The organism is Mesorhizobium sp. CNPSo 4671, from assembly GCF_057784245.1.
On sequence record NZ_JBWLUW010000005.1, the window covers coordinates 1 to 114,599 of the forward strand.

103 protein-coding genes, 1 tRNA gene and 3 pseudogenes (1 of these 107 running past the window's edge) are annotated in these 114,599 nt (G+C 63.7%); 51 read left to right on the forward strand and 56 right to left on the reverse strand.

All coding sequences use genetic code 11. The annotated features are described in order from the left end of the window. The coding region (locus AC04SF_RS15965; RefSeq protein WP_488478623.1) for a caspase family protein at positions 1–413 on the reverse strand (413 nt) is incomplete at its 3' end. 89 nt (positions 414–502) lie between these two features. Beyond that, on the reverse strand, positions 503–1,072 hold the full coding sequence (locus tag AC04SF_RS15970) for an NADPH-dependent FMN reductase (protein ID WP_488478624.1): 570 nt from the start codon (positions 1,070–1,072) through the stop codon (positions 503–505). Positions 1,073–1,272: 200 nt separating this feature from the next. On the opposite strand from AC04SF_RS15970, the gene AC04SF_RS15975 reads away from it, so the two are divergent. Further along, positions 1,273–2,646: a cytochrome P450 gene (locus AC04SF_RS15975; RefSeq protein ID WP_096452920.1), complete on the forward strand. Its 1,374-nt coding sequence runs from the start codon at positions 1,273–1,275 to the stop codon at positions 2,644–2,646. A gap of 21 nt (positions 2,647–2,667) precedes the next feature. On the opposite strand, the gene AC04SF_RS15980 is transcribed toward AC04SF_RS15975, so the two are convergent. The 7 genes from AC04SF_RS15980 to AC04SF_RS16010 all read right to left on the reverse strand — a co-directional run bounded on the left by AC04SF_RS15980 (position 2,668) and on the right by AC04SF_RS16010 (position 9,013). Continuing rightward, positions 2,668–3,645, reverse strand: a complete 978-nt coding sequence (locus AC04SF_RS15980; protein ID WP_096458386.1) for a complex I NDUFA9 subunit family protein — start codon at positions 3,643–3,645, stop codon at positions 2,668–2,670. A 121-nt stretch (positions 3,646–3,766) separates the two neighbouring features. Continuing rightward, positions 3,767–4,219 (reverse strand): DoxX family protein, encoded by a 453-nt coding sequence (locus AC04SF_RS15985; RefSeq protein WP_488478625.1) that lies wholly within the window; start codon positions 4,217–4,219, stop codon positions 3,767–3,769. A 337-nt stretch (positions 4,220–4,556) separates the two neighbouring features. Then, the gene (locus tag AC04SF_RS15990; protein ID WP_488478626.1) at positions 4,557–5,558 is read right to left on the reverse strand and encodes an Ldh family oxidoreductase; all 1,002 of its coding nucleotides are present in this window, start codon (positions 5,556–5,558) and stop codon (positions 4,557–4,559) included. A 100-nt stretch (positions 5,559–5,658) separates the two neighbouring features. Further along, positions 5,659–6,468 (reverse strand): ABC transporter permease, encoded by an 810-nt coding sequence (locus AC04SF_RS15995; RefSeq protein ID WP_488478627.1) that lies wholly within the window; start codon positions 6,466–6,468, stop codon positions 5,659–5,661. Next, positions 6,468–7,133 carry an ABC transporter permease gene (locus AC04SF_RS16000; protein WP_488478628.1) on the reverse strand — a complete coding sequence of 222 codons (666 nt, stop codon included), beginning with the start codon at positions 7,131–7,133 and terminating at the stop codon, positions 6,468–6,470. The genes AC04SF_RS15995 and AC04SF_RS16000 overlap by 1 nt, the downstream gene beginning before the upstream one ends. A 209-nt stretch (positions 7,134–7,342) precedes the next feature. Next, positions 7,343–8,143 carry a transporter substrate-binding domain-containing protein gene (locus tag AC04SF_RS16005; protein WP_488478629.1) on the reverse strand — a complete coding sequence of 267 codons (801 nt, stop codon included), beginning with the start codon at positions 8,141–8,143 and terminating at the stop codon, positions 7,343–7,345. 54 nt (positions 8,144–8,197) lie between these two features. After that, the gene (locus AC04SF_RS16010) at positions 8,198–9,013 is read right to left on the reverse strand and encodes an ABC transporter ATP-binding protein (RefSeq protein ID WP_488478630.1); all 816 of its coding nucleotides are present in this window, start codon (positions 9,011–9,013) and stop codon (positions 8,198–8,200) included. A gap of 214 nt (positions 9,014–9,227) precedes the next feature. On the opposite strand from AC04SF_RS16010, the gene AC04SF_RS16015 reads away from it, so the two are divergent. The 4 genes from AC04SF_RS16015 to AC04SF_RS16030 all read left to right on the forward strand — a co-directional run bounded on the left by AC04SF_RS16015 (position 9,228) and on the right by AC04SF_RS16030 (position 13,268). Then, complete coding sequence (locus AC04SF_RS16015) at positions 9,228–10,100, forward strand: dimethylarginine dimethylaminohydrolase family protein (RefSeq protein ID WP_488478631.1); 873 nt, start codon at positions 9,228–9,230, stop codon at positions 10,098–10,100. After that, entirely contained in the window at positions 10,097–10,744 is a 648-nt protein-coding gene (locus AC04SF_RS16020) for a TetR family transcriptional regulator C-terminal domain-containing protein (RefSeq protein WP_488478632.1), read from the forward strand. Before AC04SF_RS16015 ends, AC04SF_RS16020 begins: the two co-directional genes overlap by 4 nt. Further along, positions 10,741–12,321 (forward strand): 5-guanidino-2-oxopentanoate decarboxylase, encoded by a 1,581-nt coding sequence (locus tag AC04SF_RS16025; RefSeq protein ID WP_488478633.1) that lies wholly within the window; start codon positions 10,741–10,743, stop codon positions 12,319–12,321. The genes AC04SF_RS16020 and AC04SF_RS16025 overlap by 4 nt, the downstream gene beginning before the upstream one ends. 239 nt (positions 12,322–12,560) lie before the next feature. Beyond that, the gene (locus AC04SF_RS16030) at positions 12,561–13,268 is read left to right on the forward strand and encodes an SDR family NAD(P)-dependent oxidoreductase (protein WP_488478634.1); all 708 of its coding nucleotides are present in this window, start codon (positions 12,561–12,563) and stop codon (positions 13,266–13,268) included. Between the two features lie 120 nt (positions 13,269–13,388). Here the strand turns inward: AC04SF_RS16030 and rpsA are convergent, their stop codons facing one another. From rpsA to aroA, 4 genes and pseudogenes are all read right to left on the reverse strand, one after another. After that, positions 13,389–15,086, reverse strand: a complete 1,698-nt coding sequence (gene rpsA / locus AC04SF_RS16035) for a 30S ribosomal protein S1 (protein ID WP_096452929.1) — start codon at positions 15,084–15,086, stop codon at positions 13,389–13,391. Positions 15,087–15,294: 208 nt separating this feature from the next. Continuing rightward, the gene (gene cmk / locus AC04SF_RS16040; protein ID WP_488478922.1) at positions 15,295–15,945 is read right to left on the reverse strand and encodes a (d)CMP kinase; all 651 of its coding nucleotides are present in this window, start codon (positions 15,943–15,945) and stop codon (positions 15,295–15,297) included. Positions 15,946–15,972: 27 nt separating this feature from the next. Beyond that, positions 15,973–16,254, reverse strand: a pseudogene (locus AC04SF_RS16045) (DUF6881 domain-containing protein); the annotation flags it as partial. Then, entirely contained in the window at positions 16,251–17,609 is a 1,359-nt protein-coding gene (aroA, locus tag AC04SF_RS16050; RefSeq protein ID WP_488478635.1) for a 3-phosphoshikimate 1-carboxyvinyltransferase, read from the reverse strand. The gene aroA and the pseudogene AC04SF_RS16045, both read right to left, overlap by 4 nt. A gap of 206 nt (positions 17,610–17,815) precedes the next feature. On the opposite strand from aroA, the gene AC04SF_RS16055 reads away from it, so the two are divergent. From AC04SF_RS16055 to AC04SF_RS16065, 3 genes are all read left to right on the forward strand, one after another. Next, positions 17,816–18,202, forward strand: a complete 387-nt coding sequence (locus AC04SF_RS16055) for a TIGR02300 family protein (RefSeq protein WP_095200844.1) — start codon at positions 17,816–17,818, stop codon at positions 18,200–18,202. A 172-nt stretch (positions 18,203–18,374) separates the two neighbouring features. Continuing rightward, positions 18,375–18,450, forward strand: a tRNA-Ala gene (locus AC04SF_RS16060). Continuing rightward, on the forward strand, positions 18,439–18,906 hold the full coding sequence (locus tag AC04SF_RS16065; RefSeq protein ID WP_488478636.1) for a 4'-phosphopantetheinyl transferase superfamily protein: 468 nt from the start codon (positions 18,439–18,441) through the stop codon (positions 18,904–18,906). Before AC04SF_RS16060 ends, AC04SF_RS16065 begins: the two co-directional genes overlap by 12 nt. A 10-nt stretch (positions 18,907–18,916) precedes the next feature. Here AC04SF_RS16065 and AC04SF_RS16070 read toward each other — a convergent pair whose 3' ends face one another. Continuing rightward, positions 18,917–19,591 (reverse strand): GntR family transcriptional regulator, encoded by a 675-nt coding sequence (locus AC04SF_RS16070; RefSeq protein WP_488478637.1) that lies wholly within the window; start codon positions 19,589–19,591, stop codon positions 18,917–18,919. Positions 19,592–19,893: 302 nt separating this feature from the next. Here AC04SF_RS16070 and AC04SF_RS16075 point away from each other — a divergent pair. The 4 genes and pseudogenes from AC04SF_RS16075 to AC04SF_RS16090 form a co-directional block, all read left to right on the forward strand. Continuing rightward, positions 19,894–20,214: pseudogene (locus tag AC04SF_RS16075) on the forward strand (LLM class flavin-dependent oxidoreductase); the annotation flags it as partial. Then, a pseudogene (locus AC04SF_RS16080) lies at positions 20,147–20,416 on the forward strand (SfnB family sulfur acquisition oxidoreductase); the annotation flags it as partial. The pseudogenes AC04SF_RS16075 and AC04SF_RS16080, both read left to right, overlap by 68 nt. 63 nt (positions 20,417–20,479) lie before the next feature. Then, positions 20,480–21,040, forward strand: a complete 561-nt coding sequence (msuE, locus tag AC04SF_RS16085; protein ID WP_488478638.1) for an FMN reductase — start codon at positions 20,480–20,482, stop codon at positions 21,038–21,040. 99 nt (positions 21,041–21,139) lie between these two features. Continuing rightward, the gene (locus AC04SF_RS16090; protein WP_488478639.1) at positions 21,140–21,625 is read left to right on the forward strand and encodes a hypothetical protein; all 486 of its coding nucleotides are present in this window, start codon (positions 21,140–21,142) and stop codon (positions 21,623–21,625) included. Between the two features lie 16 nt (positions 21,626–21,641). On the opposite strand, the gene AC04SF_RS16095 is transcribed toward AC04SF_RS16090, so the two are convergent. From AC04SF_RS16095 to AC04SF_RS16120, 6 genes are all read right to left on the reverse strand, one after another. Continuing rightward, a complete protein-coding gene (locus AC04SF_RS16095; protein ID WP_488478640.1) occupies positions 21,642–22,175 on the reverse strand; it encodes a hypothetical protein in 534 nt (177 codons plus the stop codon). Next, on the reverse strand, positions 22,168–25,053 hold the full coding sequence (locus AC04SF_RS16100) for a sarcosine oxidase subunit alpha family protein (RefSeq protein WP_488478641.1): 2,886 nt from the start codon (positions 25,051–25,053) through the stop codon (positions 22,168–22,170). The genes AC04SF_RS16095 and AC04SF_RS16100 overlap by 8 nt, the downstream gene beginning before the upstream one ends. Further along, entirely contained in the window at positions 25,050–25,316 is a 267-nt protein-coding gene (locus tag AC04SF_RS16105; RefSeq protein WP_488478642.1) for a sarcosine oxidase subunit delta family protein, read from the reverse strand. The genes AC04SF_RS16100 and AC04SF_RS16105 overlap by 4 nt, the downstream gene beginning before the upstream one ends. A gap of 10 nt (positions 25,317–25,326) precedes the next feature. Further along, on the reverse strand, positions 25,327–26,580 hold the full coding sequence (locus tag AC04SF_RS16110) for a sarcosine oxidase subunit beta family protein (RefSeq protein WP_488478643.1): 1,254 nt from the start codon (positions 26,578–26,580) through the stop codon (positions 25,327–25,329). Positions 26,581–26,661: 81 nt separating this feature from the next. Beyond that, positions 26,662–29,073, reverse strand: a complete 2,412-nt coding sequence (locus AC04SF_RS16115; protein ID WP_488478644.1) for a GcvT family protein — start codon at positions 29,071–29,073, stop codon at positions 26,662–26,664. Positions 29,074–29,491: 418 nt separating this feature from the next. Beyond that, entirely contained in the window at positions 29,492–30,151 is a 660-nt protein-coding gene (locus AC04SF_RS16120; RefSeq protein WP_488478645.1) for a TetR/AcrR family transcriptional regulator, read from the reverse strand. A 275-nt stretch (positions 30,152–30,426) separates the two neighbouring features. On the opposite strand from AC04SF_RS16120, the gene AC04SF_RS16125 reads away from it, so the two are divergent. From AC04SF_RS16125 to AC04SF_RS16135, 3 genes are all read left to right on the forward strand, one after another. Continuing rightward, the gene (locus tag AC04SF_RS16125; RefSeq protein WP_488478646.1) at positions 30,427–31,866 is read left to right on the forward strand and encodes an aldehyde dehydrogenase family protein; all 1,440 of its coding nucleotides are present in this window, start codon (positions 30,427–30,429) and stop codon (positions 31,864–31,866) included. A gap of 50 nt (positions 31,867–31,916) precedes the next feature. Continuing rightward, entirely contained in the window at positions 31,917–32,492 is a 576-nt protein-coding gene (locus AC04SF_RS16130; RefSeq protein ID WP_488478647.1) for a DUF1349 domain-containing protein, read from the forward strand. 83 nt (positions 32,493–32,575) lie between these two features. Further along, complete coding sequence (locus AC04SF_RS16135) at positions 32,576–33,574, forward strand: hypothetical protein (RefSeq protein WP_488478648.1); 999 nt, start codon at positions 32,576–32,578, stop codon at positions 33,572–33,574. On the opposite strand, the gene AC04SF_RS16140 is transcribed toward AC04SF_RS16135, so the two are convergent. The 6 genes from AC04SF_RS16140 to AC04SF_RS16165 form a co-directional block, all read right to left on the reverse strand. After that, positions 33,557–35,131, reverse strand: coding sequence for a glycosyltransferase (locus AC04SF_RS16140; protein WP_488478649.1), 1,575 nt, complete (start codon positions 35,129–35,131; stop codon positions 33,557–33,559). The genes AC04SF_RS16135 and AC04SF_RS16140 overlap by 18 nt on opposite strands. After that, positions 35,128–36,144, reverse strand: coding sequence for a glycosyltransferase family 4 protein (locus AC04SF_RS16145; RefSeq protein WP_488478650.1), 1,017 nt, complete (start codon positions 36,142–36,144; stop codon positions 35,128–35,130). The genes AC04SF_RS16140 and AC04SF_RS16145 overlap by 4 nt, the downstream gene beginning before the upstream one ends. 375 nt (positions 36,145–36,519) lie before the next feature. Continuing rightward, on the reverse strand, positions 36,520–38,049 hold the full coding sequence (locus AC04SF_RS16150; protein ID WP_488478651.1) for a mercuric reductase: 1,530 nt from the start codon (positions 38,047–38,049) through the stop codon (positions 36,520–36,522). Continuing rightward, positions 38,039–39,388, reverse strand: a complete 1,350-nt coding sequence (locus tag AC04SF_RS16155; protein ID WP_488478652.1) for a glucoamylase family protein — start codon at positions 39,386–39,388, stop codon at positions 38,039–38,041. Before AC04SF_RS16155 ends, AC04SF_RS16150 begins: the two co-directional genes overlap by 11 nt. Before the next feature lie 230 nt (positions 39,389–39,618). Then, positions 39,619–40,371, reverse strand: coding sequence for an SDR family NAD(P)-dependent oxidoreductase (locus AC04SF_RS16160; RefSeq protein WP_488478653.1), 753 nt, complete (start codon positions 40,369–40,371; stop codon positions 39,619–39,621). Between the two features lie 141 nt (positions 40,372–40,512). Then, positions 40,513–41,292: a helix-turn-helix transcriptional regulator gene (locus tag AC04SF_RS16165; RefSeq protein ID WP_488478654.1), complete on the reverse strand. Its 780-nt coding sequence runs from the start codon at positions 41,290–41,292 to the stop codon at positions 40,513–40,515. 110 nt (positions 41,293–41,402) lie between these two features. Between AC04SF_RS16165 and AC04SF_RS16170 the strand changes: the two genes are divergently transcribed. Genes AC04SF_RS16170 through AC04SF_RS16190 form a run of 5 tightly spaced genes read left to right on the forward strand, consistent with a single transcriptional unit; the run spans position 41,403 to position 47,914 of the window. Then, positions 41,403–43,544, forward strand: coding sequence for a hydantoinase/oxoprolinase family protein (locus AC04SF_RS16170; RefSeq protein WP_488478655.1), 2,142 nt, complete (start codon positions 41,403–41,405; stop codon positions 43,542–43,544). 14 nt (positions 43,545–43,558) lie between these two features. Beyond that, the gene (locus AC04SF_RS16175) at positions 43,559–45,763 is read left to right on the forward strand and encodes a hydantoinase B/oxoprolinase family protein (protein WP_488478656.1); all 2,205 of its coding nucleotides are present in this window, start codon (positions 43,559–43,561) and stop codon (positions 45,761–45,763) included. Beyond that, positions 45,760–46,245 carry an acetone carboxylase subunit gamma gene (locus tag AC04SF_RS16180; protein ID WP_488478657.1) on the forward strand — a complete coding sequence of 162 codons (486 nt, stop codon included), beginning with the start codon at positions 45,760–45,762 and terminating at the stop codon, positions 46,243–46,245. Before AC04SF_RS16175 ends, AC04SF_RS16180 begins: the two co-directional genes overlap by 4 nt. 13 nt (positions 46,246–46,258) lie before the next feature. After that, positions 46,259–47,029 (forward strand): glucose 1-dehydrogenase, encoded by a 771-nt coding sequence (locus tag AC04SF_RS16185; protein ID WP_488478658.1) that lies wholly within the window; start codon positions 46,259–46,261, stop codon positions 47,027–47,029. A gap of 57 nt (positions 47,030–47,086) precedes the next feature. Then, positions 47,087–47,914, forward strand: a complete 828-nt coding sequence (locus tag AC04SF_RS16190) for an SDR family NAD(P)-dependent oxidoreductase (RefSeq protein WP_488478659.1) — start codon at positions 47,087–47,089, stop codon at positions 47,912–47,914. 119 nt (positions 47,915–48,033) lie between these two features. On the opposite strand, the gene betI is transcribed toward AC04SF_RS16190, so the two are convergent. Continuing rightward, positions 48,034–48,666, reverse strand: coding sequence for a transcriptional regulator BetI (gene betI, locus AC04SF_RS16195; protein WP_488478660.1), 633 nt, complete (start codon positions 48,664–48,666; stop codon positions 48,034–48,036). Positions 48,667–48,777: 111 nt separating this feature from the next. On the opposite strand from betI, the gene AC04SF_RS16200 reads away from it, so the two are divergent. The 5 genes from AC04SF_RS16200 (at position 48,778) to AC04SF_RS16220 (ending at position 55,620) form a co-directional block, all read left to right on the forward strand. Next, positions 48,778–49,815 carry an alcohol dehydrogenase catalytic domain-containing protein gene (locus AC04SF_RS16200; RefSeq protein WP_488478661.1) on the forward strand — a complete coding sequence of 346 codons (1,038 nt, stop codon included), beginning with the start codon at positions 48,778–48,780 and terminating at the stop codon, positions 49,813–49,815. A 114-nt stretch (positions 49,816–49,929) separates the two neighbouring features. After that, a complete protein-coding gene (locus tag AC04SF_RS16205) occupies positions 49,930–50,868 on the forward strand; it encodes an ABC transporter substrate-binding protein (RefSeq protein WP_488478662.1) in 939 nt (312 codons plus the stop codon). 112 nt (positions 50,869–50,980) lie between these two features. After that, positions 50,981–52,042, forward strand: a complete 1,062-nt coding sequence (locus AC04SF_RS16210; RefSeq protein WP_488478663.1) for a quaternary amine ABC transporter ATP-binding protein — start codon at positions 50,981–50,983, stop codon at positions 52,040–52,042. Beyond that, positions 52,039–54,129, forward strand: a complete 2,091-nt coding sequence (locus AC04SF_RS16215) for an ABC transporter permease (RefSeq protein ID WP_488478664.1) — start codon at positions 52,039–52,041, stop codon at positions 54,127–54,129. Before AC04SF_RS16210 ends, AC04SF_RS16215 begins: the two co-directional genes overlap by 4 nt. Positions 54,130–54,306: 177 nt before the next feature. Next, positions 54,307–55,620, forward strand: coding sequence for an O-antigen ligase family protein (locus AC04SF_RS16220; RefSeq protein ID WP_488478665.1), 1,314 nt, complete (start codon positions 54,307–54,309; stop codon positions 55,618–55,620). A 195-nt stretch (positions 55,621–55,815) separates the two neighbouring features. On the opposite strand, the gene AC04SF_RS16225 is transcribed toward AC04SF_RS16220, so the two are convergent. Both AC04SF_RS16225 and AC04SF_RS16230 read right to left on the reverse strand, forming a co-directional pair. Then, complete coding sequence (locus tag AC04SF_RS16225; RefSeq protein ID WP_488478666.1) at positions 55,816–57,075, reverse strand: polysaccharide biosynthesis/export family protein; 1,260 nt, start codon at positions 57,073–57,075, stop codon at positions 55,816–55,818. Between the two features lie 84 nt (positions 57,076–57,159). Then, positions 57,160–57,837 (reverse strand): sugar transferase, encoded by a 678-nt coding sequence (locus tag AC04SF_RS16230; RefSeq protein ID WP_488478667.1) that lies wholly within the window; start codon positions 57,835–57,837, stop codon positions 57,160–57,162. A gap of 600 nt (positions 57,838–58,437) precedes the next feature. Here AC04SF_RS16230 and AC04SF_RS16235 point away from each other — a divergent pair. Continuing rightward, entirely contained in the window at positions 58,438–58,713 is a 276-nt protein-coding gene (locus AC04SF_RS16235; protein ID WP_488478668.1) for an exopolysaccharide production repressor protein, read from the forward strand. A 240-nt stretch (positions 58,714–58,953) separates the two neighbouring features. Here the strand turns inward: AC04SF_RS16235 and AC04SF_RS16240 are convergent, their stop codons facing one another. The 6 genes from AC04SF_RS16240 to AC04SF_RS16265 form a co-directional block, all read right to left on the reverse strand. After that, complete coding sequence (locus AC04SF_RS16240) at positions 58,954–60,798, reverse strand: ABC transporter ATP-binding protein (RefSeq protein ID WP_488478669.1); 1,845 nt, start codon at positions 60,796–60,798, stop codon at positions 58,954–58,956. Between the two features lie 8 nt (positions 60,799–60,806). Continuing rightward, positions 60,807–61,838 (reverse strand): phosphoenolpyruvate carboxykinase (ATP), encoded by a 1,032-nt coding sequence (locus AC04SF_RS16245; protein ID WP_488478670.1) that lies wholly within the window; start codon positions 61,836–61,838, stop codon positions 60,807–60,809. Beyond that, entirely contained in the window at positions 61,835–63,757 is a 1,923-nt protein-coding gene (locus AC04SF_RS16250) for a lasso peptide isopeptide bond-forming cyclase (protein WP_488478671.1), read from the reverse strand. The genes AC04SF_RS16245 and AC04SF_RS16250 overlap by 4 nt, the downstream gene beginning before the upstream one ends. Then, positions 63,754–64,164, reverse strand: coding sequence for a lasso peptide biosynthesis B2 protein (locus tag AC04SF_RS16255; RefSeq protein WP_488478672.1), 411 nt, complete (start codon positions 64,162–64,164; stop codon positions 63,754–63,756). The genes AC04SF_RS16250 and AC04SF_RS16255 overlap by 4 nt, the downstream gene beginning before the upstream one ends. Positions 64,165–64,252: 88 nt before the next feature. Then, positions 64,253–64,552, reverse strand: a complete 300-nt coding sequence (locus AC04SF_RS16260; protein WP_488478673.1) for a PqqD family protein — start codon at positions 64,550–64,552, stop codon at positions 64,253–64,255. Between the two features lie 137 nt (positions 64,553–64,689). Then, on the reverse strand, positions 64,690–64,842 hold the full coding sequence (locus AC04SF_RS16265; protein WP_010913078.1) for a lasso peptide: 153 nt from the start codon (positions 64,840–64,842) through the stop codon (positions 64,690–64,692). Positions 64,843–65,359: 517 nt separating this feature from the next. Here AC04SF_RS16265 and AC04SF_RS16270 point away from each other — a divergent pair. The 8 genes from AC04SF_RS16270 (at position 65,360) to AC04SF_RS16305 (ending at position 73,805) form a co-directional block, all read left to right on the forward strand. Then, positions 65,360–66,484: a nucleotidyltransferase family protein gene (locus AC04SF_RS16270; protein ID WP_488478674.1), complete on the forward strand. Its 1,125-nt coding sequence runs from the start codon at positions 65,360–65,362 to the stop codon at positions 66,482–66,484. A 65-nt stretch (positions 66,485–66,549) separates the two neighbouring features. After that, positions 66,550–67,572 (forward strand): glycosyltransferase family 2 protein, encoded by a 1,023-nt coding sequence (locus AC04SF_RS16275; protein WP_488478675.1) that lies wholly within the window; start codon positions 66,550–66,552, stop codon positions 67,570–67,572. Between the two features lie 289 nt (positions 67,573–67,861). Next, on the forward strand, positions 67,862–68,263 hold the full coding sequence (locus AC04SF_RS16280; RefSeq protein ID WP_488478676.1) for a hypothetical protein: 402 nt from the start codon (positions 67,862–67,864) through the stop codon (positions 68,261–68,263). Positions 68,264–68,432: 169 nt separating this feature from the next. Further along, positions 68,433–69,314 carry an endo-1,3-1,4-beta-glycanase ExoK gene (gene exoK, locus AC04SF_RS16285; protein WP_488478677.1) on the forward strand — a complete coding sequence of 294 codons (882 nt, stop codon included), beginning with the start codon at positions 68,433–68,435 and terminating at the stop codon, positions 69,312–69,314. 49 nt (positions 69,315–69,363) lie between these two features. After that, positions 69,364–70,695 (forward strand): UDP-glucose dehydrogenase family protein, encoded by a 1,332-nt coding sequence (locus tag AC04SF_RS16290; RefSeq protein WP_488478678.1) that lies wholly within the window; start codon positions 69,364–69,366, stop codon positions 70,693–70,695. Between the two features lie 61 nt (positions 70,696–70,756). Then, positions 70,757–72,202 carry a GMC oxidoreductase gene (locus AC04SF_RS16295; protein ID WP_488478679.1) on the forward strand — a complete coding sequence of 482 codons (1,446 nt, stop codon included), beginning with the start codon at positions 70,757–70,759 and terminating at the stop codon, positions 72,200–72,202. A gap of 13 nt (positions 72,203–72,215) precedes the next feature. Next, positions 72,216–72,665: a hypothetical protein gene (locus AC04SF_RS16300; RefSeq protein WP_488478680.1), complete on the forward strand. Its 450-nt coding sequence runs from the start codon at positions 72,216–72,218 to the stop codon at positions 72,663–72,665. Between the two features lie 60 nt (positions 72,666–72,725). Beyond that, entirely contained in the window at positions 72,726–73,805 is a 1,080-nt protein-coding gene (locus AC04SF_RS16305; RefSeq protein ID WP_096453018.1) for a glycosyltransferase, read from the forward strand. A gap of 104 nt (positions 73,806–73,909) precedes the next feature. Here AC04SF_RS16305 and AC04SF_RS16310 read toward each other — a convergent pair whose 3' ends face one another. The 3 genes from AC04SF_RS16310 to AC04SF_RS16320 all read right to left on the reverse strand — a co-directional run bounded on the left by AC04SF_RS16310 (position 73,910) and on the right by AC04SF_RS16320 (position 78,036). Further along, on the reverse strand, positions 73,910–75,031 hold the full coding sequence (locus AC04SF_RS16310) for an alpha/beta hydrolase (protein WP_488478681.1): 1,122 nt from the start codon (positions 75,029–75,031) through the stop codon (positions 73,910–73,912). A 432-nt stretch (positions 75,032–75,463) separates the two neighbouring features. Further along, a complete protein-coding gene (locus AC04SF_RS16315; protein WP_488478682.1) occupies positions 75,464–76,486 on the reverse strand; it encodes a phosphoribosyltransferase in 1,023 nt (340 codons plus the stop codon). A 53-nt stretch (positions 76,487–76,539) separates the two neighbouring features. Further along, entirely contained in the window at positions 76,540–78,036 is a 1,497-nt protein-coding gene (locus AC04SF_RS16320) for a lipopolysaccharide biosynthesis protein (RefSeq protein ID WP_202351792.1), read from the reverse strand. Positions 78,037–78,224: 188 nt separating this feature from the next. Between AC04SF_RS16320 and AC04SF_RS16325 the strand changes: the two genes are divergently transcribed. The 6 genes from AC04SF_RS16325 (at position 78,225) to AC04SF_RS16350 (ending at position 85,956) form a co-directional block, all read left to right on the forward strand. After that, positions 78,225–79,397, forward strand: coding sequence for a glycosyl transferase family 1 (locus AC04SF_RS16325; RefSeq protein WP_488478683.1), 1,173 nt, complete (start codon positions 78,225–78,227; stop codon positions 79,395–79,397). A 15-nt stretch (positions 79,398–79,412) separates the two neighbouring features. Further along, entirely contained in the window at positions 79,413–80,402 is a 990-nt protein-coding gene (locus AC04SF_RS16330; protein WP_488478684.1) for a glycosyltransferase family 2 protein, read from the forward strand. Further along, positions 80,402–81,352: a glycosyltransferase family 2 protein gene (locus tag AC04SF_RS16335; RefSeq protein ID WP_488478685.1), complete on the forward strand. Its 951-nt coding sequence runs from the start codon at positions 80,402–80,404 to the stop codon at positions 81,350–81,352. Before AC04SF_RS16330 ends, AC04SF_RS16335 begins: the two co-directional genes overlap by 1 nt. After that, positions 81,342–82,310 carry a glycosyltransferase family 2 protein gene (locus AC04SF_RS16340; protein ID WP_488478686.1) on the forward strand — a complete coding sequence of 323 codons (969 nt, stop codon included), beginning with the start codon at positions 81,342–81,344 and terminating at the stop codon, positions 82,308–82,310. The genes AC04SF_RS16335 and AC04SF_RS16340 overlap by 11 nt, the downstream gene beginning before the upstream one ends. A gap of 74 nt (positions 82,311–82,384) precedes the next feature. After that, a complete protein-coding gene (locus tag AC04SF_RS16345) occupies positions 82,385–83,281 on the forward strand; it encodes a UTP--glucose-1-phosphate uridylyltransferase (protein ID WP_488478687.1) in 897 nt (298 codons plus the stop codon). Between the two features lie 287 nt (positions 83,282–83,568). Continuing rightward, positions 83,569–85,956: a polysaccharide biosynthesis tyrosine autokinase gene (locus AC04SF_RS16350; protein ID WP_488478688.1), complete on the forward strand. Its 2,388-nt coding sequence runs from the start codon at positions 83,569–83,571 to the stop codon at positions 85,954–85,956. A 90-nt stretch (positions 85,957–86,046) separates the two neighbouring features. Here the strand turns inward: AC04SF_RS16350 and AC04SF_RS16355 are convergent, their stop codons facing one another. Beyond that, entirely contained in the window at positions 86,047–86,943 is an 897-nt protein-coding gene (locus AC04SF_RS16355; protein WP_488478689.1) for a LysR family transcriptional regulator, read from the reverse strand. A gap of 270 nt (positions 86,944–87,213) precedes the next feature. Between AC04SF_RS16355 and AC04SF_RS16360 the strand changes: the two genes are divergently transcribed. The 5 genes from AC04SF_RS16360 to AC04SF_RS16380 all read left to right on the forward strand — a co-directional run bounded on the left by AC04SF_RS16360 (position 87,214) and on the right by AC04SF_RS16380 (position 90,676). Further along, positions 87,214–87,948, forward strand: a complete 735-nt coding sequence (locus tag AC04SF_RS16360; protein WP_096453041.1) for an SDR family NAD(P)-dependent oxidoreductase — start codon at positions 87,214–87,216, stop codon at positions 87,946–87,948. Between the two features lie 66 nt (positions 87,949–88,014). Then, a complete protein-coding gene (locus tag AC04SF_RS16365) occupies positions 88,015–88,767 on the forward strand; it encodes an SDR family NAD(P)-dependent oxidoreductase (protein ID WP_096453043.1) in 753 nt (250 codons plus the stop codon). Between the two features lie 93 nt (positions 88,768–88,860). Then, positions 88,861–89,463, forward strand: coding sequence for an NADPH-dependent F420 reductase (locus tag AC04SF_RS16370; RefSeq protein WP_488478690.1), 603 nt, complete (start codon positions 88,861–88,863; stop codon positions 89,461–89,463). Positions 89,464–89,544: 81 nt separating this feature from the next. After that, on the forward strand, positions 89,545–89,958 hold the full coding sequence (locus AC04SF_RS16375; protein ID WP_488478691.1) for a nuclear transport factor 2 family protein: 414 nt from the start codon (positions 89,545–89,547) through the stop codon (positions 89,956–89,958). Positions 89,959–90,043: 85 nt separating this feature from the next. Beyond that, a complete protein-coding gene (locus tag AC04SF_RS16380; protein ID WP_488478692.1) occupies positions 90,044–90,676 on the forward strand; it encodes a class I SAM-dependent methyltransferase in 633 nt (210 codons plus the stop codon). Between the two features lie 200 nt (positions 90,677–90,876). On the opposite strand, the gene AC04SF_RS16385 is transcribed toward AC04SF_RS16380, so the two are convergent. Both AC04SF_RS16385 and AC04SF_RS16390 read right to left on the reverse strand, forming a co-directional pair. Beyond that, the gene (locus AC04SF_RS16385) at positions 90,877–91,959 is read right to left on the reverse strand and encodes an acyltransferase family protein (protein WP_488478693.1); all 1,083 of its coding nucleotides are present in this window, start codon (positions 91,957–91,959) and stop codon (positions 90,877–90,879) included. Positions 91,960–92,093: 134 nt separating this feature from the next. Then, positions 92,094–94,001 (reverse strand): propionyl-CoA synthetase, encoded by a 1,908-nt coding sequence (locus AC04SF_RS16390; protein WP_488478694.1) that lies wholly within the window; start codon positions 93,999–94,001, stop codon positions 92,094–92,096. 156 nt (positions 94,002–94,157) lie between these two features. Between AC04SF_RS16390 and AC04SF_RS16395 the strand changes: the two genes are divergently transcribed. From AC04SF_RS16395 to AC04SF_RS16410, 4 genes are all read left to right on the forward strand, one after another. Further along, positions 94,158–95,000: a DUF2259 domain-containing protein gene (locus AC04SF_RS16395; protein WP_488478695.1), complete on the forward strand. Its 843-nt coding sequence runs from the start codon at positions 94,158–94,160 to the stop codon at positions 94,998–95,000. Between the two features lie 573 nt (positions 95,001–95,573). Then, positions 95,574–95,858 (forward strand): PqqD family protein, encoded by a 285-nt coding sequence (locus AC04SF_RS16400; RefSeq protein ID WP_488478696.1) that lies wholly within the window; start codon positions 95,574–95,576, stop codon positions 95,856–95,858. A gap of 19 nt (positions 95,859–95,877) precedes the next feature. Next, positions 95,878–96,312 (forward strand): lasso peptide biosynthesis B2 protein, encoded by a 435-nt coding sequence (locus tag AC04SF_RS16405; RefSeq protein WP_488478923.1) that lies wholly within the window; start codon positions 95,878–95,880, stop codon positions 96,310–96,312. Next, the gene (locus tag AC04SF_RS16410; RefSeq protein ID WP_488478697.1) at positions 96,309–97,295 is read left to right on the forward strand and encodes a serine kinase; all 987 of its coding nucleotides are present in this window, start codon (positions 96,309–96,311) and stop codon (positions 97,293–97,295) included. The genes AC04SF_RS16405 and AC04SF_RS16410 overlap by 4 nt, the downstream gene beginning before the upstream one ends. A gap of 10 nt (positions 97,296–97,305) precedes the next feature. Here the strand turns inward: AC04SF_RS16410 and AC04SF_RS16415 are convergent, their stop codons facing one another. The 15 genes from AC04SF_RS16415 to AC04SF_RS16485 form a co-directional block, all read right to left on the reverse strand. Further along, a complete protein-coding gene (locus AC04SF_RS16415; RefSeq protein WP_488478698.1) occupies positions 97,306–98,328 on the reverse strand; it encodes a nucleotidyltransferase family protein in 1,023 nt (340 codons plus the stop codon). Positions 98,329–98,401: 73 nt separating this feature from the next. Continuing rightward, positions 98,402–99,388, reverse strand: a complete 987-nt coding sequence (dhaK, locus tag AC04SF_RS16420) for a dihydroxyacetone kinase subunit DhaK (RefSeq protein ID WP_488478699.1) — start codon at positions 99,386–99,388, stop codon at positions 98,402–98,404. 31 nt (positions 99,389–99,419) lie between these two features. Beyond that, positions 99,420–99,845: a hypothetical protein gene (locus tag AC04SF_RS16425; protein WP_019862863.1), complete on the reverse strand. Its 426-nt coding sequence runs from the start codon at positions 99,843–99,845 to the stop codon at positions 99,420–99,422. 11 nt (positions 99,846–99,856) lie between these two features. After that, on the reverse strand, positions 99,857–101,431 hold the full coding sequence (gene ptsP / locus AC04SF_RS16430; RefSeq protein ID WP_488478700.1) for a phosphoenolpyruvate--protein phosphotransferase: 1,575 nt from the start codon (positions 101,429–101,431) through the stop codon (positions 99,857–99,859). 41 nt (positions 101,432–101,472) lie between these two features. After that, on the reverse strand, positions 101,473–101,775 hold the full coding sequence (locus AC04SF_RS16435; protein WP_488478701.1) for an HPr family phosphocarrier protein: 303 nt from the start codon (positions 101,773–101,775) through the stop codon (positions 101,473–101,475). An 18-nt stretch (positions 101,776–101,793) separates the two neighbouring features. Next, the gene (gene dhaM / locus AC04SF_RS16440; RefSeq protein WP_010913108.1) at positions 101,794–102,183 is read right to left on the reverse strand and encodes a dihydroxyacetone kinase phosphoryl donor subunit DhaM; all 390 of its coding nucleotides are present in this window, start codon (positions 102,181–102,183) and stop codon (positions 101,794–101,796) included. After that, the gene (gene dhaL / locus AC04SF_RS16445; protein WP_488478702.1) at positions 102,180–102,782 is read right to left on the reverse strand and encodes a dihydroxyacetone kinase subunit DhaL; all 603 of its coding nucleotides are present in this window, start codon (positions 102,780–102,782) and stop codon (positions 102,180–102,182) included. Before dhaL ends, dhaM begins: the two co-directional genes overlap by 4 nt. Before the next feature lie 72 nt (positions 102,783–102,854). After that, positions 102,855–104,498: a dihydroxyacetone kinase subunit DhaK gene (locus AC04SF_RS16450; protein WP_488478703.1), complete on the reverse strand. Its 1,644-nt coding sequence runs from the start codon at positions 104,496–104,498 to the stop codon at positions 102,855–102,857. A gap of 72 nt (positions 104,499–104,570) precedes the next feature. Then, a complete protein-coding gene (locus tag AC04SF_RS16455) occupies positions 104,571–105,584 on the reverse strand; it encodes an ABC transporter ATP-binding protein (protein WP_488478704.1) in 1,014 nt (337 codons plus the stop codon). Continuing rightward, positions 105,577–106,689: an ABC transporter ATP-binding protein gene (locus AC04SF_RS16460; protein WP_488478705.1), complete on the reverse strand. Its 1,113-nt coding sequence runs from the start codon at positions 106,687–106,689 to the stop codon at positions 105,577–105,579. The genes AC04SF_RS16455 and AC04SF_RS16460 overlap by 8 nt, the downstream gene beginning before the upstream one ends. Positions 106,690–106,691: 2 nt before the next feature. Continuing rightward, positions 106,692–106,898 carry a hypothetical protein gene (locus tag AC04SF_RS16465; RefSeq protein WP_095200917.1) on the reverse strand — a complete coding sequence of 69 codons (207 nt, stop codon included), beginning with the start codon at positions 106,896–106,898 and terminating at the stop codon, positions 106,692–106,694. After that, positions 106,895–107,845, reverse strand: a complete 951-nt coding sequence (locus AC04SF_RS16470; RefSeq protein WP_056569523.1) for a carbohydrate ABC transporter permease — start codon at positions 107,843–107,845, stop codon at positions 106,895–106,897. Before AC04SF_RS16470 ends, AC04SF_RS16465 begins: the two co-directional genes overlap by 4 nt. Further along, positions 107,842–108,789 (reverse strand): carbohydrate ABC transporter permease, encoded by a 948-nt coding sequence (locus AC04SF_RS16475; RefSeq protein WP_027040434.1) that lies wholly within the window; start codon positions 108,787–108,789, stop codon positions 107,842–107,844. Before AC04SF_RS16475 ends, AC04SF_RS16470 begins: the two co-directional genes overlap by 4 nt. A gap of 221 nt (positions 108,790–109,010) precedes the next feature. Further along, positions 109,011–110,342, reverse strand: coding sequence for an ABC transporter substrate-binding protein (locus AC04SF_RS16480; protein WP_488478706.1), 1,332 nt, complete (start codon positions 110,340–110,342; stop codon positions 109,011–109,013). A 233-nt stretch (positions 110,343–110,575) separates the two neighbouring features. Next, the gene (locus AC04SF_RS16485) at positions 110,576–111,274 is read right to left on the reverse strand and encodes a PIG-L deacetylase family protein (protein WP_488478707.1); all 699 of its coding nucleotides are present in this window, start codon (positions 111,272–111,274) and stop codon (positions 110,576–110,578) included. A 27-nt stretch (positions 111,275–111,301) separates the two neighbouring features. On the opposite strand from AC04SF_RS16485, the gene AC04SF_RS16490 reads away from it, so the two are divergent. Both AC04SF_RS16490 and hrpB read left to right on the forward strand, forming a co-directional pair. Further along, complete coding sequence (locus tag AC04SF_RS16490) at positions 111,302–112,192, forward strand: DMT family transporter (protein ID WP_488478708.1); 891 nt, start codon at positions 111,302–111,304, stop codon at positions 112,190–112,192. 47 nt (positions 112,193–112,239) lie between these two features. Next, positions 112,240–114,599, forward strand: partial view of an ATP-dependent helicase HrpB gene (hrpB, locus tag AC04SF_RS16495; protein ID WP_488478709.1) — the 5' portion only. The gene runs 103 nt beyond the window's last position; the window shows 2,360 of its 2,463 coding nt (coding positions 1–2,360); its start codon is at positions 112,240–112,242; the stop codon falls past the right edge of the window.

Genomic DNA, 114,599 nt, shown 5'->3' on the forward strand with positions numbered 1-114,599 from the left:
CCGACCTTGGCGGTGGCGGCGACTGCAGCGCGCACTTCTTCCAGCGGCAGGCTTGTCTTGTCCAGTTGATCGAGCGAGGAGGCATCGGCATCGACCGGCAGCAGCCGGTTGTCGCCGGAGATTTCAACGCCATGGCCGGAGAAATAGACGAGCGCCACATCGGCGCCCTTGGCATCGTCGCGAAAGTCGTCGAGCGCGCGCCGCATGCGCCGCAGATCACGGTCGGTTTCGAGCACCACCTCGAAACCGAGCTTCTTCAGCGCCGCTTGCATCGCCTCGCCGTCATGGATGGGATTGGCGAGCGGCCGCACCAGCCGGTAGTCGTCCTCCGCCATGACCAATGCCACGCGCCGCTCCGCCACGGCAGTGGCGGTCGCCGACAAGAACAGCAGCAAGGCAAGCAGCAAACGCAAATCGAACCGCCCCCGGGCTCAGTCGCGTGCTGACAATTCCACCTCTTTATGGCGCGAGCAAGCCGGGCATTTGGTCAGAACCGGCTCTTTCAGCCAGCGCGCAGCGGTTTCAATGCTTCGCTCCAGCGCAACAACTCGTCCAGCATGGCCTTGGCGCCGCCCGCCACCTGTTCGCTGGCGCTGAAGGCGCCGTTTTCGTCGAGCAGTTTCTGGTACATCGGCAGCGCGACGCCCTCGGGGATCGGCATGATCCCCACCGCGGCCAGCAGCGGCTTCAGCGCCTGCGCCGCGCGCAAGCCGCCGGAAACGCCGCCATAGCTGAGGATGGCGGCGGGCTTGTATTTCCATTCTCGCAGCAGGTAGTCGACGGCGTTGACGATCGCCGGGGCTGCGAAATAATTGTACTCCGGCGCCACGAAGACGAAGGCGTCGGCGGCGTCGATCGCCTTCGACCAGGCCTTGGTGTGATCGTTCTGGTAGTTGCCAAGCCTTGGATGATGCGGCTCGTCCAGCACCGGCAGGTGGAACGCGGCAATGTCGGTCAGCACCGGCTCGAATTTCCCGTGTTCGCGCGCGAACGTCTCCAGCCATTCGGCAAAAACCGGTCCGGCGCGGCCCGGCCGCGTGCTGCCGATGATGATGTTCAACTGGTGCTTCAAGGCAGGCTCCCTTGTCAGGCGGTATCTGTTGGTGACTGTCACTACGGCAGAGTGTTCCGGCGGGCAAGGCGGGACGCCTGGTGGCGCGGTCACGATCGAATGAACAGACCATCTGCTTGGTGCCGTGAATTGCCTGCCGTTCGGTCACATGGACGCCCGGATCGCCAGCCACTACATTGAGGGTAGCAGCGGAGCACTTCATGGACACTCAGCCCGCCCCATTTGTCCCGCCCGCACCGAAGCCGCGCACCTCGCCGCCTTCGACGCTGGAGATGATCCGCATCGTCTACCGCAACCCGCTCGAACTGTGGGGCGAGCCGACCTACAACGAGCCCTGGATATCGGTGAATGGTGTTGGCGGGCATCTGGTCATCGCCAACGATCCCGGCCTCATTCGCCATGTGCTGGTCGACAATGCCAAGAACTACAAGATGGCGACGGTGCGCCAGAAGATCCTGCGGCCGATCCTGCGCGATGGACTGCTGACCGCCGAGGGCGAGGTGTGGAAGCGGTCGCGCAAGGCGATGGCGCCGGTGTTCACGCCACGCCATATCTTCGGCTTTGCCCAGCCGATGCTGAAACGCACCAAGGAGTTCGTCACCCGGTACGAACAGGGCGGCACATCCGACATCGCCCATGACATGACATTGCTCACCTACGACATCCTTGCCGAGACGCTGTTCTCCGGCGAGATAGCGGGCGAGCCGGGCAGTTTCGCCAACGAGATCGACCGCTTGTTCGAGACCATGGGCCGTGTCGATCCGCTCGATCTGCTGCGTGCGCCCGACTGGCTGCCGCGGCTCACCCGCATCCGTGGCCGCAAGACCATGGCCTATTTCCGCAAGATCGTCACCGACACCGTCAAGATGCGCGAGGAGCGTTTCAAGCGTGATCCCGATGCGGTGCCGCAGGACTTCCTCACGCTGCTGCTGAAGGCCGAAGGCCCCGACGGGCTGACGCGCTCGGAAGTCGAGGACAACATCATCACCTTCATCGGCGCCGGCCATGAGACCACCGCGCGGGCGCTGGGCTGGACGCTTTATTGCCTGGCCGAATCGCCGTGGGAGCGCAACCGCGTCGAGCAGGAGATCGACGAGGTGTTGGCGCGCGAGCCCGATCCGACGAAATGGCTGGATGCGATGCCGTTGACCCGCGCTGCTTTCGACGAGGCGCTTCGGCTCTATCCGCCGGCGCCCTCGATCAACCGCGAGCCGATCGTGCCGGAGATGTGGAAGGATCTTTATATCCCCAAGCACGCGGCCGTGCTGGTAATGCCCTGGGTCGTCCACCGCCACAGGAAGCTGTGGGACAGGCCCGATGCCTTCCTGCCCGAGCGGTTCCACCCGGGAAACCGCGAAAAGATCGACCGCTTCCAGTATCTGCCGTTTGGCGCCGGCCCGCGCGTCTGCATCGGCGCCAGCTTCGCCATGCAGGAGGCGATCATCGCGCTCGCCATCTTGTTGTCGCGCTTCCGCTTCGACACCACGGCCGAGACCAAGCCTTGGCCGGTGCAGAAATTGACGACGCAACCGCAAGGCGGCCTGCCTATGCAAGTCACGCCCCGCCATCGTTGAGGGGCAGTCCTCTTCTGGAAATTATGCCACGGGTTTGCGCTGCTGGAACTGGCCGGCGGCGCGGAAGCGCCAGAGGTAGCTCGGCAGGATCGTCGCGATCGATTGCGGCTGGATGCCGAGCCCGGCGAGTGTCCGGTTGGCCTTGGCGGCGGCCTCAGAAACGATGTTGTGCTCGCGCAGCTGCATCACCTGATCCTTGGTCAGCAGCGGATTGGGCAACAGGCCGAGGATCGAGGCCTGGATGTTGGCGACCCACCACGGCACCGGAACCAAGAGGCGCTTGCGCTCGATCACGGTGAGCAGCTCTTCCATGCACTCCTTGAAGGTGAGCACATTGGGGCCGCCGAGTTCGTAGATCTGGCCGCCATTGATCTTGCCGTCGACCGAGCGCGCCACCGCCTCGGCGACGTCGCCGACATAAACCGGCTGGAATTTGGTCTGGCCGCCGCCGATCAGCGGCAGCACCGGCGAATAGCGCGCCATATTGGCGAAGCGGTTAAAGAAACTGTCCTCCGGGCCGAAAATGATCGATGGCCGGAAGATTACCGCGTTGGCGATCGTCTCCAGCACGGCCTTCTCGCCAAGCGCCTTGGTGCGGGCGTAGTCCGATTCGGAGTCCGCGTCGGCGCCAAGCGCGGAAATATGGGTCAGCCCTGCACCAACGGAGCGCGCCGCTTCGGCGATGGCGCGGGAGCCGAACTCGTGCACGGCGGAGAATTTCTGCCGGCCGGTCTCATGCAGGATGGCAACCAGGTTGACGACATGGTCGGCGCCTTGCACGGCACGGTCGACCGACCAGCGCATGCGCACATTGGCCTGCACCGGCTGGATCTGGCCGACATTGCCGAGCGGCTGCAGATGGCCGGCAAGGTCGGGCCGCCGGCAGGCGACCCGGATGCGGTAGCCGCGCTTGGCCAGCGCGCGCACGACATGGCGGCCGACAAAGCCAGACCCGCCAAAGACGACGACGAGCTTTGGGGTCTGCAGGATTTCGGTCATGGCTGGCTCCGGCGCACGTTCCAGATGGCTTGGCTGAAGCCGTTTCATAGTCGGTTTTGCGCCAAAGGCAAAGGGTGACGCGTCGTCGCGTCACCCTTGTCTGCGTCAGGACAGAAGCGCTTCAGAACGCCTTGCCGATACGGGCGTCGACCGAGTGACGGTTGCCGCCGCGAATGACGAAGAAGAGCAGGATCGCGGCCCACAAAAGCGACTTTTCGGCACCCGAAAAACCCTGGCCCATGGTGACCCAGTGGAACCAGACCGTCACCAGCAGCACGAACAGGCCGGCAAAGGCGGCCGGGCGCGTCAAAAACCCGATGGCGATGAAAATGCCGCCGAAAAACTCGGTGCAGGCCAGTAGCAACGACCACAAGGCGCCGGGATAGAAACCGAGGCCTTCGACCATCTCGGCGGCACCGAAAGGATTGGTGATCTTTTGCGAGCCATGGATGGTGAGGAACGCGCCGGCGACGACGCGCAGCACGGTTTCGCCGGCGTCATGCAGCGACGAATATAGGCGGCCAAGCGCCGGAATGATCAATCTTTCGCGGGAAGCGTCGGTGGTTACGGACATCGTAGCTCCTGTCTGAGTGAACACCCCTCGCAAACGCCCGATGGTCCCCGTCAAGTCAAGTTAATAAAAGTTAACTTTCGTGGTCATGTTTATAGGGACGCAGGACGAAACGCAGAAAACCCCGCCGAAGCGGGGTTTTCCGGGTGAGGTTCATGTCGAAACCAGGGTGCAACGAGGCGGCCTGACCTGAGACGGTATCGGCGTGGCGTGAGACGCCCGCCCCAGCCCTGGACGCATCCGACAGAAGACACCGACCGGGCAAACCCAACCCGGACAATCATTGGTCGTGCGGACGCACGGGAAGGTTCACAAGGCGCGGAAAAATTCTTCGATTGCTTCAGGCCGAATAGCGCTCGGCGAATTCGGAAATACGCTGCACCACCGCCTTGGGCGCGGTGATGCCGCGCGCCTGCGCCTTCTCGGCGGCTTCCGCCCGGGCTCGGCCCGGCACATGCACGCCATAGCGGCGGCGCAGGCGGTCGAGCTGGTCCTTCATGCGCTGTTCGAAATCCGGATCGAGCAGCTTGGGTTCGACGGCAAGCACGAACAGGCCGGTTCCGGGGCTGTTCGGCCCGCCGCTGAACCAGGGCGCGTCGAGCGACCAGTTGGCGCCCGACAGGCCGGCCGCCAGCACTTCGACCATCAGTGCGATGTTGGCGCCGCGTTGGCCGCCAAAGGCAAGCATGGCGCCCTTCATGGCGGCCGCCGGGTCGGTGGTCGGGTTGCCGCTCGCATCCAGCGCCCAGCCTTCGGGGATTTTCTTGCCGTCTTCGGCCGCCTTGCGGATGTTGACGAAGGCGGTGGCGCTCGACGACTGGTCGATGACCAGCGGGGCGCCGTCGGCGGCGGGAGCGGCAAACGACATCGGATTGGTGCAGTAGACCGGCTTGACCGAGCCCGAGCCGGCCAGCACGGCCGGGCCGTTGGTCGCGGCGAAGGACACCAGCCCCTGCTGGGCAAGGCGCCCAGTGAAATAGCCGAGCGCGCCGCACGTATAGGCGTTCTTCTGCGAGAAGATGGCGACGCCGAACAGTCTTGCCGCCTTGGCAAGGTCGTCGATCGTACGGTCGAAGCCGGTATGCGCCAGCCCGCCGCGTGCGTCGGAGAGATAGACCGCCAGCGCCGGCCTCGTGATCACCGGATCGGCATTGCCGTCGATGCGCCCTGCCTCCAGCGCTTCGAGATAATCGATGAAATGCGACAGGCCGACGGTCGAAAGCCCTTCCGCCTCGGCGGCGATGATCGACGCGGTGAGCGACTGCGCCGCCTCCTCATTGGCGCCGGCGCCGAGTGCCGCCATCCGGCACAGTCCTGTCGCTTGGTCGAGAGAGAGTTGCATCGTGGACGCCTTGGTGAACAGTGAATGGTGAATAGTGAATGGCCGTCTTAGACGAGGGCGCGAAAATTGCGACCATTTACCACTTACTATTCACCGTTCACTAGCCGACCTTGACCGGAATCCGCGCCTCGATCCGGCTGAGGGCCAGGACCAGAATGCCGGTGATCGCCATATAGATCAACGCCAGCAGCAGCAAGGGCTCGTAGGTGAGGTAGGTGTCCTGCCGCACCTTGCCAGCGACGGCGAAGATATCGATGACGCTGATCGTCGCCACCAGCGGCGTCGACTTCAACTGCAGCACGGTCTCGCCGGTCAGCGTCGGCAGCGCGCGGTAGAAGGCCTGCGGCAGCCAGATGCGCCGGAAGATCTTCCAGCGGCTCATGCCGAAGGCGCGGGCGGCTTCCAACTGTCCCTTGGGCACGCCGGCAAAGGCGCCGCGCATCACTTCGCCCTCGTAACCGGCAAAGGACAGGGTCAGCGCCACAACGCCGTACGGCCATGCCTGTCTGAGATAGGGCCACATCCAGGAATCGCGGATCCATGGATATTGCGGGAACAGCGAGCCCAGCCCGTAGTAGAGCAGCCACAGTTGCAACAGCAGCGGCGTGCCGCGGATGATGGTGCAGAAGACTTTCGCCGGTGCCGCAACCCAGATCGAACCGGCGGCCTGCGCCAGCCCGACCGGCACGGCGATCAGGAAGCCGAGCGCGCAGGTGACGGCCAGGATCCACAGGGCGCGCCAGATGCCCATCAGGCCCATTTCCCAATATTGCGGCAGCCAATCCCAGCGCATGAAAAACGCGGCCGACAACACCAGCCCGAGCGCGATCAGGATGAGGACGACGCGATGCGGCTGCAGCCAGAGCGAGGTGCGCGCTGCCGTGTTGATGATGGCTGCTTCGCCCGCCATCAGCGTGCCTCCTTGATCGAAGGCATGCCGCGCCGGGCCCATTTCTCGGCACGGCCAAGCAGGAAGTTCGAAAACAGCGTCACCGCGAGATAGAGCACGCCGGCGGCGAGATAGAAGATCAGATAGGCTTTGGTGACGCCTGCCGCCTGCCGTGTCGCAAGCGTCAGCTCGAAGAAGCCGACGACGGCCAGCAGCGCGGTGTCCTTGGTCGCGATCAGCCACAGATTGGCGAGACCTGGAATGGCAAAGGGCAGCATCGCCGGCAGCGTGATGCGCCGCAGGAGAAGGCCGGGAGACATGCCGAAGGCGCGGGCGGCTTCGATCTGGCCCTGCGGGATGGCGAGGATCGCGCCGCGCATGACCTCCGTCGAATAGGCGCCCTGGCAGAAGCCGAGCACGGCTATGCCGGCCGCCAGCCCGCTAATATCGACACGCTGGTAACCGATCGCGGTCAGCACCTGGTTTATCAGGTCGGTGCCGGCATAATAGAGCAACAGGATCAGCACCAGTTCCGGCACGGCGCGCACCACGGTGGTGTAGACCGCGAGCAGGTCGCGCACGACCGGTCCGCCGTAAAGCTTGCCATAGGCACCGCAGATCCCGATGAGCAGGCCGACGATCGTAGCGCCGACGGCAATCTCCAGCGAATGCAGCAGCCCGAGCATGAGTGTGTCGCCCCAGCCGACGGGCGCGGGCGAGAGAAGTTCGATGATGCCGGCCGCCGAGGCCGAAAGGAATGCGTCGATCAGCTTTGCCCCCGGATTGCTGGCGTCAGCCGCTGGCCATTTTCGTCAGCGAAAGCGTGCGTGGACAGGTTCAGGCGAAACCGCACGGCGCACGATGCGCCGCGCGGTCACAAGCTCAGGCTTGCTGATCAGTTCGACTGCGCTCCGCCGCCACCGTAAATGTCGAAATCGAAGTATTTCTTCGAGATCTCGTCATATTTGCCGTTGGAGCGGATGGCCTTGATGCCGGCGTTGATCTTTGCCTTCAGGTCGGTGTCTTCCTTGCGCACGCCGGCGCCGACACCCGGTCCAAGCACTTCGTCGTCCGGCGCCACCATGCCCTTCAGGTCGCAGCAGGCCTTGCCCTGGTCGGACTTGAGGAATTCGCCAAGCGCGATGGAGTCGGCCTGCACCGCGTCGAGGCGGCCGGCGGCAAGATCGTTGTTTGCTTCGTCCTGGGTCTGGTATTCCTTGATCTCGGAAGCCGTGGCGCCGAAATGCTTCTTGGCGTAGACGGCGTGCACGGTCGACACCTGGACGCCGATGACCTTGCCCTTCAGGTCGTCGGGCGAGGGGCCGAATTTCTGGTCCTTCGGTCCGATGATCGCCGTCGGCGTGTTGTAATATTTGTCCGAGAAGTCGATCGTCTTCTCGCGTTCGGCGGTGATCGACATCGACGAGACGATGAGGTCGATCTTCTTGGTGGTCAGCGCCGGGATGATGCCGTCCCAGGCGACAGGCGTGATGACGCAGTCGAGTTTCTCCTCGGCGCACACGGCGTCGATGAAGTCGATCTCCCAGCCGACCCATTTGCCCGAGGCGTCCGGCGAGGTGAAGGGCGGATACGGCTCGGCGGCGACGCCGATCTTGACCGGATCGGCCTTGGCGACGCCCATGGCGGCGACGCCGAGCAGCAGCGCTGCAGCGAATGTCTTCAGAACAGTCTTCATTTCAAACTCCCAGTTTGTTGTTGGTTCCCGGTTTTCTTCCGTCCCGGCCCGTCCCTAGCCGATGTTGCGGATGAACTGCTTGAGCCTTTCGGATTTCGGTGCGCCGAAGATCTGCTCCGGCGGGCCCTCTTCCTCGACCAGCCCGTTGTAGAGATAGACGACGTGGGTCGCGACCTCGCGGGCAAACTTCATCTCATGGGTGACCAGCACCATGGTGCGGCCTTCGCGTGCCAGGTCGCCGATCACCTTCAGCACCTCTCCGACCAGTTCCGGGTCGAGCGCCGAGGTCGGTTCGTCGAACAGCATGACGCGCGGATTGATGGCAAGCGCGCGGGCGATCGCGGCGCGCTGCTGCTGGCCACCAGACAGGTAGGCGGGGTAGACGTCGCGCTTCTCGGCGAGCCCGACGCGCGCGAGCAGCTTTTCGGCCTGGGCGATCGCCTCGTCGCGCTTGACGCCGAGCACATGCACGGGAACCTCGATGACGTTTTCGATCAGCGTCATGTGGCTCCACAGGTTGAAATTCTGGAACACCATGCCGAGCTTGGAGCGGATGCGCTCGATCTGCCTGCGGTCGGCTGGAACGGTGTGGCCGTGGCTATCGGCCTTCAGTTTGATCTCTTCGCCGTTGACGCGGATGATGCCGCTGGTCGGATTTTCCAGGCAGTTGATGCAGCGCAGCAGCGTCGATTTGCCTGAGCCTGAGCCGCCGATGATGGCGATCACCTCGCCGTCGCGCGCCGACAGCGACACGCCCTTCAGCACGTGCAACTGGCCGAACTTCTTGTGCAGGTTCTCGACATGGATGGCTTCGGCGGCGCCGTCCTGCGCCTTGCCGGATTGGACTGCGGCAGCTTCCACCGCGCTCACCGGGTGACCTCTGTATGGTCGGCGGCAGTTCGTCGAACGTCCATTCGGCTAATCAACATATACGCTGTACTGCCCCGCTCCAGACTTCAGCATGGACCCAACGGCGCGAGCCCGTCAATCCCACTCATTACGGCACTTGCGAGCTTGTTGTGCAAGTGTATAAATAGCCCTCCATGAAATTTTCTCGTTTTTTTTCAGCTAAAAAAGGGCTTCGATGAGCGCTTTCGGATCACAATCCATGGCGGCGCCGCTGCGACGCGTGCTGATGCGGTCGGCGGCGAACGCCATGCGCGACGCGGACAGGGCTGCCTGGCACTATGGCCCAGGATTCAGTCCGGCGAAAGCAGCATCGCAGCACGCGCTCCTTGCGGAACTGGTGGCGGCTTCCGGCGCCGAAATCGAATGGATCGAGGACAAGGCCGATGGGCTTTCGGATTCGGTGTTCACGCACGACCCATCGCTGATGACCGACCGCGGCGCGCTGATTCTGTCCATGGGCAAGCCCTTGCGCGCCAGGGAGCCCTCGCTGCATGAGGAAACCTACAGAAGGCTGGGCATTCCGATCCTCGGCCGCGTCGAGGCTCCTGGCCAGGTCGAAGGTGGTGATTGTGTATGGCTGGATGCCCGCACGCTGGTGATCGGGCGCGGTGTCCGCTCCAACCAGGAAGGCATTCAGCAGGTTTCCAACCTACTGACGCCGCTGGGCGTTTCCGTCTATGGCTTTGACCTGCCGCTGTGGCAGGGCGAAGAGGCCTGCCTGCATCTGATGTCGGTGATCAGCCCGCTGGCCGACGACCTCGCTTTGATCTATTCACCGCTTTTGCCGGCCGCGTTCTACCAGATGCTGAAGGCGCGCAACATCCGGCTGGTCGAAGGCGACGCCGCAGAGTTCGCGGCTTCCAACGGCCTCAGCCTGAACGTGCTGCCGACCAGCCCATTCAAGGTCATTGCCGTTGCAGGCTTTCCAAAGACCAAAGCCGCGATGGAAACCGCCGGCTGCACGGTCGAAATCTTCGAGGCGGATGCGCTCTGCATCGCCTGCGAGGGCGGGCCGACATGCCTGACGCGGCCCATCCTGCGCCAATGAATACGCCATCCCGCCGCAGGTTCCGTCGCGAGGGCGAGGAGCGGCGGCGGCAGGATCTGATCGAGGCCACTCTGGACAGCGTGGCGGAACATGGCCTGCAGGGCGCCACCTTGCGCACCATCGCCTTGCGCGCTGGCGTCACCGCCGGGCTGATCCGGCACTATTTTCCCGGCAAGGAAGAATTGCTGCAGGAAGCCTATGCTGCGCTGATGGGCCGCATGACCGAGCAGGCGAAAGCGGCCTTGGTCATGGAAGATGCCTCGCCGCGCCAGCGCCTTGCGGCTTTCGTCACCGCCAACCTCAACGCGCCGATCATCGACGCGCGCGTGTTTTCGCTCTGGGCAACCTTCATCGGCCGCGCCGGTGCGGATCCGGCCCTGGCTCGTGCTCACCGCGAAGGCTACCTTGGCTTTCGCAACGAGGTGGAAGCGGTTGTGGCCGAGGTGCTCGCCGCAGAACAGCGCGAGCCGGACGCAAACCAGTTGCGCCACCATGCCATTGCGATCAACGCGATCATCGACGGGCTCTGGGTAGAAGGCTGCCTGGCCGGCGAGATGTTCTCGCCTGGCGAATTGGCGGCGATTGGCATCAAGACTATCGAGGCCGAACTTGGCCTCGCGCCGGAAAGGGAAAATAATAAATGACAACACTCGGCGAAGCGCTGATCACGCTGCTCGAAGCGCATGGCGTCGACACCGTCTTCGGCATTCCGGGCGTCCACACGGTCGAGCTCTACCGTGGCCTGGCGCGCTCGAAAATCCGCCACGTCACGCCGCGCCACGAACAGGGCGCCGGCTTCATGGCCGACGGCTATGCTCGCGCCAGCGGCAGGCCGGGCGTCGCCTTTGTCATCACCGGGCCGGGGCTGACCAACACCATCACCGCCATGGGTCAGGCGCGCGCCGATTCGGTGCCGATGCTGGTGATTTCGGGCGTCAACGCCATGCCGACGCTGGGCAAGGGGCTGGGCTTCCTACATGAGCTGCCGGACCAGCGCGGCATGATGGAAAAGGTGGCGCTGTTGTCGTTGCGAGTCACCGAGGCCAGCGAATTGCCGGGCGCGCTGGCGCAGGCCTTCGCGCTGTTTTCATCCTCGCGGCCGGGTCCGGTGCACATCGAGATCCCGACCGATGTCATGGTCAAGCCGGCGGACGATATCACGGCACTGCTGAGCAATGCGGCACCGCCGGCGCCGAACGGTGCGGCAATTGCAAGTGCCGCCAAGCTCATCGCCGCCGCGCGCCGTCCGCTGATCCTCGCCGGCGGCGGTGCCAAGGGTGCCGAAGCACCCTTGCGGCGCCTGGCCGAGACACTTGGCGCACCGGTCGTCGAGACCACCAATGCGCGCGGCCTGCTGCATCGCCACCCGCTCTGCGTACCGGCAAGCCCAAGCTTGAAGGCGGTTCGCGCGCTGATGGCCGCGGCCGATCTGGTGATTGCCGCCGGCACCGAATTCGGCCCGACCGACTATGACGGCTATGGCGACGGCGGCTTTGTGCTGCCTTCCAACTTGATTCGCATCGACATCGGCGCCGATCAGCTCGCGCGCCGCCCGGTGACGGTTGGCATCCAGGCCGACTGCGCCGAGGCGATCGAAGCCCTGCTCGCCGCGATCGATCCCGCCAATGCCGCCGCGCCTGACGGTGAGGCACGCGCCGCCGCGGCACGCAAGGCGGCGTTCGCCGAACTCAGCCCGGCCTATGTGGCGCAGGTGCATGCCGTGGAGATGATCCGCGATGCCTTGCCGGGCGCGATCATTGTCGGCGATTCGACGCAGCCGATCTACGCCGCGAACCTCTACTACGACCACGACCGGCCGGCCGGCTGGTTCAATGCCGCCACCGGCTTCGGCGCGCTTGGCTATGGCCCGCCGGCGGCGATCGGCGCCGCCCTTGCCATGCCCGACGTGCCGGTCGTCTGCCTGACCGGCGACGGCGGCTTCCAGTTCACATTGCCGGAACTGGGTGTCGCACTTGATTCCGACGCGCCGGTCGTCTTCGTGGTCTGGAACAACAGGGGTTATCGCGAGATCGAGACCTCGATGCTCGATGTCGGCGTCGAACCCGTCGGCGTCTCGCCGGCGCCGCCGGATTTCTGCAAGCTGGCCGAAGCCTATGGCATATCAGCCGAACGGCTGGCCGAGATCGACGCGTTGCCGCAAGCCCTGAAGCGCGCCAGGGCAACCGGAATGCCCTGCGTCATCGAAATCACGGTCGATTGAAGCCTGCAGGCAAGCGTTGATTGTCCAACCTGCATCAGACCCTTTGCCGGCTCGGCTATTGTGCCGCGACAGCCGCACGGCTGACGGCATCGCCACAATATGCGTTCTGACTCATGCAAAGACGTGACGGCTGCTATGTCGAGATATCAGTTGAGTGATCGCCAGAAAGGCGCGACGCTTCGCGTCGGCGGGGCGCAACAAGCGACAAAATCATAAAAATACGACAGGAGCGGTCCAGGATGACGGAAACACTTCAAGGCAGACATATCGTTGTGACCGGTGGAACCGGCGCGCTCGGCGGTGCGGTGGTTGGCCGGCTGCTGGAACAGGGCGCGATCTGCCATGTGCCGAATGCGCACGCCGCGGCACCCCAGCATTTTCCTTTCGCCGCGCACGAGAATGTCAAGCTGGCGCACAATGTCGACCTGTCGGACTCCGCCAAGGTTGAAAGCTTCTATGCCCAGGTTCCTGCCTTGTGGGGATCGATCCATCTGGCCGGCGGTTTCGCCATGGCGCCGGTGGAAAAGATCGAATCGGCGTCCTTTGCCGAGATGATGGACACCAACGCCCGCACCACCTTCCTGTGCAGCCGCGCCGCCATCCGCTCGATGCTGGCGTCGGGCACATCAGGCCGTATCGTCAATGTGACCGCGCGCGCCGGGCTCGACCCTAGGCGCGGCGCCGGCATGGTCGCCTACACGGCCAGCAAGGCGGCGGTCGCGGCCATGACGGTGGCGATGGCCGAAGAGCTCAAGGCCGAGGGCATCCTGGTCAATGCCGTGGCGCCGTCGACGCTCGACACGCCGGCAAACCGCGCCGACATGCCGGATGCCGATTTCACCAAATGGGTCAGCCTCGAAGCGGCGGCTGAAGCAATCGCCTATCTCGCCTCGCCGGCCAACCAGGCGATGAGCGGAACGCTGGTGCCGCTCTACGGCCGGGCGTAGCCGCGCCCATCGACCTGGCTTTCGCCAAAAGTCGACCTGGCATTCGCCAAAGAAAAACCCCGCCGGATCGCTCCGGCGGGGTTTTGTTTTCGAAGCGAAGGACTTCGCGCTGCGAAGGACTTAGTTGCCCTGCTTCTTCAGCGCGGCACCCAGGATATCGCCCAGCGAAGCGCCGGAGTCGGTCGAGCCGTACTGAGCGACCGCTTCCTTCTCTTCGGCGATTTCCAGCGCCTTGATCGAGACCTGCAGCTTGCGGGTCTTCTTGTCGAAGGCGATGACGCGGGCGTCGACCTTCTGGCCGACAGTGAAGCGCTCGGGGCGCTGCTCGTCGCGGTCGCGGCTCAGGTCGGAGCGCTTGATGAAGGTCTCGATGCCGCTGTCGACCAGCCGCACTTCCAGACCGCCATCCTTGACGCCGATGACTTCGCAGGTGACGACGGCGTTCTTGCGCAGTTCGCCCGAAGTCGCCGCTTCGCCGACCGTGTCGCGGGCCAGCTGCTTGATGCCGAGCGAGATGCGCTCCTTCTCGATGTCGACGTCGAGCACCTGCGCCTTGACCATGTCGCCGCGATTGTACTCTTCGATGACCTGCTCGCCCGGACGGGTCCAGTCGAGGTCGGAGAGGTGCACCATGCCGTCCACGTCGCCTTCGAGGCCGATGAACAGGCCGAACTCGGTCTTGTTCTTAACCTCGCCCTCGACCTGGCTGCCGACCGGATGGCTGCGCGCGAAGGCTTCCCACGGATTCTCAAGCGTCTGCTTGAGGCCAAGCGAGATGCGGCGCTTGGCCGGATCGACCTCGAGCACCACCACGTCGACTTCCTGGGTCGTCGACAGGATCTTGCCGGGATGCACGTTCTTCTTGGTCCACGACATTTCCGAAACGTGGATGAGGCCTTCGATGCCCGGCTCCAGCTCGACGAACGCGCCGTAGTCGGTGATGTTGGTGACGGTGCCCTTGATCTTCTTGCCGATCGGGAACTTGGTGCCGATCTCCGACCACGGATCGCTCTCGAGCTGCTTCATGCCGAGCGAGATGCGGTGGGTTTCCTGGTTGATGCGGATGATCTGCACCTTGACCGTCTGACCGATGTTGAGGATTTCGGTCGGATGGTTGACGCGGCGCCAGGCCATGTCGGTGACATGCAGCAGGCCGTCGATGCCGCCGAGGTCGACGAACGCACCGTAATCGGTGATGTTCTTGACGACGCCTTCGACAACCTGGCCTTCTTCGAGGTTCTGCACGATTTCCGAACGCTGTTCGGCGCGGCTCTCCTCGAGCACGGTGCGGCGCGACACCACGATGTTGCCGCGGCGGCGATCCATCTTGAGGATCTCGAAGGGCTGCGGGTTGTGCATCAGCGGGGAGACGTCGCGGATCGGGCGGATATCGACCTGGCTGCGCGGCAGGAAGGCCACGGCGCCGTCGAGGTCGACGGTGAAGCCGCCCTTGACCTGGTTGAAGATGACGCCTTCGACGCGCTCACCCTTGGTGAACTTCTCTTCGAGACGGACCCAGCTCTCTTCGCGGCGGGCCTTTTCACGGGAAAGCATCGCTTCGCCAAGCGCGTTCTCGATGCGCTCGACATAGACTTCGACGGTGTCACCGACCTTGAGGGTGGTGTCCTTGCCCTTGACGCCGAATTCCTTCAGCGGCACGCGGCCTTCGACCTTGAGGCCGACGTCGATGATGGCCATGTCTTTTTCAATGGCGGTGATGATGCCCTTGACGACCTGGCCTTCGCCGGAATGGCCGGCGGTAAAAGATTCTTCGAGCAGGCTCGCGAAATCATCGCGAGTGGGATTTGCAGCTGACATATTTTCTCCTGGAGTGCCCCGCATCTCTGAGCGGGACGGGCGCCGTGGGTTAGCGTTGCGTTAGCCTGCCGGCGTTCCGGGCTTAAAAAAGCCCTGGGCCGCTTTTAAGCGGCAATTCCGGCGCATGAAGAATGCTGGCAGGCTGGTTCGTGCCCGATATGGGTATTTTCTGCGCTTCCGGCAACGGAAACACGGGAGAAAACCCGGATCAGGCCTTGTTTCTCCTGGCCAGCGCGTCGTCGATGACCGCCATGGCCGCGAGAAACGCGGCTTCTATAGCCATTTCGCTGGTATCAAGCAAGTGCGCGTCGGTGGCCGGCTTCAAGGGCGAGTCGGCACGGCCCATGTCGCGCTCGTCGCGGCGCACGATATCGGCGAGGATTTCGGCGAAATTGGCTGTGCCGCCAATGCTCTCGATCTCGGCTAGCCGGCGCCTGGCGCGCACCTCCGCGCTTGCCGTCACATAGAGTTTGATGTCGGCATCGGGGCATACGACGGTGCCGATGTCGCGCCCGTCCAGCACCGCGCCCGGCGGCGTCTTGGCGAAGTCGCGCTGTTTTTCGACGAGAATGCGCCGCACGGTCGGAAACACCGCGACCTTCGAGGCCGCCTCGCCGACGGCGTGCGCCGACAGCACCGCCCGGTCGAGCTTGGCCAGGTCGACCTGGCGAGCTGCGGTTTCGGCGGCCGAGACATTGTCGAGCGGCAACGCGTGCTGGATCAGCGCATAGGCCACCGCACGATAGGTGAGGCCGGTGTCGAGCAGGTTCAGCCGGTAGTGGTCGGCGAGCCGGCGGGCAAGCGTGCCTTTGCCGGCGCCGGCGGGGCCGTCGATGGCGATGGTGATATGCGAGCTCATGCGGGGTCTCGCTTCAAGCGCTTTGCTCCATTGATGTTCGAAATCCGCCGCTGTGACCTCGGAAGCCTCGAACTGGCTGTCTGCGATTATCTCTTCGAGATCAGGGAAGCCCTCGGTAGAGTTTCTTGTTCCCCCGACTTCGATATCCTCCGATCCATCAATGGCGTTGCCGCGAATGGCGAAACCAACGGATCCATCGGTATAGAATTCTATGGTCCGGTTCTGGAAACTGTCGTCCGCGACTTCATACCAGAGGTGGGACGGCTCCTCCGGTATGTCATGTTTCCAATGGACGTAAACGTATCTCACTCGATCTCCGCGCCCAGCCCCTTCATCAGCCCCATGAACTCCGGAAAGCTCGTCGCGATCATGTTGGCGTCGTCGATGGTCACCGGCTTTTCCGTCGCCAGCCCCATCACCAGAAAACTCATGGCGATGCGGTGGTCGAGATGCGTCTTCACGGTGGTGTCCAGACCATTGGGATGCCTGCCCAGCCCCTTGCCGCCCGGCCTGCCGCGCACCGCAAGCGACGCCTCGCCTTCGGTGCAGTCGACGCCGTTGAGCTTCAGCCCGTTGGCGACGGCCGACAGCCGGTCGGATTCCTTCACCCGCAATTCTTCCAGCCCCTGCATCAGCGTTTCGCCTTCGGCGAAGCTCGCGGCGACGGCCAGCACCGGGTACTCGTCGATCATCGACGGGGCCCGCTCGGGCGGCACGATGACGCCCTTGAGCTCGGAATAACGGACGCGCAGATCGGCGACATCCTCGCCGCCGGCATTACGCGGGTTCAAAACGTCGATCTGGCCGCCCATCTCCTGCAGCGTCAGCAAAAGCCCGGTACGGGTCGGGTTCATCAGCACGTTCTCGATGACGATGTCCGAACCCGGCACGATCAGCGCGGCCACCAGCGGGAAGCCGGCCGAGGACGGGTCGCCCGGCACGGCGATCGTCTGTCCGGTCAGCTTGCCCTGGCCCTCGATGAAGATATGGCGCACGCCGCGCTCGTCGGTCTCGACCGACAGATTGGCGCCAAAACCCTTGAGCATCTTTTCGGTATGGTCGCGCGTCATCACAGGCTCGATGACGGTGGTGATGCCTGGCGTGTTGAGGCCGGCGAGCAGCACCGCCGACTTCACCTGCGCCGAGGCCATCGGCACGCGGTAGGTTATCGGGGCGGCGTGCTTGGGGCCATGCAGCGTGATCGGCATGCGGTCGCCGGGCGTCGCCTTCAGCACCTGTACGCCCATCTGGCGCAGCGGCTCGAGCACGCGGCCCATCGGCCGACCGGACAGCGAGGCGTCGCCGATGAAGGTGGTTTCCATGTCATAGGTGCCGACAAGGCCCATGGTCAGCCGCGAGCCGGTGCCGGCATTGCCAAAGTCGAGCGGCCCTTCCGGCTGCAGCAGCGCACCGTTGCCGGTGCCGCGGATGACCCACTCAGTGCCGCGCTTTTCGATATGCGCGCCCATCGCTTTCATGGCCGCGCCCGTGCGCATCACATCCTCGCCCTCGAGCAGGCCGGTGATGCGGGTTTCGCCGGAGGCGAGACCGCCGAACATGAAGGAGCGATGCGAGATCGACTTGTCGCCCGGCACGCGGGCGGTGCCGGAAAGGGCTTGAGATTTGCGGGCGGTGGCCGGCTTGGCAGCGGCGGCGTGAGACATGGAATTTCCCTGGACGGAATGCCGGCGGGCCGGCGCTTTTCATTTGTTGCGGCGGTCTCGTATCACGGCGGGGCGAAATGGTCATCCCCATGGTCGTCACTTGGCGCGAGGCCTTTCAGGACTTGGTTTTGTGACGCCGGCTTTTGGCTTTGACAGCGCCGCAAACAGTGGTTAAGGGGACCACTCTTTTATTCACGAGGCTTGCCGTGGCAAAAACCGAACTTGGCACAAAGCGTATCGACCCCGAGACGGGTCGAAAATTCTACGACCTGAACAAGGACCCGATCGTCTCGCCCTACACCGGCAAGACCTATCCGCGTTCCTATTTCGAGGAAGGCAAGATCGCCGCCCTCGAGGAGGAAGAGGAAGTGGCCGAGAAGGAAGTGGACGCCGAGGACGAAGAGGGCGTTGAAGTCGTCTCGCTCGAAGAGGCCGACGAGGACGTCAAGGGTGACGACCTGCCGGATCTCGGCGATGACGAGGACGTTGACCTCGGCGACGAGGAGGATGACACTTTCCTTGCCGATGAAGAAGAAGAAGACGACGACGTTGCCGACATGATCGGCGTCGGCGACGACGACGACGAGGTCTGATCGACCCCGGACGCCAGCGTTTGCAGGCTTTCTCGGCCTGTGAACAAAAAGCCGATATTCAAGGCTTGATATCTTGGAAAGGCGGGGTTAGAAGCCGCCTGCACGTACGGCGCGGTGTTCCAACCCGCGCTGATCTCTTCGCCGGAAACGGCGCCGGCTGACTGCCGGGAGTGGGGCCATAGCTCAGTTGGGAGAGCGCTTGAATGGCATTCAAGAGGTCGTCGGTTCGATTCCGATTGGCTCCACCAAACAGTCTCTTCGGGTCTGCCAACGACAAGCGTCGGTGGGCCTGCCCTGCGACAAATCCTCGAAGAAACGCCGCCAGTGGCAGCCCAGGCCTCGGTGATGTCGGTCTCACCGAACTGGCCCCGGCGGTCCTTTCACCAAGGGAACGCGCGCGCTTCGAGACCATGGGCGGGCAGGCGAGACAGGATTTCTTTTTCACGCCGTGGACGCTCAAGGAAGCCTATGTGAAAGCGCGCGGCGTGGGCCTCTCCTTGCCGGTGAAGAAGCTTGAACTGGACCTGGAGGTCTCTCCGCCCATTGCCCATTTCGGCGACGAGATCGATGACGATGCCTCGCGTTGGGCATTCCGCAGCCTGCGTCTGACACACATTGTCGGCATCGCTGCCGCCATGCCCGATGGCGAACTTGAGATCGTGCCGAGGCGGACACGGGCCATCAATCCGCCTTTGCATGTCTGATCGTATCGCTTCAGCCGAGCAGCTCGGCGGCGACTTCGAGCGTGTTGCGGAACGACGTTTCGATGTGGTGCTCCATCGCCTGCGCGGCGCCTTCGGCGTCGTGGCGCTTCAGCGCGTCGAGAATGGCCCCGTGCTGCTCAATCGTCTGTTCGCCATAGCCGGGCTTCGGGATGACGAGGTAGCGGCCCCGATCCATCTGCGCCTTGGAGATGTCGACGGCGCGCCAGATTTTCGGCAGGCCGCAGATTTCGGCGATGCTGCGGTGGAAGACGTCGTCGAGCTGGATCGCAGTGGCATATCTGCCGCGCGCTATTGCGAGCCGGTGCGCCGCCATATTGTCCTCCAGAAGTTCGCCGGCCGACGGCGTGAATTTGGCGGCCGCGCGCCTGGCGCTCTCCATCTCCAGGGCACGGCGGATGACATAGGCTTCTTCCAGGTCGACACGATTGATCGGCGCGACATAGGTGCCGGTCTGCGCCAGGATGGTGACGAGGCCCTCGTCACTGATGCGCTTGACCGCTTCGCGCACCGGTGTGCGCGAGACACCAAGGGCTTCGGCGATGGCCACCTCGTTGATGACTTCCCCCGGCTTCATCTGTCCGATGACAATCAGATTGCGGATCTTGTGGTAGATCTGATCGCGTAGTGGAAACGCCCGATTGAGTGTCGAAGGGTCCAGGTCCATGGCAAATCCGCGCTTCGGTCACCAGAATGATCAAGTTATAGTGGGATGTCGGATGAAATGCACTCAACGCGTCGATCGGTGCGCCTTGTCACCAAGGCAGGCATGACAGCATTCAGGCTCGGATTCGAGCGAGCGGAGAGAATTTCCAATTTCACCGCAGGATTTGGAATAAACTAACTCTACAGAGTTTATAGAATAAGCAAAGTGCGGGCGATCTGGTTTTCCCGGACAGGACTCCGCCATGCCCGCCCCACTGCACCCGCTATCAACTCCGTCACGCACAGTCCGCCATCGCCACCCGCTTGCGGGAAGTGGCAAAGGCCGCCGCCACGCTGGGCTATTACGGCGTGCTGCTGCCGACCGGCCGGTCGTGCGAGGATTCCTGGGTAATCGCCTCGGCGCTGGTGCCGCTGACCGAGCGGCTGCGTTTCCTGGTCGCCGTACGGCCCGGCCTGCAATCGCCGACGCTGGCGGCGCGCATGACGGCGACGCTCGACCGCATTTCCGGTGGCCGCCTGCTGATCAATGTCGTCACCGGCGGCGATCCGCTGGAAGGCGCTGGCCGAGCCCACCGCCGAGACGGTGGCGCATGCGCAGATCGTCACCGCAGAGACGAAGATACTGTCGATCGAAATTGCCATCGCCGCGACAAACAAGCTGTTCGAACTGGCCGGCACGCGCTCGACGCTGGCCGAGCACAATCTCGACAGGCACTGGCGCAATGGCCGCACCCACACGCTGCACGATCCGGTACGCTGGAAGTACGCGATCCTCGGCAAGTATTTCCTCAACGGCGAGAATCCGCCGCTGCACGCCTGGAGCTGATTTCCCGTCGGCGGGCCTGATAGCCCGCCACTTCAAACTTCGACATCCAAGAGGCCCACTGCCATGTCAAACCCCACAGTTGTCGGCTTTTCCGGCAACATCACCCGGCCGTCAAAAACGCGCGCCTTCGTCGAGTTCGTCACCAGGGATATCGCCGCGCGCCATGGCCTGTCGGCTGTCACCTACGACATCGAGGATGTCGGCCCGTCGCTGGGCACGGCACGGTGGGCGCGCGACCTCGACAGCCAGGCGCAGCCGATCCTGGCGCAGATCCTCGCGGCTGACGTGCTGGTGGTCGGCTCACCGACCTACAAGGGCAGCTATACCGGCCTGTTCAAGCACTTCTTCGACCTCATCGATCCCTCGGCGTTGCGGGGCAAGCCCATCGTGCTGACGGCCACCGGCGGCGGCGAACGCCACGCTCTGATCGTCGAGCATCAGCTGCGGCCGTTGTTCGGTTTCTTCGAGGCCTTTGCCTTGCCGACCGCTGTCTACGTCACCGACAAGGATTTCACCGAGGGCGTGCTGCGCTCCGAGGCGATCCTGAAGCGCGCGGCGCAGGCGGTGGACGAAGTCGGTTTCGTGCTGGCCAACCGCTCGGCAGGCAGGGTCGCCGCCGAATAGCCGCCGATCGAAATCCGCACGGGCGGTACCCTCGCTTACGTGCAATTTACGGCCGCCCGTTACAAAGTTCCTGTCTGATTCGTCCGGGACAGGAACACCATGAGCAAAGCCCTCACGACCTTCGCACTCGTCGCCGTCTTGACCGCTTTGCTCATGGCGCTGAGCCTTGCGGTGGCGCGCCACGGCTATCCCTATGGCGCGATCGGCGTCAGACGTCTCGACGGCATCGCCGATGCCGGAACCTTCATTCCGCTGGCCGCCGTCTTTTTCTTCAGCGCCCTGTTGATGATGATCCTGCCGATCAGGGCGGCCAGCATCGTGCTGACCCATTGCGCCGACGCGATCTTCTGGGCGGTGATCGTGCTGTTCGCCACCATCGTCGGCGGCCTGCTCGCCCGATGGGCCTTCGGTCAGGGCAGCGCAATGCTCGCATTGCTGAACTGGCGGTTCCTGTTCGCCGTGGCGGTCGTCGGCTGCCACTTCGTCATGAACGAATTGCGCCGCAACGTGCTGTTGCGCAGCCTGTTCTTCGTGATCTTCGCCGCCGCGACGCTCGCCTGCCTGTTCTGGTCGTTCACACTCTGAGCGTGATCCCGGCTGGTTAGTTGCCGGCCGCGATGTGGCCGGCAGCCTGCTCTATCCAAGTCCAGAGATAGGCTGCAAGACCGCGATCAACATGGATGCGCAGCTTGCCTTCATGGTGATAGACGATGGCGCCGATGCCGGCGAAGGAAAGTGCCGCGCTGGCGCTTGGCTGCCTGGGATCAAGCGTCGTCCCGCGTGCGATGACGGTTTCAAGCGCTGGGCCTTCGACCTCGAACACCTGCAGCCCGGCGCTGATCTCCGTCACGGCGAACCCCTCGGGGGACCACCCGGTGGCCATGCCGATGGGTGTGGTGGACACGGCAAGCAGGCGGTCGCGTGCCAGGCGCACCGAATAGCGTATGCCTTCCGCCAGGCCGAATGCCCCGACGGCCGGTCCGTCGAAGCCGGAAGCCTCGGCCCACGCGGGAAGATCGCCACTGACTAGGCGTTGGTGCAGCCCGGTAACGGCGCCTATTTTGAGCCCCGGCACTTCGATCGTGGCGGTTCGCCAGTCCGGCGCGACGGACCATTTCTCCGCGAGATCACGCATGCAGCCGATCTCCTGCAGGGTCGAAGGCGCAAGGCGCGGCAATCGTCGCCATGCTGACCTTGCCGAGGTGCTGGATTTCGATCGTCTCGCCATGGCGTGAAGCACCACGCTCGATCAGGCCAAGCGCCACCGGCCGGCCAAGCGTCGGGCTCTGGTAGCTCGAGGTGACAAAGCCCTGGCTGCGCAGCCTGCCGTCGACGCGTCGGATGCCATGCGTGCCGGTCGGCAAGGGGGCTTCGCCCCCCGGCACCGTCAATCCGACAAACTGCAGGCGGTTGTTTCGCGAGGCCTCCTCGGTAAACAGCGAGCGGCGGCCGACATATTCGCTCTGGCGTTTGGCGCGAGGTCCTTCAGAACCGAGGTCGTGCGGCAGCGTGGTGCCGTCGGTGTCCTTGCCGATGACGATGAAGCCTTTCTCGGCGCGCAGGATCATCAGCGCTTCGAGACCGATGGTGACGGCATCGAACCCCTGACCGGCTTGGCGCAGATGCGCCCAAAGCGGCTCGGCGCGATCGGCGCGTATCGAGATCTCATAGCTCCTGTCGCCGGTGAAGCTGACGCGGGCGATGCGGACCTCGTCACCGCCATAGTTGCCGTGACCGATCGCCATGTGTGGCAGGTCTGCATCGTCGAGCGAGAGGCCGAGATCGAGCGTCTCGAGCAGTTTTCGGGCATTCGGCCCGGAGACGGTCAGCGTCGCCATTTCTGCCGTTGCGTTGTGGATATAGACGGCGTCGCGGCCAAAACGGTCCTGGCGCCATTCTTCCAGCCGGGCGTGCACCGCGGCAACATGCGAGGACGAGCACGAGACGACGAAGCGATGCTCGTCGAGCCGCACCAGAACGCCATCATCGAAGACCACGCCGTTCTCCGACAACATGAAGCCATAGCGGCAGCGGCCGGGCTTCAGCGTCGACATGGTGTTGTAGTAGAGGAAATCGACGAATGCGGCCGCCTGCGGTCCGATCACCTCGATCTTGCCCAGCGTCGACCCGTCGAACAGCGCGACCGACCGGCGCGCGCGCAACGCCTCGTCCTGGATGGCGCGATCCGCATCGGCGTCGCGGCCACCATAATGAGCCGGCCGCAGCCAGCCGCCATATTCCTGGAAGACCGCGCCGCTGTCGCGATGCACATTCTCCAGCGGCAGTCGCCGCACCGGCGCCATCAACTCGCCAACGCGCGCGCCGGCAAAGCTTGCCAGCGGCACTGGTGTGAACGGCGGGCGATAGGTGGTGGTGCCGACCTCCGGCACCGTGCGTCCGGTAATCCCGGCCATCAGCGCCAGGCCAGGCAGGTTGGAAGTCTTGCCCTGGTCGGTCGCCATGCCGAGCGTGGTGTAGCGCTTGAGATGCTCGACCGAGACGAAGTTTTCGCGCGCCGCCAGTTCGACGTCCTTCACCGTCACGTCGTTCTGATAGTCGATCCAGATGCGCCCTTTCGAGCCGGGCACCGGCCATGCGGCCGTTATGCCGCCCGTCGCCTCCGGCCCCGTGCTGCGCGGCACTGCGGCTTTCGTTTTGCCGAGCGAGGCAACAGCCTTCTCCGAAGTAGCGAACACCTCGGACAAGGAAACCGCGCCGGCGGCGGCGCCGGCCACGGAAATGCCATCGACCGGATCGCCCGGCAGGAAGGCGGCACGTGCCTCGCTCCAGGCAAGCTTGCCCTTGGCCTGGCCGAAGAGATGAATGGTCGGCGTCCAGCCGCCCGAGACCAGCACGCAGTCGGCATCGAGCCTGGTGCCGTCATCCAACGTCACGCCCTCGACGCGCAGCCTGCCCTTGGCGGCGGCAAGCGCCCGCCCTTTGACCAGCCGCACCTTGGTTGGCGCGTCGGGCATGCCGTCAAGCCTGATGTCGACCAGCGTGATGTCGGATCCAGCTTCGGCGAGTGCTCCTGCGACCTCGTAGGCACTGTCATTGTTGGTCGCGACGACGACGCGGCGGCCGACCAGCACCGCATGGCGCCTGAGATAGGCGAGCGCCGCATCCGCCGACAGGATGCCCGGCAGGTCGTTATTGGCGAAGGGCAGCGGCCGCTCGATGGCGCCGGTCGCCAGCACGATCTGGCGCGGCCGGACCCGCCACAGCGTGTCGCGCCGGCCATCGAAATGACGCTGGTTCAGCCCGACCAGATTGTGGTCGTAGATGCCGAAGGCGGTGGTCGCAGGCAGGATGAGGTGACCGCCGGCGGTAAGTTCTGCAACCGTCTCCTCGACCCAAATCGCCGCCGGCTTGCCGTCGATCTCGCCGGCACGATGGCCGAGCGATCCGCCCGGCTTCCGCTGGTCGTCGACCAGCACGACGGATAGACCAGCGCCGGCCGCCAGCCTGGCCGCCGCCAGTCCGGCCGGCCCCGCACCCACCACCAGCACATCGCAATGATGGTTGACCTGGTGCGCCGTACCCGGCGCGGTCCATTCCGTATCGACCTTGCCCAGCCCGGCCATGGCGCGGATGCGCGGCTCGAACATGTGCCAGTCCGGCCACATGAAGGTCTTGTAGTAGAACGCCGCCGGAATGAAGCGCGAGAAACGGTCGAGGAAGGCGTTGCGATCGGTCAGCGCGCTCGGCGTCGCGTTGACGCTTTTCGCCACCAGCCCGTCGCGTGCCGGCTCGGTCGTGGCCCGCGTGTTCGGCGTCGCCTGCGGGCCGCCGACATCGACCAGCGCGTTCGGCTCTTCGACGCCGGCGCCCCAGATGCCGCGCGGCCGGTGATATTTGAAGCTGCGGCCGACCACCGCGACATCATTGGCCAGCAGCGCGGAGGCGATGGTGTCGCCGGCAAAGCCTTGCACGGTGGCGCCATCGAAGCTGAAGCGGATCGGCCGCGAGCGGTCGATGGCGCTGCCGCCTGTGGCGAGACGCGAGGCGGTCACGCCGCATGCTCCCCGCCAAGCGCTGTCGACGACAGCACGTTGTGCGTGACGGTGTCGCGTTCCATGACGAAGAACTCGCCGCAGTTCATATGCACCCAGATCTCGCGCGCCGCGCCCTTCGGATTGCCGCGCAGGTAGAGATATCCGGCCCAGCGCTCGATCGGCACCTCGGCGCCGTCGGGCCTGGCATTGCCGGCATCGCCGCCATAGTGGAATTCGGTCTCGTCGCGCTGACCGCAGAACGGGCAAGGGAAGAGCTGCATCAAGAAACCTCTAGTGCGCGATGCCGGAGCCGGCCGCTTCGTCGATCAGCCGCCCACTGGCGAAGCGATCCAGATCGAAGGGGCGGCTGATGTCGTTGTGTTTGCCGGTCGCCAGCAGGTTTGCCAGCAGCGTGCCGCCGGCGGGAATGGCCTTGAAGCCGCCCGTGCCCCAGCCGCAATTGAGGAACAGATTGGGCAGCGGCGAGGGACCTATGATCGGCGAGGAATCCGGTACGACGTCGACAATGCCGGCCCATTGCCGCATCAGCTTGAGCTGACCAAAGATCGGAAACATCTCCAGAACGCCGGCGATCACGGTTTCCAGCGTCGGCAGATTGCCGCGCTGCGCATAGGAGGGGATGCGGTCGAGCCCGCCGCCGATGACGATCTCGCCCTTGTCCGACTGGCTGACATAGACGCCGCAGCCGGGCGACAGCACCACCGTATCGAGGATCGGCTTGACCGGCTCGGAAACGCAGGCCTGCAGCGCATAGGAATTGATCGGCAGCCGGAAGCCGGCCTTCGCGGCCAGCACCGAGGAATGCCCGGCCACCGCCATGCCGATGCGCTCGGCGCGGATCGCGCCGCGCGTCGTCTGCACGCCGCGGCAGCGGCCGCCTTCGACGATGAAATCGGTGATCTCGCAATTCTGGATGATGTCGACGCCGAGCCGGCTCGCCGCCCGCGCGTAACCCCAGGCGACCGCGTCATGGCGCGCCGTTCCGGCCCTGCCTTGCCAGATGCCGCCGAACACGGGGAAACGCGCATCCGGGGAGAAATTGTAGATCGGCGCCACGCGGCGCACATCGTCTGGAGAAAACAATTCGGCATCGATGCCGTTGATCTGCATGGCGTTGACGGTGCGCGCGCCGATCTCCATCTCGGCCGTCGAGTGGCAGAGATTGACCATGCCGCGCTGCGACAGCATGACGTTGTAGTTCAAATCCTTCGACAGGCCTTCATAGAGCCGGTGCGCCAGCCCATAGAGCTCGACGCTTTGCGGATAATAGTAGTTCGAGCGCACGACGGTGGTGTTGCGGCCGGTGTTGCCGCCGCCGATCCAACCTTTTTCGAGCACCGCAACGCGGCTAATGCCGTGGTTCTTGGCCAGGTAATAGGCCGTCGCCAACCCATGGCCGCCGCCGCCGATGATGATCGCGTCATAGGACGGCTTCGGCTCGGGCGAGCGCCAGGCCTGCTTCCAGCCGGTCTGGCCGGCCAGGCCCTCCTTGAACAGCGACAGGGCGGAATAGCGTCTGGTCATGGTGTGCCGGACAGGCCTGATTTCGGGCAAGGGGCTTGGATCATGGCAGGGTCTTCCGCAGGATGGCAGCGGTTCGTTCGGTCATGCCCGCATCGCCTTGCCCGGCGGATCGTAGGGCGACGAAGCGATGACGCGCGCACTTCTTTCGACGCCGACGATATGGGTTGTCAACTCGGTATCGATTCCGGCCGCATCGCGCTCGACAAGCGCCATGGCAAGGCTCTTGGCGACCGTATGGCCATAACCGCCCGAGGTGACGAAGCCGGCAAGCTTGCCTCTGCTCCAGACCGGCTCGTAGCCGCTGGCATCGGCATCCGCTGCGTCGATTTCGAGCGTCACCAGCGTGCGCCTGGCGCCGGCCTGCTGCTTTTTCAGCGCCGCATCGCGTCCGATGAAGTCGCCCTTGTCGAACGCGATCCAGCGATCCATGCCGGTTTCATCAGGCGTATAGTCTTGCGTGAACTCGCGCGACCAGATGCCGAAACTCTTTTCGAGCCGCAGCGAATTGACCGCGCCAAAGCCGTATTCGGTGATGCCGAGGTCGCTGCCTGCCGAAAGCAGCGCGCGGCGCAGCCCGGCATGCTCATTGGCGCCGCAATGGATCTCGTAGCCGAGTTCGCCGATGACAGAGAGCCGCCCGACCTTGGCCCGTACCAGGCCGACATCGAGCGTCTTGCAGGCGAGAAAGCCGAAGGCTTGGTGCGAGACATCCTGGTGCGTCAGCCGTTCGAGCAGGCGGCGCGCATTGGGGCCGGCGAGCGAAAAGCCGACGACCGCGTCCGAAATGTCGCGCACACTGACACCGTCGGCGAGATGCTGTTCGAACCAGCGCATATGCCATTGCCGCAGATAATAGGACCCCATGATCCACCAGGAGCCGTCGCCCCAGTTGAAGACGGTGAGGTCGCCCTTGAGCTTGCCGTTCTCGCCCAGCATCGGCGCGAGTTTCGCGCGGCCGGGCTTTGGCAGCGCACAGGCGAGCAGCCGGTCGAGCCAGGCTTCCGCTTGCGGTCCGCTGACCTCGTAGCGCGAGAAGGCGGTGATATCGAGCAGGCCGACGCCTTCGCGCACCTTGCGGCATTCCCGGGCGACGATGTCGAAGGCGTTGGAGCGCTTCAGCGTCGGCGTTTCGACGAAGCCCTTCGGGGCGAAATAGAGCGGCACTTCCATGCCCCAGGAATTGCCCCAGCGCGCGCCTGCGGCATCCATGGCGTCATGGGCGCCGGCCGTCTGCAAGGGCCTTCCCGCCGGCAGCTGTTCGTTGGGGTAGCTCATGACGAAGCGGCGCGAATAGAACTGCCCGGTCGTCTGCTTGATGTATTCGCGGTTTGAGGCGAAGTCGCCGTAACGGGCGATGTCCATGCCGTAGACGTCCGCTTCCGGCTCGCCATGGATCATCCATTCAGCCAGCGACTTGCCGACGCCACCGCCTTGCAGGAAGCCGGCCATGACGCCGCAGGCCACCCAGTAGTTGGGGACGCCGCGCACCGGGCCGACCAGCGGATTGCCGTCGGGCGAGAAGGTGAAGGCGCCGTTCACCCAGCGCTTGATGCCGGCGGTCTCCAGGCAGGGGTAACGGCTGAAGCCAAGCGCCAGCTCGTTGGCGATGCGGTCGGTGTCCTCCTGGATAAGCTCGATGCCGTAGTTCCACGGCGCGCCGTCCATATTCCAGTGCTTGTGGTTGATCTCGTAGATGCCGAGCAGCAGGCCCTTCTGCTCTTGGCGCATATAGGTGAAACCTTCGAGGTCGACGACCAGCGGCAATTCCCGGTCGAGCGCCTGGATCTCGGGCAGCGCCTCGGTGACGAGGTAATGATGCTCCATCGGCGAAACGGGCAGGTCGATGCCGGCCATCCGGCCGACCTGCTTGGCCCACAGGCCGCCGGCATTGACGACGTGCTCGGCAATAACCGTGCCTCTCTCGGTGACCACGTCCCAGCTGCCGTCGGCACGCCGGTTGAGCTCCAACACACGGTTGTGCTCGATGATCTCCGCGCCGCGCTTCCTTGCCGCCTTGGCATAGGCATGGACGACGCCCGAGGGGTCGATATGACCTTCGCGCGCGGCATAGAGGCCGCCCAGCATGCCGTCGGTGTTGAGGATCGGGCAGCGCTGCTTGATCTCGTCGACGCCGACCAGATGGACATCGTCTATGCCCATGGTCTGAAAAATGCGGTAGGAGGCCTTGAGCCATTCCCAGCGCTCCGGCGCCGACGCGACCGAGATGCCGCCGGTCATGTGCATGCCGATATTCTGGCCCGATTCTGTCTCGACCTCCGACAGAAGGTCGATCGTGTAGGCCTGCAGCGCGGCGATGTTGGGGTCGGCGTTCAAGGCGTGGAAGCCGCCGGCCGCGTGCCAGCTCGACCCAGCGGTCAGCACCTCGCGTTCGATCAGCGCGACATCGCTCCAGCCGAATTTCGCCAGGTGATAGAGCACCGAGGCCCCAACCACGCCGCCGCCGATAACGATCGCCCTGTATTGGGATTTCATCCTGCCGCACTCCATCAGGTGATGACGCGCACCTTAATGGCGTTGTACACATGTGTCTAGTACATTGCGGGGAGCAGATTGCATGGTCACCAAGGGGGTTTTTACGGGTCGGATGTGTCTGCGTTGAGAGACGAAGATGAAGCAGGAGCACCCATCGCTTCGTCATCCTGGGGCGTAGCAAGGAGCGCAGCGACGCCGCGCAGACCCCAGGATCCATGCCGGGACTCGGAAGCGTCGCCACGGTGCAGAATTCCCGCTCCGCTGCAGTGCTTGTTGAAGGTCACGGAATGGATACCAGGGTCTCCGCGACGGCGCTTCGCGTCCGCTTCGCACAGGGATGACGACGTGGGGGAGGCTTCGGCCAATCTCGCATGGCGTCGGGCGGGATTATCAGGCCGAGGCGGCCCATGCCTGGCGTCTACCGTTTGCCGGAAAGCGTCTTCTCGACGTAGCGCGCAAAATCCTCGACATCCTCTGCCGGAGGTTCCTGGCCGGTGAAGCTGCGCAGATAGGAGGCGACCTGGGCCAGGCGGGTGCTCATCGGCTCGTTGAGCTCGAGCGAGTAGTAGCCGATCTGCATGAAATAGAGCACGCGGGCCCGCACGAACGCATCTTCGTCCTCATAGCCATGGCGCTTGAACATGTCGCGTATGGCATTGACGCGTTCTTCGTCGGCCTCATCGAGCGCGCGCCGGATGGCGGGCGAACGGCGGGCCCAGGCCCTGATGGCGAAATCCAGCCGTGGATCGAACAGTTTCTCGTCGACCCAGCATTCGAAAATGCTCATCACGCCGCGGATGACGGTCGCGGAAGGCCGGTTGGCGCGCTCGACGATGAATTTTGTGTTGGTCTGCCGCCAATAGTCCAGCAACTGGTCGAGCAGATCCTGCCGGCTCTTGAAATACCAGTAGAAGCTGGAGCGCGAGACATCGAGCTGCTGGCCAAGCGTCAGCACGCGGACGCGTTCGACACCATCCGAGATCAGTGTTTCAAGCGCCAGCTTCAGCCAGTCTTCACGCGTGGCCTTGATGTTGCCGGTGGCGCCGGCGCGCTGGATCGTCGTTTCGATTGCTGCCATCAACACGACGCATGACACGCCGGATCGGGCAAATCAAGGCTATGGACATGTCTGTACAGGGCAATTCGTTTGGGCTTGGAGAACGTCTCGCGGACATTAGCCGGGCCAGCTATCGATGGGCGCCATCGCCGCCGCACGTTTTGGCGTAATGGCAAGCCTGGGGATTTTTGTCGCGGCCGTTCGGCCAGTGCGTGCTTTCCCGCAAGGCATTTGTCTGGCAAATACCAGTTCAGACAGATGCCGCCGCGCGGCCAACCAGCAGGAAAGACCAGGACATGGCGCAGTTTCGAAAGAACCTCATCGATGGTGAATGGGTTGGCGATGCCGGCTCCCGCAACATCAACCCCTCGGATACCGGCGATGTCGTCGGCGAATATGCCTCGGCGGGTGTCGAACAGGCCAAGCAGGCCATCGCGGCGGCCAAGGCGGCGTTTCCGGCATGGTCGCGCTCCGGTCCGCTGGCGCGCCACGCGGTGCTGAAGAAGGCGTCCGACGAGATCATGGCGCGCAAGGACGAGATCGGCCGCAATCTGGCGCGCGAAGAAGGCAAGACGCTGGCCGAGGGCATTGGCGAGACCATTCGTGCCGCCCAGATATTCGATTTCTTTGCCGGCGAAACATTGCGGCTGGTGGGAGAGATGGTGCCAAGCGTGCGGCCGGGTGTCGGCGTCGAGATCACACGCGAAGCGGTCGGCGTGGTCGGCATCATCACGCCATGGAATTTCCCCATCGCCATTCCGGCCTGGAAGATCGCGCCGGCGCTCGCCCATGGCAACACCATCGTCTTCAAGCCGGCCGAGCTGGTTCCGGAGAGCGCCTGGTCGATCGTCGACATCCTGCATCGCGCCGGCCTGCCCAAGGGCGTGCTCAACCTCGTTATGGGCAAGGGCTCGGTGGTCGGCCAGGCGATGCTCGACAGCCCCGATGTCAATGCCATCACCTTCACCGGCTCGGTCGGCACGGGAAAACGCGTCGCGGCGGCAAGTGTCGAGCACATGCGCAAGTTCCAGCTCGAAATGGGCGGCAAGAACCCGCTGGTCGTGCTTGACGACGCCGATCTCGCGGTCGCCGTCGACTGCGCGCTCAACGGCGCCTTCTTCTCGACCGGCCAGCGCTGCACCGCCTCGTCCAGGCTGATCGTGACCGAAGGCATCCATGACCGTTTCGTCGACGCGCTGAAGGAGCGGATGGGCAAGCTGGTGATCGGCGATGCACTCGATGCGCAGACCCAGATCGGCCCGGTCGTCGACGCGACCCAGCTGAAGCAGGACGAGGATTACATCGCCATCGGCGTCAGGGAAGGCGCCACGCTCGCCTTCGGCGGCGAACGGCTCGATCGCAAGACGCCCGGCTTCTATCTCAGCCCGGCCCTGCTGACCGAAGCCACCAACGTCATGCGCTCCTCGCGCGAGGAGATTTTCGGACCTGTCGCCAGCGTCATCCGCGTCAAGGACTACGACGAGGCGCTTACAGTCGCCAACGACACGCCCTTCGGGCTCACCTCGGGCATCTGCACCACGAGCCTCAAGCATGCCACGCACTTCAAGCGCAATTCGGAGGCCGGCATGGTGATGGTCAACCTGCCGACGGCAGGCGTCGATTTCCATGTTCCCTTCGGCGGCCGCAAGGGCTCGAGCTACGGCCCGCGCGAACAGGGGCGCTATGCCATGGAGTTCTACACCACGGTGAAGACCGCCTATACATTCGCAGGCTGATCGGGCGCCGGCTTATCGGGCCGGCGAACCTTCACCACGGAACCGAGGCAATGACGTTACAGGACCTGACCTGGCTCAACCCGCCGCCGCATCACGCCATATCAGGCGATGCGGTGCGCGTTCGCACCGGCAAGGAGACCGATTTCTGGCGCGAGACCTTCTACGGTTTCTGGCGCGACAACGGCCATTTCCTGCATCGGCCGGTCGAGGGCGATTTCACCGCCGAAGTCACCGTCAGGGGTGATTACAGGGTGCTTTACGACCAGGCCGGGCTGATGGTCCGGCTCAGCGAAACGCATTGGATCAAGGCCGGCATCGAATACACGGACGGCCTCGCCTATTTCTCCGTCGTCGTCACCAACGACACGTCGGACTGGTCACTGGTGGCAATTCATGCCGATCCGAACGGCGTGAAGATCCGCCTGACCCGTCATGGCGAGGCGATCCGCGTCCAGTATCTCGATGCTTCGGACGGCCAGTGGAAACCGGTGCGGCTCGCCTATTTCCCGGTCTCGAAGACGGTCGCCGTCGGCATGATGTGCTGTTCGCCGCAGCGCGAAGGTTTCGAGGTCACATTCTCCGGATTTTCGGTCGGCCCGCCGATTCCACGGGAACTCCACGACTGACGTCCGGCCGGGACCGGGCTTGCGTGGCCTGCGCGCGCCGCAGGTCATTGCGGCCGCGACGGCGTCTGGGCTAAGCGTTGCCGATGGGCATGTCGCGTTGGCGGGCAAAACTCAAAAGGGCGGTCCGTTCCGGGGCGCTGAGATTCCTCGGCGTTCCTTCCGTGCTGTGGTCGCAAGGCATCGCTCACTTCTGCGACTTCGCCGGACCCGATTGGTATCGCAACGCGCCGACCGAATCGACGCAGAGCGAGGCCTTTTTCCGCGACCACTATAGTGGCGCGCATGGCATCATCTGGGTTCGGCTGAGCACATTGGCCAGGGAGCGGCGAAACTGCGACCTCGATACGTTCGCCAGGGTTGCCTTGCCGACGATCAAGGCCCCCTTCATCCTGCTGACGACCGACGGCGATGCCTCGGTCCCGTCGGACTTGGCGAAGGACACTGTCGAACGGCTTCTCGCCAACCCCTATCTGGTGTCCTGGTACAGCCAGAACAGCGACGGTGGTCACCCCAGGATCAAGCCGTTCCCGATCGGGCTGGATCTCCATACGCCGCGCTCCCTTGCAACGCCTGCCGGTCTGGTGCGGCAGCTGCAAACCCTGCGCGACCGGCAAGGCAATGCGGATCACCGTCAGCCCAGGATATTCTGCGATTTCAGCGTCAGCAGGGGCTCCAGCCAGCGTCGGGAGCTGCTTGATGCGCTGGACGGATGCCCGCATGTCGACTTCCTGAAGAGACGCGTTTCGCAGCGCGGCATCTGGCAGCTGTATGCGCAATATCCGCTCGTGCTTTCGACCACGGGAAACGGCCTCGATTGCCACCGCACATGGGAGCTGCTCTATCTCGGCTGCATCGTGGTGACCAAGACCTCGCCGCTCGACCCTCTCTACCAGGGCCTGCCTGTCATCATCGTCGAGGATTGGCACGAGGTCAGGGATCCACAAGCGCCACAGCGCTGGATCGGCAAGGTCGCGCATCTGGCGGAGCGGGACTATTTGTGGCGGCGTCTGCGGCCACAGGCCTATCTGGAGCCCCTCAGGCTGGAACTTCGGCAAGCTGCCGCTTCACCAGGGGACGTGTAGGATCTCCAGCTTCGGCAGGCCGACCGGCCGGATGCCGAGATCGTTGGCGAGCACCCCAAAGGCCTCGGTCTCGATCAGGTCGCGGTAGGGAATTTCGGGGAAGCGAAGGCCGCCGCGATGCAGAGCGGCATCGACCAGAAGCATGGTTCCGCCGACCGCATCGAGGCCGATGATGTCGAGATGCCTGACATCGCTCAGGTGGTACCGGTACGGTGTCTGCTTGGGAGGCTGGTGCAGGCCGCCGCGTATCTCGCGGTAGTAGCGATAATCCCTGGTCTGCCGTCGGATAACGAAGCTGTTGAGGTCGAAGCTGTCGCCGCCGGCGATCTTCACGCAGTTGGGCACCGCGATGCGATGCCGCGTGGCGATCAGCCGGTTCAGCACATCGCCGGGAAAGCGCCAGACGTCGATATCGATCCACAGCGCCCAGTCGTCGTCTTCGTTCAGCCCGTGATCGATCAGGTGATTTCGTACCGTGGCAATCGCGCCGCGCCTGACGCGTTGCATCCTCGGCTTGGCCCGTCTTGCCCTATCGAGCCTGGTGCCGATATGTCTTTGCAGAAGCACAATGTCGCGATATTTGCCGGCCAGTCCCGCCGTCGCGGCCCGCAGCCGTTCCCAGCTGCCATCCAGGCTGTCGCCTTCGCAGAACACCAGCTTGATCCTGTCCTTGGGGTAGTCGAGCCCGTCCAGCGCATCGAGAAAGGGTTGGATGAGGTCGGCGGCGTCGCGAAGCGGCACCAGAACAGCGATGTTTTGACCCGAAGGCGGCGGCGCGGCCAGAACAACCTTGTCGACGCCGGCTCTCGCCACGGCCTCATCCAGATACGCCCCGCGCGTCATGTGGTACCAAAGCCCATAGGCGCGGTTGCGCAGCCTGGTCGTCCATTTCGGCGGCGGTTCGGGGATCCACCATGTGCCGGCCCAGTGATGGATCGACAGTGCTGCCGTATCGTCGCTGCCCTCGCGCTCCATGCTCCCGGCGGAGGTCACCGGCGTGAACAGGCCGGAAGGGTGAAGGGCGAAGGCTTCTTGATCGCTATAACCGCGCTGCGCGGAGGTCAAAAGGCAAGGGCCGGTTGCGTCGAGCACGTCCTTGGCGCTGGCGAGCCCGGGCATCATGGACAACAGATGCATCCAGAAGGGATGCCCGGGCGGGCTCGCGATTGTTCCGTTGAACAGAAGATAGGGCAGGCCCCGGAAATCCGCCTGGACGGCCGCATGCGACGCCGGCTCCTTGCACAGCACGATCCGGGTTTCGTCCATGATCGGATCGAAGGCTGCGACGCATTCGCAGTCGATGTCGGCATAGACCCCGCCAAAATGGTGCAGCAGCATGTAGCGGGCCGCGTCCGAGCGCTGCACGCCCATCGTGTAGCCGCAGAACATCGGCAGGAAATCAGGGTAGTGCTCGGCCACGAATTCGAGCAGCATCCGGTCGCTCCAGAACATCACCGTCCAGTGCGGATTGTGCCGCTTCCAGCTGTCGGCATATGGCTGGAAGCGCGCGGGAATGGTGTCGCCCTTCCAGGTCTGGTGCAGGATTGCCGGAATCATCCGGTAGCGCCGTTTGGTCCAAGCCCGTCGCGAACGGCGTCGCGGATCGCTTGCGGGCCGAACCTTGCCCATACCGCCTGATGCGCGCGAAGGCGTTGCCGCGCCCTGCGTTCGGGATCGAGACAGAGTCCGATCGCCATCTCGGCAAGCGTTTCGTCGGATTGAGACAGCAGCACCTCGTCGTTTTCGATCAGGTCCAGGCCCTCGGCCGCGATCGGCGTGGCGACCACCGGCACGCCCGCGGCCATGGCTTCAAGGATCTTGATGCGTGTGCCGCCGCCCGCCGTCAGCGGGACAATGGTGAGATGCGCGCTGGACAACAGCGGCGCCACATCCGCGGGATCTTCGATGAGCTCCACGCCAGGCAATCTGGCCAATGCCTGCACCTCCGGTTTTGGGGTGCGTCCAGCCAGGACGAGCCTGGCACCCGGCAGGGCGTTTCGGATACGGGGCAGTATGAAACTGGCCAGGCGCTGGGCAGCATCGACGTTTGGCGGATAGGCGAGATGGCCGATGAACACGATCACCGGAAAGCCGTTGCCGGTCGACGGTTCGGCAGGCAGGCGCCCGAGACCATCCCCGGCTTGCGGAATTCCGTTCGGAACAACGTCGACCGGGATCTCGTGCCGGGAAAGCGTCATCAGCTTCTGGCGATCCAGGTTCGAACAAACCCACACCCTGTCGACAAGGGACAGCGCTTTTCTTTCAAGGTACCGGACGCCGAATGCTGCTGCGCTTCGCCTGGCGCTCAGGCGCCTGATCTGTCCGGCCAGGTCGGACTCGACATTGTGCATGTCGAGAATGAGCTGCGCCGCCAGCGGCCGCAGGGGCCGCAGCAGCTTGAACAGGCCGACGCCCTCGACAATGATGTTGTCGGGGCGGAATTCACGGGCGAGCGCCTCAAGCCGCGGCAGCGCGGAACGCGGTATGCGATTCTCTAACCTTGAGCGCCACCAACCGATCGAGGCCGTGCGGGGCTCCCCTTCGATCGACAGGGCCTCGACCCGGATCAATGGATCAGGCGCATTCTTTACTTTGTTCGGCTTGACCGAAACCAGGCAGACCGGTCCGAACCTGGCGGCCGCTTCGGCGTTGCGGTAGTTTCTCAGATCCGAACCTGAAGCCGGTGGAAAGCCCGGGTCGTGCGACACGATCAGCGTGCGCCTCTGGGCCGCCCGCTCAGACTTGCCGACAGCCGGTTGCGCGCCTGTGCCGTTCAATGCGGATGGCTGGGGCTTTGCGCCAGGCAGGGGGCCCAATTCAGATGGCATTCAGTACGATTCCGTGATCACAAGCATCAGCGCCACCTTGTTTAGCTGAACAAGGCTTTCGTCAAGCACTGTATCTTTTGAATACTGTCGCTTCGAGTCCTCGGCGCGCAGCCAGGCTCATCGCCTCGACCAGGCCAGCCAGCGCGCCGCCAGACGCCTGCGCAAGGAGGTGAACCGGGTTCGCCTGTAGGCGTCTCCCGCCATCTTGATGCCTTGTGCCTGCGTCGGAAAGGGATGGATGACATCGGCCAGGGCATGCAATCCCATGCCCGACCTTATGGCGAGCGTCACCGCATTGATCATCTCGCCGGCATGGGCGGCGACGACCGTCGCCCCCAGGATGCGGTCGGATCCCTCCCGGACATGGATCTTGACGAACCCTTCCTCCTCGCCGTCCATCACGGCGCGGGCGACATCATGCATCAGCACCGTATAGGTCTTGACCGGGATGCCGTTCCGCCGCGCCTCGATCGGATAGAGCCCGACATGGGCGATCTCCGGATCGGTATAGGTGCACCAGGGAACGACGAGGTCGCTGAGCCTTTCGCGGCCGCGAAACAGGGCATTGCGCACGACGATGCGTGCCGTCGCTTCGGCGGTATGGGTGAACTTGTACTCCAGGCACACATCGCCCGCCGCGTAGATGTGCGGATTTGTGGTTCTCAGGTGATCGTCCACCTTGATGCCGTTGGCATCATACGCCACCCCAGCCTCTTCCAGGCCGAGACCCCTGACATTGGGCGAACGGCCGACGCCGGTGATGATCTCGTCGACGGAGATCGTCGTCGTGTCGCCGTCCCGCAAAAGGTCGGCGAGCTTCTTGCCGCCTTCCCTGCGCACCGCCACCACTTCGGTGTTCAGGCGCACCTCGATCCCTTCGCGTGCCAGCGCGTCCGAAAGGATCTGCGCGGCGTCACGTTCCTCGCCGGGCAGGAACATCGGATCGCTCTGTGCCAGGATGACCTTCGACCCGAGCAGGCAGAAGGCCTGCGCCGTCTCGCAGCCAAGCGGACCGCCGCCGATGACCAGCAGCCGCTCAGGACGTTGCGTGAGGTTGAACATGCTTTCATTGTCGAGATAGCCGGCCTCGGCAAGTCCGGGGATCGCCGGCCCGCTCGGATGCGCGCCGGTCGCGACCAGGGCCTTTTTGAAATGCAGCGTCTTGCCGGCGACATCAACCGTGTCGGGTCCGCCAAAGCGCGCTTCACCGAAATAGAGGTCGATGCCTTCCGAAGCGATCACCGCGGCCGAATCGGCGCGGCTGAGCCGCTGCCGGATCTGCCGCATCCGCGTCATGGCCCGCTCGAAGTCGACAGGAAGACGCGTCGGCGTGTCGCCGCCGAAATTCTCGGCATCGCGCATGTCGGCATAGAGCCTGGCCGTGCGGATGATTGCCTTCGACGGGACGCCGCCGACATTGGCGCAAGCACCGCCGATCAGGCCACGCTCGATCAGCGCGACTTTGGCGCCAAGGCTTGCGGCGTCACGCGCCGCGGTCAGTCCGGCCGGTCCGGCGCCGATGACGACGAGATTGTACTGGCCGTCGGGGGTCGGGTTCTTCCAATGCGGCGGATGCGCGGCCCGGATCAGGTCGACGTCGTTGCGGTCGACAGGGAAAGCGGCGGCCTTTGTCCGTTCACGCGACATCATAGGCCCCTGATGCGGAGCCTGAAGGCTGTGCCAGCCAGCCGCCGGTGAAGCCCGCCTTGCCCAGGCCGCGGCGGATGTGGGGATTGGAGCCCATCAGCTCCCAGATCAGCCGCGAGCGGTGGTTCTCGATCATCATCACCACGATGCCCTGGTCCAGCCCGTAATGGCCCTCCGACACCCAGCCGTTGCGGCCGAATTTTCGCCGGTTGGCCAAGGTCGGATTGAAGCCGCTCGGCAGGCGGAAATTGTCGATCACCTCGGGGTAGCGCTCGCCGAGATGGCGCAAGGCGGCCAGGCAGATGTCGGGCGCGAAGGGCAGCGACGCCGGATAGGACCATGGCGCGATCGTCCCGTCATCCGGCCCGAACGGTGCGCCACGCGCCGCATAGCCGGAAAACCGGTGCCGCCGTCGCTCGACACTGGCGCGGAAGCCGCCCGGCCCGTCTCCCGCCGAAAGCCCCCAAAGGTTTTCACCATAGCCGTCAAAGCCATAGGGGTTGTGGCGGGCATAGTCGCGGTGCAGATAGGTCGAACGGCGGCTGTTCTCGAAATAATCCGAGTTCTTCTCGCGCATGAACGCATCGCGGATCCCGGCGAAATCGATCCAGGCATGCGAGAACTGGTGCATGAACAACGGCCCGCCATAGAGCACGTCATGGCCGTAGATGTTTTCCCACTGGTAGGTCGCCGTCCAAGCCTCGTAACTGTCGTTGGAGGTCGGGCTGTCGGGTGAAGCCATCGACAATACGTAGAGGATGGTCGCCTCGTTGTAGCCTTCCCAGCCATAGTGGAGGAAACCGCTCTTCGGCTTCCAGCCTTGCCGCAAGGTGGGGCTTTTGCCTTGCGCCCAGCGCCAGTCGATGCGCCGGTAGATCGCTTCGGCCAGTTGGCGGATTTCGGCTTCCTGTTCATTATCGCCGGAGAAATAGGCGCCGGCCACCAGCATCCCGGCCAACAGCAAGGCGGTGTCCACCATCGACAGCTCGCAGCGCCAGACGCGCAGGCCGGTGCGCATGTCGAGGAAATGGTAGTAGAAACCCTTGTGGCCGGTGACCTCGTCACCACTGCCTTGCGGGCTGGCCGAGAAGAAACGCAACGCCGCAAGCGTAAGCTCCTTCGCCGCCGCGCGCGTCATCCAGCCGCGCTCGACGCCGATCGGATAGCAGGACAGGGCAAAACCGACGACGGCGATGCTGGCCGGCGAGTTCGGCCGCGACGTATCGGCGACCAGCCCGTTGTCGGGGTTCACATTTTCCAGGAAATAGCCGAAGGCCGCGCGCTGGTAGCGGTCCAGAAGCTCGTCATCGGACAGCGCTGCAGGATCTGCTTCAGGCAAGCGATGCAATCTCCAGCCTGATGGTGGCGGCCCCTGTCGATCGCGCGGCGCCGGTACGGCGGCCATGGGTCATCGCCAAACTGTCTCGTCGTGTCATGGCTCTCCCGCAAACCCTGTTGTGTCACCGCCCATTCAGACGTCAGCAACTATACGTCTGTCCAGTTCCGATCGCTGCCTCGTCACGTGGAATTGTAGTTGCGCGGGCCAATGTGGGGATGTTCCGGTCCGGGTCAATACGTGGCGCGGCCACCGGAAACGTCGAAGACGGCGGCCGTGGTGAACGAGCATTCCTCCGAGACGATCCAGCAGATCAACGCCGCCACTTCTTCGACCTCGCCAAAGCGCGCCATCGGAATCTTGGACAGCATGAAGTCGATGTGCTCCTGGCTCATCTGCTTGAAGATCGCGGTGCGCACGGCCGCCGGCGTCACGCAGTTCACCGTCACCTTGGTCTTGGCCAGTTCCTTGCCGAGCGACTTGGTCAGGCCGATCACCGCGGCCTTGGACGTGCTGTAGGCGGAGGCGTTGGGGTTGCCTTCCTTGCCGGCGATCGAGGCGATGTTGACGATGCGGCCATAGTTGCGCTCGAGCATATGCGGCACCAGCGCCTTGTTGCAGTAGAAGACGCCGTTGATGTTGATGTCGATGACCTTTTGCCAATCCTCGACCGAATAGGCCCACGTCGTCATGTTCGGTCCGGTGATCGCAGCGCTTGTGACCAGGATGTCGACACCGCCAAGCGCTTCAATCGTTCGTACGGCGGCGCCTTGAACGCCGGCGGCGTCGGCGACGTCAATGGCAACACCGTGCAGGCCAGGGATGACAGCCTTCGCCTGTTCGATCTGGGCCGGATCGCGATCCCAGACGCTGACGCGCCCGCCTTCCTCGACGATCCTTTGCGCAACCGCCAGGCCGATACCCGAGGCCCCGCCGGTGATGACCGCCGATCGGCTGGCGAAGCGTCCCGCGAAGTTCATCGGCATCTCAGTCTCCCCCGTCTATGTTGGCTGAAGGCGCCATTGGTGGTGACTGTGGGGTCACGGTCGATCGAGTTCAAGCCGGCATGTGGGCCGATCGTCTGGGCCAATGGCCGGGGGCGACTGTGGATTTCCCGGCATGGTCAGCTATCGATCCACCCGATGCTGAAAAAACTGCAGGAACAGCTCTCGCTCGGTTGTGATGTCGAGCTTCTCATAGATGCGCCGGCGATGGTTTTTGACGGTGCCGACCGTGATGCCGAGACGCTCGGCGATGTTGGCGGTCGGATGGCCGGCGAGGATCAACTGGACGAGTTCCCGCTCGCGCAGCGACAGTTCCGGCCACAGGCTCATCGGGATGGTGGGTTCCTGCTGCGGCGAGGCGCCGGGGCCGGTCGGCGCCGACGTGCGGAAGAACTCGCGCCCGCGTGCCTTGATGTCCAGCGCGTGCAGCGCCTCGAACACCGGCAGCCGTTCGTCCAGAAGGGCGATCTCGCTGTCCTTGAACGAAGCGGTCGAGCGGTCGAGGAAGATGCCCAGGCACCAATCGCCGCCATCGGCCAGCATGATGCCGACCTCGTCGCAGATTTCCGACTGCGCCAGGAAGCCGGCTATGTACTGGCCGCGCTTGGCTTCTTCGTCCGCCAGTCCCTTGAGTGGCAGGATGCCAAGACGGCGTTCGCGTCGCCACGAGGCGTAGAACGGGTCGAAGACATAGTAATTGTCGAGATAGCGCCGGACCATCTCGTCCGAGAAACGCCGGTGCTTGACGAATTCCGGCGTCTTGGTAGCCGAGTAGCGGGTGACCGTCACCAGATCATGCGCAATGTCGGCGCCGATCAGGTCGATCAGGCAGTCGACATGCCGGTCGGTGCCGGTGGCCGCGATCGCTTTGGCGAGCGGCGCCCATATATTGCCCATGCGCATGCCCTTTTCTCGGCGAACCGCGCCTGCCCGTCATTGTGCCTTTAGGCATATGGCGCCATCCGACCCCGAGAATCTAGCCTGCGGTCATTCTCGAAGAGGGAAAGCGACCCGTGGACCAGATCACTACAAACCCCATTGTCATCGGCATCGACGCCGGCGGCACCATGACCGACACGATCCTTGTCGATCAGGACGGCCACTTCAAGATCGGCAAGTCGGCGACGACGCCGAAGAACGAGGCCGAGGGCTTCCTCGCCTCGGCGGAGGACGCGGCCGATGCCTGGGGCATCTCGCTGGAGCAGCTGTTTTCCGGCGTCAACGTGGTGCTCTATTCCGGCACCGGCATGCTCAATACGCTGTTGTCGCGAACCGGCCGCCGGCTTGGCCTGATCACCACCAAGGGCCTGGAAGACATGATCCTGATGGGCCGCGGCCTGCAGGCCTGGGCCGACTATTCCTATGCCGACCGCCTGCATGCGGTGACCCATCAGCATCCCGATCCGCTGGTGCCGCGTCGCCGCACCCATGGCGTCACCGAGCGCATCGACCAGTTTGGTGACATCATCCTGCCGCTCTACGAGCATGAGGTCGCGACCGCCGTCAGGAAGCTGATCGCCGACAAGGTCGAGGGCATCTGCATCATGACGATCTTCTCGCACGTTAATCCGGTGCACGAGAAACGCATCGCTGAGATCTGCCGCGAGGAGATCGCCAAGGCCAGCGCCGACATCCTCGTCTACACCAGTCACGAGGTCCGTCCGGTCATCCGTGAGCAGTCGCGGCTGAACTCGGTGCTGATCGAGGCCTATGCCACCTCGCGGGGCCGCAAGCAGCTCAAGGGCATCGAGGACGTTGCCAAGAAATACGGCTTCAAATATGGCGTGCAGACGCTGCTGTCCTTCGGTGGCCTGACCTCGATCAACCATCCGCGCCTGCATGAAACCATGATCTCCGGCCCGATCGGCGGCATTCTGGGCGCGGCCTATGTCGGCAAGCTGATCGGCAACGACTCGCTGATCTGCTCGGATATGGGCGGCACCTCCTTCGACATGGGCGTCATCACCCGTGGCCAGACGCGGATCGAGAACGAGCCGCTGATGGACCGCTTCAAGCTCAACGTGCCGACGCTGCATCTCGACACGATCGGCGCCGGCGCCGGCATGATCCTCAAGGTCGACCCGCTGACCAAGAAGGTCTCGCTCGGGCCGGAAAGTGCGGGCTCCGATCCCGGTCCGATCTGCTTTGCCAAGGGCGGCACCGAGCCGACCATCGCCGATTGCGACGCCATCCTCGGCCGCCTCAACCCGCACTATTTTCTCGGCGGCAAGGTCGTGCTGCAGGTCGAGAAGGCGAGGGCAGCCTTCGAGGAAAAATGCTCGCGCCTGCTCGGCGTCGGTGTCGAGGAAGCCGCCGAAGGCATGATCGACATGCTGGAGGCCGACGCCAACAACGCGTTGCGCCGCGTCATCTCCGGCCAGGGCATCCACCCCTCGGAATTCACGCTGCTCTCTTATGGCGGCTCGGGCCCGTTGCATCTGGCCGGCTGCTCCAGGGGCATCGGCTTCAAGGACATCATCACCTTCCAGTTCGCGGCCGCCTTCTCGGCCTTCGGCTGCACCACAGCCGATTTCATGCGCCGCCATTCCGTGTCGACGCAGCACGACATTGGCGCACGCGCCAGTGATGACGAACTGCTCGCCTTCGGCAAGAAGGTCACCAATGTCTGGGACGATCTGACCAAGGCGGCTGTCGACGAAATGATCGAGGACGGCCATGCGCGCGAAAAGATCAAGACCGTGCCGTTCCTGATGATGCGCTACACCGGCCAGCTCGAGGACGTCGAGGTGATGGCGCCGCTGTCGGCTATTCAATCACCCGACGACATGCGCAAGGTTATCGACGAGTTCGAGGCGGTCTATGCCAAGGTCAACCACCGCGTCTCGCGCTATGGCGAAGCCGGCTTCTCGATCACCGAGCTCGGCCTCATCGCCACCGCCGACAAGGTCAAGCCGGTGCTCTTGAAGCGCCCGCTCGGCAAGTCGGATCCGGCGTCCGCCCACAAGGGCGTGCGCGAGGCCTATATTGGCGGGCGCTGGCACAAGGCCAATCTCTACGAGATGGATCTGCTGCAGCCCGGCCATGAGGTCATCGGCCCGGCCATCATCGAACACCCGGCGACAACGCTCGTCGTTCACCCGCAAGACCGTGTCCATGTCGATGAATGGACGCTGCTGCACTACACCCACGCTTGAGAAGGGCTGTTACCATGCTGGACAAACCCGCCTCCGCGCTCCGTATCCGCGAACGGCTGATCGAATCCGAACGGCTCATGGAAGAGACCGGCTGCTATGACGGCATCACCGAACTCCATCTGCGTAACCAGGACCCGCTGAAGTTCGAAACGCTGCACACCAAGCTGCGCGCCTATTGCGTCTCGGCCCGCGAAATGGCCCGCCGCATCTCGGCTTCGCCTGGCGTGCGCGAGGTCGGCGAAATGGTCGTCGCCATCTACACGCCGGAAGGCGATGCGATCGCGCTCTCCAACGGCATCATGGTGCATGTCCACACGATGAGCCGCTTCATCAAATGGATGATCCGCAACGGCTACGAGGAAAACCCCTGCATCCGCGACGGCGACATCTTCGCCAACAACGACGCTTTCATCGGCACCGTCCAGGTGCCTGACGTCATGGACGTGGTGCCGATCTTCCATTCCGGCAAGCTGGTCGGCTGGGCGGGCGCGGTCTGCCACGAACTCGAGGCCGGCGGCATCACGCCGGGCGGAGACGTGGCGCTGGCGCAGGAGCGCTTCACCGAAGGTCTGTTCGTCTGCGCCGAAAAGGTCGGCGAGAATGACGAGATCCGGCGCGACTATGTCATCCGCTGCGAGCGCAATCTCAGAATGCCGATCTACTGGGTGCTCGACGAGAAGGCCAAGGTTGCCTCCTGCATCGACATGCGTGAAAGCGTCAAGGCGCTGATCGACGAGATCGGCCTCGACTACTGGATGCAGGTGTCGAAGGAGTTCATCGAGGAGGGCCGCCGCGCCCAGCTCGCCCGTACCCGCCAGCTCACCGTGCCCGGCATCTATCGCGGCCACACCTTCTATGGCCATGTCACCAAGGGCAAGCCGGGCTACCAGCCGCTCGGCGATCCCGACTGGCTCTACAACATGCCGATCGAAATGGAGATCACCACCGACGGCAAGATCATCATGGACTTCGAGGGCACGCAGCCCTGGGGCTACCATTCGATGAACTGCACGCCGGCCGGCATGGATGGCGGGATGTTCGTCACGCTGACGCAGCACATGAACTTCGAAGGGCTGGTCAATGACGGCGCCTGGATGGCGACCGAGCTGAAACTGCCGCACGGAACCTGGACCAACCCGGACAATGAGATGGTGGCAACCGCCACCTCATGGGCTCTGCTTTTGCCCGCCTATGGCGTCTTCCAGCGGCTGTTGTCGCGCTCCTTCATCGGCCGTGGCTTTGTCGAGGAAGCCTTCGTCGGTCAGGTCAACAGCCCGATGATCGAGATGGGCGGCACCAGCCAGTACGGCAAGCTGTTCGGCATGGCGCATTTCGAATGCGCGGCCGCCGGCTCCGGCGCGCTCGCCATCAAGGACGGGCTCGATACCGCCTATGTCGGCTGGAACCCCGAATCCGACATGGGCAATATCGAGATCTGGGAACAGAACATGCCGATGCTCTATATCGGTCGCTCGATCGTTTCCAATTCCGGCGGCGCCGGCAAATATCGCGGCGGCTGCGCCTTCATCTCGACCTGGCTGGTCTCGAAGACCGACCATCTCAGACTGGTCACCTCGGAGCATTCGTCCCGTGTGTTCGACAATGGCGGCATGTGTGGCGGCTATCCGGCGCCGACCTGTCAGAAGCATCGCGCGGTGCGCAACTCCAACATTTTCGAACTCGCCGAAAAGCGGGCGCCGCTGGCGCATCACACCGGCACCAACCCGCATCGCTCGGAACTCGAACTGCGGCTGCAGGGCGAGCATGTGACGATGGAGGGGCCATACATCACCGCCCCGCACAAGACCGGCGACGTCTTCACCCATTCCTACAATGGCGGCGGCGGCTATGGCGACGTGCTGGAGCGAGATCCGCTCAAGACGGCCATGGATGTCGAAAACGGCTATCTCACCAAGGAAGCGGCCGAAGGTATCTTCGGCATCATGCTGGATGAGGATGCGGACGGCTATCCCGTCGCCAACCTCGAGGCCACCAAGCGTCACCGCGCCGAAATGCGTGCCAGGCGCCTCGCTCAAGCAAAGCCCGTCTCGGAGTGGATCGCCACCGAACGCAGCCGTGTCGAAAAGGCCGATTTCGCGCCCGAAGTGAAGAAAATGTATGCCAGCGCGATAAAACTGTCGTCGCGCTTCACCAGGGAATTCAGCGATTTCTGGAACGTCGACGCCAAATCGATCTTCATGCCGGGAGCAAAGCCATGACCTCATACAGCAAGGAAGTCATCGCCGATCTGGTCGCGGGCACGCTGCCCTGGCCGCAGACGCGCCGCGTCATGAGCGCCTACAAGGACGACGACCGCTTCTTCAAATATGTCGCCGTGCTGCAGGATCGTGTCAGCTGGAAGGATCCGATCCTACTGCCGGTCTCGGATCATCTGTTCATCTGCCAGAGCGGCGACGAGCGGGTGACACGCTGCGAGTGCGGCCATTCCTTCGGCGACTATCGCAAGAACTGGAAGCTGAAGGCCGCGATCATCGTGCGCAACACCGAGGAATCGCTGCGCGAAATCTATCCCAACAGCGATATCCCCGATCCGCAATGGATGGAAATCCGCGAATTCATCTGCCCGGAGTGCGGCACCATGCACGAGGTGGAAGCGGCAGCGCCTGGCTATCCCATCGTGCATGATTTCCAGCCGGATCTCGAAGGCTTCTACCGCGAATGGCTGGGCAAACCGCTGTAGGGAACAGGATGTTGTGAACCGCGTTGCAGGCAAGGTAGCACTCGTCACCGGGGCCGGCATGGGCCTCGGGCGGGCGGCTGCGTTGTTGCTTGCGGCCGAGGGGGCCAAGCTCGTGGTCACCGATATCGATGAGGCCGCTGTCCGGGAGACGGCCGAGCTGATCGGCAAGGATGGCGGCGAAAGCCTCTCACTTCGTCACGACGTTTCGAACCTTGACGACTGGCCGTCGGTGATGGCGGCGGTCACGCAAAGATTCGGCCGGCTCGACGTGCTGGTCAACAATGCCGGCATTGCCATCGCCAGGAACATCGAGGACACCTCGCTTGAAGAGTGGCGGCGCACCATGGCCGTCAATCTCGACGGCGTCTTCTTCGGCTGCCAGGAAGGCATAAAGCTGATGAAGAAATCCGGCGGCGGATCGATCATCAACCTGTCGTCCATCGACGGCATCATCGGCGAGGCCGAGCTAGCCGCCTATTGCGCCTCCAAGGGTGGCGTGCGCACGCTGACCAAGGCGGTCGCGGTGCACTGCGCAGAGAAGCGCTACGGCATACGCTGCAACTCCATCCATCCCGGCTACATCTGGACGCCGCAGACGGAGAACTATCTGCGCGATCTCGGCAAGCTGGAGCAGGAGAAGGCCAAGGCGCTTTCCCGCCATCCCATAGGCTTCCTCGGTGAGCCCAACGACATCGCCTACATGGTGCTCTACCTCGCCTCGGATGAATCGAAATTCGTCACCGGCTCGGAAATGGTCGTCGATGGAGGCTACCTTGCCGTGTGATTTTCAAATCCTCTCGGGCCGAGCGGCTCGCATCGAACTGTCTGGAGAGCATAGCTGATGACAAACCTTTCCGGCCGCAGCGCGATCGTCACCGGCGGCTTTTCCGGCATGGGCTTCGCGATTGCTACGGCGCTTGCGCAGGCGGGCGCCAATGTCGCCGCCGGCTCCTACATCGCGCCCGCCGGTGCCGACAGATCCGATGCCGCCTACTATCCCGGCGCCGATGAGATCGAGCGCGTGCGTTCGGCCCTGTCGGCCCACGGCACCAGGGTTCATGCCGCCCATCTCGATGTCCGCGACAGCGAAGTCACCAACCTATTCGCCGCCGAGGCTGAAGCCGCCATCGGACCGGCCGACATCCTGGTAAATGCCGCTGGCACCACTGCCGAACAACCGGTCTGCGGCCATTCCGATGCGCTGTGGGACAAGATCGTCGACACCAACCTGACCGGCGCCTTCCGCGCCACGCGCGCCGTGCTGCCAGGCATGATCGCGCGCGGCTGGGGCCGCATCGTCAACATCGGCTCGACCGCCGCTTCCGTCGGCTGGAAGGACAATCCGGCCTACTGCGCCTCCAAGGCGGGGCTGCTGGGGCTCACCCGCTGCGTCGCGCTTGAAGGCGCAGCACATGGCGTCACCTGCGTTATGATCAGCCCGACCTGGGTCGAGACCGAACTGATGCGCCGCAACGTGGCGCAGGTCGTCGAGCGCGAGGGCAAGGGCCGCAGCGCCGAGGCGGTCATGGACGAATTCAGGAAGGCCAATCCCCAGGGGCGCATGATGCAGCCCGAGGAGATCGCCGCCCTTGCCGTGTTCCTCTGCTCGGATCTCGCCAAGGGGATCACCATGGAAAACATCCAGGTAACGGGCGGAGCCTTATGGTAGGACCTGAAGCAATTCCAGGAAAAGTGCCTGGCGGTTTTCCGTCCGGAATTGCTGATAGACAGGTGCCGGCACGGAGCATTCCCAACCGCTCGCTGCCGGCGAGGGGACGGGCAGCAACGTCACGCCGCTTGCAACTGAAGCTTTTTCAGTTTCGACACCATGCCCGGACCAAGCATCTTTTCCGAATATTCGATGAGCAGCGCTCTCGCCTCCAGATGCGAGATATCGCCATGGCCGCGCCGCAGCCAGAAACCGTCAAGCATGGCGGCAAAGCCGCGCACGAAGTGGTCGATCTCGCTCTTCGACCACAGCGGCGACAGCGCCGAGCCGATGTTCGAGCGCAGGCGCTTGTAGAAAAGATCCTGCAGCCGGGCGTAGCGGGGGTTATGAGCGGCTTCGGCGTAGAAGGAAACCCAGGCGTTGGCAGTGTTGCGCTCGAACTTCTCCTCCGGGAAATTGCCCTCGACGATCGCCGTCAGGCGATCCCACCTTGTTTCCGCCTGGCGCAGATTGATCACGACGGCATCCATCAGGACGCGGTTGGCGTACCGCACCATCTCGAACAGCACCTGATCCTTGTCCTTGAAATAATAGGTCAGGATGCCTTGCGACATGCCGGCTTCGTGGCAGATGCGGGTGGTCGTCAGGCCTTTCAGCCCATCGCGCAGGAAGATGCGATGCGCCGCCTCGATCAGCTCGACCCGCCTGATATCCTCGATACGGGTCCGTTGTTTCTTTGCCTTTGTCGTCATGGGTTTCGTATATCCGACGAAATTTTTGTACGCTCTAACAAATTTTTCTATTGTCATATAATTTTCGCCGACCTAGGCTGCAAAGGCAAGCATTGGTCAGGCAGGCTATCGATGACGTCGCACACTCAAACGATGCGGGCCGCGGTTCTTGGCGGGTACGGTGAGCCGCTCGAGGTTACCAGCGTGCCTCGCCCTGTCGCCGGTCCCGGCCAGATCCTGGTGCGGTTGCAGGCCTGCGGCGTCTGCCACACCGATGTGCATATCTGGCGCGGCGACAGCGTCCCGCCGCATGCGCCGTCTCCTTTCGTTATGGGCCATGAGGGCATAGGCCGCGTCGAGGCGATCGGCGAGGGCGTGAGCGGCTGGGCGCTGGGTGACCGGGCAGGCGTGCCCTGGATCCACGACACCTGCCGCCATTGCGACGAATGCCTGGATGGCCACGAGTCGTTCTGCCAGCACCATCGCGCGCATGGCTTGAACGTTCCCGGCGCCTTTGCCGAATATGTCGTCTGCGACGCCAGCTTCGCGGTCGCATTGCCCGAGACCGTCGACCCGATGACGACCGCTCCGGTGATGTGCGCCGGCATCACCGCCTATGGCGCAGTGAAGCGGGCCGGGTTGAAGGCAGGCGAGAGCGCCATCGTCTTCGGCTGCGGCGGGCTTGGCCTCTATGCAGTGCAGATCGCCAGCCGGCTCGGCGTCAAGGTGCTCGCGGTCGACCGCGATCCGGCGAAGCTGGACATCGCTCGCCGCTATGGCGCGGCGGAAGCCGAGATCGCCGACAGCGGCCTGCCGTCGAGGCTCACGGCGCGGAACGAAAAATATCACGCCTGCATCAACTTCGCGCCGACCACCGCGACCTGGGACGCCATGGTCGCCGGCATCCGCCCACGCGGCAGGATCATTGCCGCCGCCATGGTGTTCCAGCCGGTGCCGCTCATCCAGGAATGGCTGACGGCCACCGGCGTCGTCATCACCGGCACCAGCGTCGGCACAAGGCAGGAGATGCGCGAACTGGTCGCCATGCACGCCAAACAGCCGCTCGAAACCACGGTCGAGACCATCAGCCTGGACCAGGTCTCGGACGCGCTCGCCACGCTTGAAAGCGGCCAGTCGAAAGGCCGGTTCGTCATAGACTTCACGGGGTAGTGGGCGGGAATGCCGCCGCCAGGGGAGTGGCGCGCGGGAAGGGGCTAGCGGCAGCCTCACCAGCAAGGATGAAATTCAGGTCGAGCCATAACATCCAAGAACAGGGGAATGATCATGCCGAATTCAAGGAACAGACTGAGGAATGCCGGATTTGGCCTGGCGCTGGTGCTTGCCGGCACGACGCCGGGCTTGAGCGCCGATCTCGGCGCCAAGGACGAGCCGATCAAGCTCGCCATGCTGGAATGGACCGGCGCGCATGTCTCCACCCATATCGCCGGGCAGTTGCTGGAAAAGCTCGGCTACAAGGTCGAATACGTCACCGCCGGCAACTTCCCGCAATTCTCCGGCCTTGCCGACGGCACGCTGAGCGCCTCGGTGGAAGTCTGGATGAACAATGTCGGCGACATCTATCCCAAGACGCTTGCCGCCAAGCAGATCGAGGACATCGGCAAGCTCGACCTCAAGACGCAGGAAGGCTGGATCTATCCGAAGTTCATGGAGAAAATCTGCCCCGGTCTTCCCGACTGGACCGCACTCAACAAGCCGGAATGCATCCAGGCGCTGTCGACGCCGGAGACCGCGCCCAACGGCCGCTTCCTCGACTACCCCGCCGATTGGGGCTCGCGCGCGGCGACCATTCTGGCCGACAACACCATGCAATACACCGCTGTGCCGGCCGGCTCGGAAGGCGCGCTGGTCGCCGAACTGGAAGCCTCCGAAGCCGCCAAGTCGCCCTTGGTCATGATGTTCTGGGGTCCGCACTATGCGCTCGCCGAAAACGACGTCGGCTGGATCACCATGCCGCCCTGCAAGGTCCAGAGCAACGACCATTGCATCACGCCGCCCGATGTCGACAAGATTGTCTGGTCCGGCTTCGGCGCCAAATGGCCAGCCGCCTACGCCTTACTCAAGACGTTCAAGATGGACGCCACCGAACAGCAGAAGCTGATGCTGGCCGTCGACAAGCAGGGCAAGGACCTCGACGCCGTCGTCAAGGAATGGGTCGACAAGAACGAGACCGTCTGGAAGCCATGGGTCGACGCGGCCAAGTGACAAACGGGCAAGTGACAAGCGTCCATGTCTCCCCGCTCCTGCGGTGGCCGATGTGCCGGCCTGGCTTCGCGTTTTGCGGAGCCGGGTTCGGTTGGTGTGAGGGCCTGAAGCGATGAATGTTACCACGCCCTCGATCAAGCTCGCCTGCCGCAATGTGTGGAAGGTCTATGGGCGGCGTCCCGCCTATTATTTCGATTCCCGCGGCTATGTCATCGAGCCGGACGCACTAGCCGAGCGGCTACGCGTCGAAGCGCATCTGCCGGCAGTGGTCGATGCCACCTTCGAAGTCGCGACCGGCGAAATCTTCGTCATTATGGGGCTCTCCGGTTCCGGCAAGTCGACGCTGGTGCGCTGCCTGTCGCGGCTGGTCGAGCCGAGCGCCGGCGAAATCCTGCTCGACGGCCAGGATCTGCTGAAGGCGAGCGGCAAGGAACTCATCGAACTGCGCCGCCACGCCATGGGCATGGTGTTCCAGAATTTCGGCCTGCTGCCGCATCTCACCATCCTGGGCAATGTCGCCTTCCCGCTGAAGATCCAGGGCAAGCCGGTGAAGGAGCGCGAAGCCCGTGCCCGCGAGATGATCGCGCTGGTCGGGCTGGAAGGCCGCGAGGCGTCCTTCCCGCACCAGCTTTCCGGCGGCCAGCAGCAGCGCGTCGGCATCGCCCGCTCGCTCGCCGTCGGCCCGGAATTGTGGTTCCTCGACGAGCCGTTCTCGGCGCTCGATCCGCTGATCCGCCGGCAGATGCAGGACGAATTCCTGCGGCTGCAAAGGATGCTCAAGAAGACCATCGTCTTCATCACCCACGACATGGCCGAGGCCTTCCGCCTGGCCGACCGGCTCGCCATCATGCGGGCCGGCAAGATCGTCCAGATCGGCCGCCCGGCCGATATCGTGCTCAACCCGGCCGACGACTATGTCGCGCAGTTCACCGAGGACATGCCGCTGCTGCGTGTCATCACGGCCGGTGATCTCGCGGCGCCGCTGGAAGGGGCAGCCGCACCCGATGAGACGATCGCCGCCGACACCAGCCTGGAAGAACTCATCCCGCGCCTCGCGTCCGGCGTTCGCGCCTTCAGCGTCGCGGGCGAGGGCGCCGCGCCGCCGGCTCTGCTGGCCGCCGCTTCCGTGCTTGCCGTGCTGGAGCGGGAACAGAAAAGGCGCTCGCGCTCGTGACCGCGCCGGCCGCATCGTTTCGATCCTCGCCGAGGGTTGCGGTCGAGCCGGCGCTTCTGCCCTGGTGCGTGTTCGTCGTGCTGACTGCGTTGTGCCTTGTCCTGAAAACCGACTTCCCCTGGCTGGTGATGTTCCCGAAGGACTGGACCTTACCGCTCGCGCCGGCCATCAACGCGGCCACCGACGCCGTGGTGACCGTCGTCCAGCCGGCATTTCGCGCTTTGTCCGCCGTGCTCGACGCGCCGATGCGCGGCGCGCGTCTCGTGCTAGTCTGGCTGCCATGGCCGGCAGTGATGCTGGCGGTGGCGGCGCTGGCGCTGAAATCGAGCGGCATCCGGCTGACGGCCTTCGCCGTGCTTGCGCTCGCCTACATCCTGCTTGCCGGCTATTGGCCGCAAAGCATGAGCACGCTGTCGCTGGTGCTGCTCGCCGTGCCGATCTCCACCGGGCTCGGCTTCGCGCTTGGCGTGCTTGGCCATGGCAGTGCGCGCCTGCGCCCGGCGCTGCTCGGCGCGCTGGACCTGATGCAGACAGTGCCGGCCTTCGCCTATCTGATCCCGCTATTGCTGCTGTTCGGTTTCGGCCCGGTGGTCGGGCTGATTGCCAGCGCCATCTATGCGACGCCGCCAATGGTGCGCAACACCATGCTCGGCCTCGATCGCGTACCTTCCGACATCGGCGAGGCCGGCCTGATGAGCGGCTGTACGCGACGCCAGCAGTTCTGGCAGGTCGAGGTGCCGACAGCGCTGCCGCAAATCCTCGTCGGCTTCAACCAGACGACGATGGCCGCACTCTCGATGGTCATCGTCGCCGCCATCATTGGCGGTTTCGAGGATATCGGCTGGGAGGTGCTGTCTTCGATGCGCAAGGCCGAGTTCGGCCAGAGTATCCTGTCGGGTCTGGTGATCGCCCTGCTCGCCATCCTCATCGACCGGCTGACCATCGGCTTCGCCAAGCAGCGCCCGGCCGGACCGAGGGCGGCCATGGCCTGGATGACAGGCCGCCGACTTGCCATGGCCTTGCTGGCTGCAGCCGCGCTGGCGATAGCCATCCGCTTGGCATGGCCGGATGAGACATGGCTGCCGGCGAGCGGGCTGCGCATGCAGGTCGGCGGCATCAATCAATGGCTGCTCGGCCTTGTCCGCGACTATGCCTGGTTCTTCGACGGCCTGCGCAACGGCGTGCTCTATTGCCTGCTGCTGCCGCTCAGGATCGGCATATCCGGCGCCGCGGTTCCTGCCATCTGGGGTTTTTCGTTCTCGTCGACCGCGAATGCGGCTTACTTCGTCGCCGTTCTGCTTGCCACCGCATTGCTGCTGCATCGCGTCAGTTGGCGGCCGGCGATGGCCGTTCTAGTCGCCGGCACCTTGCTCTACACCGGTTTTCTCGGCTTTCCCTGGCCGGTGTTCATCCTCGGCATTGCCTTGCTCGCCTTCCAGGTCGCCGGCCTGCGGCTGGCACTTTTTGCCGCGGCGGGGTTCCTGCTGATCCTCGTCAACGGTCTGTGGGGCGCGCTGATCCAGTCGCTCTATCTCTGCACGCTGGCGGTGCTGCTTTGTCTGGTGATCGGAGGCGCGCTCGGCGTTTGGGCCGCTTACAGTGAACGCGCCTCGCGCGTCCTCAGGTCGGTCTGCGATGCACTGCAGACCATGCCGCAATTCGTCTTCCTGATCCCGGCGCTGATGTTCTTCAAGGTCGGCGAGTTCACCGCGCTGATCGCCATCATGCTCTACGCCATCGTGCCGCCGATCCGCTATGTCGAGCACGGCTTACGGCATGTGCGTGCCGATATTGTCGAGGCGGTCGAACAGATGGGTGCGACCCCTGCGCAGACGCTGTTGCAGGCCAAGCTGCCGCTGGCACTGCCGGTGGTGATGCTCGGTCTCAACCAGACCATCATGGCGGCATTGTCCATGCTGGCCATCGCCGCTTTGGTCGGCACACGCGATCTCGGACAGGCGGTCTATGTCGCCTTGGGCAAGGCCGATGCAGGCATGGGTCTGATCGCTGGCCTGTCGATCGCCTTTCTGGCGATCCTCGCCGACCGCCTGATCCAGGCGGCCGTGGCGGGGCGGGCCATCGGTTGATCTCTCCCCGTTCGCGTTCCTGTAAGACAAGGTGACCGGATTTGCCATTGAGCATGCTGTGCGATAGGTTATATTGCACTGCACAATGGAGATGCCGTTTATTGCACGCCCCTGTTTGCGGACATGCCGGCCGGCTTGCGGCCTACCGGGCCTGGGTTGCGTCGGCGGGACTCTGAGATGAAAATTCCAAAGTCCCTGCTGGTCGATCCCGAGAAGAACTCGGTCTATGGCGCCTTCGCCGTGGCCGTCTCGATCTGGGCGTTCTCCTACTCGGTCATTTTCGGCCAGGTGCTGATCCTGGCCTACTACGCCGTCTGGCTTCCGCTCATCCTGGTCGACTACCGGCGCTTCCTGCGTCAGCTGTCCAGCGCCTGGCTGCCGTTGCTGTTCGCGGCCTATATCTGTTTTTCCATCTTCTGGTCGCAGGCGCCCGGCGTCACAGCCAGAACGGCGGTCCAGTATCTCTCCCACATCGCCTGTGCCTATGTCGCGGCGCGCACCGTCAGCGTGCGCACCCTGACGCTCGGCGCGCTGATCGGGATCTTCTTCGTCATGCTCTATTCGCTCAAGGTCGGCGCCTATTCCGAGGACGTCCTTGATGGCACCTACAATTTCGTCGGCGCCTTTGCCTCCAAGAACCAGATCGGCTTCGTCGGCTCGCTCGGCATCTATTTCTCCGTGGTGTTCCTCGCTTTCCTGCGGCGTGGCCGGCTGAGTTTCATCCTGACCGTGCCCGTCGTGCTGTTGTCGGCCTACCTGCTGGTCATTTCGCATTCCGCCACCTCGATGGCCTCGATACCGGCGGTCCTGGCGCTGATTGCGCTTCTTGCCATGACCAAGCTTTTGTCGCGGCGCTATCGCCGGGTGATCTTCGTGGTCGGCGCCGGCCTGATCGTGGTGGTGGCCTTTGTCGCCCTCAATCTCGGGCTCATGGACTTCGTGCTTGGCCTCTTCGGCAAGGATTCGACGCTCACCGGGCGGACCTATTTGTGGGAGCAGGGCTGGAACGCCGCACAGCGTTCGCCGATCCTTGGCGTAGGCTATGCCGCCTATTGGGTGCAGGGCTTTGCCGAGGCCGAGCGGCTGTGGAATGAATTCTACATCACCACGCGCACGGGCTTCCACTTCCACAACACCTATGTCGAGGCGCTTGTCGAGCTCGGCTTCACCGGAGCGGTGATGATCTCGCTGATCATGCTGCGCACGCTCTACGGCCATGTCTCGACGGTGATCTTCAAGGCATGGCAGGCCGAATCGGTGGTGCTCTTCGGCGTGATGGTGCTGCTGCTCATCCGCTCCTTCGTCGAGGTCGAGATCCTCAACCCCTACATTATGGGCTCCTTCCTAATGTATTTCAGCTACTTCAAGCTGGCGCGGCTGCCGGTCACCCGCACGCGGTGGTCGCCGGCCTTCGACCCGGCGGATGCGGCAAGGGGCGAGCCAGCCTGGCCTCGGCATGTCGGCCGTCCGGCCGCCGCCGACCAGGCGTGAGCCGAGACAAGTCGCCCAAAAGCGCATAGGCCCTTTGGGGTAACGACATCCTCCTGAACTTCTTCGAAGGCGGCGTGCTTTATCGTTTCGCGGCCTGAAATCGCACATAGTAAATCCTCCGCCAGGCAGGCCTGACGGAGGTTGGAACTCTCTGCGTTATGGATCGAAGCGCTGGATCGCGCCGAAGTCCGGGGCTTACTGGCTGGCCAGCGGTGCCAGCTTGACCTTGATCACGTCGCCGGGCAGCACCGGCGTGTCTTCCTTGGCGGCGATTTCGCTGGTCTTGCCGTCGACATTGCGCACCAGCGAATAGAGCAGGGTAGGCTGCTGGTCGTTGGTGATGGCGGCCGTCGTCGCGGGATCGCTAGCCTGGGCGATCAGGCCTTTCTGCATATTCACCTTCAGCGCGGCCTCGTTCAGGTCGGCCTCGGTCTGCTGCCGGTCGGCGGCGAGGGTCGAGCTCAATGTGTTCTGGGCATCGATGGCGTCCTGCGTCGCCTTGCTGATCGACTGCTTGGCGGTGAGGATTGCCGTCTCGTAGTCCAGGATCTTGCCCTGCAGGTCGGTGACGGACTGTTGCGAATCCAGAAGCCTGGCATTGGCGACCAGACCCTTCTGCGCCAGGGGACCGATGCTGGCGAGCTGCTGCTGCGCCAGGTCGACCTGCTTCTGCTGGTTGACGATCTTCTTCTGCAGCGATTCGATTTCGGACTGCAGGACACCCTTGAGATCGTCCAGCGCCTCGAGCTTCAGCTTCAGCGCCTTCTGGTCCGCCGTGAGGATCGTCATCTCGTCGGCGACGATGGTCGGCAGTCGCGGATCGCCCTCGACCTCCTTCGGCGCTTCGAAACTCGCCTTGCCAGCCAGATCGGCATCGATGCGGGCACGCCTGACAAGCAGCCGGACGCGCTGGTCGTCGGAGATATCGAAATTGCCCTTGGCGGTAACCAGGTCCTTGCCGAGCTGAGGGCCGTAGTCGCTGCTGCGCCTCATGCCGCCGGCGACGCTGATCGCTTTCAGCACCGTAAGATCGGGCACATAGGGAAACTGGCCGGGGTTCTGCACTTCACCCGAGATATAGAAAGGCCGGAACTGCGCCATCTCGACCGAGGCTTCGGGCTTGTCCGACAGAGCGAGCTTGCGCTGTAGCGCCTCGCCGATCGCCGCCGCGACTTCCGCCGTGGTCTTGCCGGCCGCCGGCAACTCGCCGACGAACGGCACCGACAGCGTTCCGCCCGGGCCGACCGTGTATTCGCCGTTCACGGCCGACCAGTCGCGGAACGTGCCCTCGACAGTCTGCCATTCGGCGATGCGGATGGTCAGCTTGTCCTGCGAGCCGAGATGGTATTCACCCGATATGGCGACCTGGGGAAGAAAAGCGAACGACATCGCAAGGCAGGTGGCCATAAGCCGAGAGCGACCGGAAAAGCGGCCGCTGCCAAAGGCTTCGAACATGACTGTTTTCAACTGAACGTTCCGATCCGTTTTAGCCCCATCGCCCGATGAGCTTACCGCCGGATGCCTGGTGGTGGCGGCCGGTCAGTAAGAGCCGCGTGACATCCAGACGGCCGGCACGGTCTTGATGATGATGCGCACGTCGCCGAACAGCGACCAGTTCTCGACATAATGGCGGTCGAAGGCGACGCGGCTGTCGTAGGAGACGTCGTTGCGGCCGCTGACCTGCCACAGGCCGGTCAGGCCGGGCCGCGACTTCAGATAGTAGACGGCGGCGCTGCCGTAGATTTCCAGCTCGTCGCGAACCACCGGGCGAGGCCCGACAAGGCTCATGTCGCCCTGCAGGATGTTGATGATCTGCGGCAGTTCATCGAGGCTGAGCTTGCGCAAAACCGCGCCGACGCGGGTGACGCGCGGATCGTTCTTCAGCTTGCGGGTCGCTGTCCATTCCGCGTTGGCGTCCGGATTGGTGGCGAGATAGGCGGCCAGCACCTTGTCGCCGTCCGGAACCATGGTGCGGAATTTCAGGCACGGAAAAATCCGCCCGCCGCGACCGATTCGCCGATGACCGTAGAAAATCGATCCACCGTCGGAAAACTTGACCAGCAGCGCTATCATGATGAACAGCGGGCTGAGTGCGATCAGACCAACCAGTGAACCGGCAATATCGAAGCTGCGCTTGATGAGGCCGCCGATCGGCGGCGGAAAATCGGTGTCAGCCTGCGAAAAGCCCGCCGTGGCCGACTTGGCAATATCCCTCATGCGGAAACTCCATGCGTTGAACGAATGGTTCACCACACGATACCAAAAAAATGTTGCAGCGCAACACACAATTTCCCGGGCCACTGAAATAGTCGCGTCATGAATTGACCAAATAATAAGCTAGCAATGCACATTTTTCAGGATGCTTAGCACATTTGTGACAAGAAATGGGCAAGCCGAAAAAAATGCGGACCTTTTTGGGGCGATTTTTGGGCAAGCCGTTCTCGGTGGCCGCGAACGGTACATATTAGTGCTTTAGGAAGGTGCGAAGTTCGCGACTATTAACATAAAATACTACATAATATTGTGAGTTGTACTGAAAATGGCCAGTGGCTTCAGGTTGAGTGAATTGCGGTCGTGTGCGTTGCAGCATGACAGAGTCGATCGCGCAAGCTCAATCAAAAATATGTGCGGTTGCCCTTGCCGCCTCCTGCTCGCCTTAATAGAATTGCAAATTATACCTGTCAGAGTGGCGACAGGTTGAAAGGCCGGAAGCAACCGGTCGATAGCGGGCACCTTTACAAGCCCGCAGAACAAGGGACGGCGCTCGGGTGGGGCTATCGTTTGATATAACCCGGGCCGGTTTATGGGCTGTTGGGTATGTCACTTCCAAAATTCATCGTTGGGATGATTTTCGCTCTCGCAATCGTTGTTGCCTGGTCTTGGCTTGGCGGCGCTTCGCTGGGCACGACGTTGTTGCGCGTCATCATTTGCGCCGTGATCATCCAGGTCGGCTATTTCGTGCTTGTCTATGCCATGATCGTCAAAAGTGCGCCGACGCCGGCTGACAGGCTGCGTGAAGCCGAGAGAAAGCTGAGTTCGGCCGACGTGACCGAAGGCGAGAAGCTGGGCAATGCCCGGCGCAGCCTGCACTAGGGTATGCTGATATTCAGCTGATGCCGGCCTGCAAACGGCGACTTCCTGCACTTCCGGCCTTCGCCGGCCGAAGCAATCACAAGTGGCCCGTGGCAGTTAAGGCTACGGCCGGCGTAGGCCGGTGCTTACCCAAAAGTACGCTCCGCTCCGGTTCTCGGAAGCCACCCCGTTTGGTCGCTTCGCGCCCGCCTTCGACTCCGGCGCGGCCTGACCTGGATCTCAACACACCCCAATCCGGCCTCAGGCCACATTGGCAGGTTCGGTTTCCGACTGTTCTCCCGACAGCATCCTGGACAGCCGGCTCGCCGGCTTTGCCTTCAGCCGCTGATACTGTCCGACTTCCACGACACGGCCGTCTTCCATCGCCACCACCCAGTCGGCGAAGGCGATCATCGACGGCCGGTGCGCGATGGTCAGAATGGTCATCGTGCCGCGCAATCCGTCGATCGATCGGGCGATCAGCGACTGGTTCTGCCAGTCGAGCGCACTGGTCGCCTCGTCGAGGATGAGCAGCGACGGCTTGCGCAGCAGCGCCCGCGCCAGTGCGATGCGCTGACGCTCGCCGCCGGAGAGCCGCACGCCGCGGTCGCCGACCACCGTGTCGAGCCGCTGGTCGAGCCGTTCGACGAATTCGCCGGCATGTGCAGCGCGCAGCGCGGTCCACAATTCGTCGTCGCTGGCCTGCGGCGCGGCCAGACGCAGGTTCGCCGCGATCGTGTCATGCAGCAGGAACACGTCCTGCGGCACATAGGCCACCTGGTCGCGCCAGCGCCGGCGATTGCCGGCATCGATCTCGACGCCGTCGACGAGGATCTTGCCGGCGGTCGGTTCGAGCAGACCGAGCAGCATGTCGGCGATTGTGCTCTTGCCCGATCCCGAGGGGCCGATCAGGGCGGTGACCTTGCCGGCCGGCAGGCCGAAGGTGATGTCGCTCACCACCGTTTTGCCGGTGCCGTCGTCGTAGCCGAAGAAGACACCGCGAATGTTCAGCCCGGTATCGAGCGACAGCTTCTGCTTATCCGCCGATTCGGCATGGCCCGGCTCGCGCTCGGCGTCGAAACGGGCCTGTAGGCCGCGCATGGCGGTATAGGCGGGCAGGTTGATCAGCACCTGCTGGGCTTGCGTCTGCATGTCCATGAAGCGCGGTGCTATGCGCATGAAGACCAGCAGCAGCACGACGATTTCGGCCAGCGACAGGTTGAAGCGGACCAGTGCCACATAGATGAACAGGCTGAGGCCCACGACGCTCGCCACCTGGAACACCGCGGTGCCGATCGAGCTGTTGCTGACATAGTCGATGTTGTCGGCCTTCATCTTTTCCAGCGTCGCCTGCAGCTGCGCGAAATAGCTGGCCTCGACATTCAGGCTCTTGGCCACCTTGATGCCGCCGAGGAATTCCGAGACCGTCCGGTACTGATCCTGGCGATTGCTGGTCAGGACCCTGCCAAAGGCGGTGGCGCGTGCGCGAAACGGCTGCAGCACCACGAACATCACGATGCCGATGACGATCGCAAACGCCGTCATGACCGGGGAGATGAACATCGAGATCACGAGATAGCCCACCAAAAGCACTGATATCTGCACCAGCATCAGCAGCGAGAAGGCGGCGCCCTGGACACGATCGATGTCGCCGGTCAGGGCGTGGTCGAGATCGGAGCTGCGCATGCGCGAGAACACGCCCCAGCGCGCCTTGCCGATGCTCTCGAACAGGTTCATGCGCAAACGGTTGATGAAATCGAAGAGAAGCCTCGCCATGTAGACCGACTTGAAGCGGTTGAACGCGGCCTGCACGGCAACGAGCGCGACCAGCGCGCATAGCACCGTCGTCAGCTGTAGCGTTCCGTCCGGCGCCAGCCAGCGCACGAAATCATTGTTCGGCAACCGCACCGCGAAATCCTGGTCGGCGCGTCCCACCAGATGCAGCAGCGGCACGAGCAGCAGGATCGAGATGCCTTCCGTCAGGCTGCCGAGGATCAGGAACAGTAGCGCCGTCCAGGCCCGCCGCCCGCCGATCTGGGCGATGACGGCGCCGAAGGCGGCGACATCGCGAAACAGCGACAGGCGAGGGATTGAGGACTTCGACATGATTGCGCTCACCGCTGCCGACGGCCGGCCGCCAGTTTCTTGCCCACCCGATCCCTGGCCGCCAGATCTCCGGTCGCCAGATCGGCTTCGATCAGTTCCACGGCCTCGCCAATCCTGTCGAGGCCGGTCGGAACTTCCAGCCGGAACACGCCGACATGGTTAGCGATTGCTGAACATTGACGAAAATGCAGCGCCGCGAAATCGTCGGGGAGCGCCGCGCGACCGAACCGCGTCACATAGGAGAATTTGATGATCGCCGGTAAGGCGGCGATGCCGGGCAGAGGCGTTATCCCGGCCTTTTTGCCGCGCTCGAGGACATAGACCCTGATCGCCGGCACCTTGCCGCCGGCGAAGGCGCCGTGCAGGCGATGTTGCATCTTCTCGATCGCCGGATGGACTTGCGGCCGCACCTCTGCTCGGCCCAGAGAGATCGCGGCTGCGGCGTCGGCGGCAAGCTTGATCTGGGGAAACCCCGGAACGATCATCGGCGCGTCCGGATCGGTGAGATCGAGCGCCACGACATCGTCGGTGAGCAATTCATGACCGGCCCGGATCAGCGCGCTTGCCGTCGTCGACTTGCCGGCGCCCTTGTCACCCATGAAGATGGCACCCTTGCCGGCAACCGCGATGGCACTGGCATGCAGGACGAGCAGGCCACGCCGGTGCAGCAAGAGCGCCATCACCGGTCCGAGCAGCGGGAAGGCAAGCAGCGCGTCGTCGACGCCGGGCGTCGGCTCGATGTCGATGCGGCTGACATCGCTGATCAGGAAGGCGCCGACGGCATGCCATGCCAGATATTGCCGGTCCGGCTCGAAGCGGAAGATCGTCGCGGCCTCGCACGAAGGCTTCGGCATGTCGATCGTGCCGATCGCGATCAGTATATCCGCCGCCGCCGGCTCCGTCGGCTCCAGTTCGGGCAGCGCCACGTCGGACGCGATGGTCAGGCCATAGGCCCGGTAGTATCGCCGCTCCCGCATCATCCCGCCATGAGGAGCAGGATCACCAGGATATGTGGCAAGCGGCTGGTTGCGCGGCATCATGCGGGGCTCCCGGCGTACTGGACCTGTCGCAGCCACAGTGACAGCGAGGCCGAACGCCAGACATATTGGACATCGAGGGGGGCTGCCTGATCGGGTTGGCTGAGCAGCCGCGCATAGGCGGCGCTCACTTGTGGCAGGTTGACATAGGGCGCGATACGGCCGGCATCCGAAACCAGCAGCTGTTCCAGCAGGTCGCGGTGGTTGAGCACCATGCCGTTGACCAGATTGGCGGTGAAATCGATCTTGGTGCGCCGCCACTGCACCGCCGCCGGCAGGATGCCCTCCATGGCCCGGCGCAACACGTAGCGGCCAAAGCCGTGGCTGAGTTTTTCCTCGCCCGGCAGCGCCAGGCAGAATTCGACCAGCGGCTTGTCCCAGAAGGGATAACGCGGCTCGACGCCGAAATTCGCGGCCGCCTTGTCGAGCACCTCGAAAGAGTGCGGCACATAGCCGTTGGACAGGATCCAGCGATGGCTGAGCGCGTCGCTGGCCTGGATGCCGGGCGGCATGTAGCCGGCCCGGTGGAAGCGCTGGACGAGCTCGGTCCGTCTGGCCAGGTCCGGATTGATCAGGTCGCGCCAGCCGCGGCCGCGCCGCATTTGCGTGGGCTTGCGTATTCTGTTCAGGATACGGTTTGCCAGCTGTCTCGCCTTGGTGATCCGCCAGGCCGGCCCATAGAGGGTGAGGAACTGGAAATAGAGGCCGAGCGTGCTGTCGCCATAGGTGTTGGAGGCGCTGCGGACCTCGCGCCAAAGGTCCAACCACCGGCCGCCATTGGCAAGCTCGTGCAGATGGCCGTGTCCCTGTGAGACGACTTCGTCGCCGCCATGGCCGTCGAGCAGCACCTTGATGCCCTTGGCGCCCGCCGTGCGGTAGATGCCGCGGGTCAGCGTCAGTCCCGGCGCCAGGAAGGTGCCTTCCTGCTCCTCCAGCACCCGTTCGAACTCGGCGAAGGGTGCATAATTGCCGACAGGAATCAGCGTCGGGTCGGTCTTCTGCTGATCCAGCACGGCGTCGATGAAGGCCCGCTCGTCCATCGGCGAGCCCTTCTCGAAAATCAGCGAGAAGGTCGGCAGCTTTGGTTTCCGCTGGGCGGCGTTCTGCAGGCCGGCGACGCAGGCGATCGACGAGGAATCGAGGCCGCCGCTGAGCATCGCGCCGATTGACTGACTTCCGCGCATGCGATTGCGCACCGATTGCGCGAAGAGATGGGCGAATTCCTCGGCCGCATCCGACCGCAGCGGCCGCGCCGACGGCTCGATCTGCCAGTATCGGCGCAGCACCACCTTTTGCGCGGTGACAGTCAAGCTGTGACGCGCCGGCAGGCTGAAGATATCGCTGTAGGGGGTGGATTGCGGGTCGTCGGGAAGCCCGGCCAGGAATCCCGAAATGCGATGCTCGCTGATGCGCGCACCGACCCCATCGAGGCCAAGCATCGGCCCGATCTCGGAAGCAAAGACGAAACGCCTGTCCGCGGCGTGGTAGTAGAACGGCTTGACCCCGAAATGGTCGCGCGCGCAGAACAACAGCTGCCGCTCGGCGTCCCAGATGGCAAAGGCGAAATCACCCTGCAGGTGCACGGGGCAGGATTCGCCCCAGCGCAGATAGGCGCGCATCAGCAATGTCGCATCCGCAACCGACCTGTCGCGTATGCCGAGCCTCGCCATCAGCTCGTCGCGATTGTCCAGCCGGCAATCGGCCGTTATGGCGAGCTTGCCGCTCGCCATGGTCAGCGGGCCGGGGCCGGCTTCATCCGTGGTATCGAGCCAGGCGTGGCCAAGCGCGATGCCGTCGTCCAGCCACCATGAATTTCCGTCGGGACCGCGATGGCGCATGCGGGCCAGCATCTGCTGGATGTCGCTTGCCGCGTCCGCCGCCGGCGGTCCCTGTCGCAGCAGGATTCCGGCGACGCCGCTCATCGGCTGCCGTGGTCGACCAGATGCGCGAAGCCATCGACGGAGCCGCCAAGCACGACATGGTTGTCGCTGATCAGCCAGGCATGCGCCTTCAACTGCTCGCCCGTGCCGCGTTCGATGCCGATGCGGATGTTAGAGGCATTGCCCTGGCGCGCGAGAATGTATTGGCCCGCAAGCGCCTGGGTAAGGCAAGAGGCGCGCGGCACATACCGTGCGGCCGCGGCAACCCCCCAGGCGACGAGCCGCAACTCGCCCATGCTGGCGCACTGGCGCGCATTGAGCCGGGTCACCATGCCGCGAACACGGTTGTAGGAGAACAATGTCAGCCCCAGCCGGACGGTTGCGACCACCAGCAGGCAGTGGCAGAGGAAAAGCGCTTCCGAGCCGTTCAGGGACAGAACTCTGGCCAAGCCCCGGCTGGGCCGGTGTTTCGCAGGCCTCGGTCTTTGGTCCGTCACAGGTCTTTGCCGCGAGATCATGGCCTTTTGCGGAACCTGCCTAGACAAGTGCCTCATTGTGCAGCCTCGCAAGTCCGTTTTCGGCCAGGCCTTTCAGCAAGGTGTCGACGTCGGCCTTGCAGCGCTCGGCGTCGACATTGTAGCGCTCCAGCACGGCGCCGCGGATATCGGCGATCGACTTCGGCTCCTGGATCAGTTCCCAGATGAACGCGCCGACGCCGTTGAGGCTGTAATAAATATTGGATTTCAGGTTGAGCAGCGCGAGGCCATCACCGAATTCGCAAGCTACGGCATCCTTGGTGGCAGTTATGCAATCGCGCTCCGATGGGTTCCAGTTCATGCCAAAACCTCGTTTGCAACACACGGTCTACGCGTCGTCAGTTCAAAAAAGGGAAAGTCGGGGATTCTCATCCCCGGCTCCATTCACGTTATTAAATCCTGGAGGCCCAACGTCACTCCTCCAGGATCAGGCTAGTCTCAGGAGAACGTCAGGTCGCCAATTGGGGTGTGTGCCGGAAACGACGCGTCGATTGCCGTGCTGCCACCGCCGCCCTGGGTGATGGTCTCAATGGAACCATGTACCGTCAGGCTTGGCGTTTCGTACTCGTGCTTTTCAACATTCTGTTCCATTTTACTCTCCAATGAGGACTGGAAACGGCCTGTCGAGTGCCGTCAGCACTTTCATGCTGCAATGCAATAGCTGCATGGCAGCATTTATGAGTCAAGCCTCATTTACCCCCGGTTAATCAATTACGGGTTGCGGACGTCACCATGCGTGTGCGCAATGCCCATAGTTCCACCTCTTTGCACCTGAAAACAAGTGCGATCAGGCGTTGTGGCTGATGATTCTTTAAGCAATTGATTTTGCTTGCATAAAAAGTTTATAGAGGTGATGCTTTTTTAGGCATCGCTAAAGAGATGGATTTTTGTTAGCCGATCCGTGTTGAAGGTCGGCTGAAGCGCCTCGATAGGGCCGGAATTCCAATCGTATATTCCGTGGTCTTCGGAAACGTCGGCAAACGCCCTGGTTGCAAAATTTCGCACTGCGAAAGGAAAGACTTTACGGCGCCGAGGTTTTTGAGGATGCTTTGCTTCGCACTTGCAGCATAAGCGTCGCGCAAACCGCATTTTGGAGACTATGCGCTCAATGGCCTTGCCGGAAAGTTCCTATGAACGACTGCGCGCCGCCGACTGCGTCGACGAGATCGCCTATGTGCAGGCCTGCCTGCGGTTGTATTTCGCTGGGCCGAAGGCCTCGACCGGCGATGTGTCGCCGCCGAGCCTTTCCGCCGCCGCCGTCGCCGACATCGCCAGGTTGAACAAGGTCGCCAACTTCGTTCTGAAGGCACTGTCGCGTGCCCCGGCGAATGAAAGGCCGGCCGAATTGTTCCAGTGGCTCGACACCTATCGCCGGCGAACGGTTTCGATGAACGCCGCCTGCATCATGGATTCGATGGCGATCAACCAGGCGCTGCGCGACAGGCAAATCGATTTCGTCTTTCTCAAAGGTCCGTTCCAGCAGTATCTGCTCTACGACGACCATTTTATGAAGCCTTCGGGCGATGTCGACATCCTGGTTTCGCCAGCAGGGTTCTCGAGAGCACGCGAGGCGCTGCGCTCGATCGGCTACGAGGTTGCTGGCAAGTCAAGTTCCGTCTGGTGGGTCCGTTTTCTTGGCGAACAGCACATGATCCGTGGCAACGGGCCGTCCACGGTCGATCTTCACTATCGGCTCCAGCAGCCCGGCTCGCCCAGTCCGCGCGATGCCGACGGTTTCCTGCGGGGCAAGCGGCCGGTCGAGATCACCGGCACCCAGGTGCCGTTCACCTCGGTCGCCGACACGCTGATGCTGTCCTGCATCAGCGTTGCCAAGGCATTGTTCAACCGCGAACCTTGCGCCGGTTATGTCTGCGATATCAGGGCCAGCGCCAACCGTCTCGACGAGGCCGATCAACAGCGTGTGCTCGATGCGGCGGTGAGCCAGGGGCTGGACGATACACTGCTGCTCGGCCTGCGCGCCGCCGATGTGCTGCTGGGCGGTACCGGCACGCTTTTGTCGGAGCGGGCCAAGCCGATCCTGTCGCGCATCGGCAATGAGGATCTGCTCAACATGGTCGTCGCGCCATGGCTGTCGTCCTTGCGATGGCCACAGCGGCGAACAGTGTTGTGGGAATTGTGCGGCCGGGCTCCCGTCCGCTACCTGGCCGAAGCCGGCTGGGCAGCATCGGCGGACATCAGCCGCCGCATCTTCGAACGGCCGGCCAGTCCGTGATGGCTGTCGCGTCGCAATACGTACAGGGCGAGGGCATATCGAAACCTGTGCAAGAGGCAAAACCCATGTCGATGACGAAATCCGAGGTCTGCGTGATCATCGCGGCCAAAAATGCGGGGCGCACGATCGCGGTCGCCATCGCATCCGCGTTGCGCGAGCCCGAGGTGGCGGAGGTCGTCGTCGTCGACGACGGCTCCACCGACAATACGGCCGAGGTCGCCCGCTCCGCCGACGACGGCAGCGGCCGGCTTGCGGTGATGCGCCTTGACGTCAATCGCGGCCCCTCCTTCGCTCGCAATGCCGCCATCGCCAGCTCGAAAGCGCCGTTTATCAGCATTCTGGACGCCGACGACTTCTTCCTCGAGGGCCGGTTTCGCAACCTGTTTGCCGCCTCCGATTGGGATTTCGCAGCCGACAACATCATGCTCATCAGGGATGATGCGACAAGTGACGCAACCAAGATCGTCGCCCCCGATTTTGCCGCCGATCCGGAATTTCTCGACTTCGAGCGCTTCGTCGAAGGCAATATCTCGAGGCGCCGCGTGCAGAGAGGCGAACTTGGCTTCCTGAAGCCGGTGATCAGCCGCGCCTTCCTCGACCGGCACCGATTGTGCTACGACGAGAGCCTGCGGCTGGGCGAGGATTACGAACTCTACGCCCGCGCGGTCGCCCATGGGGCACGGTTCAAGGTCATCCGCTCCTGCGGCTACGGCGCCATCGTGCGCGCCGATTCGCTCAGCGGCCGCCACAAGACCCAGGACTTGAAACGGCTGGCCGACGCGGATCTGGCGCTGCTGGCGATCGACAGCCTGCCGGAAGGCTCTAAGGCGGTGCTGCGGCGGCACGAGCGGCATGTCCGCGACAAATACCGGCTGCGCAATTTCCTCGATGTGAAGGCCGAACGCGGGCTGGCTTCGGCCGCCGCCTATGCCTTAGCCAGTCAATCCAACCTGGTCCCCATCGTCCAGGGCGTGGCCTCCGACAAGCTCGAGGCGCTGTTTCGGCGCGTTGGCCTTGTCTCCGGCCAAAAGCGCGTGCCGCCGCTGCGTTTCCTGATGGCCGGGACCAGCACGGGCAAAGAACGGTAAGGCATTGGGAAATGCCCGGTTTACCCGCCAATGGCGCATTCACCGCGCAAACCATTTCCACCGGATTTATGAGTTTACGAATTGGGTGGTTGCCTCACGGCTCTGACGATGGCAGTCTATGTTGCGGTGCAGCAAATCGAACGATCAACCGAACTGGCCCCCGATCGGATTGGTCCGATATCTCTCCCATCAGTGGAGTTGGACGATGCGGTACGCGTTTTTCAGCCCCGCTTGCGCGGATCGGCCAGGTGCCCGGCATGCAAGCCGGCAATGACAGGAATTTAAGCTCATGGCCTCGATATTCGGCTTCAGATCAAGGGATCCGGCCCGCGACCGGCAGGCCGACGTTGCACGCTTCGACCGGCTGGCAAAGCTGTTCGAGCAGATTGCCGCCGAGATCGAAGCCGAGAAAACCGGTCTGGAGAGCCGCTACCGCAAGACGGCGACCAACGCGGCCTTTCTCGTCGAAGCCATGGAAAACGGCTCCGCTTCCGACAGACGCTCATCCGAGGTCAGCGCGCTGACGGAATCGATCCTGAATTGCGAGCGCCGCATCGCGGCGCTGTCACGCCAGAACGGCATGATGAAGGAACTCCGCCATTCGCTGGATTTGGTCTTCGACGAGGGGGCGGCGTCCGATTCGGCTGACACGGTCGATTTCGCCAGGCCCGCGGGCGCCGGCCGGGCGTGACCATGAGGGCGTGGGACTACTTCAAAGGCATGATGCAAACTTTAAAGGTATGATGCAGACAGGAGAGGGAATTCGGGAGGGTCAAAGAGAAGGCCAAGGTTGGCCCGTTTGGAAGCGGTTCAAACGTCGACTTTGGGTTGGGGACGCACAGCACAAAGGTGAGTTTGGTATGAATTCGGATCCGAAAACCACGTCCACGACGGCAATTGACGCAACGTCCTTCTCGCATGCGACCCGGCAAGCCGACCTGAGGCGGTTGGGTTTGATCGGCGGGCTGTTGCTGGCTGCTCTCGGCAGCCTCTTTGCGGCTCCCGCCCATGCACAGGATATCCAGTCGGCTCCCTCTTTCGTCGATGATTTCAAGAGCTTCGATCGGTCGCGCTGGTATGTGTCCGACGGCTGGAACAACGGCAGTCATCAGAATTGCACCTGGTCGAAGGGACTGGTCGCGCTTTCCGACGGCGCGCTGTCGCTTGGCTTCGAAAAGCAGAAGCTGAAGGATCGCGAGTTCGCCTGCGGAGAGATCCAGACCAAGCAGCGCTTCGGCTACGGCACCTACGAGGCGCGGCTGAAGACCGACACCGGCTCCGGCCTCAACGCGGCCTTCTTCACCTATATCGGGCCGTCAGACAAGCAGCCGTGGGACGAGATCGACTTCGAGATCCTGACCAAGGACACCTCCAAGGTGCAGGTCAACGCCTATATCGCCGGCAAGGGCAAGAACGAAAAGCTGGTCGAGGTGCCGGGCGGCACCGACAAGGCCTTCAACGATTACGCCTTCGTCTGGGAGAAGGACAGTTTGCGCTGGTATGTCAACGGCCAGCTGGTGAACACCATCACCGATCCGACGAAGCTGCCCAGCCATGCGCAGAAGATCTTCTTCAGCCTTTGGGGCAGCGACACCATGAAAGGCTGGATGGGTGCGTTCGCCGATCCCGGCCGCAAGCTTTCGCTGCAGGTCGAACGCGTCGCCTTCACCGCACTCGGCGATCCCTGCCAGTTTCCGGAATCGCTCGTATGCAGCGTAAAAGAGTTGGGAAAGACGAATTGAACCGGCCGGAGCAAGAACGGTTCGCGGCCATGAACAGGAATGAAACCGAATGAACTTGACGGTGTTTGGAATTGGCTATGTCGGCCTCGTGCAGGCGGCGGTGCTTGCCGAGGTTGGCCACCAGGTTGTTTGCGTCGACATCGACGAAAACAAGGTGGAGCGCCTCAACCAGGGCTTCGTCCCGATCTTCGAGCCAGGCCTCGAAAGCATCGTCAGGGAAAATCACGCCGCCGGCCGCATCAAATTCACCACCGATGCGGCGGCCGCCGTCAGGCACGGTGAAATCCAGATGATCGCGGTCGGCACGCCGCCCGGCGAGGACGGTTCAGCCGACCTCAAATACGTGCTGGCGGTCGCCGAGACCATAGGCCGCGAAATGGACACGGCCAAGATCGTCGTCGGCAAGTCGACCGTGCCGGTCGGCACTTGCGAAAAGGTGAAGGCCAGGATCGCCGAGACACTGAAGAAGAGAGGCCGCGAGGACCTCGCCTTCGACGTTGCCTCCAATCCCGAATTCCTCAAGGAAGGCTCGGCCGTCGCCGACTGCATGAAGCCCGACCGTATCATCGTCGGCACCTCGAGCGAGGCGACCGAGGCGGTGATGCGCGAGCTCTACGCGCCCTTCAACCGCAACCACGAAAAGATGATCGTGATGGACGTGCGCAGCGCCGAATTCACGAAATACGCCGCCAACTGCATGCTGGCCACCAAGATCAGCTTCATGAACGAAATGGCCAATCTGGCCGAGCAGCTCGGCGCCGACATCGAGGAGGTGCGCAAGGGCATCGGCAGCGATCCGCGCATCGGCTACCACTTCATCTATCCGGGTCTCGGCTATGGCGGCTCGTGCTTCCCCAAGGACGTCCGCGCCTTGATCAAGACCGCCGAGGGCGTCAAATTCGACGCCAAGCTGCTGCGCGCCGTCGAGGAGCGCAACAACGACCAGAAATCCGTGCTGTTCGACAAGGTGAACCGCTATTTCAAGGGCAGTCTCAAGGGCAAGACCTTCGCGCTCTGGGGCCTGGCCTTCAAGCCCAACACCGACGACATGCGCGAGGCGCCGGCGCGCGTCCTGATGGAAGCACTGTGGAAGGCCGGCGCCATCGTGCAGGCCTATGATCCCGAGGCGATGCAGGAATGCCAGGCCATCTATGGCCTGCGCGACGACCTGATGCTGTGCGGCACCAAGGAAGCGGCGCTGCGCGGCGCCGATGCGCTGCTCATCGCCACCGAATGGAAGAGTTTTCGAGCCCCGTCCTTCGACGCGCTGAAGGACGCGCTGACCACGCCGGTCATTTTCGACGGCCGCAACCTCTACGACCCCAAGGTCGTGGCGCGCCATGGCATCGAATACCACTCGATCGGCAGAATGGCGGCATGAGAGCCGCGCAGAGCAACCAGAATCTGGCACACGCGCCCGGCGCGGAAAGGAGACGTGGCTGATGGTGCTGGACGTAAAGCCCGAGCAAATCACCAGGGATCATTTCGATGTTGTCGCGATCGGCTCCGGTTTCGGTTCGGCGTTCTTCCTGCATGAGTTAGCCAAGCGGCGTAAGGCGCGCATCCTGGTCCTGGAATGGGGCCGGCACAACACGCATGAATGGCAGCTCGACCAGAACGCCAACACCGACATCGACGACGAAACGACCTACAAGACCGACAATGCCGACAAGCCGTGGAATTACACGATCGGGCTGGGTGGCGGAACCAACTGCTGGTTCGCGCAGACGCCACGCTTCCACCCCAACGACTTCAGGCTGAAAAGCACCTACGGCATCGGCAATGACTGGCCGATCAGTTATGACGATGTCGAACCTTTCTACTGCGACGCCGAAGAGATCATGTCGATCTCCGGCGACCCCGACATGGCGGCGATGCTGCCGCGCTCGAAGCCGTTTCCGCAACCGCCGCATCGCATGTCGACGCCAGACAAGATGATGAAGGCGGCCCAGCCCGACCAGCATTTCGTCATGCCGACCGCGCGGGCCCGCGTGCCGACCGCGCAGCGCAGCTCGTGCTGTGCCAATCTGCGTTGCTGGCTGTGTCCGGCCGACGCCAAATTCACCGTCAACAACGGCTTGATGCATGTCTTCGAGCATCCCGACGTTTCGGTCTGCCTCGGTGCGGAAGTGCGCAGGCTCGACCATGTCGGCGGCACGGTCCGTTCGGTCACCTTCGTCCATGGCGGCAAGGAATATCAGGTCAGCGGCGATCTCTTCATCCTCGGCGCCAATGCCATCCAGAGCGCCGCGATCATGCTGCGATCCGGCCTGGGAGACGAATTCGTCGGGCGCGGCCTGCACGAATCCTATGGCTGGAATTTCGAGGTCTATCTCGACGGCGTCGACAATTTCGACGGCAGCACCATCACCACCGGCCTGAATTTCGGTCTCTATGACGGTCCGCACCGGTCCGAGCACGCGGCGGCGCTGGTCTATTTCGAAAACCGCTGGCAGCACGGGATGCGCGCCGAGAAGGGGCGGTTGCGCCAGACTCTGCCGCTGGTTGTGGTTACCGAAAACCTGCTCGATCACGAGAATTTCGTCACTCTCGACGAGGACGACAATGCCTTTGTCTCCTTCAAGGCACCGTCGGACTACGCGGTCAAGGGCATGGCCCGGGCGCTGGATAAATTGCCGGGGCTGCTTGCCCCGCTGCCGATCGAACGGCTCTTCGACCGCGGCATCCGGCCAACGGAATCGCATGTCCAGGGCACGCTCAGGATGGGCACCGGCCCGGCCGATTCGGTGATCGACAGCAACATGATCCATCACCGCTTGAGAAACCTGGTTGTCGTCGGCACCAGCACCTATCCGAGCTGCTCCTGCGCCAACCCAAGCCTGACCGCGGCTGCTTTGTCGCTTCGGGCGGCGAGCCGGATCGCGTGAGAGGAGCGGGCCGATGATCGAAGTCACACGGCGCTCGGCACTGGCCATCCTGGCAGGCGGCGTTGCCTCGACGGGCGTTGCCTATGCGGCCGTCTCCTCGTTTTCGGACGAGGATCTGGTCCGCGTCACGCTGGAAAAATATCTCGGCGGGCTGAACATGCGCATCGAGCATCTGCAGCAATTCGTGCTGGAGTTCCGCAACCGGAATCCGTGGGTCTTTCCAAGCGAAAAATTGAGTGATGCCGTCACGCTGGTGGAGGAGCTCAAATTGGGCGCGGCGCGTCGCCTCCTGCCCCGGCAGAAGCGCGAAGATCTCTTACAGTTCGACCGCTGGGTCATCGCAGAGTTTCATATGCTGACGGACTACGCCTGGCGCAGTTCACCCGACGATCCGATCCGGTTCACCGGATGGCACTCCTGCACCAACCCGTTCGCGACGCTTGACCCGCCACAGAGCGCGTGAGCAGCAAGTGGCCCCCGATCAGACGAGCCAGAACATCAGAATGTGACAAGGAGCCGGTTCATGAAAGTCCTCTTTGCCAGCGGCAACGGCTACCCGCCAGAGTTCGGCGGCGGCGTCCAGTCCAGCACGCATCATCTGGTGCAGCAGCTGATCGAACACGGGCATGAAGCGTCGGTGCTCGCCGCTTTGTTCGGCGACGGCATGTTCGGCCTCAAGGCGCGCGCCAAGATGAAGCTCTTGCGGCAGCCCGCGGTCGTCGACAGCTTTCCCGGCTACCCAGTGATCAGGACATGGTTTCCTTGGGAAGCAGCACGCTTTGCCGTCAAGAAACAGAAGCCCGATGTGACCGTGGTCCAGTGCCACAAATCGGTTCCGCTGGGCAAGGCACTGCAAGCCGAGGGTGTGCCGCTGGTCGTCTATCTCAGAAATGTCGAGTTCCATGAACTGGGCGGCGACCTGCGCGAATTGCGCTCCGCGCTCTACATCGCCAATTCCGAGTTTACCGCGCGCGCCTACAGCAAGGAATTTGGCATCGAGGCGACGGTGATCCCGCCAACCATCAATCCGATGCAATACAGCACGCCGACCACGGGCCAGTTCGTCACCTTGATCAACCCCTATGAGGAAAAGGGTTTTGAGCTGGCGGTGCGCATTGCCGGCGCCTGCCCGGAAATCCCGTTCCTGTTCGTCGAAAGCTGGAAGCTGGAGGACGACCATCGTGCGCGCATCGAAGAGACGATCAGGCCACTCGGCAATGTCACGCTGGAGAGCCGCACCAACGACATGAAGACGATCTATGGCCGCACCAGGATCCTGCTTGCGCCCTCGAAATGGGAGGAGGCCTGGGGCCGTGTGGCGTCAGAGGCCCATTGCAGCGGCATTCCGGTCGTCGGCTCGCGGCGCGGCGGCTTGCCCGAAGCGATCGGGCCCGGCGGCGCGGTGCTCGATTATGACGCTCCGCTCATCGACTGGGTCGCGGCCGTCAGGCAGCTGTGGAACGACAAAAAGGAATACGAGCGGGTTTCAAGCCTCGCGCGCGGCTTTGCGGGCCGCCCGGAGCTCGATCCCGATCGCCAGTTCGTCACCTTCTTCTCGATACTGGACAGGGCGGTGCAGCAACGCGCGCGCCAGGCAGCCTGATATTTCGGACAAGTCGGGGCGCCTGCAGGACCGGGCGCGAGTTCGATCTTGGAGGCGGCATCAGCTGGCTTCAACGCTCGGTGGTGCGCTGAGTTTTTGACGGCTCACTTTGGTTTCTTGATCCGGTATCGTCCCTGCGACACGGCAGTCCTGTTTGTGACCTTGTTCTGAAGTACGCCCTTCAGCACCTGAACGATGTCGTCTCGGACGACAGGGAAAATCCGGTAGTACTGATGCTGCTCCGGATCCTTCGCGAAGGTCGTCACGTCGGAACAGTCGATGGCAGTCACTTTGTCGCTGATGGTCGCCATATTGTCCGGGCCATCATTGCCCAGCCTTGGCCCGTTGAATTTTGTCCCGGCGCTCAATGTGTTGAGGACCCAGTCTTTTGAGGAATGGTAGACGGAGACGGACTGGCCAATCCGTGGCAGGAACTTCAACTTTGCCGGGTCATCGAAGGCGTCGGCGTCCTCGTCGGCGGCGGCCAGCACGATCTTGTCGAAGGTCCGCCTCAGAACCGCAGGGTTGGGGTTGTTCTGGCCAAGCGGCACCATTGCCGAGACCGACTCTCCGGTCTGCTTCGCCACCACCGGGTCGGGCAGTCTGAGAAGGGCCTGAAGCGCGTTCCTGAGCACATAGTTTCCCATGCTGTGGCAGAGCAGGTGGATGCTCTGCTGGCAGCGCAACTCCTCCGGCAAGGAGTCGACATAATCGTGCAACCGTCGGATCGTTCGGGCGACGGATGGACCCGATGCGGAAGCAGTCCCTCGATCATGTGTGGAGTCGTTGTAAGGCAGGGGAACCCCAAGCGGCGAAGCGATCGAGGGCCAGGTGAACACGAACATATTGGCGTTGAGGCCATAGAAGGCCGAGATCCAACCACCGCGTTCGATAGCATCGAAAAAGCTGTTGCTGAACCCGTGAATGAAGGCGATGGTCGGCCGTTTCGAAGCCACCATGTCATTCCTCAGCGCGTCGAATATCGTGTTGCTTCCCAACTGGGGCGTGTCGCCTTTGGCGAAGATCAGCTGTTCATCAGCGACCTCAAGAGAGCCGGGAACGAACACGTTGGTTCGCGCCTGGAGATCGACGTCGACGTCGGCACTGCCGTAGCGAACGTTAAGCCCGCCCACAGGTCCGAGTTCGGAGCCGAAGTCGACGATACGACTGCCGCCCGGCTCGGTAAACGGCTGCCGATTTGTAGCGAAATAGACCTTGATCCTCATGGCTGCCCCCCAAGCTCCACTGCGTCCGTGCAAAGGTCAAACTGGATCTTATGCGTCATAACCCGCGCTTGGAGGAACGAATTCGCTACGCCGGCGTCAGGATTTTCTGGCATTGCTTCCCCCATTTCCGCAAGGCCATGTGAAACATCAGCACATCCAAAGAATTTACTCAAGACTTAGAGAAGTGAGGACCATGAAATGGTGTTCACGTCTTCGTCACAGGCCGCATGGAATCGATTCAAAGCGGGTTACTAGTGCCCCGCCAGATAAAGCGCTTGGTGCGAAGGCTGGAAGCCACGCGCTGATACTTCGACTCTTGGGTTGATCCCCCGGGCATTGACCGGCAGCGCGCGTGTGCGATTGGCATCGTAGCCCGAACAATTGCGTCGAGTCTCGGCCGGAGCATCGCGTCAGGGCAAATAGCGTTCGGGATCAGGCCGGGCGCTTGACCCGGCTTTTCAGCGTCTCGTAGCCACGCGCGCCCAGCAGGGCGCGGGCCAAGGCCTTGGCGGCGCCCTTGCGGCCTTCCTGCGAGTTGACCTGCCGCAGCCTGGCCGGCAGGTTGCGCGCCGCCTGGCCGAGCGCCGGCAGCGACAGCGTGTCGGGAAAGCTGACTATGTGCGTTTCGACGCACAGCACCGGCTTGCCCGACAACTCCGTGATCTTCAGCGCCTGCGCGTGCTCGCTTTCGATGAACAGGATGGCGTTGGATTTCCGGTAGAAATCGGCCTTGAAACTGCCATGCGCGCCAAGCCGCTGGCGCTCCGCCTTGCTTGGCAGGTCGAGCATGATCAGTTGGTCGTACAGGATACCATTCCTGGCCAGCCAGGCCTCGGTCAGCGCGCGGTATTTCTCCAGCCGGCTGGTGACCAGCCAGCCGATCCTGTGGGTCGGGGCATGAAGCGGCCGCGCTTCGCTGAGGAATTTCTCATAGGCCGGACCGTCGTCGTTTTCCGCTTCGGTCGGGTCGAGGCACAACACGCCGTCGATATCGACGCAGCATTGCGCCAGGAATTTGTGATGCATGAAATTCCACTGGAACATGCGCGGATGCCGCACCACCTCGAAGACGAGGTCGGTTTCCGGGTGCTTCGGCTCCAGGCCGAACACCGCGGCATAGATGAAATCGCCCTCGATGCCGGCAGCCTCGATACGGGCGCGGGCATCGCGCATGGCGTTGCCGCCGGCGATGCTGTCGTCGATCACCAGCACCTTGCGCATGTCCGCGACCTTGCGGTCGAGTGCGGCGCGGCGCTTGGTGATGCCTGACGTGTAGACCCGGCCTTCCAGGAAGGAGTCCAGGTCGGTCATCGGAATGTTCGCCGCAAGGCTGACAAGCGTCCCCGCCAGCACGCCGCTTCTGGGGACACCGACCACCAGGTCGATGTCGCGCGGCAGCCGGTGAAGGTTGCTGACGATCGTGTCGTTCATGTCGGAGATCGATCGGTAGTGCATGGATCAGACCTGATGCTCGTGTGGATATTGGGTAGCCGGCAAAGGCGCCGAAATTATTGCGCCTCGCGCGGCGTTGCCGCCGGCTGTCTGGCCGGCAGCATCTTCAGGGCCTCGCGCAAGGCCTCACGGCCGGATGCGAAGGCCAGCGCGATGACGATGGTGATGAGGTAGGCAAGAATGGCGCCGCTGGCCAAGGCGATGACATGCTGCTGCGGCAGCATCGGCTTGATCAGCCAGATCGCCGCCAGCGCCAGATGGGCGCCGAGCACGAACGGCGTTGCCGCACGCAGCACATGGCTCGCCTGCAGCGGCCCGCTTTTGCCGACATAGAGCCACAGGAACGGCGTGCGCAGATATTCGCTGACGGCGTAGGCGATCGCCACGCCGAGCGCGCCATAGGGCAGGCCGATCGCGAAGGCGAGCACCGATGTCACGGCGGTGATGATGCCCCAGCGCATGAAGTCGCCGGAGCGGCCCTGGCTGACGAAAAGCCAGCCCGCCGGGTTGTTGAGCGGCTGCAGCAACCCGGCAAAGCCGAGCGCCAGGAAGATCGCCGCACTTGCGCGCCACTGCTCGCCGAGCACGAAGGGGATCAGCACGTCCGACATGGCGGTGGCGAAGGCGACACCGGGCAACGCCACCAAAAGGATCAGCGGCATCACGCGCAGGTAGGCGCTGCGGTAGCGGTCCGGCTCGTCCTTCAGCCTGGACAGCGCCGGGACCATGACCTTCGACAGCGGATTGGTGATCTGGCTGAGCGGGAACAGAAGCAGCTTGTAGGCACGGTCATAAAGGCCGAGTTGCTGCTCGCCCCAGTATTTGCCGATCAGCACATTGTCGAGGTTGCGGGCGAAGAAATTGGCGAAGTTGAAACCGGTGATGCCGGCGCCGAAATTGATCAGCTCGCCGATGCCAGAGACCTTGCGCGGCAGGCCGGGCCGCCAGCGCGAGCTTGCCCAGTAGCACAGCGTCGGCAGCACCGCACCGGTCAGCGTGCCCGCAAACAGCGCCCAGTAAGAGCGGTCGATGAAAGTCCAGGCTATCGATACGGCCAGCCCGGCGATGGCGCTGGCGACATCGATGACCGCCAGGCGGCCGAACTGCATGCGCCGCGTCAAAAGCGCCAGATGTTGGGCGCCAAGCCCGTAGGCCATGATCTGCAGCCCGAAGGCAGCCACCAGCCCGGCCACGCGCGGCTCGCCGTAGAAGGCGGCGACCAGTGGTGCCGCACCCGCGAGCACGCAGGCCAGGATGGCACTGACGGCGACATTGATCCAGAAGAGGTAGTTCACCTCCTCGTGCCTTATGCCGGATTTCTGGATCGTCGCCTGGGTCAGGCCGAAATCCTGGAACAGCGCGATGAAGGCCAGCACCGGCGCACACATCGCCACCACGCCGAAATCCTGTGGCGACAACAGCCGCGACAGCACGATGACGGATATGATCTGTGTCGCGACCCGCACCGATTGCGACATGGCGGTCACCACCGCGCCGCGCCCGACCGATTTGCGCAGCGAGCCTTCCGGCGGATCGAATGGGTTGGCTTCCAAATTCAGGATTCCTGATTTTTGCGCGGATTTCCGACACCCTGAAAATCCACGCCCGCCGCCAGCCCCAAACTACGGCAATAATTTTGCAGTGCAACAGAAAATGTCCATCGCCGCGCCAAAAATGTTGCGATGCAGCAAGAGCTGTACTAGCATCCTTTTGGGTGGGGTCAAACAGCGGTCGAGTTTTCATGCTGCATGTCTTGTACCTGGTGCACGATGTCTCCGATCCGGCGGTTCGCCGACGGATCACAATGCTCAGGACAGGCGGTGCCCGGGTCACTCTGGCGGGCTTTCGCCGCACCGCGACCCCGATTGCCGATATTGAAGGATTGCAGCCGATCGACCTTGGCGCGACGCGTGATGGCCGATTCGCCCAGCGCCTGGCGGCGGTGGCGAAAGCGACGGTTTCGATAGGCTCGAAGCTGAGGGGCACGCCGCGGCCCGATCTCATCATCGCGCGCAATCTGGAAATGCTGGCGCTGGCCCGTCGCGCCAGGTCGGCTTTCGGTGCCACGGTGCCGATCGTCTATGAATGCCTCGACATCCACCGCCTGGTGCTTCGCGACGATGTTTTGGGCAAGGCACTGCGCGCCACCGAGCGCCATCTGGCGCGCGACGTGAAGCTGCTGGTGACCAGTTCGCCCGCCTTCATCGCCAATTATTTCAAACCCTTCCGCCAGGTCGCCGCCCCCGTCGAGCTGGTCGAGAACAAATATTTCGAGGCAGCGGCGATCTTGCCCGGCGAGCGTGAGGCGGTGGCAGCGCCTGTCGCCCCGCCATGGCGGATCGGCTGGTTCGGAGCGCTGCGCTGCCGGCGCTCGCTCAAGCTGCTGGCCGATTTCACCCACCGCATGGACGGACGTTTCGAAGTGGTGCTGCGCGGTCGTCCGGCGCTCTCCGAATTCCCGGATTTCCATGCCTTCGTCGATGCCGAGCCCTATCTGTCCTTTCGCGGACCCTACCGCAACCCGGAGGACATGGCGGCGATCTACCAGGACGTCCATTTCTCCTGGGCGATCGATTTCTTCGAAGAGGGGCAGAATTCGGAATGGCTGCTGCCCAACCGCCTCTATGAAGGCTGCCGCTTCGGCGCGGTGCCGATCTCGATGGGCCATACGGAAACCGGACGCTTCCTCAGCCGGCAGGACATCGGCATCCTGTTGCCCAAGGCGACGCCCGACGCGCTCGAAACAGCACTCGGCAAGATGGAGGAGCACCGCTTCGGCAGGCTCAAGGCGCGCGTGCTTGCACACAATCCGAGGACGTGGAGCTACGATCGCAGCGACTGCAGGGCACTGGTCGAAAAACTGCGCCGCCTGACCACCGTGCGCGAGCCCCTCGCGGCCGAGGCCCTGGCATAGGATGAACATCGCCCAATGACGCAAGCGCTTCCCTCCAGCCTGATCGTGATCCCCTGCCTGAACGAGGCAGCCCATATCGGCGCGCTGCTCGGCCAGCTCTGCCCGGCGGCGGCAAGGCTTGGCGCCCGGATCGTCGTTGCCGATGGCGGCAGCACCGACGGCACGCTGGCCATTGTCGAGCAGATCGCCGCCAAGGACCCGCGCGTCATCCTGATGCACAACAAGCGGCGCATCCAGAGCGCGGCGATCAATCTCGCCGTCGGCACCTATGGTGAAGGCGCGCAGTATCTCATTCGCATCGACGCGCATGGCGGCTATCCCGACGATTACTGTGACCGGCTGCTCGAGGAAGCACTGGCCACATCGGCCGATTCGGTCGTGGTTTCGATGCTGACCAGCGGCAGCGGCGCCGTGCAGAAATCGGTTGCGGCGGCGCAGAATTCGAAACTCGGCACCGGTGGCTCCAAGCATCGTCACCTCTCCGCCGGAGAATGGGTCGACCACGGCCATCACGCGCTGATGCGGATATCGGCCTTTGGCGCAGTCGGTGGCTACGACGAAACCTTCAGCCACAATGAGGATGCCGAGCTCGACTACCGGCTGCGGCAGGCGGGCTACAAGATCTGGATGAGCGGCAAGACGCAGATGGTCTATTACCCGCGCGCCTCGCTCAAGGGTCTGTATTTCCAGTATCTCGGCTATGGCCGCGGCCGCGCCAAGAATGTGCTGAAGCACCGCGTCATCCCGAAAGTCCGGCAGATGGTGCCGTTGGCGGTCTTCCCGGTGGTTCTTCTCGCGGCCTTCTCCTTCGTGCACTGGATCGCGGCGGTGCCGCTGCTGATCTGGGCTTCGGTGTGCCTGGGCTACGGCCTGGTGACGGCCATTCGCCAGCGCAATGCCGATATCGCGCTGGCCGGCGTCTCGGCCATGGTGATGCATTTCGGCTGGTCCGTCGGCTTCTGGCTGCAGCTTCTCGGCTTCGGCGCGCGACGCGGGGTGGCGTGATGGCGGTTCAGGTCAAGAACCGCAGCATCGACATCGGCGTGTGCACGTTCCGCCGGCCGGAACTGGCCGACACGCTGCGCTCGCTCGCCGCCATGGAGATGCCTGAAGGCTTTGATATCAGCGTCATCGTCGCCGACAATGACGACACGCCAAGCGCCCAGGCGTTGGTGACGGCGCTGTCGCAGGAATTGGCGCTGCCGGTCCGCTATCGGCATGCCCCGGCGCGCAACATCTCGGTCGCCCGCAACGCTTGCCTCGATGCCAGCGCGGCGGATTTCCTCGCCTTCATCGACGACGACGAGACTGCTTCCACCCGCTGGCTGGCCGAACTGGTGGCGACGGCCGGGGACAGTGGGGCAACGGCCGTGCTCGGCCCGGTGCGGGCGCTTTATCGCCCGGATGCACCGGACTGGATGCGGCGCGGCGATTTCCACTCGACCTTGCCGGTCTGGGTGCGCGGCGAGATCCGCACCGGCTACACCTGCAACGTCCTGCTGCGCATGGGTTCGGACAGCCTGCGCGGCCGTCGCTTCAGCCTGGCGCGCGGCCAGACCGGCGGCGAGGATACCGAGTTCTTCGATCAGATGGTCAAGGCCGGCGGGCGCATCGCCTTTGCGCAAGAGGCCTGGGTGGACGAGGTGGTGCCGCGCTCGAGGGCCGCGTTCGACTGGCTCGGCCGCCGTCGTTTTCGCGTCGGTCAGACGCATGGCCACCTCCTGGGCAGCAATGCGCGTGGCATCGGGCTGATCAAGCATGTCGGCCTGGCCTCCGCAAAGGCAGTCTTTTGTTTCGCCGCGGCACTTCCCGTCGTCGCCAGCCCGGTGCGCAGGAACCGCAGCGTGCTGCGCGGCATCATGCATGTCGGCGTCGTCAGCGGCCTTGTCGGCGTCCGCGAAATCCGCCTCTACGGCCAATCCTCACCTGGGGAAGGAGGCAAGCGTGCAGCCTGACGTCTCCTTCGTCCCCGATGTTTCCGTTGTGATTGCGGCCTACAATGCCGAGGCGACGCTCGACAGGGCGATCGCCAGCGCCATCGCGCAGAAGGGCGTCAGCGTCGAGATCATCGTCGTCGACGATCAGTCGCGTGATGCCACGCTCGATGTTGCGCGGGCCTACCCGCAGGACATCGTGCGCGTCGTCGCCCTGGCCACGAATCGCGGTCCCGGCGGCGCCCGAAATGCCGGGCTCGACGTCGCCCGCGGCAGGTGGATCGCGGTTCTCGATTCCGATGATGCCGTCTTCCCCGGTCGTCTCGCCGCCATGATCAGCCGCGCCGAAAAGGCGAGCGCCCAGATCGCCGTCGACAATCTCCAGGTCATCCGCGAGGACGGTGTGGTCGAGGATGCGATGTTCCCACGTCGGTATCTGGAAGGCCTGCGCGAGATTTCGCTGGCCACCTACATCGCCGGCAACATCGTCTTCGAATCGAAATTCAACCTCGGTTACCTCAAGCCGATCTTCCAGCGCCGGTTCCTGGACGAGAACCGGCTCCGCTATGACGAGAAGCTGAGGATCGGCGAGGACTACATCCTGTTTGCCGAGGCGCTCGCCAAGGGCGGCAGATGCGTGGTCGAACCTGAGACCGGCTACGCCTATCATATCCGCAGCGGCTCCATCTCGCGTGTGCTCGAGCTTCACCATGTCGAAGCCATGCGCAAGGCGGATGCCGCATTCGCTCAGACCCATCGGATGGACGAGGCAGCCCAGGCGGCTTTCGCCCGGCGCGGCCGCAGCCTGCGCAAGGCGGCCTCCTTCCTGGCGATGGTTCAGCACATCAAGGCGCGGTCCCCGCTCAAGGCGATCCGGACGGCGCTCAGCGACCCAGCGGCGGTCAGGCATATGGGGATGCCGATCGCCGTGCGGTTGCGACGAGTAGCGGCACAGTTTGCCGTGGGGGCGGGGAGGTGAAGATGCAGGCACATGGAGGGATTTTTCGTGGCCTGTGAAGGAACTGCAGTCGATCTCCTCAGAAGGAATTTGCGATGAAGAAAATCAGGAAGGCCGTGATACCGGTGGCGGGGCTTGGAACACGGTTCCTGCCGGCGACCAAGTCGATGCCGAAGGAAATGCTTCCCGTCGTCGACAGGCCTGTCGTGCAATATGCGGTGGACGAGGCCTTCGAAGCCGGCATCGAGCACATTGTGTTCGTGACCGGCCGCAACAAGGCGGTCATCGAGGACTATTTCGACCTGCATCCGGAATTGATCGGAACCCTGGAGCAGACCGGCAAGAAGACCCAGCTGGAGGCGCTCGAAAGCATGCTGCCGGTGGCCGGCGCCACCTCTTTCATCCGCCAGCAGTCGCCGCAGGGCCTCGGCCACGCCGTCTGGTGCGCCCGCGAGGTCATCGGCGATGAGCCCTTCGCCCTGCTTTTGCCTGATATGGTCTCCTTCGGCGGGCGCGGCTGTCTGGCCGAAACCGTCGACCTTTATGAGCGCACCGGCGGCAACGTCATCGCCGTGGAGCGTTGCGATCCGAGCGAGACCAACAAATACGGCATTGTCGGCCGCGGCGCCGATGTCGGCGGTGGTTTCGAGGTCTCGGCCATGGTTGAAAAGCCGGCACCGGCCAACGCGCCGTCGAACTTCTACATCAACGGCCGCTACATCCTGCAGCCCGAGATCTTCGCGCTACTGGGCAACCAGCAACGCGGCGCCGGCAACGAGATCCAGTTGACGGACGCCATGGTCCGCCTGTCGAAGGACCAGCCATTCTTCGCCCAGCCTTTCCTGGGTCGCATGTTCGATTGCGGGTCCAAGGAAGGCTTCATCCAGGCCAACATCGCCTTCGCGCTGTCGCGCAACGACATGAAGGGCCCGGTTTTCGAGATGCTTCAGGAGTTCGTCCGGTCGCATGAACGCCAGGAAGAAGCCGCATAATGCCCATCTTTCGGGAGTATTGCCGGATGGCTGGCGGCGAGGGGCCGACAGGCCCCCGCCGTCTGGCATGAAGCTTGCGTTGCTTCTTGGCAATGCTCCCGATCGTTGCGGCGCCTGCAAGCCCAAGCATGATCCCGGAAAGTGGCTCCCGGTTTCCGGAAAGATAATGCTTAAGAACTGAGACAGGTCATGATCCCGGAAGTTTCGGAAAAGATCATGCCCAAACAAAGAGATAGAGCCTCAACCCGATGATCGGGAACGCAACAGGCTCTGGGATTGGACCGACGATGAATTATGCCAATTTTCCTCTCGACAAGAGGATGCCATTGCCGAATTCGGACGCAGCAAACGGCGAAGACTTCATCGATATCGAGCGGCTGCTCGGCATGGCTGCGCGGCAGGCCAAGGTGGTTGCCGTGTGCGCTGCCATCGGTCTTTTCCTGGGCATGCTTTATTTGCAGACAACGCCGCCCAAATATGTGTCGGTCTCGAGCGTGCTGATCGACGAGGGCCTGAACAAGATCGTCGACGATATTTCGGCGGCGTCGACGACCATGCAGACCGATTCCGCCATTCTGAGCCAGATCGAGATCCTGACCTCGACGCGGCTTGCCGCGGTGGTCGTCGACAAGCTCAAACTCGACCAGAACGATGCATTCATGAATCCGCCGCAGTCCGCCCTTGCCCAGGGCGTCGGCTTGATCCGCGGCCTGATCCAGTATGTCCACCCCAGCGCGCCGATGCCGGGCATGGGTGACATCAGCAAGCTTGACCCCGCCACCCGCGATGCGCTGATTGCCACGTCGCGCCGCGACTACGCGATCCTCAAACTGCAGAACGAGATCCAGGCGGATCGTGTCGGACGAAGCTACGTCATCGCGCTTGGCTATCAGGCGACGGATCCGGGACTGGCGAAAGCCATCACCAAAGCCTATGCCGACGCCTATCTTGCCGACCAGCTCGATGCCAGCTTCGACGCCACCGAGCGCGCGGCGGTCTGGCTGCAGGGCCGGCTGACGGAACTGCGCGAAAGTTCGCAGCAGGCATCGCTGGCGGTCGAGAAATTCAGGGCCGAACACGGCCTGTCCGCCAACAGCGATGGCCAGCTGATGAGCGACAAGCAGCTTGCCGACCTCAACGCCCAGCTCATCGTGGCGCAGGCCGACACGGCCCGCGCCAGCGCCCGCTACCAGCAATACAAGCAGATCGTAGACAGCGGCTCCGACAACGCCTTCAAGGACGCCGCCATCTCTGCCGATCAGCCGAGCAGTGCACTCATCTCGACGCTCAAGACCCGTTACCTCACGGTCGCCAAGCGACAGCAGGACGTCGAGGCGAATTTCGGTGCCAATCATCCCCAGGCCGTGGCGCTCGCCAAGGAAAAGGCCGACATATCGGCGCAGATTTTCGGCGAGCTGAAGCAGCTCACCCAAAGCTATCGCAACGAGTATGAGGTCGCGCAAGCGCGCGAGACCGCGCTCAGGGCCAATGTTGCCGCCGCACAGGGCAAGAGCTCCATCGACAACCAGTCGCAGGTCCAGTTGCGCGACCTCGACCAGAAGGCGACGGCGCTCACCACGCTCTATCAGACCTTCCTCGGTCGTTACGAGGAAGCCGCGCAGCAACAATCCTTCCCGGTCGGCAAGATCCGCATTATCTCGGATGCCTCGACGCCACTCTCCGCTTCGAGCCCGCGCACCATCATCGTGCTTGGACTGTCGCTCGTGCTCGGCGTGCTGATGGGCGCCGGCTTCGGCGGCCTCAACGAATTCAACGAGCGGTTCTTCCGGACTGGCGAGGAGGTGCGTGACCGCGTCGGCCTCAAATTCCTCGGCTACTTGCCGACTGTCGGCAGCAGATCCGCCAAGGAGGACAAGCAGGCCGAGGCGCAGCCGGATGCCAAGACAGCGAGGTCGCCAGCGGCCGTTGAAAGGCGCGCGCGCATGCGGGTGAGCATCGATGCTCCGGCGTCTATGTTCGCCGAAACGCTGCGCAGCGCCAAGATCGCCTTCGATGTCGTGATGGAAGGGCAAGGCAGCCGCGTCGTCGGCGTCATCTCGGTGCTTCCCGGCGAAGGCAAGTCGACGGTCGCGGCCAATCTCGCAGGGCTGCTGGCCGCCAATGGCGCCAGGACGCTGCTCATCGACGGCGATTTGCGCAATCCGGGCCTCAGCCGCAGCCTCGGCATGGAGGCCGAGCAGGGCCTGATGGAGGCCGTGGTCAACGGCCAGACCTGGCAATCCGTCGGCAAGATCGACCGGCAGACCAAGCTCGCCATTATCCCCGCCGTGCTGCGCGGCAACTTCTCGCACACCAGTGAGCTCTTGTCCTCGGCCGGAATGCGGCGTTTCATCGAGAATGCCAAGGAGACCTTCGAATACATCGTTGTCGATCTGCCGCCGCTCGGGCCGGTGGTCGACGCCAAGGCCTTCGCGCCGTTGGTCGACGGCTTCGTGCTGGTCACCGAATGGGGCCGCACGCCGCGCGCCATGGTGCGCTCGATGCTGGAATCCGAACCCTACGTCGCCAACAAGATCGTCGGCGCGGTGCTGAACAAGGTCGACCTGAAGAAGCTCGCCAGATACGGATCGTTCGGCGCGTCGGAGAAATTCTTCGACAAATATTCGACCTACTATCTCGACAAGTCGGAAGTGCGCACCAAGGCAGCGGTCTAGGCAGCGGCTACCTGGATTTCCGCCTTGACGGAATGGGCGGTGAAGCACTGTTCATGCGCCAAGGTTGGAATCCCGGCGACCTGCCGCGCGTCAGTCGCGCGATAGGGCCAGTCCCGCCAGAAGCGGCGCGTACGCGGCGAGCCTGCGGGATACGAACTCGGTGAAGAGCCGCACGCGCTTTGTCTTGCGTGTCTCACCCTGTGTGAGAAGCCAAACCGTTCCGTACATATGCAGTTCGGTACCCGGCACCCTCACCAGCAGGGGGTCGGCATCGCCGATGAAGCACGGCAGTGTCGTCATCCCGAGCCCTTGCCGTACAGCAACGATCTGCGCCTCGCCGTCCGTGGTCCTGAATGGAACCGCCGTGGTGCGAACCTCACCCTCGCTGGCCCATTGCGGAATTCCATGACTGCTTATGACGATCCAGCGGATAGGATCAGGCGCGCCCGCGCGCCACGCGGCCAGTCGATCCCGGGACATGTAGACGCCGCCGAACAGCTCCGCTCCCTTCAGGCCGTGAAGATTGAGCGGCAGGGTTTTGCGGTCGTAGACGACGCGGACCGCGACGTCGGCGTCTCGGTTGGTCAGATTTGCCAGCTCGCCGGACGACAAGATTTCCATCTCGATGTCCGGATGCAGACGCGCGAAGTCGGCGAAGTCCGGCATGAGCAGGTGTGTCGCGAGCGTCGGAGCCAGCGTCACCCGCAGAAGCCCGCGCACACTCTGGTCGCGACCGAAGACGCGTGTCTCCAGCTGGTGCGACGACGCTTCCATCCGCTCCGCGAGCTCGAGGACCTCCTCGCCCGCAGCCGTCAGGCGGTAGCCCGAAGGCAGCTTTTCGAACATCTGCGCCCCAAGGCGGTCCTCGAGCTGGGCGATGCGTCGCAGCACGGTCGCGTGGTTGACGCCGAGGCGCTTGGCGGCGGCCCGCACCGAGCCTCCGCGTGCGACGGCAAGAAAGTAGCGAACGTCATCCCAGTCGATCATGGTGCAATCCCGCACCGCGCGGTGCGCCTTCCAAAGCCCTGACTATCGTACAACAGTACAGGGCGGCCATCATAACACTTGTCGACGAGCGGGGCCCAATTCCGAACGGCGGAACCTGATCGTCGCGGCTGCCGTTAATAGCCGTACCGGATCGATTTCGCACCACCGATGTGCGCGCTTCCTCACTCAATGCCTGACCTCGGCAGACCCATCTTCAGGTCTCGGGACTTTCCCGAATGACCAAGGCGGAAGCCTGGAAGGATGCACGTCATGACCAGATTGAATGGAAAGACCGCCGTCATCACCGGCGGCGCTACCGGCATCGGCCGCGCCGCAGCAAAGCGCTTCATCGAGGAGGGCGCCTTCGTCTTCATCTTCGGCCGCCGGCAGGAAGCGCTCGACGCCGCTGTGGCGGACCTGGGGCCCAATGCCCGCGCGGTGAAAGGCTCGGTCTCGGATGAGGTCGACCTCGACCGGCTCTACGCGGCTGTGAAGGCCGAGCGCGGAAGCCTCGACATCGTCTTCGCCAATGCCGGGGCCGGAGGCCCGCTTCCGCTCGGCCAGATCACCGCCGAGCACATTGACGAAACCTTCGATACCAATGTGAAGGGTACGATTTTCACGGTCCAGAAGGCGTTGCCGCTGATGGGCCCGGGCGCTTCGATCATCCTGACCGGGTCGAGCGCCGGCACGACGGGCGCCCCGGGATTCACTGCCTACAGCGCGAGCAAGGCGGCAGTGCGCAATCTCGCGCGGACCTGGGCGGAGGACCTGAAGGGCACCGGCATCCGGGTCAACGTGTTGTCGCCCGGGGCGACGGCGACCGAACTCGCCAAGGAAGCGCTGGGCGAGGAGGGCCAGAAGGCCTACGGCGCGATGACTCCGCTCCAGCGCATGGCCGATCCCGCGGAGATCGCGGCGGTGGCTGCCTTTCTCGCGTCGTCGGACAGCAGCTTCATGACCGCCAGCGAGGTCGCCGTCGACGGCGGCCTGGCACAACTCTGACCCCAGCGCGGGCCACGCTTCTCAAACTTTACGAAAACCAAAACACACGACCAAAGGCGAAAGATTATGAAAAAACTCGAAGGTAAGGTTGCCGTCATCACAGGCGGAAGCAGCGGGATTGGCTTGGCGACGGCCAAGCGTTTTGTGGAAGAAGGTGCGCAGGTCGTGATCGTTGGACGACGCGAGAAAACCTTACAAGAGGCCGCGACCCTTATCGGGAGAAACGTGACAACAGTCGTGGGCGACGTCTCGCGCTTGGAAGATCTGGACCGGCTCTACGCCACCGTCAAAGAGAAACATGGTCACATCGACATTCTCTTCGCAAACGCGGGCGCAGGGACAGTCGCGCCGCTCGCGGCAGCTACTGAGGCCCATTTTGACCAGACCTTCGATGTGAACGTGAAGGGGTTGTTCTTTACGGTGCAGAAGGCCCTTCCCCTCTTCAAAGACGGTGGATCGATCATTCTGAACTCTTCGGTCTCGAATGTGATGGGGCTGCCAGCGTTCAGCGCCTACGCAGCAAGTAAGGCAGCTGTTCGCAGCTTCTCGCGGTCTTGGACACTGGAACTGAAGGACCGCAATATTCGCGTCAATACGATGAGCCCTGGCGCGATCGAGACTCCCGCCTTAGCGACAACGACCGGCCTTAACGCTGAGCAAGCCGAGCAGGCGGTCGCCCAGTTTGCTGCACAGATCCCAATGGGTCGCAGGGGCAAGCCAGAGGAAATCGCGGCTGCCCTCACGTTCCTCGCCTCGGATGAAAGCTCCTACATCACCGGTATAGATCTCGCGGTCGATGGTGGTTGGGCACAGGTCTGAGCCCCGGCGCGGTCCCGTGGCTGGCCCTTCAGCCCCGCCAGTAGTGATCCCGCTTCTCAAACTTTAGTTCCAACACAAGATAGGAGAAACATTGTGAGCTACGCAATTATCGGCTTCGGCAATATCGGCAAGGCCCTGGCCAAGGCGTTTGCCCGCAAGGGCATCGACGTGTCCGTTGCAACCACGCGCGACCCGGAAAGCTTTGCAGCCGATGCGGCCGCGATCGGACCCACGATCATTCCCAAGAAGCTGGCGGACGCGGTCAAGGCGGACATCATCTTTTTGGCTGTCCGTTTCGAGTCGCACCCGTATGTCGCGAAGGCGTTCGCCACCTGGCAGGGGAAGACCATCGTCGACGTGACCAATGCCTACGGCGTGCCTCCTGAAAAATTGGGGGGACAGCCTTCTTCCAAGTTCGTTGCACAGGCATTTTCGGGCGCAAAACTGGTCAAGGGCTTCAACCATCTGGTCGCTGCCGTCCTTGATCAGGATCCGGCCCTACATGGTGGCAGAAGAGTCGTATTTCTGGCGAGCGACGATGACGCTGCCGCAGCGGAGATTGCTGCGCTCGCCGAAAAGCTCGGTTTCTCGCCGATCAAACTTGGCGGGCTGTCGGAAGGTGGGCTGCTGGTCCAGGCGCGTGGAAATAGCTGGGGTCAGTTGATCTTTAAGGACCTGGTCAAGTTCGACGGATGAGCACGACGTGCCAGCAGGCAGGCCCACGATACACGGATCGGGTCGAGCAAGATCCGACCCAGGCGAAATGGAGAAATTCCCATGAGTATCGAGAAGAACATCCAGACCGTGAAGGACTTCTTCGCCGCGATCGGCAGCGGCGACAAGGAGGCTCTGCTGGCGCTGGTCGCCGAAGACATCGAGTGGATCATCCCCGGCAAAGACTGGCCGCTGGCCGGAACGCGCCACGGACACGCGGGGCTAACGGATTTGCTTGAGACGGCATCCAAGACGATAGAAACGTCCACCGAACCCCGGGAGTTCGTCGCGCAAGGAGACCGTGTCCTGGTCGTCGGCTTCGCCAGGGGGAAGATCAAAGCCACGAACAAGACGTTCGAGGACGACTGGATCTTCGCCATCACCGTCCGGGACGGCAGACTGACCACCATCCGGGAATACGTCGACACGCAAGCGCTGGCCCGGGCCTCGCGGATGAACGCGTCCGGAACTGCGTAGCGCTTGCCCTCTGCAGCCATCGGCCCGTGGATTGCCCCTTGCACGCCGCGCGCTCGTCTAATGCCCAACCGTAAAGGAGATTCCGATGTACGACCAATCCAAGCTATCCGAGTTGATCCGGTTCGCACGTGTAGATGCGGGCTCCACAGTCATTGACGTCTACCCAGGCGACGGCGATTGGACGCGCCTGTTCTCCGACGTCGTGGGCCCCGGAGGTCGGGTCTACAGCTTCGTGCCGGCCGAAGTCGCCGACTTCAAGAACGATCCGGTTGGCCGCATGCGGACGCTCGCGAAGGAGCCGGGCCGAGAGAATGTCGAAGCCGTCTCGGCGGATCTCGTCACGATGCCGGAGGTCACGCAGCCAGCGGATGTCCTGTGGCTGCACCTGTTCTACCACGACCTCCACACCGCGCTGATTCAGAAGAAGGGTGCGACGGCGGCCGACTTCAATCGAGCCGTCTACAAGCGGCTGAAGCCCGGTGGGTCCTACGTCATCGTCGACCACGCCGCCACCGCTGGGTCGGGCACGAGCGACACCCAGACGCTGCATCGGATCGATCCAGCCTCTGTTCGCAAGGAGGTGGAGGCGGCCGGCTTCGTACTGGACGCGGAAAGCACAATGCTCGCGAACAAGGACGATCCGCACGCGATCAAGGTCTTCGATCCCTCGATCAAAGGCGAGACCGATCGCTTCGCCTATCGGTTCGTGAAGCCCTGACACGTCCCGGCGCTGAATTCATGTTGACCTCCATGATGGCAGCGTCATTGGAGTTTTCCGCGAAGAGCTGGAGGTCGGCTGCCAGACAGCAGCCGTGGCGGCGCCATCGCCTGATCAGGTTTTGCAAAGCCTGGACGTCGACGTCCCAGACCTGATGCCGGCATGAACGAACACGAATTTCCTCAACCGGCCGATGGCGTCTAAGCGGCCTTGAGCCGGTAGCGGAAGACGGTGTGGTCGAGCAGCAGCCGGATACGCGGTTCGGCCTCGGTGGCGACCAGCCAGCTTGCCGCGATCATGGTCGCGCCGACAACCGCCATCGACAGGAGATAAGGCATTCCGGCACGGACCATCGGCCCAAGCATTGCCGCGCCGACGACGTCGTGGATCAGGTAGAGCGGATAGGTCATCAGGCCGATGCGGCGCCAGCCGCTCCAGCTGAGGTCGAGCCGCAGCGACCACGCCATCAAGGCGATGGCGACGAGGAAGATCAGGATCGGTGGCGCATAGGGCATCACGGCATTGACCTTGATGCTATGGACGTCGACCGAACTGGCGATCTGCAGCACGCCGCCGCCGAGGAACAGCAGGCAGAAGGCAAGGCGCGAGGGCGTAAGCGCCTTGAACCGCATCAGCCAGAGCAGCACGCCGACGGCGAAGAAGCAGCCATGGTGCACCAGGGTGAGTTGCAGCCAGCGTGTCTCGGCGAAGTCCGCCCAGCCGAGCGGATAATAGAGGCACCAGAACACCGTGCTGACCAGGCCGATGACAATGGCGATCGCCTCCATCAGATGGAAGCGGCCAAGCCGCAGCAGGATCCAGACGACGGCGTAGAAGGCGATCTCGATGCCGAGCGTCCAGTAGACGCTGTCCACCCAGGGACCATAGGGCGCGAACAGGCCGGTGCGGACCAGCCTGACCGCCGCATCGGTCGGCCAACTCAGGCCGATGAGAAGAAGCAGCACGGCGGTAACCGGTGCGCAGATCCAGACGGCCGGCGCCAGCCGCTTCACCCTGGCCTCGAAAAACCGCAGCGGCGTCGACTTCTCGGCGCTGAAGGCGATGACGAAGCCGCTGATGACGAAGAATATCTCGACGCCGACCCAGCCTGACCCGACCCAGGCGCCTATATCGGGTTGCGGGGGGATACCACCCGTGGCCTGCGCCGAGATGCCATCGGGATAGGCCCACACCCAGAAGCCATAGTGGTAGACCATCACAAGCACGGCGGCGAGGAACCGCAATATGTCGACGCCGCCAAACGTAATTTTCTGCTGAGCCATACCGCACCGTCGGATGGCCCCCCACCCATCACTGTAGGGTGGCTTGCTGCATTGCACAATAAAAGTATTGCTTGCCGATCAGCTTAAGCCAACCGGCAAGGAAAGGATGTGCGGGGATCGCTCCCGCTTCAGCCTCAAACCCCGATCCCGCGCGCCTTCATCGCCGCGGTGATCTCGTCGAGGATGGCCGGGTCGTCGATGGTCGCTGGCATCGTCCACGCTTCCTTGTCGGCGATCTTCTGCATGGTCCCGCGCAGGATCTTTCCCGACCGCGTCTTGGGCAGGCGCTTGATTGTCACCACGGTCTTGAAGGCGGCGACCGGGCCGATACGCTCGCGCACCAGCGCGACGACCTCCTTCTCGATGGCGCCGCCGTCGCGCGCGACGCCGGCGTTCAGCACCACGAAGCCGAGCGGAATTTGCCCCTTCATCGCGTCGGCAATGCCGACGACCGCGCATTCGGCGACATCGGGATGGGCGGCCAGCACCTCCTCCATGGCGCCGGTCGACAGCCGGTGGCCGGCGACGTTGATGATGTCGTCGGTGCGGGCCATCACATAGAGATAGCCGTCCTCGTCCATCATGCCCGCATCGGCAGTCTTGTAATAGCCGGGGAACTCCTCGAGGTAAGCCTGGCGGAAGCGCTGGTCGGCGTTCCACAGCGTCGGCAGGCAGCCGGCCGGCAGCGGCAGCTTGACCACGACATTGCCGAGCGTGCCGCGCACCACTTCATGACCTCCATCGTCGAGCACGCGGATGTCGTAGCCCGGCATCGGCACGCCGGGCGAGCCGTATTTCACCGGCAGCAAGCCGAGCCCGGCCGGGTTGATCGTCATCGGCGAGCCGGTCTCGGTCTGCCACCAATGGTCGACCACCGGTACGTTGAGCTTCTGCTCCGCCCATTTGATGGTTTCGGGGTCGGCGCGCTCGCCGGCCAGGAACAGCGTGCGGAATTTCGACAGATCGTATCTGGGAACGAACTCGCCCCTGGGGTCCTGTCCCTTGATCGCCCGGAACGCCGTCGGCGCGGTGAACAGCGCCACCACGCCATGGTCCGAGATCACCCGCCAGTAGGTGCCGGCATCGGGCGTGCCGATCGGCTTGCCTTCGAACAGGATGCTGGTGCAGCCATGCAGCAGCGGTCCGTAGACGATGTAGGAATGGCCGACCACCCAGCCGACATCGGACGCCGCCCAGAACACTTCGCCCGGCTTCACGCCGAACTCGTTTTCCATCGTCCATTTCAGCGCGACCATGTGGCCGCCATTGTCGCGCACGATGCCTTTGGGCTGGCCGGTCGTGCCTGAGGTGTAGATGATGTAGAGCGGGTCGGTGGCGAGCACCGGCACGCAGTCAACATTGGCGCCCGCCGCCCGCTCGCGCGCGACGGCGTCGGCATAGTCGATGTCGAAATGCTCCTTCAACTCGCAGCGCAGCTGGTCGCGCTGCAGGATCAGGCAGGCATCCGGCTTGTGGCGGGACATCTCGATCGCTTTGTCGAGCAGCGGCTTGTAGGCAACGATCCGGCCCGGCTCCAGGCCGCAGGAGGCCGAGATGATCAGCTTCGGTTTGGCGTCATCGATGCGGGTGGCCAGTTCATGCGAGGCAAAGCCGCCGAAGACGACCGAATGCACCGCGCCGATGCGGGCGCAGGCGAGCATGGCGATGGCCGCCTCCGCCACCATCGGCATGTAGATGATGACGCGGTCGCCCTTGCTGATGCCCCGGTTCTTCAGCACCGAAGTGAGCGCCACCACCTCGCGCTTCAGCTCGGCATAGGTGAATTTTTTCACCGTTCCGGCGATGGCGCTGTCATGAATCAGCGCGATCTGGTCGGCGCGTCCGCCGGCGACATGCCGGTCGATGGCGTTGTAGCAGGTGTTGCAGGTCGCGCCGGTGAACCAGCGGCCATAGACGCCGGCGGTGGCATCGAACACCTTGTCCCAGGGCGAATACCAGTCGATCGCGCCGGCCGCCTCCGCCCAGAATTTCTCCGGATCGCGTTTCCAGCCGTCATAGACCTCGTGATAGCGTGAAGCCATCCGTAACCTCCCCAGGAACCATTTGCCGTCTTTGCCAATAGCCTATGCTGTTTTTTCCGGCGCTGTCTCCCCTGATTTTCGTCTGAACCGGTCCCGGCTTGACCCTTGGCGCGCCGCATCGTGAAGTGAAGCCTTCTCGGGGGGAGTATCTGAGCAATGCGTCATCCAGTGTCGATCATGGCAAAACCGGTGTTTGCGCTGACGATCGGCGCGGTGCTCGCCATCTCCACTGCAACCGCCCTGGCCGGAGATGCCGCGGCCAGGCGCATTATCGGCTTCTCACCCGATGGCGCCTACTTCGCCTTCGAGCAATATGGTGAGCTCGATGGCGGCGCCTCGGCTTCCGGTTATTCCGAAATCGATATCATCGACACGCGCAACGATGAGTTCGTTGGCGGCAAGCCGATCCTGATCGTCGATGAATCCGAGGCGTCGACGCTGACGCTTGAACAGGCGAGAGCGCAAGCGGCTGCCAAGGCAAAACCCATCCTGGCCAAATATGCCATCGCTCCGCGCGGCAAGCAGACCGCCTCCGACAAGTTCACCTTTCCGGGCGAGATGGTTGCCTATTCCGACATTTCGCGCCTCGAATCGCAGAAATGGCTTTCGCCGCTCTACGACGAGACCGGGATTTCGACCATCCAGCTCGACGAGATCCTGGCCGGCAGCACCAACGATTGTTCGGCGAGTTTCGACGACGCCCAGCAAGGCGGGCAGGCACCTCAAGGCGACAAGGCCCTTCAGGGGGACAAGACTGGCAAGGCGCTCGGTTTCCGCCTGACGCTGCAGGGCCAGAACGGCAAGCCGTTCAAGACCTTGCATGAGGACAAGACCGTGCCGGGCTCGAGAAACTGCCCGACCTCCTACAGCCTGTCGGAATCCTACGAATACACGCCTTCCGGCAAACCGGCGGTGATCGTCGTGCTGGTGCAGCGCTTCAGCCAGGGCTTTGAAGGACGCGACCGCCGCTTCATCGCCGTGACCGGGCAGCCCCGCTGAGAGACCGGCCGATAGCCATCAAGAGAGGTTCACCGTTTCACGGAAACGGCGACCCTCTCTAACTCTTTGTTTTTACGCAATTCCCAAGAGAAAGCGCTACGCGCTTTTCCCGGGAAAACCGGTTCCCACTTTTCCTGGAATTACTCTAACGAACGGTATTCATTGGACAAAATGTCGACGCACTAGATCGGCAGGGCCACAAGCATGAGGCCTACCCCGCCGAAGATCAAAATGGCTGCCGCCAGGGTTTTCCGATGACGTTCGAAAGTCGTCGGAGCCCGCTCCCAGTTGTAACGCATACGCTATCTCCCCAAAACCCCGGGAGTCCTTACCTTACTTAGGGGAAGAAATGCAACTGTCCGGCCCGTCAACACACTTGCCTGTGGCGTCATCGCGACGACTATTTCTGGGACGGTTTTCGGCAGGGAGCAGTTGAGGCCGCATTCTTCGATCGGCAGGACTCCGTCGCAGAGGCAAAGCAGCGTGGGCCATCTCCCCCGGCCGGCCGATAGACAGCGCCCCACCACCGCGCTATCTCATTTCGGGGTTCTTGCAGGCTTGTCGGGGTTGGTGATGGATATTGTCTCTGGAACGATCTTGCGGCTGGCGGACGACGCCTCGGTCCAGCATGTCGGCGACGGTGCGGTCGTGCTTCTGGCGCGCAGCGGCCAGCTCTATACCTGCAACGGCACCACCGAAGCCTTTCTCGACAAAGTCGACGGCACGCGCAGCCTCGACCAGATCGTCGGCCTGCTTTGCGAGGAGTTCGATGTCGACAAGGATACGCTGGGTGAGGATATGGCGGCATTGGCCGCCGATCTGGTCTCGGAAGGCATCCTCGCCGCCCCAGGTGCTTGATGGCTGAGGTAGGCGCATGATGGCTGACGGTCCGCTCCTGCGTGCCCTGTTTCGCTGCCATCTCTGGGCAAGCGCGCGGCTGATGCCAGCGCTCATTGCCGGGCGCAGCTTCGAGGACGTGCTGAAATGGGCGCCGCTCGCCTCCTCGACGCCCTATCGCGGCCTGCCTGCCGCCTACATCGTCGCCCACGTCAACCGCATCGTGCGCCATCCCTGGTTGATGCGCGACCGCAGATGCCTGCGTGAAGGCCTGCTCGGCCATCGTTTCCTGCGCCTTGCCGGCTTCGATCCGGAGCTGCGTTTTGGCGTCGATCCGAAGTCGCTTCAGACGCCACGCGTCTCGGCGCATTGCTGGGTCTGCCTCGACGGCAGGCCGGTGGTCAGTGACAGCCTTCCCGGCATGGTCGAGATCTATCGCCACCATGCCGATGCCTCAAAGGCGCGCCCCGCGTGAGCAGGCCTTCAGCGTGTTATAGTCTCAACGGTCAGGTCTTCGGCATCTCGGCCGAACGCCCCGAACTGTGGCAGGATTTCGACAGGATGCTGGGCATTCTGCGTATCGAAGGCGCCGTCGAGCCGGACTTTCGCCTTGAAATTAACGAGGCGGATATCCTGGACGAGGCACCCGGCGGATCGCTCGTCTTCGACGGCGAAATACCCGAAGACGGCTACTGCCGGATGATTGCCGACGGCGGCACCACCCATCTCGTCTTTCCCGGACGCCAGACCGTTGCCATCAATGATGAGGAAGGGTGGGCCGAGCTCAGGATTCGCGCTGGTGCGAAGGCCGCCTGGACGCCGTCAATGCTGGTGCTGGATGCCGCACTCGACGCTGGCGGCCAGCATATGCTGCACACCGCCGGGCTGACGCTGCCGGGGCACGATGCCGTAGTCCTGATCCACGCGCCAAGCGGCACCGGCAAGACCACGACGTCGCTGGCGCTGGCAACGCAAGGCTTTGGCCTGTGCTCCGACGATGCCATGATCCTGGACGTCGCTTCGGGCAAGCCTCTGGCCTGGGGTCTGCCGCGCCACGTCAAGATCCACCAGAAGACCGCCGAAATGATCCCGCTGGTTGCACCTTGCCTTGGCCCATCATGGGACAGGAATGGCGAACAGGCCATCTCGCTCGAGCGGTTGAGCGAGATCGTCCGCATCGAGAGCCCGGTCGCCAGGCCGGCGGCGGCCCTGCTGCACCTGGCGCGGTCCGCCGACAGCGAGACCCGATTGGTGCCCATGGCGCGGACCGACGCGATGGTGGCGCTGGCGATGGACAATGTCCGCACCGGCATGACCGGCCTGCTGCCGCTGCAGAAGCGCCGGCTGGCAACGATCGGCAGACTGGTGTCCTCGGTGCCGACCTTCACCCTCGCAGTGGGCGCGCGCCCGGCCGACGCGGCGGCGTTGATCAACGCCACATTGACCGAGCAGGACTGAAACCGGAGGTTCAGCCTGGGTACGGCCTGGCCCTGGCCAGCCGCTGGATCCAGCGGAAAGCATCGCGGCGCAGGCGCGAGCTGATTTTTTCCCGGGAATTGACCCGGAGCAGCGTGTTCGTCGTGATCAACCGCTTGGCGAGCCTTATCGAAAGGTCTGGTTTGATGCGCCCGGCGAGCTCGAGCGCGCGAGCCTCGCCGAACAGTTCACCGGTCACGTTGAGCACGATCGCCAGTTCGAGTTCGACGCCGGTCATGCGGGCGGCGTCGAGCAGGCGGGTTTCGGATTCCTCTGATTGCAGCGCTCGCACCCCTTGCAGCACGTCGACACAAAGCTGCAGGCGATGGAATTTGTGCCCGCCGGCCGCATGCACGGTGGCGATCGTCAGAAGCGCGGCTGGCGTGTCCGTCGCCTCGCCGTCGATGATGCCCAGTTCGCGGAACCCCAGCGACAGGCGCCGCCGCATCCCGCTGTCATGCACCAGGTCGCCATGCAGTTCGACCAGCAGGCTGGAATTCTCCTTTTCCAGCCATTTGAATTCCTGCAGTTGGTAGGATTCGGCCTCGTCGCTGCCGAGCACGAAGCCGCATGCCGCGATCACCTGGTTCGCCCGTGCTAGATTGGCGGGCTCGACAAGGATGTCGATGTCAGTGAACGGCCGGTCGGATACGTTGCGATAGAGCTTGCGCGCGAAGACCGGTCCCTTGACGATCCGCGCCGGAATGCCTTGCGCCGCCATCCCCTTCATGATGCGGTCGCCGTGATATTGCAGCAGCATCGACTGGCCGGTGGCGATCGTCGCCTTGTCGCGCAAATCGTCGAGCTTCCCCCGCACGCCGGCGTCCGGCGGCAGATGCGCGTCGCCACGCTCCTGGAATTTGCGCAGCATGATCGGCAGGATGCCGTGGAATTCGGCATTGTCTAGCAGCGCCGACAGTGCCTTTGCCGACAAATTGTCCTCGACCGCCGCGGCCTCCGGATCGGCGAAACGCAGCAGCAGTCTTTCTTCGGCTGACGTGAGCGATGGCAGCATCAACGCGGACAATGTCGCAAATCAGGGGAATGTTCCGGGAGATGGTTGCAGAAAAGCGTAGCTGAAGCCAGCTTTACATGCCCCAGCGCAAGGCCGCCGTGTGGACTGGCGCGTCCCACCAGCCGGTCATCTCGTCATCGAGCATTGTCAGCGTGATCGAGCAGCCGGCCATGTCGAGCGAGGTGACATAGCTGCCGACCAGCGAACGGCTTATCGTCACGCCGCGCGTCTCGAAAATCTTTCGCGCGCTGTTGTACATCAGATAGAGCTCCATCAGCGGCGTGCCGCCGAAGCCATTGACAAACAGCAGCGCCGGTCCTTTTGCCTTGTCGCCGAGATCGCCCAGGATTGCGGTACAGATCTCCTCGGCAATCGCATCGGCGCTCTTCAACGTGTCGCGGCGGCGGCCCGGCTCGCCATGGATGCCGACGCCAAACTCCATCTCGCCGTCGCTTATGTCGAAGGTTGGCTTGCCGGCCGCCGGCACCGTGCCGCTGGTCAGCGCTACGCCCATCGAGCGGGTGGCGGCATTGACGCGTTCGCCCAGCGCCTTCAGCACCGGCAATGCCAGGCCATGCTCGGCCGCCGCGCCGACGATCTTTTCCACCACCAGCGTACCGGCGACGCCGCGCCTTCCGGTCGTGTAGGACGAGTTCTCGACGGCGACGTCGTCATTGGTCACCACCTGCAAGACGCCATCCGACATTTCCGCCGCCATGTCGAAGTTCATCACATCGCCCTCGTAGTTCTTGACGATGAACAGGCAGCCGGCGCCGCTGTCGACGGCCTGCGCCGCCGCCAGCATCTGGTCCGGCGTCGGCGAGGTGAACACCTGGCCGGGGCAGGCGGCGTCCAGCATGCCATGGCCGACAAAGCCGGCATGCAGCGGCTCGTGGCCCGAGCCGCCGCCGGAGATCAGCGCCACCTTGCCCGGCCGCAAGGTCTTGCGGCGGACGAATTTATGGTCCTCGCCAAGCGCGAGGATATCGGCGTGGGCGGCCACGAAACCGTCGAGGCTCTCGGTCAGCACCATGTCCACTGCGTTCATAAATTTCTTCATGGCGTCCTCCCAAACAGCCCGGCAAGAATGGTCAGCTGCCACCCTTGCCGGCGATGCTGGTGATCTTCTGGATGAATTCGTTGATTGCCCGGTCGAGCGCCGCATTCTGCTTGTCGTCGCCGAAATCCGGCACGACAAGCGACACATGCCGCGTCTTGCGCATGCCCGCGGCGATCGACATTTTCCCCGGATGCGCCTGATGGTAGGCGGCGAGGAACTGATCCCGCTCGGCCGGACTGAAATGGCAGACGGAAAAAATAGCCGGCAAATGCTTGGATGGAATCGGCACCGTATAGGCCGGGCTCGAAATCTGCGTCACGAAGCTGCGGTGCTTGCCGAGCGCGTCTGCCAGGCGCTGGCGCATGCCGGACGGGCGCTGGTCGATCACCTGCGACAGGATCGTCTTGTAGGCGCGGATCGCCTCTTCGGAGCCGGGTTCGGGTTTGATGTCAACCATACCGGCTGCACCTAGACCGAAACATCAGATATGGCCGCCTTGGCCATGGCGAGTTGCGCCGGCGCGACGGACAGGTCGCGCAAGCCGGTTTCGAGCAGCGAAGGGATCGCGGCCGGATCACCGCCGGCATCGCCGCACAGGCTGACGGGAATGTTGTTTTCCCGTCCAAAGGCCGTGACCGAGCCGATCAGCCGCAGCACCGCCGGATGGCGGACCGAATTGAGGTGGGCCACAGCAGCGTTGTCCCGCGCGGCCGCCATCACATATTGCGTCAAATCGTTGGAACCGATCGAGAAGAAGGCGACGCCGGCGAACGCCTCCGGCGCGATGGCGACTGAAGGCACCTCGACCATGATGCCAAGCGGCGGCATTTTGTGGGCAACACCGCGCGCGGCAAGAACTGCCTGTTCCTCGGCGAACAAAGCGGCTGCTCGTTCATACTCATCGGCCATGGCGATCATCGGAAACATGACCCTGAGATTGCCGTGTGGCGCGGCGCGCAGCAATGCCCTGATCTGTACGCGAAAAATGTCGAGCCGCGCCACTGACAGCCTGATCCCGCGCAGTCCGAGGAACGGATTGCCTTCCTCGACGGTGAAGCCCGGCACCGGCTTGTCGCCGCCGGCGTCGACAGTGCGGATCGTCACCGGTTTTTCGCCGGCCCATTCCAGCACCTTGCGATAGGCGCGATACTGCGTCTCCTCATCCGGCAATGTCTTGCCGAACAGGAATTCAGTGCGCATCAGACCGACCCCGTCGCAGGTCGCAATATCGATGCCGTCGACATCGGACGGGTCGGCGATGTTGACCTGCACCCGCACCGCCGTGCCGGCCTTGGTCATCGCCGGCCGCGCCAGAAAACTTTGCGCCATGCCCTGGCGGGCCGCGAAGGAGGCGGATGACTGCCGGAACGCGCCGATCTCCGCCGGCGAGGGCGCCAGCACGATGCTGCCATGCTCGGCGTCGAGCAGCGCGACGCCGGCAAGATCGGCAAGCGGTTCGCGCAGCCCCACGACCATCGGCACGCCACGCGAGCGCGCCAGCATGGCGACATGGCTGGCCGTGCTGCCCGCCTTCAGCGCGATGCCGCCGCCATGGCTCCAGTCGGTTTCAAGAAAGCGCGTCGGCGCTATGTCCTCGCCACACAGGATGGCGCCGGAAGGCGCCGTGCTGCCACCGTCCTCGGTCAGGGCACGCAGCACCTGGTCCCTGATGTCGCGCAAATCCGTGGCGCGGGCGCGGAAATAGTCCTGGTCGGAGGCCTCGTAGCCGGCGATCTCGGCATCGAGTGCCTCCCGCCAGGCCGCATCGGCGGCCCGCCCGGAGGCGATCGACGTGAAGGCCGGTCCGCTCAGCGCGTCGTCTTCCAGCATGGCGATGTGGAACTCGAGTATGCCGGCGGCATCGCTGTCGGCGGCTTCCACCATGGCAGTAAGCCGGCTCACTGCCGTGCCGATCGCGGCTTCCAGTGACGTTTGCTCCTCCGCGGCGGTGGCTTTGCCTGCGTAGACGGCCGGCGGCCGGTCGAGGTCGAACAGCGGCCCCTCGGCATAGCCGGCCGAGGCTGGAACGCCCTCAATCCGCATGGCCCGCTTTCCTTGCCGGGCGGCGAAACCGCGCGCCAGCCTCACGCCGAGCGGACATGACCGGCGTCCTCGTCGAAATCGCGCTGCACAAGGTCGATCAGCGCGCGCACCGCATCATCGGCGCCATTGCCGCTGGCCCTGATGTGCAGCACCGTGCCCTTCGGCGCCTTGGCCGCCATCACCTTGACGATGCTCTTGGCGTCGAACCATGGCCCGTTGGCGGCCAGCGCGATTTCCACGTCGGCGGCAAAGGTCTTGGCCAGCTTGGTGAACTTCACCGAGGGACGCGCATGCAGGCCCACATCGTGGGTGATCAGGACGGTCCCTTCGGCGGCTGCGGACATTTCAGAGATCCCGTTCACTCACGACGGCGACAATTCATGCGCCGTCGCCACCACTTCCTTCAGCGAGGCGCCGCCGGAGGATTCGGTCGCCGCCATTACCGCGCCCTCGACGATCGGCGCGTTGCAGACGATGATCTTCTGCGCACGCGGCTCGCCGATCATCTCCACTGCCATTTCCGAATTGGTCTCGGCGCCGCCGAGATCGACGAGGATGGCGACACCGGCTTCCGACCAGGCCTTGTCGATGGCGCCCATGATCGCCTCAACATTGGTGCCGAGCCCGCCATGGCCGTTTCCGCCGCACCATGCAAGCGGCACTTCGTCGCCCACCATCTGGCGTACCATGTCGGCCGTGCCCTCCGCGACCAGCGGCGAATGCGACACGATCACGATCCCGACATTGCTCATGCGCTTTCCCCGATCGCTTGCCCCACCGAGCGCACCAGCAGCGCGCTCGAGCGCGCGCCGGCATCCATATGGCCGATCGAGCGGTCGCCGAGGAACGAGGCGCGGCCGCGCAGCGCCTTCATCGGCACGGTCGCTTCGGCAGCGGCATCGGCGATGTCGGCGATCTCCGCCGCCTTCTTGCCGCCGGCCAAGGCATCATGCACCGGCTGCAGCACATCGAGCATGGTTTTTTGGCCAGGCTGTGACTTGCCGCGCGCGGCCACCGCTTCGATCGCCTTGCCGAAGGCGGCCGTCAGGCTGGCGCGATCGGGGTCCGTCGCGATCTCCTTGCCCAGTGCCATGAACAGCGTGCCGAACAGCGGGCCGGAAGCGCCGCCCACCGTCATCACCAGTTTGGTCCCGATCGCTTTCAGAGCATCGGGCAGCGGCTTTGCGGCGAACGCATCGGCCTCGGCCCGCACGGCCTCGAAGCCGCGCTTCATGTTCAGCCCATGGTCGCCGTCGCCGATCGCCTGGTCGAGCGCTGTCAATTCCTCGGCGTGCGCGGCAATCGTATCGGCGGCCACCGCGATCAGCCTGGCAAGGTTCAACGCCGCCATGTCGCCCAAAATCCTGGTTTCCAGTCTGCCGGCAGTAGCGAAAGAACGGTCGTTCGACAACTGGTGCATGCGTCAGGCCGAAACAAGCAGTGTGGCGGCGGCCGCGAACACCTCAGCCACCGCATGGGCGCCGGGGTCGACCACACCCTGCAATTTGGTGCCGACATAGGCGGATCGTCCGGCCTTGGCCTTCTCCATGGCGGCCGTGGCCTCGGCGCCGCGCCGGGCGGCCGCCGCTGCCTCTTCCAGACCGTTGGCGTCGAGCGCTTTCAGGGCTGGCTCCAGCGCATCGATCATGGTGCGATCGCCAGGCTTTGCGCCGCCGTAGAAAGTCATCCGCTCAAGTCCGACAAGCAGTGCCTTGGACAAGCTGGCGCCGCCGCCGTGGGCCTGTGCCGCCGCCGTGAAGAAGATCGACAGCAGCACCCCGCTGGAACCGCCCATCGATGCGCTCAGTATGTCGCCGATTGCGCCGAGCGTCGCCGCGCGGTTGGCCAGCGGCAGCGTGTCGAGCCGCTCAACGATGCTGCGCGCTCCGGTCGCCACCGTCGAGCCGGTGTCGCCGTCGCCCGCCTTGGCGTCGAGCCCGTTCAACGTCGCTTCGAGCGAGATCAGTCTTTCGCAGACCGTGACGATCAAGCGCCTGGTGCCGGCATCCTGGCTGGCCTTGTGGGCAGCGCTTTGTCCGGCTGCTTTCGTCATAGGCACGATGACAGGTGCCGCGACCGGTTTGGCCGGCATCCAGGCGTGCGGGCCGACCGGCGCCAGCAAGGCCGCCTCACGGGCGGCATCCAGCCGGATCAGCGACAGCGAGAAGCCGTTCATGTTGAGCGCCGTCATCAGCGGCCCAGGACCGATCGCCAGCTTGACGGTCTTGGCCAGCGGCGAGGCCAGCACCGCATTGGCAATCAGCGACATTTCGAGCGGCGGCACGGCGCCGAGATTGTTGATCAGCAAGGCATAGCTTGCTTTCGGATCGAGCCCTGCCGCGAGGCGGTTCGCCATAATCGCCACCAACCTGTCGACGCTTTGCACGACAATCCGCTCGACGCCCGGCTCGCCATGAATGCCAAGGCCAAGTTCGCCGTCGTCTGCGCCAAACCTGTCTTCATGCGGCTGCCCGGGGATGGAACAGGATGACAGCGACATGCCCAGCGAAATTATGTCTTTCGCAGCCGCCCGCGCCGCCGTTGCGATGTCGGCCAGGTCATGGCCGGTCTCCGACAGGTGCCCAGCGATCTTGTGCACGAACAAGGTGCCGGCGACACCGCGTGGCTGGGCGATGTCAGGCAAAGCTATGTCGTCGGCGACGATCACCATCTCGACACGAAACCCTTCGGCGCGGGCCTTTTCGGCGGCCAGGCCGAAATTGAGACGGTCGCCGGTATAATTCTTGACGATCAGCAGGCAGCCGGCCGGGCCGGTCACCGCGCGAATGGCTGCAAGCACTGCTTCGACGCTCGGCGAAGCAAAAATCTCACCCGACACCGCCGCCGTCAGTATGCCCTTGCCGACAAAGCCGGCATGCGAAGGTTCGTGTCCGGCGCCACCACCGGAGACGACGCTGACTTTTGTCTTGTCCCAGTCGGCACGCAGCACGACCTTGATCTCGGGATAGCCGTCGAGGCGCGCGAGGTCGCCTGAGCCGATGGTCCGCAACAGGCCGTCCAGCGCCTCGGTGACGATCGTTTCCCTGCGGTTGAAAAAGTGCTTCATCGAATTCGTCCCGTATTCGCGATCGTCAATCAGAAGCGGCGTGGCCCCTTGGCGGGGAAACGCCGAAACCGTTCACATCAATCTTTGTCCGTCGGTGCCGAAATAGAGCGGCGAGCGGTAGCGGATCACCACTTTGTCGCCTTGCCCCAGATCGGTGTCGGGGTCGGTCAGCGTCACCAGCTTCTTCGATCCCACTGTCACATGCAGATGGTTCTGGTCGCCGAGATGCTCGACCCAGTCGACGACACCGTCGGCATGGCCATTCATCGCTTTCTCGATCGTCAAATGTTCGGTGCGCGCGCCGATCGTCTTGGTGCCGGTCGGCGCGCCGCCATCGGGCAGCAGGCCGGTCGGCAAAAGATTGATCGCCGGCTGGCCGAGCCTGGCCGCGACATGCAGGTTCGCCGGCTCGGAATAGATCGTCCTGGGTGAGCCGATCTGCACCAGCACGCCGTCGGCGAGGATGCCGATGCGGTCGGCCATGGTCATCGCCTCGATCTGGTCGTGCGTGACATAGAGCATGGTGGCGCCGAGCTCAGACTGGATGCGTTTCAGCTCGAGTCGCAGATCCGCCCGAAGCTTGGCGTCGAGCGACGACAGCGGCTCGTCCATCAGGTAGATCGCCGGCTTGCGCACTAGGGCGCGGCCGATGGCGACGCGCTGCATTTCACCGCCCGACAGCTTGGTCGAGCGGTTGGCGAGCTTGTGATGGATGCGCACCATCTTCGCCACCTCCTCGACCCGCCGGCGGATCTGGTCCTCCGGGATTTTGCGCGCCGGCGAGCGCAGCGGAAAGGCGAGGTTGTCGTAGACCGACAGATGCGGATAGAGCGAGTACTGCTGGAACACGAAAGCCGTGTCGCGCTCGGCCGGCGACAGCGTCGTGGCGTTGTGGCCGCCGATTTCGATGGTGCCGCTGTCCGGCCGCTCCAACCCGGCGATCAGCCGCAGCGTCGTCGTCTTGCCGGCGCCGGTCGGCCCGAGCAGCACGACGAATTCGCCGTCCGCTATATGCAGGTCGAGGCCGTTGACGGCGACATGCTCGCCAAAGCTCTTGGTCACGTTCTTGATGTGCACGTCAGCCATGCTGCGCTCTCCCTTGAGAGGCGGTGTCGTGGACCGCGGTTCTCACCGCGCGGCCCGATCCCTTGTCGAACAGCGACAGCCGCGCGCTGTTCAGGGTCAGGCCGACATGGTCGCCGGCATTGAGCCGGATTTCGGCCGGCACGCGCGCCTTGATGATGCCGTCCGCCGTCTCCACCGCGACGATCTGCGTGGTGCCGAGATATTCGGTGCCGTAGATGGCGCCGCGCAGTTTCGAGGCATCGTCGAAGCGAATGTGTTCGGGCCGGATCCCAAGCGCCATGTCGGCCGCCGCGATGTCCTCGCGCACCTCCGGCACCGCAACCTTCGCGCCCTGGACGACGATCTCCTTGGCGCCCTTGGCAAGTCCGCCGCCGAAGCCCAGAAAATTCATCGGCGGCGAGCCGATGAAATCGGCGACGAACATGGTCGCCGGGCGGTCGTAGATTTCGCGTGGCGTGCCGAACTGTTCGATGACGCCGTGGTTCATCACAGCGATCTTGTCGGCCATCGACATCGCTTCCATCTGGTCGTGCGTGACATAGACCGTGGTGGCGTGGATGCGGTTGTGCAGCTCGCGCAACTCATGGACCATGAGGTCGCGGAATTCGGTGTCCAAGGTGCCGAGCGGCTCGTCCATCAAAAAACATTTCGGCCGCCGCACGATGGCGCGGCCGAGCGCCACGCGCTGGCGGTCGCCGCCGGCAAGGCCGGAGACGGATTTGTTGAGCAGATGGTCGATGCGCAAGAGTTTTGCCGTCTCCTCGACGCGGGTGCGGATTTCGGCCGATGGCATGCCTTGCGCCAAAAGCGGGAAGCCGATGTTCTTGCGCACATTCATGTGCGGATAGAGCGCGAACAGCTGGAAGACGAAAGCGATGTCGCGCTCGCGGGCCCGCAGCATGGTGACGTCCTCGCCGCCGAGCAGGATCTCGCCGCCGGTCGGCAGTTCGAGCCCGGCGATCATCCGCAGTGTCGTCGTCTTGCCGCAGCCCGACGGGCCGAGCATGACGAAGAACTCGCCATCCTCGACGACGAAGTTGGAATCCTGCACGGCGACGAAATCGCCGAAGGCCTTTCTCAGATGCTGAACACGGATCTCGGCCATGATTATTCCGGGAATTTCGAGACGATGATGAACATCACGGTGCCGGCGAGCATGGTGATGAAGGAATAGGTGTAGAGCGACAGCGCGAAAGGCTGGAACAGCATCAGGAAGCCGATGGCGATCAGTGCCGTCGCGATGTTTTCCATCAGGCCGCGCCGGGCCCAGGCCGGCCAGCGCGATTTGCGTTTAACGGGATTGTTCATGCTCATTTGCGCACCGCGCCGAAGGTGATGCCGCGCAGCAATTGCTTGCGAAGCAGGATGGTGAAAACCAGGATCGGCACCAGGAAGATCGTCGTGCCGGCCGCAACCGCCGGCCAATCCTGACCGCCTTCGCCGATAATGGTCGGGATGAAGGGCGGCGCGGTCTGCGCCGTGCCTGAAGTCAGCAGCGCCGCGAAGGCATATTCGTTCCAGGCGAAGATCAGGCAGAAGATGGCGGTCGCGGCAATGCCGGTGGTCGCCTGCGGCAGCACGGTGCGCCAGAAGGCCTGCAGCCGCGTATAGCCGTCGATCATCGCCGCCTCTTCATATTCGCGCGGGATTTCGTCGATGAAGCCTTTCAAGAGCCACACCGCCAGCGACACGTTGACCGCCGTGTAGAGCAGGATCATGCCGAGCGCCGTGTCCGATAGGCCGAGCTCGCGGTACATCAGATAGATCGGGATGGCGACCGCGATCGGCGGCATGAAGCGCGTCGACAGGATGAAGAACAGGAGGTCGTCGGCGAGTGGCACCTTGAAGCGCGAGAAGCCATAGGCCGACAGCGTGCCGAGAAAGACAGCGCAGAAGGTCGAGCCAAAGGCGATGATCAGCGAGTTGACGAAGCGCGGCAGGAAGTTGGACGGGCCGGCAATCACCATGTTGCGCTTGCGCACGGTCTCGTCGCAGAAGCCGGTCGCTGGCCCCAGCGAGTTGATGTATTCCGGCGTCTGCCGCGTCCGCGTCGTGAACAGGTTGCAATAGCCTTCGATGCTCGGCTGGAACACGATCTTTGGCGGATAGGCGATCGAATCCGGCGGCGTCTTGAAGCTGGTGGCGAATATCCACAACAGCGGCACGATCGAGATCAGCGCGTAGGCGATGATGATCGCGCCGGCGATGCGCTTCGAATTGGCCGAAGGGGCGACGACCGAATGGGCTGTGGTCAGGCTCATCTCTGCTTCACCTTGTTGAGCGCCTTGACGTAGATGTTGGCCAGACCGAACACCGCGACGAACAGGATGATGGCGAAGGCCGAGGAATAGCCGGTGCGCCAGCTCTCGAAGGCCTGCCGCTTCAACGTGATGGACGCTACTTCGGTGGTCGAGCCCGGCCCGCCGCCGGTCAGCAGGTTGACCATGTCGAACATCTTGAAGTTCTCGATGCCGCGAAACAGCACCGCCAGCATGATGAAGGGCAGCGCCATCGGCAGGGTGATCGACCAGAACTGCCGCCAGTTGGAGGCGCGGTCGACCTCGGCCGCCTCATAGATGTATTCGGGGATGGAGCGCAGTCCGGCGAGGCAGATCAGCATCACGTAGGGCGTCCACATCCAGGTATCGACGATGATGATCGACCACGGCGCCAGTGACACGTTGGAAAGCATCTGGATGCTTGTCGGCGGAATGCCGCTGACGAACGAGATGACATAAGAGAACAGGCCGATCTGCGGCTCGTAGAGGAAGCGCCAGAAATTGCCGACCACCGCCGGCGACAGCATCATCGGCACCAGGATCAGCGTCGTCCAGAAGGCGTGGCCGCGGAATTTCCGGTCGATCAGCCAGGCCAGGGTGAAGCCGATCAGCGTCTGCAGCAGGATCGTCCAGAACACGAAATGCGCCGTCGTCTGCATGGCGATCCAGATGTCCTGGTCGCCGAGGATGCGCTGGTAGTTGGCAAAGCCGAGATTCTTCACCACCTCGTTCGGCCGGTTGGCCCGGTAATTGGTGAAGGACAGATAGATCGCCCAAAACAGCGGGAAGATGTTGATGGCGAGCAGCAACAGGATCGTCGGCGAGATGAACAGCCAGGCGAGGCCTTTGTCGCTGATGCCCCGGACCTTGCGGGCCAACGGTTCCGGGGTCGCCCGGGCAACGTTCTCCGCGGTCCGATTGAGCATGGTCAGTCCTGCTTCGGTCACTTGGGTCGTCTCTGTGATGGAATTTATCTGAACTGCGTCCCGTGCCAAGGGCGGCACGGGACCGAGAGCATAATGCCGAAAAGTGTGAAGCGGTTTTCGGACGACATCATGCTCACTCTCTCTTTGGTCCGGAGCGGATGATTTCAGGTCTGTCTGACCCGAAATCATCCGGCTCTGGGGCCTAGCTCGGGAGGAGCCGGTTACATCTTGCCATCGTCCTGGAACACCTGGGTCCAGTCCTTGACCAGGCCGTCGAGTGCATCCTTGGCCGAACCCTGGCCGGCGACGACATAGTCGTGGAAGCGCTTCTGCGAGGCCTGCAGCAGCGGGGCGTAGCTCGGCTCGGCCCAGAAGTCCTTCACGATGGCCATCGAGTCGAGGAAGGCCTGTGCGTAGGGCTGGCTGGCCGGGAATTTCGGATCCTTCACCACGGCGTTCAGGCAGGAATAGCCACCGAGCGACCACCACTTGGCCTGCACGTCCTTGTTGGCGAACCACTTGATGTATTTCAGCGCCGCTTCGTGCTTGTCGGAATAGGACACCACCGAGATGCCCTGGCCGCCGAGCTGGGCGAACTGGGCGCCGCCGGGACCCTTTGGATTGACGAAGTAGCCGATCTTGTCGCCGCCGACATTCTCGTCCTTCTGCAGGCCTGGCCAGGTGAAGGCGAAGTTCATGTGCATCGCCACCTGACCGGATTTGAAGGCATCGACGCCTTCACCCATGTAGCTGTTCGATGCGCCCGGCGGGGTGCAGCAGTCGTAAAGCGCCTTGTAGAATTCCAAGCCTTTGACCGAGTCGGCCGAATTGACGAAGCCTTCCATTTCGTAGGGCTTCTTCGGGTTCTCATACTGGAAGCCGTAGCTGTAGAGCACGTCCATGGCGCCCATGGTGATGCCTTCCGAGCCACGCTCGGTGTAGATCGAGGCGCCATAGACGGTCTTGCCGTCGATCTGCCGCTTCTGGAAGAATTCGGCGATCTGCTTCAGTTGGTCGAAGGTCGTCGGCGGGCCGAGATCCCAACCGTACTTCTCCTTGAATTCCTTCTGCAGCTCGGGCTTGGAGAACCAGTCCTTGCGGTAGGTCCAGCCGACGACGTCGCCCATGGCCGGCAGTGCCCAGTAGTTCGGCGTGTTCTTCGGCCATTCGGAGTAACCGACCACGGTCGCCGGCACGAAGTCGTCCATGCTGATCTTCTCCTTGTCGAAGAAGTCGTTCAGCTTGACGTAGTGGCCGTTCTCGGCCGCGCCGCCGATCCACTGGCTGTCGCCGATGATCAGGTCGCACAATTTGCCGTGCGAGTTCAGCTCGTTGAGGAAGCGGTCGGCATAATTGGTCCACGGCACGAATTCGAATTTCATGCCGATGCCGGTCTCCTTGGTAAAATCCTTGGACAGTTCGACAAGTGCGTTTGCCGGGTCCCAGGCGGCCCAGCACAGTGTCAGGTCTTCAGCGTGCGCGGCGTTCGAGACAGCTGTCGACGCAACCACCGCCGAGGCCAGTCCCAACGCCATTTTCAAGCTCGATTTCATGCCTTCCTCCCATTTGCGAAACGCGCCCGGATGACGGTTTCAAGAGCCCTCAACCTCTCTCCTCAGAGGCCCAAACATGGCGGCGCCGGAGCGCGGCAGATGTTTAGTAATTTGTTTAGTGATGCAATTTTTACTAAACAACGCAAGCGAATTCGTTGCTGCGTCGCAGCATGGCGAAACGAGTGATTGAAATCGTTGAGAAATGACCGCCGGATGGTTTCTCCGGCGGCCGCTCAGTCGGCCTCGCCGATGATGCTGGTCTGTGGCGTCACCGGCCGGACCGGCGGCGCGGGCGGCAGCAAGGCGCGTATGTCCGCGAAGGGAAATGTCGGCTCGAAGCGAAAAGCCTCGGCCAGAGAACCGGGGATAGCGTTGCATTGACCGGCGCGAAATTCATTCTGAATGCGCGCTCTGTCGACATATTGCTCCGGTCGCTGCGAGCGGTGCGCCCGGATCGCCTGTGTCTTGATATCCCGGTAGGCTGATATGTCGACATAGTGCGTCGGCGAAAATCCGGTGCCGCCCATCGTGTCGGCATGCAGCACTGGAACCGCGAACGAGGCGGCAATGCGCACGCCGTCCGACAGCGCGCGATGGTCGGCGTGATAGTCGTTGGGCGCGTGCGTGATGACCAGCTCCGCTCCGGTCTCGCGGATCAGCGTTTTCAGCGCGCCGATCAGTGCGGCATCGGCCACCAATTCGCCATCGGGAAAGTCGAGGAAGCGCGGCGCGGCACCTAGCAACGCGGCGGCCGCCATGGCTTCTTCGCGGCGAACACGGGCGAGAACGGCGGGATCACTCTTGCCGCCTCTGGCCCCATCCGTGGCCACGGCAAAAGTCAGTTCTGCGCCTTGCGCCGCATAGGCGGCCATCGTACCGAACATGAAGATCTCGATGTCGTCCGGATGCGCACCGAGCGCCAATATCTGCAAACGACTCTCTCCCGGAAATGGAAAAACGTGCCGAACGGAATCCTGCTCGCCCTGATCGCCTATGCAAGCTATTCGGGCAGCGATGCCGTTATCAAGAGCCTGGGCGGACAGTTCACCGTCTTCGAGATCGGCTTCTTCGCCACTCTGTTTGCCGGCTTTTTCCTGTTCTTCACCCGCCCGGCGAGCGAACGCTGGCGCGATTTCTGGCGCATGAAGCGGCCATGGGCCGTGCAGGCCCGCGCCTGGGCCGGCATCGCGTCCGGCGTTCTCAGCGTCTATGCCTTCACCCACATTCCTCTGGCCGAAGTCTACGCGCTGATCTTCCTGGCGCCGTTGCTGGTCACCATCCTGTCCACACTCATCCTGAAGGAAAAGGTTGGTCCCTGGCGGTGGCTGGCCGTGTTTGCCGGTTTTGCCGGAGTGATGCTGGTGGTGCGGCCGGGTTTTCGCGAACTGAACCTCGGCCATTTGGCTGCCTTCGTGAATGCCTTCCTCGCCGCGACCAGCGTCATCTTGCTGCGCTCGCTCGCCCAGCAGGAGAAGCGCACGTCGATGCTCGGCGTGCTTGTCGGCTACGGCCTGCTGTTCAACGGGGCCGGCGCCGCCGCAACGTCCTTCACCTTGCCCAATGCCATGCAGCTTGTCTGGCTGGCGATGGCGGGAGCCTTCACCGCGGGCGGACAATTCATGCAGCTGCTCGCCGCCAAATACGCCCCCGCCAACCGGATCGCGCCGACGCATTATTCGCAGATCGTCTGGGCGGTGATCCTCGGCGCGCTGTTCTTCCAGGAATATCCGGACTGGCTGTCGCTGGTCGGCCTCGCGATCGTCGGTGGGGCAGGGCTGCTGACGATGGTGCGCGAGGAGGTGCGGCTCGGCACGGTGCGCTGGAACCCGTTTGCACGGACCCGGCTTTGAGCCGGTGCCGGTTGCACGGCGACCGTGACCGCTGATATGCGGACGCGATGACGACAAGATCCCTGCCGGAGCTTCCGGTCACAGCCGTGCTGCCGGCGCTGGGCGAGGCGCTTGGCGCCGGCAACAGCGCGGTGCTGGTGGCGCCGCCCGGCGCCGGCAAGACGACGCTGGTGCCGCTGGCGCTGCTCGATGCGCCGTGGCTGGGTAAGGGCAAGATCGTGCTGCTCGAGCCGCGCCGGCTCGCCGCCCGCGCCGCCGCGCGCCGCATGGCGCAATTGCTGGATGAGGAGCCGGGCGCGACCGTCGGCTACGCCATGCGCATGGAAAACCGCACCTCGGCCAAGACCCGCATATTGGTCGTCACCGAAGGCGTGCTGGCGCGCATGATCCTCGACGATCCGGAATTGCCCGGCGTCTCGGCGGTGATCTTCGACGAATTCCACGAGCGCTCGCTCGATGGCGATTTCGGCCTCGCGCTGGCGCTCGACGTGCAAGGCGCGCTGCGGCCGGATCTGCGGTTGCTGGTGATGTCGGCGACGCTGGATGGCGCCCGTGTCGCCAAACTCCTGTCGGGCGCACCGGTGATCGAAAGCGAAGGCCGCGCCTTCCCGGTCGACATAAGCTATGACGAACGGCCGGCTGGCGTCCCGATCGAGGACGCCATGGCCAAGGCGATCCGTTCCGTCCTTGCCGACGAGAGCGGCAGCGTGCTTGCCTTCCTGCCCGGCCAGCGCGAGATCGAGCGCACCGCCGAACGGCTGGTCGGCAAGGTCGGCGCCGATACCGACATTGTCCCGCTCTATGGCCAGCTCGACGGCAAGGCGCAGGATGCCGCGATCAAGCCGGCACCGTCGGGCCGCCGCAAGGTGGTGCTGGCAACGTCGATTGCCGAGACGTCCATCACCATCGACGGCGTGCGCGTCGTCATCGATTCCGGCCTGTCGCGCCTGCCGCGTTATGAGCCGGCAAGCGGCCTGACACGGCTGGAAACGGTTCGCGTCAGCAAGGCTTCCGCCGACCAGCGTGCCGGCCGCGCCGGGCGCACGCAGGCCGGCGTCGCCATCCGGCTGTGGCGCGCGGAGCAGACGGCCGCACTTCCCGCCTTCACCCCGCCGGAAATCCTCGAAGCTGATCTTTCAGGCCTGTTGCTCGACTGTGCGGCCTTCGGTGTCGCCGATCCGACGGGCCTCGCCTTCCTCGATCCGCCGCCGGCGCCGGCGCTCAACGAAGCAAGGGTGCTGCTGCGTGCGCTCCATGCCATCGACGAGGCGGGGCGCCTGACGGAAGCGGGCGCTTCGATGCGCAAGCTCGCTCTGCCGGTGCGGCTGGCGCATATGGTCGCCGAGGCTGCGAAGGGCGGTTATGCCTTTGAAGCGGCCATGCTGGCCGTGCTGCTCACCGAACGCGGCCTTGGCGGCGATGGCGCCGATCTGGAGCGGCGGCTGATGCGCTTTCGCGGAGAAAGATCCCCTCGCGCCACCACCGCACGGCAACTCGCGGAGAGGCTGGCCAAGCAGGTTGGCGGGGCGAAAAACAGCGAAGCTGCACCTGCGGGCTCTCTTCTGATCAACGCCTGGCCGGACCGCGTCGCCAAGGCCCGTGGCGAGCGCGGCCGCTTCGTGCTGGCCAATGGCTCCGGCGCCATGCTGGATGCCGCCGACCCGCTGGCGGGCGAGCCGTTTCTGGTCGTCGCCGACCTGCAGGGCAAGGCGCAGAATGCACGCATCACGGCGGCGGCGACAGTCGGCGAGGACGACATCCGCGCTGCGTTGGCTGACCGGGTCGAAACGCGCCGGCAAGTGAGCTTCGATCGCGAGCGCCGCGCCGTGCGCGTGCGCGAAACCGTGCGCCTCGGCGCCATCATGCTCGCCGAGCGCATGCTGCCGGCTCCGTCAGGCGCCGATGCTGACCGCGCCATAACAGATGCGCTGCGCGAACACGGGCTGTCGCTGCTGAGCTGGAGCAAGGAAGCCGAGACGCTGCGCCAGCGGCTCTCCTGGCTGCATCGCGGCCTTGGCGCCCCCTGGCCCGACATGTCGGACGAAGCGCTGATAGAGCGCCTCGACGACTGGCTGCTGCCCTTCCTGTCGGGCGCCGCCTCCTTGGCCGCCATCGATCCCGGTGTCGTCTCGGCCGGCTTGGCTTCGCTCGTGCCGCATGAGCTGCAGCGCAAGGTCGATGCGCTGGCGCCAACGCATTTCGACGCCCCGTCCGGCAGCCATGTGCCGATCCGTTATGACGGCGAATGGCCGGTGCTGGCGGTGCGCGTGCAGGAGCTGTTTGGCCTCGACCGCCACCCCTCGATTGCCAACGGCACGGTGCCGCTGACACTTGAGCTGCTGTCGCCAGCACATAGGCCGATCCAGACGACACGCGACCTGCCCGGCTTCTGGCGCGGCTCCTGGGC

Bases quoted from the DNA above. Each gene is read 5' to 3' on its own strand.
- AC04SF_RS15975 (WP_096452920.1), top strand. From the start codon at position 1,273: ATGGACACTCAGCCCGCCCCATTTGTCCCGCCCGCACCGAAGCCGCGC.
- AC04SF_RS15980 (WP_096458386.1), bottom strand. From the start codon at position 3,645: ATGACCGAAATCCTGCAGACCCCAAAGCTCGTCGTCGTCTTTGGCGGG.
- AC04SF_RS15985 (WP_488478625.1), bottom strand. From the start codon at position 4,219: ATGTCCGTAACCACCGACGCTTCCCGCGAAAGATTGATCATTCCGGCG.
- AC04SF_RS15990 (WP_488478626.1), bottom strand. From the start codon at position 5,558: ATGCAACTCTCTCTCGACCAAGCGACAGGACTGTGCCGGATGGCGGCA.
- AC04SF_RS15995 (WP_488478627.1), bottom strand. From the start codon at position 6,468: ATGGCGGGCGAAGCAGCCATCATCAACACGGCAGCGCGCACCTCGCTC.
- AC04SF_RS16000 (WP_488478628.1), bottom strand. From the start codon at position 7,133: ATGCTCGGGCTGCTGCATTCGCTGGAGATTGCCGTCGGCGCTACGATC.
- AC04SF_RS16005 (WP_488478629.1), bottom strand. From the start codon at position 8,143: ATGAAGACTGTTCTGAAGACATTCGCTGCAGCGCTGCTGCTCGGCGTC.
- AC04SF_RS16015 (WP_488478631.1), top strand. From the start codon at position 9,228: ATGAGCGCTTTCGGATCACAATCCATGGCGGCGCCGCTGCGACGCGTG.
- AC04SF_RS16020 (WP_488478632.1), top strand. From the start codon at position 10,097: ATGAATACGCCATCCCGCCGCAGGTTCCGTCGCGAGGGCGAGGAGCGG.
- AC04SF_RS16025 (WP_488478633.1), top strand. From the start codon at position 10,741: ATGACAACACTCGGCGAAGCGCTGATCACGCTGCTCGAAGCGCATGGC.
- AC04SF_RS16030 (WP_488478634.1), top strand. From the start codon at position 12,561: ATGACGGAAACACTTCAAGGCAGACATATCGTTGTGACCGGTGGAACC.
- rpsA (WP_096452929.1), bottom strand. From the start codon at position 15,086: ATGTCAGCTGCAAATCCCACTCGCGATGATTTCGCGAGCCTGCTCGAA.
- cmk (WP_488478922.1), bottom strand. From the start codon at position 15,945: ATGAGCTCGCATATCACCATCGCCATCGACGGCCCCGCCGGCGCCGGC.
- aroA (WP_488478635.1), bottom strand. From the start codon at position 17,609: ATGTCTCACGCCGCCGCTGCCAAGCCGGCCACCGCCCGCAAATCTCAA.
- AC04SF_RS16070 (WP_488478637.1), bottom strand. From the start codon at position 19,591: ATGGACCTGGACCCTTCGACACTCAATCGGGCGTTTCCACTACGCGAT.
- msuE (WP_488478638.1), top strand. From the start codon at position 20,480: ATGTCAAACCCCACAGTTGTCGGCTTTTCCGGCAACATCACCCGGCCG.
- AC04SF_RS16090 (WP_488478639.1), top strand. From the start codon at position 21,140: ATGAGCAAAGCCCTCACGACCTTCGCACTCGTCGCCGTCTTGACCGCT.
- AC04SF_RS16095 (WP_488478640.1), bottom strand. From the start codon at position 22,175: ATGCGTGATCTCGCGGAGAAATGGTCCGTCGCGCCGGACTGGCGAACC.
- AC04SF_RS16105 (WP_488478642.1), bottom strand. From the start codon at position 25,316: ATGCAGCTCTTCCCTTGCCCGTTCTGCGGTCAGCGCGACGAGACCGAA.
- AC04SF_RS16110 (WP_488478643.1), bottom strand. From the start codon at position 26,580: ATGACCAGACGCTATTCCGCCCTGTCGCTGTTCAAGGAGGGCCTGGCC.
- AC04SF_RS16115 (WP_488478644.1), bottom strand. From the start codon at position 29,073: ATGAAATCCCAATACAGGGCGATCGTTATCGGCGGCGGCGTGGTTGGG.
- AC04SF_RS16120 (WP_488478645.1), bottom strand. From the start codon at position 30,151: ATGGCAGCAATCGAAACGACGATCCAGCGCGCCGGCGCCACCGGCAAC.
- AC04SF_RS16125 (WP_488478646.1), top strand. From the start codon at position 30,427: ATGGCGCAGTTTCGAAAGAACCTCATCGATGGTGAATGGGTTGGCGAT.
- AC04SF_RS16130 (WP_488478647.1), top strand. From the start codon at position 31,917: ATGACGTTACAGGACCTGACCTGGCTCAACCCGCCGCCGCATCACGCC.
- AC04SF_RS16135 (WP_488478648.1), top strand. From the start codon at position 32,576: ATGGGCATGTCGCGTTGGCGGGCAAAACTCAAAAGGGCGGTCCGTTCC.
- AC04SF_RS16140 (WP_488478649.1), bottom strand. From the start codon at position 35,131: ATGATTCCGGCAATCCTGCACCAGACCTGGAAGGGCGACACCATTCCC.
- AC04SF_RS16150 (WP_488478651.1), bottom strand. From the start codon at position 38,049: ATGTCGCGTGAACGGACAAAGGCCGCCGCTTTCCCTGTCGACCGCAAC.
- AC04SF_RS16160 (WP_488478653.1), bottom strand. From the start codon at position 40,371: ATGCCGATGAACTTCGCGGGACGCTTCGCCAGCCGATCGGCGGTCATC.
- AC04SF_RS16165 (WP_488478654.1), bottom strand. From the start codon at position 41,292: ATGCGCATGGGCAATATATGGGCGCCGCTCGCCAAAGCGATCGCGGCC.
- AC04SF_RS16175 (WP_488478656.1), top strand. From the start codon at position 43,559: ATGCTGGACAAACCCGCCTCCGCGCTCCGTATCCGCGAACGGCTGATC.
- AC04SF_RS16180 (WP_488478657.1), top strand. From the start codon at position 45,760: ATGACCTCATACAGCAAGGAAGTCATCGCCGATCTGGTCGCGGGCACG.
- AC04SF_RS16190 (WP_488478659.1), top strand. From the start codon at position 47,087: ATGACAAACCTTTCCGGCCGCAGCGCGATCGTCACCGGCGGCTTTTCC.
- betI (WP_488478660.1), bottom strand. From the start codon at position 48,666: ATGACGACAAAGGCAAAGAAACAACGGACCCGTATCGAGGATATCAGG.
- AC04SF_RS16200 (WP_488478661.1), top strand. From the start codon at position 48,778: ATGACGTCGCACACTCAAACGATGCGGGCCGCGGTTCTTGGCGGGTAC.
- AC04SF_RS16205 (WP_488478662.1), top strand. From the start codon at position 49,930: ATGCCGAATTCAAGGAACAGACTGAGGAATGCCGGATTTGGCCTGGCG.
- AC04SF_RS16210 (WP_488478663.1), top strand. From the start codon at position 50,981: ATGAATGTTACCACGCCCTCGATCAAGCTCGCCTGCCGCAATGTGTGG.
- AC04SF_RS16220 (WP_488478665.1), top strand. From the start codon at position 54,307: ATGAAAATTCCAAAGTCCCTGCTGGTCGATCCCGAGAAGAACTCGGTC.
- AC04SF_RS16225 (WP_488478666.1), bottom strand. From the start codon at position 57,075: ATGTTCGAAGCCTTTGGCAGCGGCCGCTTTTCCGGTCGCTCTCGGCTT.
- AC04SF_RS16230 (WP_488478667.1), bottom strand. From the start codon at position 57,837: ATGAGGGATATTGCCAAGTCGGCCACGGCGGGCTTTTCGCAGGCTGAC.
- AC04SF_RS16235 (WP_488478668.1), top strand. From the start codon at position 58,438: ATGTCACTTCCAAAATTCATCGTTGGGATGATTTTCGCTCTCGCAATC.
- AC04SF_RS16240 (WP_488478669.1), bottom strand. From the start codon at position 60,798: ATGTCGAAGTCCTCAATCCCTCGCCTGTCGCTGTTTCGCGATGTCGCC.
- AC04SF_RS16245 (WP_488478670.1), bottom strand. From the start codon at position 61,838: ATGATGCCGCGCAACCAGCCGCTTGCCACATATCCTGGTGATCCTGCT.
- AC04SF_RS16250 (WP_488478671.1), bottom strand. From the start codon at position 63,757: ATGAGCGGCGTCGCCGGAATCCTGCTGCGACAGGGACCGCCGGCGGCG.
- AC04SF_RS16260 (WP_488478673.1), bottom strand. From the start codon at position 64,552: ATGAACTGGAACCCATCGGAGCGCGATTGCATAACTGCCACCAAGGAT.
- AC04SF_RS16265 (WP_010913078.1), bottom strand. From the start codon at position 64,842: ATGGAACAGAATGTTGAAAAGCACGAGTACGAAACGCCAAGCCTGACG.
- AC04SF_RS16270 (WP_488478674.1), top strand. From the start codon at position 65,360: ATGGCCTTGCCGGAAAGTTCCTATGAACGACTGCGCGCCGCCGACTGC.
- AC04SF_RS16275 (WP_488478675.1), top strand. From the start codon at position 66,550: ATGTCGATGACGAAATCCGAGGTCTGCGTGATCATCGCGGCCAAAAAT.
- AC04SF_RS16280 (WP_488478676.1), top strand. From the start codon at position 67,862: ATGGCCTCGATATTCGGCTTCAGATCAAGGGATCCGGCCCGCGACCGG.
- exoK (WP_488478677.1), top strand. From the start codon at position 68,433: ATGAATTCGGATCCGAAAACCACGTCCACGACGGCAATTGACGCAACG.
- AC04SF_RS16290 (WP_488478678.1), top strand. From the start codon at position 69,364: ATGAACTTGACGGTGTTTGGAATTGGCTATGTCGGCCTCGTGCAGGCG.
- AC04SF_RS16295 (WP_488478679.1), top strand. From the start codon at position 70,757: ATGGTGCTGGACGTAAAGCCCGAGCAAATCACCAGGGATCATTTCGAT.
- AC04SF_RS16300 (WP_488478680.1), top strand. From the start codon at position 72,216: ATGATCGAAGTCACACGGCGCTCGGCACTGGCCATCCTGGCAGGCGGC.
- AC04SF_RS16305 (WP_096453018.1), top strand. From the start codon at position 72,726: ATGAAAGTCCTCTTTGCCAGCGGCAACGGCTACCCGCCAGAGTTCGGC.
- AC04SF_RS16310 (WP_488478681.1), bottom strand. From the start codon at position 75,031: ATGAGGATCAAGGTCTATTTCGCTACAAATCGGCAGCCGTTTACCGAG.
- AC04SF_RS16315 (WP_488478682.1), bottom strand. From the start codon at position 76,486: ATGCACTACCGATCGATCTCCGACATGAACGACACGATCGTCAGCAAC.
- AC04SF_RS16325 (WP_488478683.1), top strand. From the start codon at position 78,225: ATGCTGCATGTCTTGTACCTGGTGCACGATGTCTCCGATCCGGCGGTT.
- AC04SF_RS16330 (WP_488478684.1), top strand. From the start codon at position 79,413: ATGACGCAAGCGCTTCCCTCCAGCCTGATCGTGATCCCCTGCCTGAAC.
- AC04SF_RS16335 (WP_488478685.1), top strand. From the start codon at position 80,402: ATGGCGGTTCAGGTCAAGAACCGCAGCATCGACATCGGCGTGTGCACG.
- AC04SF_RS16345 (WP_488478687.1), top strand. From the start codon at position 82,385: ATGAAGAAAATCAGGAAGGCCGTGATACCGGTGGCGGGGCTTGGAACA.
- AC04SF_RS16350 (WP_488478688.1), top strand. From the start codon at position 83,569: ATGAATTATGCCAATTTTCCTCTCGACAAGAGGATGCCATTGCCGAAT.
- AC04SF_RS16355 (WP_488478689.1), bottom strand. From the start codon at position 86,943: ATGATCGACTGGGATGACGTTCGCTACTTTCTTGCCGTCGCACGCGGA.
- AC04SF_RS16360 (WP_096453041.1), top strand. From the start codon at position 87,214: ATGACCAGATTGAATGGAAAGACCGCCGTCATCACCGGCGGCGCTACC.
- AC04SF_RS16365 (WP_096453043.1), top strand. From the start codon at position 88,015: ATGAAAAAACTCGAAGGTAAGGTTGCCGTCATCACAGGCGGAAGCAGC.
- AC04SF_RS16375 (WP_488478691.1), top strand. From the start codon at position 89,545: ATGAGTATCGAGAAGAACATCCAGACCGTGAAGGACTTCTTCGCCGCG.
- AC04SF_RS16380 (WP_488478692.1), top strand. From the start codon at position 90,044: ATGTACGACCAATCCAAGCTATCCGAGTTGATCCGGTTCGCACGTGTA.
- AC04SF_RS16385 (WP_488478693.1), bottom strand. From the start codon at position 91,959: ATGGCTCAGCAGAAAATTACGTTTGGCGGCGTCGACATATTGCGGTTC.
- AC04SF_RS16390 (WP_488478694.1), bottom strand. From the start codon at position 94,001: ATGGCTTCACGCTATCACGAGGTCTATGACGGCTGGAAACGCGATCCG.
- AC04SF_RS16395 (WP_488478695.1), top strand. From the start codon at position 94,158: ATGCGTCATCCAGTGTCGATCATGGCAAAACCGGTGTTTGCGCTGACG.
- AC04SF_RS16400 (WP_488478696.1), top strand. From the start codon at position 95,574: ATGGATATTGTCTCTGGAACGATCTTGCGGCTGGCGGACGACGCCTCG.
- AC04SF_RS16405 (WP_488478923.1), top strand. From the start codon at position 95,878: ATGGCTGACGGTCCGCTCCTGCGTGCCCTGTTTCGCTGCCATCTCTGG.
- AC04SF_RS16415 (WP_488478698.1), bottom strand. From the start codon at position 98,328: ATGCTGCCATCGCTCACGTCAGCCGAAGAAAGACTGCTGCTGCGTTTC.
- dhaK (WP_488478699.1), bottom strand. From the start codon at position 99,388: ATGAAGAAATTTATGAACGCAGTGGACATGGTGCTGACCGAGAGCCTC.
- AC04SF_RS16425 (WP_019862863.1), bottom strand. From the start codon at position 99,845: ATGGTTGACATCAAACCCGAACCCGGCTCCGAAGAGGCGATCCGCGCC.
- ptsP (WP_488478700.1), bottom strand. From the start codon at position 101,431: ATGCGGATTGAGGGCGTTCCAGCCTCGGCCGGCTATGCCGAGGGGCCG.
- AC04SF_RS16435 (WP_488478701.1), bottom strand. From the start codon at position 101,775: ATGTCCGCAGCCGCCGAAGGGACCGTCCTGATCACCCACGATGTGGGC.
- dhaM (WP_010913108.1), bottom strand. From the start codon at position 102,183: ATGAGCAATGTCGGGATCGTGATCGTGTCGCATTCGCCGCTGGTCGCG.
- dhaL (WP_488478702.1), bottom strand. From the start codon at position 102,782: ATGGCGGCGTTGAACCTTGCCAGGCTGATCGCGGTGGCCGCCGATACG.
- AC04SF_RS16450 (WP_488478703.1), bottom strand. From the start codon at position 104,498: ATGAAGCACTTTTTCAACCGCAGGGAAACGATCGTCACCGAGGCGCTG.
- AC04SF_RS16455 (WP_488478704.1), bottom strand. From the start codon at position 105,584: ATGGCTGACGTGCACATCAAGAACGTGACCAAGAGCTTTGGCGAGCAT.
- AC04SF_RS16460 (WP_488478705.1), bottom strand. From the start codon at position 106,689: ATGGCCGAGATCCGTGTTCAGCATCTGAGAAAGGCCTTCGGCGATTTC.
- AC04SF_RS16465 (WP_095200917.1), bottom strand. From the start codon at position 106,898: ATGAGCATGAACAATCCCGTTAAACGCAAATCGCGCTGGCCGGCCTGG.
- AC04SF_RS16470 (WP_056569523.1), bottom strand. From the start codon at position 107,845: ATGAGCCTGACCACAGCCCATTCGGTCGTCGCCCCTTCGGCCAATTCG.
- AC04SF_RS16475 (WP_027040434.1), bottom strand. From the start codon at position 108,789: ATGCTCAATCGGACCGCGGAGAACGTTGCCCGGGCGACCCCGGAACCG.
- AC04SF_RS16480 (WP_488478706.1), bottom strand. From the start codon at position 110,342: ATGAAATCGAGCTTGAAAATGGCGTTGGGACTGGCCTCGGCGGTGGTT.